Below are 115343 nucleotides of genomic sequence, written 5' to 3' on the forward strand. Positions count from 1 at the left end.
TTAGTCTTCTGATAGGTTTTTTAACCATTCTTTTTCAGTTTCCGTTAAAGCATAATCTACTAACAAATCTTTTCTGCGTAAAAACGTTCGTTTTAATGACTCTCGTTTTCGCCACTTTTCTATCTTCCCATGATTTCCTGACAACAAGACGTCTGGTACTTTCATGCCTCTAAAATCCGATGGTCGTGTATAATGTGGATGTTCTAATAGTCCATGAGAAAATGAATCCTCAGGGGCGGATGATTCATTCCCTAAGACACCAGGAATTAACCGAACAATACTATCGATCACTACCATCGCACCTAGTTCTCCACCAGTTAGCACATAATCACCTATCGAAATTTCATCTGTCACAAGATGCTGACGAATTCGTTCATCATACCCTTCGTAATGACCGCAAATAAAAACTAAATGATCTTCTTTTGCCAGTTCAGCAGCTTTTGCTTGTGTATACCGTTCTCCTTGTGGGCACATAAGGATGACTCTCGGCTGCTTATCTGATGTTACGTCCTGTACAGCATCAAAGATTGGTTGTGGCGTTAAAACCATCCCAGCACCACCACCATACGGATAATCATCAACTTTATTATGTTTGTTTTCTGTGTAATCTCGAAAATTAATATAGTTATACTGAAAAGCTCCAGACTCTTGTGCTTTTTTTAGTATAGATGTTTGAAAAACGCCTTCAAACATTTCAGGAAATAAGCTCAGAATATCGATTCGCATTAATCAAGCAGCCCTTCCATAGGTTCCACAATTACTTGTTTGTCACTTATATTGACTTGTTTTACAATGTCATCAATGTATGGGATAAGTAGATCTTTTTGACCATCTCGTTTTACTACCCACACGTCGTTTGCACCTGGTGATAAAACTTCTTTGATCTCGCCTAAATACGTGTCATCTGTAGTTACAACAGCACAGCCAATAATCTCATGATAATAGTACTCGCCTTCTGCTAGAGGGGTTAATTGATCTTCAGTTACTTTCAACATGCCATCTCTTAGCTTTTCTACTTCGTTAATATTGTCATAGTTTTTGAAATGAAGAAGGTCAAACTGTTTGTGCTTACGATAACCATCTACCACTAATGAAACTGGTTGTTCTTGTTCATTTTTAAACCAGTATAATTGTTGACCAACTTGAAACCTTTCATCAAAATCGGTAATACGAATTACCTTTACTTCACCTTTGATCCCATGTGTGTTTACAATTTTCCCTACATTAAAAAATTTATCATCCATGTATTCATCCACCTATTTCACTTCGATTACTTTCCCATCTTTTACTACAATTGCTTTTTCACCCATCACATCTTGCCAGCTAACACCTTCTGTAACCTCAACAAGAGCTTCAACTTCATCTTCCGTAATTTTGCTTCCTAGTGGTAGTGAATTTAACTGTTCTATCTGATATTCAGTCCACTTAATTTTCTCTTTGCGTTTAGTTATTTCCTGTTGAAATCTTCTGTAGACTTCTTCTTTAGAAATTCCTTTCGTATTGGACAGTTTTTTTTCTTCAAATAACAACTGTTGACACTCTTGTTCAAGTTGCTGTATGCGATGTTTAAAATTATCGTTAATGATCTTTTTACTATCTTCCGTTAAAACTTGTTTAACCGGTATTTTTCGAATAATTTTCATATTTGTTCAGCCTCTCTTAAGAAAATAGCAGAACAACAAAGTTCAGTGAACATAGTAGAAAAGCGCAGAGCGCCGCTTAGAAACGTAGCGACTGGAGCGAACCGACTAAAGATAAAGGAATCATGCCCCTTCATGGGGTATGTCGACGTTGGACGACAAGTCCGCATTTAGTCGACCTTCGATAAAACTTGAATCAATGATGACTTATCGTAGGCGATTCGTGAAGTCGTGTAGTTTCTGGCGCTCGGAGCTAGACAGTTATACAAATTTATATTCTTTCTTAACATAGTAGAAAAGGGAAAGGTTTCCCTCTCCCCCTACATAATGTCTAGATAGACTCTTTTTTTTGTATCCGAACCTGCTGCATAAACAACGGTTCGAATCGCTTTTGCAATCCTTCCATTTTTACCGATTACTTTACCAACGTCTTGCTCGTTTACAGCTAAGTGATAAACAATTTTATGTTCTTCTTCTTTCGCTGTAACGACGATATCCGCTGGGTAATCTACTAATGGAGTAACAATTGTTTCAATTAAGGCTTTCATGTTATCACACTACTTTACTTTTGGTTTTTCAAGTCATGGAATTTTTTCATGATGCCTTCGTTAGAAAATAAGTTACGTACTGTATCGCTAGGTTTTGCACCCTTTGCCATCCAGTCTAGTGCTTTTTCTTCATCTAATTTCACTTCAACCGGATTAGCTACCGGATTGTATGTGCCAACTTGTTCAATGATACGTCCATCACGAGGAGAACGTGAATCAGCTACTACTACACGATAAAATGGATTTCTTTTTGAACCCATACGTTTTAGGCGAATTTTTACTGCCATCTCTTACACCTCCAAATAAATGTTTTACACAATTTTAGATTCTATCAGAACTTTATTTGTCTGTAAAGTATTTTCCCATTACATGAACGGAAAATTCATTCCTTTACCTTTTTTACCCTTCTTACCTTTTTGCATATTCGTCATTTGCTTCATCATTTTTTTCATATCTTCAAATTGTTTTAGCAAACGATTGACTTCTGAAACAGACCTACCTGCCCCTTTAGCAATCCGCTTTTTACGACCAGCATTCATGATACTTGGATCTTGTCTTTCTTGTTTCGTCATCGACTGAATAATCGCTTCTACGTGGGATAGTTGTTTCTCGTCAATTTGAACGTTTTTAAGACCTTTCATCTTACCCGCTCCAGGTAGCATGTCTAATAAATCCTCTAAAGGACCCATGCTTCGAATTTGGCCCATTTGTTCCAAGAAATCATCAAAAGTAAACGATGCTGTTCGCATTTTTCGTTCTAATTCCTTGGCTTGTTTTTCATCGACATTTTCTTGGGCTTTTTCAATAAGTGATAATACATCACCCATACCTAGGATACGAGAAGCCATTCGTTCAGGATGAAAAGCTTCTAATTCATCCAATTTTTCACCCATACCAGCGAACTTAATAGGTTTATCGGTTACTGCTTTGATTGATAAAGCAGCACCACCACGTGTATCACCGTCTAACTTTGTTAACACGACACCAGTAATATCTAGTTGTTCATTGAAGCTTTCAGCAACATTAACCGCATCTTGACCAGTCATGGCATCAACGACTAAGAATATTTCATTCGGTTTAACATCACTCTTTATTTGTTGCAGCTCATCCATTAATGCAGTATCAACATGGAGCCGACCAGCAGTATCAATAATAACGTAATCATTATGTTCTTGTTTCGCTTGTGCAATTGCTTGGTTAGCTATGTCTACCGGATTCGCTTCGGTACCCAAAGAGAACACTGGCATGTTAAGTTGCTTTCCTAGCGTTTCTAACTGGTTAATTGCAGCAGGTCGATAAACGTCAGCAGCAACTAACAATGGACTTCGATTATATTTTTTTCTTAAAAGGTTAGCTAATTTTCCAGTCGTTGTCGTCTTACCCGCACCTTGTAAACCTACCATCATGATAACGGTCGGGGGACGATCTGCGACAGCTATTTTACTTTGTTCCCCACCCATTAATAGCGTGAGTTCTTCTTTTACAACTTTTATGACTTGTTGTCCTGGGGTTAAGCTTTCCATTACTTCTTGACCAATCGCACGTTCTTTTACCTTTTTCACAAAGTCTTTGACAACTTTGAAGTTAACATCCGCCTCAAGTAGGGCTAGTCGTACTTCTCTCGTCATTTCTTTTACATCTTGCTCCGATACCTTCCCTTTACCAGTGATTTTCTTAATGGTACTCTGTAAACGGTCGGCAAGGCCTTCAAATGCCATCGAACTCACCTCCTAATCTATTTCCTTCAAAGCAGTTAATAGTTCTTTCACTCTGTTCAAGTTACTATTAAAAAGTGCTTGATCGATTTCTTCTATCATTTTTACTCGCTTTTGAAATTTATCATACAAACCCAGTTTTGATTCGTAGGATTCAAGCATCGATTCGGTGCGGTTTATATTGTCATACACAGCTTGTCTCGATACTTCGAAAGCCTCTGATATCTCACCTAGTGAGTAATCCTCTAAATAATACAATTCCATATAGTTGCTCTGTTTTGCTGTTAATAAATCTTTGTAAAAATCAAACAAAAAATTGACACGTGTTGTTTTTTCCAGCAAGACAAGCACCCCTTGTTAAGTGAAATACCTTTACATATGAATACTAATGCAAATAGACAAAGTCTGTCAAGGAGTTATACTTCTTCTTCTGTGATCAAATCAGAAAATAAGCCATATACGAAAGCATGTGCATCAAAAGCTTGAAGGTCACTCACTTTCTCGCCTAGACCTACGAACTTAACAGGAATTTTTAATTCCTTACGAATCGCGAGCACAATACCACCTTTAGCCGTTCCATCTAATTTTGTTAGTACAATGCCACTAACATCCGTACTTTGTGAAAAAGTTTTCGCTTGGCTCAAGGCATTTTGTCCGGTTGTTGCATCTAAAACGAGAAGTACTTCATGTGGTCCTTCAGGAACTTCCCTTTCTATAACTCGTTTCACCTTGGATAACTCATTCATTAGATTCACTTTATTTTGCAGTCTACCAGCCGTGTCACATAGTAACACATCAGCATTACGTGATTTGGCTGCCTGAATGCCGTCGTAAATAACAGCTGCAGGATCACTACCTGCACTATGCTTAATCACTTCCACACCAACGCGCTCTCCCCAAACCTCTAATTGTTCAATAGCTCCGGCACGGAATGTATCTCCGGCTGCCATGACAACACGCTTTCCTTCATCTTTTAGCTTTTTCGCCAATTTTCCGATGGTCGTTGTCTTACCTACTCCATTAACACCAACAAATAATATGACTGTAAGGCCGTCAGTTTTTAAATTTAACTCTTCAACCTTTTCATCCTCTTCACCATAATAAATCTCAACAAGTTTTTCTGAAATTACCTCTTTCATGGCGGCACTATCTTTAATATTTTTTCTTTTGACTTCCATTTCTAATTCTTCTATTAAATCCATTACAGTTGTGACGCCTACATCTGCTGAGATTAAAATTTCTTCTAATTCCTCAAAAAAATCTTCATCTACTTTGCGATATTTGGCAACTAAATCGTTAATTTTAGTTGAGAAGGAGCCTCTCGTTTTTGTTAATCCTTCTTTATACTTATCCGTAGAAGGTGATGCGGACTCACCTGTAAATTTATCTTTTAATTTTTTAAAGAAACTCATCTTATCTTCCTTTCTTACGTCTGAACAAGTGATGGTGTATCTTCTAAACGTACAGACACTAACCGTGATACTCCTGATTCCTGCATGGTAACACCATACAATACATCTGCCTCTTCCATCGTACCTTTTCTATGTGTAATGACAATGAATTGTGTTTTTTCACTATAGAATTTTAAATATTGAGCAAATCGACTTACATTCGCCTCATCTAATGCCGCTTCTACTTCATCTAAGATACAAAACGGTACTGGTCTTACACGTAGTATTGCAAATAGCAACGCAATTGCTGTTAAAGCTCTTTCTCCACCCGATAGCAAACCTAGATGTTGTAATTTTTTTCCTGGTGGCTGTGCAATAATATCTACACCTGTATCCAATATGTTATCTGGTTCAGTTAATTTTAATTCAGCTCTTCCTCCACCAAATAGCTGTTGGAACACAATAGAAAACTCTGCTTTAATTTGAAAAAATGTTTCTTCAAATCTCCGCTTCATTTCTTCGTCCATTTCACCGATTACACCATACAATGTATCTTTTGCCTGGATAAGATCCTGTTGTTGACCTGTTAAGAACAAATATCTTTCTTCAATTCTTTCGTATTCATCGATTGCACCAATATTAACTGTGCCGAGTGCTTCTATAGCTTGTTTCATTTGTTTCACTTGTATTGTCGCCTCTTTAATATCATCGACCTTCGGATAGGTTTGTTGTGCCTTCTCGAATGATATTTTATATTCATCCTGCAAATGATGGAGCCTATTTTCCAAGTCGACATCAAGACGATTCGCTTTAACCTCTTTTTCTTGGATCGCTTTAACTAGACCTTGATGTGAACGATTTTGCTCTTTTAGTTCCCGTTCTTGATCTTGAATGGCTTGTGTGAGCGACAGTCGCTGCTGTCTTAACGATTGAATTTCTTCAACTGTCGTTTCTTTCGTTTCTTTTTTTGTAGTCAGTTGAGTATCCAAGTCTTCAATCTTGTCATTGCTTTGATGCAACTCCTCTAGTTCTAACAAGCTTTCTTGGTTAGTTTGATATAACTGCCTAGTTTCCTCTAAAGAAGTACGTATTGCATCTGTTTTTTCTGTTTGGTTGCGCACTTGTGCTTCTTGCTCTGCTAAGGTAACTTGAAGCTTATGATATTGCTCTTGTAATTCGTTATGATTTTGCTGATAGTCAAATTGCTGTTTGGATAGCGTATCAATCTGTTCTTGAATAATAGCTAAACTTGACTCAATTTCATTTAACTGCGCTGTTAAGTTTTGATCACGTTCTTGTAAACTGCTTACATCATTATCAAACTGTGAATTTTCTTGGTCATATAAAGTTAAATTTTCATTTAAATGTGACAGTTTCATTTTTTTCTCAGTAACTTTTGCTTGCGATTGCTGTTCCTGTTGTTGCTGTTCATTTATTGCTTGACGAAGCATTTCCAGTTGTTCTTCTTGTGTTTTTAATTTTTGCTTGTGAGCATCAACTGTAGCTTCAAAATCGGCAGCTTTAGTTTGGTAGTCCGCAATTTTAGCATTTATTTCTTGTAAATCCTTTTCTCGTGTGAATAAAGATTGAGTCGTCTTCTTCATCGCACCACCGGTCATTGATCCACCGGGATTAACAATATCCCCGTCAACTGTTACAACACGATACCGCCGTTGTAAGCTAGCAGCAATTTGGTTGGCTGCTTTTAGATTGTCCGCTATGATGACATTACCTAATAAATTGGTCATTACATTTTGATATTTGGAATCAAATCGAATTAAATCAGACGCGACCCCAACATATCCAGAGTGATTGGATACGCTTGATAACAAATGACTACTTATATACCTCGAATTTATCGTTGTTAACGGCAAGAATGTTGCTCTACCCTTATTGGTACGCTTAAGCCAATCAATCGCATTTCTTGCAGTAGACTCATCTTTAACAACGATGTTTTGTGCTTGTCCTCCAAGCGATGTTTCTATCGCAGTTATATACTTAGATGGAACATCCATTAACTCAAGAACAGCACCATTGATTCCAGAAAGTTGCTGTTCCTCTCGTGCCTTTAATACTTCTTTAACACCAAAGAAAAATCCTTGAAAGTCTTCTTTCATTTCTTCCAGCATTTCTTTCTTTGATTTTAGTTTTTCGATATATTGGTAACCTTGATACAATTTTGTTTGCAATTGCTCATAAGCTTGATTGTGCTTTGTCAACAATTGTCGGCTATTTTCGTACTCTGATTCCAATTGGTTTCGCTTTTGTTGTACTTGATCAAGCTCTTTTTCTAACGTTTGCAACTCATCTGTTAACCATTCTCTTTGCTTAATTAAATCTTGAAATTTATCTTGTTGTAAGTTTTTCTTTGCTCCGAGTTGATTTAATTGCTTATCAATCGATTGGCGTTCATTACGCTTTGCAGCCTGTGAATTTAGAAGTTCAATATATTCGCTTTTCAGCTCTTCAATCTGATCCTGAATATTTTCCTTGGTCGTAGACAATTTTTCATTGATTTGTTGCACGTGTTGCTTAGAAGTATTTCGTACCTCCTGATATTTTTCAAGCTGGGCTCGTTCAATTTGAAGATCATCATCTAGTTTTTCTGTTTTTTCTTCAAGTTGTTGTCCTTCTTGCTCTAGTTTTGATTTGTTCTCGGTATAATGCTTTAGTCTCTCATGAATTAATTTTTTGTTTCCTTCTAAATTTTCTAGCTCTTGGGTTAACAATAGAAGTGATTGCTGAAGCTCTTCAACTTTTTCATCAATAACTTGGATTTTACTTTTTTCCGTTTCCACATACGCTTCTTGACTTTGTATCTTTGTTTTAACTTGTATTTCTTGTTGTTTTTCATGATCAATTTCTTTCAACAAAGTTTCCCATTGCTCATGAAGTTGCTCAATTTCGGTTATTAATAAAGAAACTTCTTGTTGTTTCAATTCATCTTTTTTAGACAAATAGTCTTTTGCAATCATTGCCTGTTGTTTTAGTGGATCTAATTGTGCTTCTATTTCATAAATAATATCTTCAATCCGATTTAAATTTTCTTGTGTTTCTGCCAGCTTATATTCAGCTTTCTTTTTCCGTTGCTTATATTTCAATACACCGGCAGCTTCTTCGAAAATCGTTCTTCGTTCTTCTGCTTTAGAACTTAAAATTTCTTCGACTTTACCTTGGCTAATGATTGAAAACGCTTCTCTGCCTAAACCAGAGTCCATAAATAATTCAATAATGTCTTTTAAACGACAGGATTGTTTATTAATTAGAAATTCACTATCACCAGAACGATATACACGTCTAGTAATGCTCACTTCTTCATATTCAATTGGCAATGCTTGGTCTGTGTTATCGAGTACTAACGTAACCTCTGCTACGTTTAAGGCTTTTCTCGAATCACTACCTTGGAAGATAATATCCTCCATTTTCGCTCCACGCAACGATTTCGCAGATTGTTCGCCAAGTACCCATCTAACAGCATCAATAATATTACTTTTGCCGCTGCCATTTGGCCCAACTACCGCTGTTACACCCGGTACAAATTCAACTGATATGCGCTCAGCGAATGATTTAAACCCAACAGATTCTAATTTTTTTAGGAACATAGACATTCTCCTATGAATTTTGCTTTACTTTTATGTAAGAAAAAATTTGCTTTTCAACTTATTTATTTTATCATAAAGAGAGAGGTGTTAGAAGGTAATCCTCGCAATATAAATCATAAGGAGTGTTATTGTGAACTTAAATGAGGCAACGAAGGAAAATTTATCCTTTATTATTAATGACATGGCTGATCACTTACAGGTTGTAAATAGATCGATCATGGACCCTGAGGATTACGATTTAGAAAAGTACGATGAACTTAAATCCTTACATGATTTAATCAAGCAAAAAGGTCGTTTAAGCGTATCTGAGACAGAGGCTTTCGTTCAAGAACTAGCATCTAATAGAAGAAAATAACATGATGAATCACAGAAGAGGAGGCTTCAGTGTTAATTGAAACATCCTCTTCTGCTTTATCTATTTAGTTCATCTAATGCTTTTTTGGCAGCTCGTTGTTCTGCTTCTTTTTTTGTTCGACCAACACCGACCCCTGCAACTTCTTCGTTAATTACTACCTGGGCAATAAATTCACGATCATGTGCCGGGCCTTTTTCATCAATAATGTGATACTCTACAATACCACTTTTATTTTGTTGAACATTTTCTTGCAACTGACTTTTATAATCCATCGCATGAGAAAAAGCACCTTTACTAATACTAGGAAACACAGTCTCTTCTAAAAAACGAAGCGCAATATCAAACCCTTGATCTAAATATAGGGCACCGATAAATGATTCAAACACATCAGCAAGAAGAGCTGGACGATTTCTGCCACCCGTCATTTCCTCGCCTTTACCAAGTAAGATAAAATCACTAAAACCAATAGCATTTGCAAAATTAACTAAAGAGGCCTCACATACTATTGATGCTCTAAGTTTTGTTAATTCTCCTTCTGCCATTTCCGGGAATTCCCGGTACAAGTACTGGGATACCCCAAGTTCTAGCACTGCATCTCCTAAAAATTCTAAACGTTCATTATCCTCGTAGTTTTTTTTACGATGCTCATTCACATAAGATGAATGGGTAAAAGCCTGTTTTAACAGATGAAGATTGTTAAATGATATGCCTAATTTGTTCTGCAATATTTGAAAATCCACATACTTCACCTACCTAATATGTGTGCTTAATAAACAAATTGGAGAAAGCCCCGCATTATAGAGCGAGACTTTCATCCATACTGTCTTTGCCAAATAGCACTTTAACAATATTTTATTATTGAGTGCTGCTTATGTAATTCACAGCATCTCCAACTGTTTCAATCTTCTCTGCTTCCTCATCAGAAATTTCCATATCAAACTCATCCTCAAGCTCCATTACTAGCTCAACAACATCTAATGAATCCGCCTCTAAATCATCCTTAAAAGATGCTTCCATTGTAACTTTAGACTCATCTACGTCTAAACGATCAACAACAATTTTCTTAACACGATCAAAAGTATCCGCCACCAAACTCACCCCCTTTCAAAATTATAAAGTGCAGGCGACTGCTTAGGTCCGACTGGATAAGCAAGCTGCCGAAATGTGACGCGATCTTCGTCACATGTAGGTAGATTGCTTATCACAGCGAGGACCTAGGAGCCGGAACTAGATTGGTTATAAGCATGAGTGGGCTCGCTCAGATGCGACATGCATAAGCAGGGCGCCGGAAGTGACCACGGGTTTAGGTCACTGTAGGTGAACTGCTTATGACACGAGCATCTAGCCCACGCAGCTAGAAATGACACCATTACATTACCATTCCACCATCTACATGTATCGTCTGTCCAGTTACATAATTCGCATCCTCTGACGCTAAAAAACGAACAACTCGCGCCACATCTTCCGCTTGACCAAGCTTTGCTAATGGAATTAGATTAAGCATTCCTGAACGTTGCTCTTCTGTTAGCTTATCAGTCATATCTGTTTCGATAAATCCAGGAGCAATCGCATTAACAAGAATGTTTCTAGTTGCTAATTCTTTCGCAGTCGTTTTTGTTAAACCAATTACGCCAGCTTTGGCTGCAACGTAATTTGCTTGACCTGGATTTCCACTTACACCTACTACAGATGCGATGTTAATTATTCTACCAGATCTTTGCTTCATCATCTGCCTTGTAACAGCTTTTGTGCACAAGAAAACACCTTTAAGATTCGTTTGAATAACTTCATCAAACTCCTCGACTTTCATACGCATTAATAAGTTATCTCTTGTAATCCCAGCATTATTAACAAGGATATCGAGACTACCATATTCTTCAATGACTGTTTTTATCATATCTTTTACTTCTGATTCTTCAGCTACATTTGCTTTTATTTTTATTGCTTTAACTCCGATTTGCTCAATTTCATTAACTACTTCTTGAGCCTTCACTTCATTTCCAGCAAAATTAATAGCAACATTTGCTCCATTTTTAGCAAGCTCAATTGCAATTGCTCTACCGATTCCACGCGATCCACCAGTTACTAGTGCCGTTTTACCTTTTAACATTAGGATTCCTCCTTATACCATTCCATAAACTCTGATAACGATGCAGGATCTTGTATAGCAAAAGTTTTCATACGACGATTTACTTTTTTAACAAGTCCATTCAAAACTTTCCCATTACCTACTTCAACAATCGCATCAACATTTGATTGAATGATTTCCTCAATAATCTCTTCAAATCGTACAGGTGAATATAACTGTTTAACTAATAAATCCGGGATATCGATTTGCTCAGTAACTGTTTGAGCAGTAACATTTGCAACGACTGGAACTTTTGCATCTCTTATACTGACATTTTCTAAAGCTTCCCGAAATTGTTCGGCTGCAGGCTCCATAAGTCGCGAATGAAATGGTCCACTAACATTTAAAGGAATCACTCGTTTCGCACCTTTTTCTGCTAATTTTTCTTGAGCAATTTCAATCCCTTGTTTCGTTCCTGAAATAACAACTTGTCCTGGACAATTAAGATTAGCAATATCTACTGTTTCTGTTGAAGTGTTATTAATATCTTGGATTACTTCTTCAATAACCGCCAATTCGGATCCAAGTACGGCCGCCATTGCTCCTTGACCTTTTGGATAAGCACTTTCCATTAATTGTCCTCGTTTCTGGACTAACGGAAGTGCATCATCTAAAGATAAAGATCCAGCTGCAACTAATGCACTATATTCACCAAGGCTATGGCCAGCAGTTATAACAGGTTCAACACCTTGCTGACGAAGTATGTGGTTAATTGCTACGCTTGTTAATAGCAGTGCCGGCTGTGCATTCACCGTATTAGTAAGTTCATCAGCAGGTCCTTCAAACATTAGCGCAGTTATATCTGTTTTTAATAACTGATTTGCTTTTTCAAAAATTTCTTGTACTTCTTCGTATGTATCATACATTGCTTTCCCCATACCGATTGCTTGGGAACCCTGTCCAGGAAAGACAAAAGCAACACGTTTCATATTATTCCTCCTTATCCCCTACATCCATCGATTGCACTGTAGTTGCAATAATGCCGGTAACATCTTGTTCCACCATGTCACAAGCTTGTTTAATCGCATTAAATACAGCTCTTGCATTGGATGAACCATGGGCTTTAATTACGGGTGCTGCTAATCCGAACAGACCAGCCCCTCCGTATTCTGAGTAGTCTAATTGATCTTTTAAGCCTTTTAAATCAGATTTTATAAAACCAGCCGCAATTTTCGTTTTCACACTACCTGTTAGAACTTTTTTCAACATTGAAAACATCGTCATAGCAGTTCCTTCAATTGTTTTTAGTGCTATATTGCCACTAAAACCGTCCGTTACTACAACATCAGCAACACCTTCTAATAGATCACGCGCTTCCACATTTCCAATAAAGTTTATTGGTGCATCCTTCAGAAGCTCATAGGCTTTTTTTGTAAGATCATTACCTTTTCCTTCTTCTGTTCCTACATTCAGCAGGCCAACCTTTGGTGAAGCTATACCACGAACGTTTTCTACATAAATAGAACCCATAATCGCGTATTGTACAAGGTGCTGTGCTTTCGCATCAACATTGGCTCCAACATCTAAAAGTAAGAACCCCTTACCATCAAGTGTTGGCAGTGTAGGACTTAGTGCAGGTCGATCTATTCCTTTTATGCGTCCGACTACGAACAATCCCGCACTCATTAATGCACCTGTGTTACCCGCTGATATACAAGCATCCACACGTTTTTCCTTGACTTCATTTGCCATGAGTACTAAGGATGCATCTTTTTTGCGCCTCACTGCTCTTACTGGCTCATCATCCGATGTGATCATTTCTGTAGTATGTATAACTTGAATGTTTCTGTTATCTGTTAAGTATGAATTAATTTTATCCTGGTCACCTACTAAAGTTATTTCTAGACCAGGAATTTTCTTCACTGCTTCCATTGCTCCTAAAACGATCTCTTTTGGAGCGTGATCTCCACCCATTGCATCAATCGCTATTTTCATTAATCGATTCTCCTTTTGGGTCATTTGAGCGAAACATATTGAATGTTCCGGAGAAAACTTTTTCCTTTTCGACAAAGCTATTAACTCTGACTACTGTCTTACCTTTCGCATCTAAACCGAGAACTTCTGCTTTTGCAACTACACGTTCCCCTTGCTTTACCTGATGAGTGAACTTAATGTCTGCACTAGCTGTTAAAGCCAGCTCATCATCAATAACGGCAACGGCTAAAGAATTGGCTTGAGCAAATAGATGATGCCCACGTGCGATCGAATTTCGTGAAAAAACGTGTTCAGGACTTATATCAAGAATCGATATTGCTCGCTTATCCAGCTCTAAATCAATCACTTCACCGATCACTTCGTCGATTGGTAGAGCTTTGACTGTTTCATTCCATTGCGTCGTGGCCACCGATTTAATTCGTTCTCTAAGCTCTGGTATGGACAACTCCATACGATCAAGCCTGATTGTTTGAATACTAACTTGAAATTTTTTAGACAAATGCTCATCTGTGATAAAAGGCATTTCTTCTATCGTCTCTTTGAGTAATTGTTGTCTCTCCTTTTTATTCCTTTTCATTCATTACACCGTCCGTTTTATGACTAGGTACTAATAGTAATATATAATACCAATGCTTATTATGCAAGCAACAAATTTCACTAATCTAGTACTTGACCTTGAAGTGAACTTTCTTCTTTTAATTTATTTCTCATTGTTTGGTAATGCGGGTCTTCTGCTAACCTGTTTTCAGCAATAATTAAAGCAGCATCTTGTCTAGCGGTCTCTAGAGCACGGTAATCGTGAACCATATCGCCAACTTTAAATTCAGGTATACCACTTTGCTTTTTACCAAAAAAATCTCCTGGACCTCTCAACTGTAAATCTTGCTCAGATAATTCGAAGCCATCTGTTGTTTCTGTCATAATTCGCATCCGCTCTTTCCCAACTTCACCTTTAGGATCAGCAACCAGAATACAATAGCTTTGCGCGTCTCCTCGTCCCACTCTACCACGCAATTGATGAAGTTGGGAAAGACCAAATCTTTCTGCGTCATAGATAACAATAATTGTAGCATTCGGAACATTTACACCGACTTCAACTACGGTTGTAGATACTAACACTTGTACTTGGTTTGCAGCAAATTCTTTCATGACAGCTTCCTTTTCATCAGAATGTAGCCTACCGTGCATTAGTCCAACTTGTAATTCTGAAGCAAAGTGTGCCTGTAGCATCGTGTAAAGATCAACAGCATTTTGAATATCTAGCTTATCTGATTCCTCGATCAGTGGACAGATTACATATGCCTGATGTCCGTTTTTAACTTCTTTATGAATAAACTGTAGCACGCGATCAAACATATTATCTTTTACCCAATAAGTATCTACTGGTTTTCTCCCCGCAGGCATTTCATCGATTTGCGATACATCCATATCACCGAAAGCTGTTATCGCCAAAGTTCTTGGAATTGGCGTTGCAGTCATAAATAACACATCAGGATCTAATCCCTTTTCCCTCAACATTCTTCGTTGATTGACACCAAATCGATGTTGTTCATCTACAATTACTAGTCCCAAATGGTGGAAGGAAACTTCATCTTGTATTAATGCATGTGTACCTACTAGAATATCTACTTCATTCGCTTGGACGCGTTCAAGGATATCTTTCCTTCGCTTGCCTTTAATTGATCCTGTTAATAATTCGACTCGCGCGAAGCCGTCCATTAATGTGGTCAACGATTGGTAATGCTGTTCTGCTAGAATTTCAGTTGGAACCATTAATGCACCTTGCTTACCTGCTGTTATAGCCGCATACAAACAAATGGCCGCCACTGCTGTTTTCCCTGAACCTACATCTCCTTGTAATAATCGGTTCATTCGGTTTACTGATTTCATATCTAACAAAATTTCTTTTAAGCTGCGTTTCTGAGCACTAGTTAATGGAAACGGAAAGCTTTTTATAAATAGTTCAACTTTTTCTTTGTCATATTCCTGGTTATGACCTTTTGTAGCTTCTTTAATCCGCTTACGTAATAATTGCATTTTTAATTGGAATAATAAAAACTCCTCATAAATAAACCTTCTACGCGCGTGCTTTAATAGCTGATGATTTTCAGGAAAGTGGATTTGCTTAATCGCTTGACTGCGCCGAGGTAGCTTGTACTTTTCTATATAGTAAGCTGGCAGAATTTCTTCAACTTGACCACTATAGTCGCTAACTGCATTTTTTATTATTTTCTTTAATTGCAGATTTGTAACTTCTCCCTTTAAAGGATAAACAGGCTGGATAGGTTCATGCGCATTAGCTTCACCTTTTTTGTAGTTACTAACAGTTATTTGTAAGCGGTGCTGATCCCATTTTCCTGTTACCGTTAACGTGTCACCAGCATGAATCTGCTTTTTGGCAAATGCTCGATTAAACATCACTGCTTTAACAACCATATGTTCGACTTGGAGTTGAACAATTAACCTCGATTTATTTCGACCGAAAAACGTTAAGGTCGGCTCAGCAAGAACCTGACCCTCAATCGTAGCTTTTTCATTATGTTCAATTTCACTCAACGGCTTACGTTCATAAACATCGTATCTGTTAGGGAAGTAATATAATAAATCTTCAATAGTACCGATACCCATATCAATTAATGCTTCACCTAACTTTTCTCCTACACCTTTTACTTGTACAACAGGAGCTTTCAGCATCTTTCTTCACACTTTCTTGTCTGGGCTACCATAAATCTTTGCCGCCAATGCGCGCCCAGTTGGTGTTGCGGCTAATCCACCTTCAGCTGTTTCTCTTAATGCTGTTGGCATTGTTTTTCCAATCCGATACATTGCACCAATAACTTCATCACAAGGAATACGGCTTGTAATTCCGGCTAAAGCCATATCAGCAGATACGATTGCATTTGAAGCACCTGCGGCATTTCTTTTAACACAAGGAACTTCCACAAGGCCCGCAACGGGATCACATACTAATCCAAGCATATTTTTTAAACTAATCGCAAATGCTTCCGAACTTTGCTGTGGCGTTCCCCCAGCCATTTCCACAATAGCAGCAGCTGCCATCGCTGCCGCCGAGCCAACCTCAGCTTGACATCCACCAGCAGCGCCCGATATAAACGCATTATTCGCTACAACAAAACCAAATGCACCAGATGTAAATAAGTACCTTATCATTTGCTCTCTCGTCGGATTAAGTCTGTCTGCAACGGCGAAAAGCGTGCCTGGCACACACCCTGCACTTCCTGCTGTTGGCGTAGCGCAAATCGTCCCCATCGCTGCATTAACTTCATTTGTTGCAACTGCTTTACTAACAGCATCTAACAATAGATTACCCGACAACGGGTTTTGTTCTTGCATATACTTTTGTAATAGGACTGCATCTCCGCCAGTTAATCCTGAATGAGACTTTACACCTTTTAATCCCTCTTCAACAGCATTTTCCATAACATGAAGATTCTTTTCCATCTGATTCATAATTTCTTCACGCGATTTATCATGAACATCCATCTCTTGCCTAATCATAACTTCTGATATTAGAATATTTTCATTTGTAGCAATCTCTACTAGTTCAGCAACATTACGAAACATATAATAGCCCCCTATGATGTTATTCTTCGTTGTTTCTTATCAATCGACAATCTTGGATACTTGTAAGATATGGTCCGCTTCCTTCAATTCATTTAAGATAATATCGTTGACATTCTGGTCTACTTCAATAATCATTAGCGCTTCCTTACCAATATCTTTACGCGATACTTCCATCCGTCCAATATTGACTTCATTCCTTGCCAATATTTGAGTAATCGAGGCAATTGCACCGAATCGATCATTGTGCATCACTAATAACGCCGGATGATTACCAGATAAATGTAGTTCAAAACCGTTTAATTCTGTGATTTCTACTTTTCCTCCACCAATCGATATCCCAACTAATTCTAGCTGTTCATCATCGTCGGTTAATATCACCCTAGCAGTATTAGGGTGCTCTGTCGCAGCTTCGTCTTCATAAAAATTTATTGTCATACCTTTTGCTTTTGCATCTTTTATAGAACTGCTTATTCGTTGATCATCTGTATCATAATCTAAAATCCCACCAATAAGAGCAACGTCCGTTCCATGCCCTCTATACGTTTTGGCAAATGATCCATATAAATAAATATCAACCTTTGTTGGTTCTTTTCCAAATAACGTTCTTGCAGCCCTTCCGATTCGTGCTGCACCTGCTGTATGTGAACTTGATGGACCAATCATAACTGGACCGATAATATCAAAAACTGATTTATATTTCATTTTACACCATCCTTAAGTTAAGACGATAACCCTTATCTTCTAGTATAACTGGTTCTGAAAAAGAAGCAATAATCATAACAAAAGCGCAGAGCGCCGGTTAGCGACGTACGGACTGGACTGAACCGCAGGACCAGAGTAGGCTTCGAGGCTTTACATCGCACGAAGAAAATTGTTCTATATTTTCGATGGAGTAAGGAAACATGCCCCTGCATAAGGGGTATGTCGACGTTGGACGACGAGTCCGCTTTTAGTCGACCTTTCATAAAACCTGAACCGATGTTGTTATCGTGTCATGAGGTGAGGGAAGTCTCGCTAGTCGCTGACGCTCGGAGCTGGCCGTAGCTAATGATTAATGTTATCCAAAATTAGTATGCTTTATAATTTCCTATGCCATAACAAAGGCCAGACAACACGCCCGGTCCAATCTTATGATTAACTAAAGTTGAAATAAGACCCGAAGTAATTGGAGAGTGTGCTTGAACCGAGGCATCTATTAAACAAACAAAGGCCTTCAGCCGTTTAACGGTGAAGGCCTTTAATAAATTATTCAATTGAGAATATAAAAGAATAGATTGGCTGGTTACCTTTGTGCAACTCGATTTCGATGTCAGGATAGTTGCTTTCTATATACGATTGCACCTGTTCCGTCTCTTCATCTGTAGCATCTTCGCCTTGTAATATCGTCATGATCTCATCTTCATCAGGGTCGATCATTTCAGTTAGTAGAAGTTGAATCGTTTCTAATTTATCTTTGTTTGTTGCTTTAATTTTGCCATCAGCAAGACCCATAAAATTACCATTTTCGATTGTCAAGCCATCTATTTGTGTATCACGAACTGCATATGTTATTTGACCAGTTTTAATATGTTCACTAGCACCTAACATATTTTGTTTATTATCCTCTAAAGCCGTTTCTGGGTGGAAAGCTAGTAATGCTGCCATCCCTTGTGGAATCGTCTTCGTAGGAACCACTACAACTTCTTCATCTTCTGCCAATTCAGCAGATTGATCAGCAGCCATAATAATATTTTTGTTGTTCGGCAAAATAATAACCTTTTTTGCATTTGCTTGTTTAACAGCATCTGTAATATCTTGGGTGCTTGGGTTCATTGTTTGACCACCTTGGATAACTACTGTAGCACCGAGGCTTTCTAACAATGATTTTAAGCCATCACCCATTGCAACTGTAACAATTCCATATTCAGAGCGTTGCTTCTTTTTAGCGGGTTTAGCCTTTTCACCAACGATCGATGAATGCTGCTCCCTCATATTTTCGATTTTCAAGTTAATCAAGCTACCAAAGCGTTGGCCTTTTGTTAAAACTTCTCCAGGATATTCGGCATGAATATGAACTTTAATTATTTCTTCATCAGAAACAACCAGAAGTGAGTCTCCATGCTCACTCAATTCATTTCGAAAAGCCTCTTCATCAAACGGATGATCGGACAACTTTTCTTGTTCGAATTTAACCATAAATTCTGTACAATAACCAAATTCAATGTCCTCTGTGCTCATAAAATCTTGCGCTAACTTATGATGCTCGGCATTAACCATTTCGTTCATTTTTTCAGAACTATCGATTCCTGCAGGAAGATCCTCACCTTTTAGTGAAGCAAGAAACCCTTCATAAATTGTAACTAAACCTTGTCCACCGCTATCAACTACACCAACTTCTTTTAAAACTGGAAGTAAATCAGGAGTTCGTTTAAGAGAAGCCTTTGACTCCGCTAATACCCCTTCCATAAAAGTAATAATATCTGGTGTTGTTTCAGCTAGCTCAACTGCTTTTTTCGCTGTATCTTTAGCAACCGTCAATATTGTTCCTTCAACTGGTTTAATGACAGCTTTGTAAGCTGTCTTCACGCCTAAGTCTAAGCCTTCAGCAAAATCGGTGGTCGTTAAGGATGTTTTTCCTTCTACTCCTTTTGCGAACCCTCTAAATAACTGAGACAAAATAACACCTGAATTACCCCTTGCACCCATTAATAAGCCTTTAGCCAATGCTTGAGCAACAGTTGAAACATGATTAGCGTTTGTATCTTTCACTTCATTAGCACCTGAAGTCATAGAGAGATTCATATTTGTACCCGTATCACCATCTGGAACGGGGAAAACGTTTAACGCATCAATCATTTTGGCGTTATTCGTTAAATGGTGTGCTCCTAAGCGTACCATTTGTGCAAATGTAGTTCCATCTAACTTTCGTAACGTCACTACTACTTCCTCCTTCTACACTGGTTTTTTATTTTACCCAGTTTACGATCTTAGTCATTAGTGCAAAAAATAAAAGTAATGAAAAATATGTGGGTGGGTTTATATTTACTACTGGACAACCCTAACACCTTGAATGTAGATGTTAACCGATTTAATTAGTAAACCCAAAGTCTTGTCTAATGTATATTTAACTTGAGATTGCACATTATTTGCTACTTCTGAAATTTTTGTGCCGTAGCTAACGATAATATACATATCAATATGTAGATCTTCACCATCTTGACGAACAACGACACCTCTGGAAAAGTTTTCCTTACGCAATATCTCAGCTATACCATCTCTCAGCTGGTTTTTAGATGCCATACCAACAATACCGTAACATTCGATTGCAGCACCACCAGCTAGTGTAGCAATTACTTCATTCGTAATAGTGACATGACCATCTTGTGTATTTAATTCAATGGACATAAATTAATCCTCCTTGCTTAAACATAAATTTAAAGTCATTTTACTATATGATTATTAAATATGAAAGCAATTACATCTAAACAAAACCCATTTATACAATGGACGAAAACCGCAAATCTGTCAAGTAGATATTCTTTATAAATACTATTTTCATTCTTATTGTAATTTCTCACTTCATCCTTTACTTTGTTTATACCACACTATTTATTGTTTACATGAATTCTTCCTTTATGATAATAAGTGTAAATTCACCTTAAAGTTTTATTGCAATAATCAGGGTCATATGATAAATTATATTAGTATGTAAAGATATAACAGTTGGTAGTAGGAGGGATTTAACATGGGACGTAAATGTGTTGTAACTGGTCGTAAAACTACTACAGGTAACAACCGTTCACACGCAATGAACGCTAACAAACGTCAGTGGAAAGCTAACGTTCAAAAAGTACGCATTCTGGTTGATGGAAAACCGAAGCGTGTTTATGTATCTGCTAGAGCATTGAAATCAGGCAAAGTAGAACGTGTTTAACACACATATACAAAAAAAGCACCTTAATTAAGGTGCTTTTTTTGTTAGTCTTTTTTAAATGTACCGATAATAGCACGAACAAAGCCACCAATGAACCTCGGGAGTTTAAAGGTATAAAATTTCATGAGATCCCCCTCCTCTTTTCCGAATAGCAATAAAATCGCCTACAAATTATTCTATGTTATGAACCCTAAATAAGTACATCACGGCTCTTTATTACTATTAATATGCCTTCGTTAAAAGAAAAAGTACCTTTTTCTCTAATAAGCTTATTGGAAACACAAAGAGTTGAACCCCAAGTAACCGTTGTATTGTTTAACGGATAGAAGAAACCTTCTAATGATAACTGCGTAACCTCTTTAGAAAATGGAATAAAAGAGATATGAGGATAACTAGACTCATTAGTAAGCTCATATTCCCCTGCTTGTACCAATTCCATCCAATTACCTTTATCAACTATAATCCCTTTTATAGATTGTTGTAATAGTCTATAAAGGAGTTGAATCGCTGCCATACTGTGATCTATTCTTCCACCAGTCACCCCAAACAATAACAACTTATCCGCCTTTTGTTCGATCGCTTTTATTACAGCTAATTCTAAATCAGTTTCATCCTTTTCTGCTGGAAACTCTTGATAAATTCTTGAATTTTTTTTAATTAACGCTTTCTCAACTGCGGACACTGAATCAAAATCACCAATCGCCACGTCAGGAGTAACTCCTTGTTCAATAATATGGAGTACTCCTCGATCAGATCCAATCCAACAGGATACTTTGTCCTTATATTGGTGCAAGTCAGGAATAAGATCTTTTGGCCCACCGCCAACTATCGCAACATATGACATTGATTTGCATCCTTTCACATACTTGTTGCACGAAAAATGTATCAGTTTAACTTAGCTATTTCGAATATCCTTAATCGCTTGCTTACGATTTTTTTGATTAAAAATAGCATTACCTGCTACTAGTACATTTGCGCCTGCTCGCTTACACAAAACAGCAGTCTCGTCATTAACTCCACCATCTACTTCAATTTCAAAATTAAGATTCAGTTCATCTCTCCAACCAGCAACTGTTTCAATCTTAGAGATCACAGATTGGATAAATGACTGACCTCCAAAGCCAGGATTTACCGTCATTAATAAAACCATGTCAATATCAGTTAAAATAGATTTAATAGATTCTGCAGGTGTTGCAGGATTAAGTACTACTCCTGCACGGATTCCAGAATCCTTGATTAACTGAATGGTACGATGTAGATGTTTGCATGTTTCCTGGTGAACAGTAATAATGTCTGCTCCTGCTTCAACGAACTCTGAAATATATAAATCTGGATTTTCAATCATTAAATGGACGTCGAGTGGTAATTTGGTTATTGGTCTAATCGAACGCACGACTAATGGACCAATCGTAATATTAGGAACAAAGTGGCCGTCCATAACATCAACATGAATATAGTCTGCTCCACCAGCTTCGACGTCAGCAATCTCCTCTTTCAGGATAGAAAAATCTGCCGAAAGAATGGAAGGTGCGATTTTAGTCATGCTTAATACCTCGGCTTTCTATTTTGAATTTCTTCATAAAACTGTAAGTAATGCTCATATCGATAATCAGGGATTTCTTCAGCATCAACAGCTGCTTTAACCGCACACTTAGGTTCTCGATTATGCATACACCCTCTGAATTTACAATCATTTTGACGCTCACGCATCTCTGGAAAACAAGATGGTAATGATTCTAACTCAATTTCATTAAATTCTAATGAGCTAAAACCAGGTGTATCTGCAACTAATCCTTCATTAACCTCTATTAATTCTACATGCCGCGTTGTATGCTTACCTCTTCCTAAGCTTATCGAAATTTCATTTGTTTCTAAACTTAACAGCGGATTAAGAGCATTTAGTAATGAAGATTTCCCCACACCTGACTGTCCAGCAATTACCGATATTTTTCCTTTTAATAGCTTTATGGCTTGTTCTAGTTGATCTGGCTTTTTGGTTGATAATAGTTGAACTGGATATCCCAATTTCTCATAATCAGCCTGATATTGTTCAATAACCGAAAGTTCATCATCTCCAATTGCATCCATTTTAGTAATGAAAATGACAGGGTCAATATGTTTCGATTCAATCAGCACTAAGAATCTGTCTAGTAACAAGGAACTAAAATCTGGTTGTGTAGCTGACACAACAATAATCGCCTGATCAATATTTGCAATCGGTGGACGTACTAATTCATTTTTCCTAGGCATTACGTCAGTAATATACCCTTCACCAGGATTGCTTTCATCAAATTCAACATTGTCACCAACAAGAGGGTTAACTTTATTTTTTCTAAAGACCCCTCTCCCTCGACACTGATATTGAGATACACCTGTATCAACATAATAAAATCCACTTAAAGCTTTAATTATTCTTCCTGTTGCCATTTATTTAATCACCTGCCACATCCTCATAACTAATTGTCTCGCTTTCAAAGACATTTCCATCTCGCATTACCCTGTATTCAGCGTTTCCATTTGGCTGGATGGTTAAACTTAAGGTGAAATCTGTTTGTTCCATAATGGTAACCTGCCTTACTATTTCATCATTACGATTCATGTCTGTAACATAAATAATTATCTCTTGCCCTTGTGGATCTTGTTGTGTATCTTCTCCATCCTGCTGCGCTGGTTCGTAAGGTACAGTAACTGTTACAGGATGTGTAATCGGTGGCTTTTCCTCGGGTCCTAGTGAGACTACAACCTCAACCACAGAGCCTTTTTCTACTTCAGATAGTGCCCTCGGTTCTTGACTAATAACTTGTCCTTCTTCGTATTCTTCTGAATACTGTTCATCTACTACCTTCACAGAAAGATCTTCTCTTGTTAAATAATCACTCGCATCTTTTACTGACATGCCTACAAGTTGACTTAGTGTAACTCTTTCTCTTCCTCTACTTACTTCGAAAATAACATTCGTTTCACCTGGCACAACATTCGCACCTGGTTGCGGATGAAGCTGTTTAATAATTTCTCCTTCTGGCTGATCGGAAAATTGCTCATTAGAAATCACTGTATACCCAGATTGTTGTAACAAACGTTGAACCTGACTAAAGTCCTGTCCAACATAATCATCAAAAGCAATTGTCTGTTTTCCTTGGCTCGTAAATAAAAGTACTTCCGATCCCTCAATTACAGTTATTCCAGCCTTTGGATCACTACTTACGACATAGCCTTCTGGGATTTCTTCAGAATACACCGACTCAGACTCCACCTCTAAGCCTAAATTTCTTAATTCATCAGATGCTTCTTCATATTCTAATTCAATTACATCTGGTATCTCAATTTCATCTGGCTGCAATAGGCTCGGAATGATAAATAACGCAGCTATTATTGCACCTAACAATACGACAATACTAGTCGTAATCCAGATGGCAAGTTTTTTCTTCTTCTTTTTTTTCTTTTCATTTACTAAATCATTTCCATTTCCTGATCGAACAATCGTGTCTTCTTTCAGGTTATTGTGTTGTTTCAAATTGTCATCTGTAATGATCGGAATTGCTTTTGTTAATTCACCACTATCCTCTGGTGGAGAATATGGATTCTCATTAATCCTCTCGGGACTTAGAGCTGTGTTCAAGTCATCTTCAATTTCATAGACATGTTCATACCGATGGAATGGATCTTTTGATGTTGCCTTTAAAACAATATTTTCAACACTTTGTGGTAGATTTGGGTTCCATCTTCTAATACTAGGCGTATTAGACTGCAAGTGTTTGAGTGCAATTGAAACGGCCGATTGACCAGAGAATGGCAACCTACCAGAAAGCAATTCAAATAATACAATGCCCAGAGAATATACATCTGATTTTTTTGTTGCCATACCACCTCTTGCTTGTTCTGGTGATAAGTAGTGCACCGATCCTAACACAGAATTTGTTTGCGTTAATGACGTAGCACTCAATGCAACGGCAATACCAAAATCAGTAACTTTAACTTGACCATATGGGTCAATTAGTATATTTTGAGGCTTTATATCTCGGTGTACAATTTCATTTGCGTGTGCATGTGTTATCGCAGATGTAATTTGTTTCATTATATCGATGGCTTCTTCTACTTCGATTGGTCCATACGTTTGTATATACTTTTTTAATGTCATGCCATCGATATATTCCATTACCATATAATAAATGCCGTCTTCTTCTCCAACATCAAAAATACTGACAATATTTGGATGAGAAAGACTTGTAGCTGATTGAGCCTCACGGTGAAAACGCGCAATAAATTCTTCATCGTTTGCATATTCCAATCGTAATACTTTGATTGCTACTTCTCGTTCCAAAATGATGTCGGTAGCTAGGTACACATTTGCCATACCGCCTCCGCCAATCATTTTACGAATCTTATATCGTTCATTTAAGGTTCTTCCTTCTAACACTATGACACACCTTCTTCCGCTGTATCTAGACCATCATAGTGTACGAGCGCAATGGATATATTATCTTCCCCACCACGTTCATTAGCAAGACTAATAAACTGATTAGCTACATCTTCTAAATTGCTAGGGGATTTCACCTTTTCTGAGAGTTCCTCATCATTAATCTTGTTAGAAAGTCCATCAGAACATAACAAAAGAAGATCATCCTTCTCCCAGCCTATTGAACGCACATCTGCTTCCACGTGTTGTTCTGTTCCTAGTGCTTTTAAGAGGACGTTTTTTCGTGGATGATGTTCAGCATCGTCTTTAGATATTTGTCCTGATCGAACCAATTCATTGACTAATGAATGGTCCTCTGTAATTTGCTGAAAGCCTTGGTTATTTTGTAAATAACAGCGACTATCTCCGATATGGGCAATGGTTATATACTCACTAGTACAAATCGCAGCCACTATTGTGGTACCCATACCCATACAATCCTCATGCTCCTGGGCATAGTTAAATAAGTTTTGATTAATTTCAGAAATACTATCTTTCAACCACACCTCAGTATCTTCTGGCAACAACAATTCTTCTGATTTTTGCCACTTCTCGCTAAGTGATGTGATCGCCATTTTACTAGCAACATCACCAGCTTTATGACCACCCATTCCGTCGGCAATAACTACCAACACCTGCTTGTGAGCATTAATAAAAACACCACCAGCATCCTCATTATGACTTCTCACCTGACCTGTATCAGTCATAAAGTAAGTATTCATTCACTCACCCCGTCTCTCCTTAACACTCGATAACTTTTCCATAGATCATTGGCATTCTACCAGTTATACTTATTCCAATTGTATAAACAGTTATCTCCCTTACTTCCGCTTAAATCTAGTAAGAAAAAATCCATCTGTATGATAGTCCTGTGGAAATAATTGGAGCCCATAATTGCTTCGTCCTTGCGATTGTTGCAAGGAACTAGGTAATTCTTCAAAAAAGGTTTGATCTACTTCAAACTGTTTGTGAGTGGCAAGAAATTTCTCTACAACGATATCATTTTCAAGCTTATCAACTGTGCATGTACTATATAACAGTTTACCATCTTTTTTTAATAAAGAGGATATACTTTCCAATAATTCTAACTGAATCACGCTTAAATCTTGTATATCTTGGGTTGTTTTTTGATATTTTATATCTGGTTTACCACGTAACACACCTAACCCTGAACAAGGAGCATCGATTAAAATGCGATCAAAGGATTCCTGTTCATGCAGTGTATGTAATTGTCTAGAATCTGCTTGTTTAGCTGTAATTACGTTTAAATCTAATTCTTGAGCTTTTCTAGACACAAGCTTCGCTTTTTTATCATGTAGGTCGTAGGCAAATACTTCACCCTTGTCCTCCATTTTTTCAGCAATGTGTGTCGTTTTACCACCAGGGGCACTACACGCATCTAGTACAGTCATCCCCTGAGTCAAATCAAGCATTTCTGCAACAAGCATAGAGCTTTGGTCTTGGACCGTTAGAGCTCCTTCTTTAAACAATTCACTTCGCAAAATATTACCTTTGTTTATAATGATCCCTTGGCTTGAAAATATTGATTTTTCAACCTCATAACCTTCATCCTGAAGCTTTTCAATAGCAGCATCACGACTAATCTTTAAAGGCTGTACCCTTACTGTCATTGGCTTATGCGTCAAATTTTCACGGCACATGTCCTCTGTAACAGTAGGTCCATACATGTCCATCCATCGTTTTACTAGCCAAACAGGATGACTCGTTTCTACACTGATTCTTTCTGTCGTATCCTTAATTTTACTCGTATCTGGTAATCCTTTACGTTGTACATTTCGAAGTACCCCGTTTACAAACGAGGCAATACCTTTATGACCTCTAATTTTAGCTACTTCAACCGATTCGTTAAGTACAGCATGATCAGGAATTCTGTCTAAGAAAGTCAATTGGTAAATGGACATATAAAGTAGCCATTTTACCCATGGTGTTATTTTCTTTTTAGGATCTATAAAATTTACAAGATAATATTCAAGCGTTAACTTTCGTTGTAACGTTCCATAGACAATTTCTGTTAATAAAGCCTCATCATTATTTGCTAGCCCTTTTTTCTTGATTGCTTGATCAATCAGCAGGTGACTAAACCCACCTTGCTCGCCTACTCTTACTAATATGTCTAATGCAGTTGTTCGAAGTACATGCTTAGCCATAATTTTCACCTAATAAATCACCGATTGAAAGATCACTACCTAAACCTCTTAAAAAGTCACCTGCATCCATTCGTTTCTTTCCTGCTGGCTGTAGATTCGTTATTTTTACGCCGTTACGATCTCCGCACATAACAACTAATCCGTCTTCTAAGAGCTCAACGATTTGACCTGGTGTTCCATTATATTGCTTGTTTACTTTTTCTCCCCACCAGACCTTCACAACCTTATTATCAACTGTTGTAAAGGCAACAGGCCACGGATGTAATCCACGAATATGATTGTAAACCTCCGTACTCGTCTTTTCCCAATCAATTTTTTCTTGCTCCCGCTTTATGTTACTAGCAAACGTCGCTAACTCTTCATCTTGTTTAATTGGATGTGTCTTTCCTGCAATCAGATCAGGAAGTGTGTTATGTAAAAGTTCTGCTCCTGCTTCTGATAATTTATCATGTAGGGTGCCAACATGGTCTGTTTCATCAATCGTTACCTTTTGTTGCGTAATAATATCACCTGCATCAAGTCGTTCTACCATGTACATGATTGTAACACCAGTCTCTTGTTTGCCTTGAAGGATCGCGTAATGAATAGGTGCTCCACCACGCAATTCCGGTAAAATGGAAGCATGCACATTAATGCACCCTAACGTTGGTCCATCAAGTAAAGGCTTCGGCAAAATCTGTCCAAATGCAGCCGTTACAATAAGATCTGGCTTATATTTTAATACTTCTTCATACTCATCTTTAATTTTTTCAGGTTGAAATACTGGAATTTGGTGCTTTTCTGCCTCCACTTTTACAGGGGGCGGTGTTAATACCCTTTTTCTTCCTTTTGGTCGATCAGGCTGTGTAACCACTAATACCACATCATATTTATCTTGCAATAATTGTTGCAATATTGGTACAGAAAAATCAGGTGTACCCATAAAAACAATCCGTTTCATAAACAAAAACCCTTTCTACATTAATTGGTACGGTTGCAAATCTACATTTATCATTAGTTGATTTTTTTTAATATCATCCTCATAAAAGGACAAGATTTTCTGGATAACTTTTTGCTGATTCGGTTCTTTTTTGTATTTTACCATGCATTGATAACGATATCTATCTTTGATCCTCGTTAGTGGCGAAGGTGTTGGTCCTAATATGTTCGTTTGTGATGATAAATACTTTCGTAGTAATTGTGTTATTTTCTTCGTTACCTTTGCCGCTTTAATTTGGTTTGGATGAGAGACAGTTATTAATGTTAAGAAAACATATGGTGGATATTGAAACGTTTTTCTCGTATGCATTTCCTTTAAGAAAAACTGTTCAAAATCATATTGACTTGCAAGTTGCACACTATAATGTTCAGGAGTGTACGTCTGAATAACGACTTCACCTGGCAAGGAATGCCTTCCTGCTCTACCACTTACTTGTGTTAACAATTGAAATGTTTTTTCTGCAGCTCGAAAATCTGGTAAGTGTAACAACGAGTCCGCTGCCAACACTCCGACAAGCGTAACATTAGCAAAATCGAGTCCTTTGGCAATCATTTGTGTACCTAGCAAAATATCTGCTTCATGATTAGCAAACTTGTCCAATAGTTTCTCATGGGAACCCTTTCGTCTAGTTGTATCAACATCCATCCGTATAACACGTGCTTCTGGTAAGATTTTAGTAATTGCTTCTTCGACTTTTTGCGTGCCAGTTCCAAAAAAACGAATCGTGTCACTCTGACAGGAAGGACACAAGGATGGCATCTTTTCATCATGGCCACAATAGTGACATTTTAAATTCTCTGTATTACGATGGTAAGTTAAAGCTATATCACAGTGCGGACAATTAATAACATAGCCACAATCTCTACACATTACAAATGTCGAGTAGCCACGTCGATTTAAGAACAGAACAATTTGTTCCTTTCGTTTTAACCGTTCTTCGATGTCCTCCTTCAACTGTCTAGAAAACATCGAGCGATTTCCAGCGTGGAGTTCATCTCGCATATCAACAAGCTTAACTGTCGGCATAGCAGCCTTGTTCATTCGCTCTGACATTGATAGCAGCTGATAAACACCCTTCTGAGCCCGTGCAAAAGATTCTAATGTAGGTGTTGCACTTCCCAAAATAACTGGACAATTATATTTCCCCCCCCTATAAATAGCAACATCTCTAGCATGATAACGGGGATGATCTTCTTGTTTATAGCTTGTTTCGTGCTCTTCATCGATGATAATAATACCAAGATTTTCAAACGGAGCAAAAATTGCTGATCTTGCTCCTACGACAACCTGTACTTGCTTGCGTTGCACTTTTCGCCACTCATCAAACTTCTCTCCAGCTGATAATGCACTATGTAAAACAGCCACCCTCGAGCCAAACCTACCCTTAAAGCGCTGTACCATTTGTGGCGTAAGGGCAATTTCAGGAACAAGTACTATCGCTTCCTTCCCTTTATCTATTACGGATTGTATCGATTGTAAATAAACCTCTGTTTTCCCGCTCCCCGTTACACCATGTAACAAAAATACTTCGTGTGTATCTTCATTAACTGATTCGTGAATTGGTGTAATAGCTTGCTGCTGTTGATCTGAAAGTGTTAATGCGGTTGTTTGTGGGTACTTGTCTTCTTTGTACGGATTTCGATACAATTCTTGCTTGAATTGCTTTAGTAATCCGCGATTCAATAACTGTTTTAATGTACTAGCGCCCGTACTATGGGATGAAAGTAATTCTTTTTTACTGATAGCTTCTGGATGTTCTATAAAATGATATAATAATTGCTTTTGCTTTTTGGCTTGTGAAGGCATATCAGCATACACTTCTTCTAGTTCGATTGGTTCCTTATTTGCCTGGATCATCGTCATCTGTTTAAAGGTCTCTTTTGACTGAACTATGTAGTTTACCTCTACAAGACCCTCTTTAATTGCTCGTTGAAGCTGTGCAATATTTCCGTTTCTTGAAACATATTCGCTATAATCAATAAAATCTCTACCGGCAAAAATGTGTGTAAGCGTTTCGGGTAATTGGTCACTCATTCTTTGTAATTCTTTGTTATATTTTGCTTTTAGTGCCTGTGGCAACATTGCTTGAAAAGCAGACACGTAAAAACTTAGTGTTTTTTCAGATAACCACTTACCTAAGTCTATCAATTCCTCGGTTAGCACTGGCGTTACATCCATTAGTTCCTCTATTTCCTTTAATGCAGAGAAATCCGAGTGATCGGTTAACTCAAGTACGAACCCCATTATTTTCCTGGGGCCAAATGGAACAATTACTCGCATACCGATTTCAATCGAGTCGACAAGCTGATCAGGTATGAGATAATCAAAAATTCGATTCGTTTGACTAGCAGGAACGTCGACAACTACTTTGGCTATGTTCAATTAATGCTCACCCTTTGTTCTATCCTGCACGATTAAACGGATGACTTCCGCAGCAATGTCTTGCTTAGAAGCTAAATCCAGTTGTTTCTCCATTCCCGAACGATTTAAGTAAGTGACTTGATTTGTATCTGACGCAAACCCAGCACCACTTTGCGTTACATCATTCACAACAATCGCATCAAGATTTTTTTGCTCTATTTTTTTCTTCGCATAGCTAAGCACATTCTCTGTTTCTGCTGCAAAACCAACTAAAAATTGGTTTTGTTTTCTGCGCCCCAACTCTTTTAAAATGTCATTAGTTCGTTCCATCTCAATCGATAAGTTTCCATCTTGCTTTTTCATTTTCTGCTTATAAGTAACTGTAGGACGGTAATCAGCAACGGCTGCTGATTTTATAACAATGTCTTGTTTAGGGAAATGTGCAAGCATTGCCTGATACATTTCCTCCGCCGTGTTTACATCAATTCGATTAATTGGTTTATCTGTTGTTAACGATACCGGTCCAGTGATTAATGTTACATCTGCGCCAGCTGTAGCGGCAGCCTCTGCCAAAGCGAAACCCATTTTTCCAGATGAGTGGTTTGTAAAAAAACGAATCGGATCAATACTTTCTCTTGTTGGTCCTGCAGAAATCAATACTTTTAATCCTTGTAATAATCGTTCAGGAACATGCAAGTCTTTTTCTAGTACTGTAATGATTGTTTCTGGTTCTTCTAATCTACCTTTTCCGACATATCCGCACGCTAAATAACCACTGCCTGGTTCAATGAATTTGTATCCCCATTCATCTAATTTTTGCATATTTTGAATTACTGCAGGATGCTGATACATGTGTACATTCATTGCAGGTGCAATATATACCGGCGCCTGTGTAGCCAACAAAATCGTAGATAGCATATCATCAGCTAGTCCTCCAGCTATTTTGCCTATCATGTTCGCTGTAGTTGGTGCTAATAACACGACATCCGCCCAATCAGCTAAATCAATATGCGCTATTTTGTGTGGATCTTTCTCATCAAATGTGTCTGTATATACTGGATTTCGAGATAACGCTTGGAAGGTAAGCGGTGTAACAAATTGCGTAGCACTTTCTGTCATCACTACTCTTACATTCGCCCCTTTTTGCGTAAGCTTACTTGTTAGTGCACATGCTTTATAAGCCGCTATACCACCAGTTACACCTAATACTATATTTTTATTTTTAAGCATCCATATCCCTCCCATACAACCATTAACTAAGTATGAACAAACCCCCGCTTGCACGATGCGAGCGAGGGTTTTAGAAAAGCGCAGAGCGCCGTTTAGAAACGTAGCGACTGGAGCGAATCGACTGAGATAAAGGAATCATGCCCCCGCAAAGGGGGTATGTCGACGTTGGACGACAAGTCCGCTTTTAGTCGACTTCCCATAAAATTTAAATCAATGATGACTTATCGCAAGCCGATTCGTGAAGTCGCCTAGTTTCTGGCGCTCGGAGCTAGACACATGAAAAGCGCAGAGCGCCGTTTAGAAACGTAGCGACTGGAGCGAATCGGCTGAGATAAAGGAATCATGCCCCCGCAAAGGGGGGATGTCGATGGACGACAAGTCCGCTTTTAGTCGACTTCCCATAAAATTTAAATCAATGATGACTTATCGCAAGCCGATTCGTGAAGTCGCCTAGTTTCTGGCGCTCGGAGCTAGACACATGCACAATTTTTAGTCTTTCTTATCTCTCAATGAAAAACGATTTCTAAACTACATAAGGAGAATAATTAGTGATTACTCTTCCTCACTACCTATATAAGTTAATTTGTCAGCCTCAATTTCTTCTAAAGCAATCCCTACATATTTATGTGATTTTGGATCTTTCACCCGTGGATCTCTATTATCTTGCAGCACGCGCGCTCTTTTTGCAGAAAGTGTAACTAATGTATACTTTGAATTAATTTTTTCTTGTAATTTATCAATTGATGGCTCTAGCATCATGTCAAATCATCCTCCAATATTTTTTTGTATTGTTTAGAAACTCGTTCCCGCTTGCAATGTTCACTTTGGACGATTGATTTAATTTTATCAACAGCATTAGAGATTTGATCATTAACGACAACATAGTCATACGCGTCCATCATTTCAATCTCTTCTCTAGCAGCGACTAACCGGTTCATAACAAGGTCTTCTGTTTCTGTGCCGCGATTAACGATTCTATTCTTTAACTCATGTAAACTCGGAGGAAACAAGAATATAAAAACACCTTCTGGGAAGTTTTGCTTCACTTGTAAGGCTCCTTGTACTTCTATCTCAAGGAACACGTCTTTTCCTTCCTCTAACGTCTGTTCTACGTAATCACGAGGTGTCCCATAATAGTTACCAACATATTGCGCATACTCAAGTAAGTTATTATTTTCAATCATTTGTTCAAAATCTTGTTTGGATCTATAAAAATAATCAATACCCTCTTGCTCACCCTTACGCATCGGTCGAGTTGTCATCGATATGGAGTATCGTAAGTCAGTAGCCTGTTCAAACAACGCTTTTCGCACTGTTCCTTTTCCAACACCCGAAGGCCCCGACAAAATAAATAAAATTCCCTTCTCATCAATCAAAGTGCTTCCTCCTAGCTATTCATCCGAGATCTCTTCATGACTAATCACACGCTGTCCAACAGTTTCCGGTTGAACTGCTGATAAGACAACATGATCACTATCCGTAATAATTACGGCTCTCGTTCTGCGGCCATATGTAGCATCCACTAATTTATTATTTTCTCTGGCCACCGTAATAATACGTTTAATTGGAGCAGATTCCGGAGAAACAATTGAAATAATTCTTCCTGCCGAAACAACATTTCCAAATCCTATATTTATTAAACTTAAGCTCAAAAAAAGCTCCCCCTTTAATTATAGACAAACATCTATACTTTCAATATTTCTATTATATGAGAAACAGTGTAAGAAACACAATTATTATTCTATATTTTGCACTTGTTCTTTTATTTTCTCAATTTCACTTTTCAATTGAACAACTAATTCACTAATTTTAACATCATTCGATTTAGAACCTACAGTATTTGCCTCACGATGCATTTCTTGCACAATAAAGTCTAGCTTTCTGCCAACAATACTTTGATTTGTAAGCAGGTGATCGAATTGTAAAAGGTGACTTTCTAAACGTGTGATTTCTTCTGATATATCGCCTTTTTCTGCAAGCAACGCCACTTCTTGCACAATTTTTGACTCATCTGAAATGAAATCTCCTATGTAAGACTCTAACCTCTTTTTAATTCGATCACGGTATTCTATTATAACAATATCTCTCCGATCACCCAAAACTTTTACTATATTATTAACTAATCGTAGTCTAGACGTTAAATCGGTTATTAATTCATTTCCTTCTTTTTTTCGCATTTCAAGCACTTGTTTCGCTGCATTTGTAACAATAGCTACGATTGTTTCTTCCATCCAATCAGCGTGCTGTTCTTTTTCATCAACTGTTAGTAAATCTGCTTGATTGACCAGATGACCAATTTCAATTGTTCCACCAAGCTGATAACGATTTTGTATTTCTTTTAATTTATGTATGTATTGATCTACAAGGTCCCAATTTACAGTCAGCTTTCGTTCAAGTATTCCCTCTCCGTCAATCGTAATAAACACTTCTATTCTGCCACGATGAAAATAACCCTGGATAATTTTTTTAATCTTATCTTCCTTGCTTAAAAGCGAGCGTGGAATTTTTGTCGTAATATCTAGAAAACGATGATTCACACTGCGTATCTCGACAGAAATATTTTGGCCATTAATCGAATCAACTGCTCTACCATATCCAGTCATACTATTACCCATATTATACACATCCATTTTAAATACTTCATCCACCATCATAACAAAAACTAATACCCGATGATAGATGGAAGCACTCTGGGTGAAAATAAAAACCCCTCCTAGCTAGAATGCTAAGAGGGTGCGAAATCCCTATTTTTTTGAAAAACCAAAAAACAGCGTAGGTATTGCACTAAATGCCAAGATTAATATCCAATCTCTCATCGCCAAATCTACGGTGTGAAAGACATCTTGTAAGGGCTCGAAATAAATAACAACGAGTAAAAGCAATACAGATGAAATCACGGCTCCAACTAAATATAAATTTTGAAACGGGTTCCTTGCAAAAACGGATACCTCACTTCTACAATCAAACACATGAATCAGTTGGGCCATTACTAACGTTGTAAATGCAATCGTTTGTGCATATTGAAGGTGGTCTGGATTACCTTTATAAGCAAGCATAAATGCAAGAAGGGTAATGATCCCAATCAACAATCCTCTACTAATAATTTTAAAACCTAAGCCCCTCGCAAATACCCCTTCTTTTGGATTTCTAGGTTTATTTTTCATCACATTTGCTTCAGATTGATCTAGCCCTAAAGCCATTGCTGGAAGTCCATCTGTTACAAGATTTACCCACAATATTTGAACAGGCGTTAGTGGTAACGGTAAACCTAGTAGCATCGCAAACAACATCACTAATATTTCACCTACATTTGAAGCAAGTAAATACCGAATAAATTTACGTATATTTTCATAAATATTACGACCTTCTTGTATAGCCGATTTTATCGTAGCAAAGTTATCATCTAATAATACGAGCGCCGATGCCTCTTTGGCTACATCTGTTCCACTTAGTCCCATACTAATACCAATATCACTCGCTTTAATTGCTGGCGCGTCGTTAACACCATCTCCAGTCATTGCAACCACATGGCCCTTTTTCTGAAAAGCTTTTACAATCTTCAACTTATGCTCTGGTGTTACTCGGGCAAACACGTATACTTCTTCAATCACTTCGCTTAATTGATCTTCATTCATTTTACTTATTTGATGCCCTTCCAGTACTTTTCCGTTAGCTGGGATCAAATCTAATTGTTTGGCAATTGCGTGTGCTGTTTTTGCATGATCACCTGTAATCATGACGGTTTTAATACCGGCTTGTTTACATTCAGCAATTGCTTGTTTTACTTCTTTTCTCGGTGGATCAATGATCCCGTATAGACCAATAAATGTCATATCCTTTTCTAATAATACATCTTCTAACACTTGATCAGGTCTAATCGATTTGATACAAACCGCAATCGTTCGCAATGCTTGTCCAGCCATTTGATTGATTGCTTGGTCAATTTTATTTTGATCTTTCGCGCGTATTGCTCTTTTGGAATCTTGCTCTTGTATAAATGTTGTACGAGACATGAGTACATCAGGTGCACCCTTTGTAATTACATACCGATTACTTTTCTCGTCTTCAACAACTACGGTCATCCGCTTTCTGTCCGAATCAAATGGGATTTCATGTACTATCTTAAAACGGTCGGTCTCTTCTATCGTTATATTTGCTTTCCGAGCTGCAACGAGCAATGCGCCTTCGGTTGGATCACCATCTATTTCCCACTTGCCTTTTTTACGGTTCAAGCTCGAGTGATTACATAATGCACCATACAACAATAACTTATTTAAGCTTGGATCTGCCACTTCTTTTTTATTTTGCATAAATGAGCCAGTAGTATCGTAGCCTTCGCCTGTTACAAAAAAAGCTTCATGATTTAAATAAATCTCCTTGACCGTCATTTGATTTTCTGTCATCGTTCCGGTCTTGTCAGAGCAGATGACAGAAGCACTACCTAGCGTCTCAACCGCAGATAATTTTCTTACAATTGCTTTTTTCTTAATCATTCGCTGCACACCAAGTGATAACGCGACCGTAACAATCGCCGGTAATCCTTCTGGTATCGCTGCAACCGCTAAGGAAACACCTGCAAGAAACATAGAATAAAGTGGATGTCCTTGTACAACACCAATAACTACTACAAATGCAGTTAAAATTAAAGCAATAACGATTAATATTTTACCTAATTGTGCAAGTCTTCTTTCTAAAGGAGTTGCTACCTGTTCAGTATTCACGAGCAGCTCAGCTATTTGACCCATTGCCGTTTTCATTCCGGTTCCGACGACTATACCTGTTCCACTACCTCTAGTAACAAGCGTCCCCATAAATGCCATGTTCTTTTGGTCTTGTGCCTCAAGATCTTGATGTTGCATTGTATAGGCATATTTATCCGCTGGTAATGACTCACCTGTAAGGGCAGACTCTTCAATTTCCAAACTGCTTGAGTGAATGATGCGAATATCTGCTGATACCCGGTCACCACTTGTTACTTTTATTACGTCACCAACAACAAGATTTGCTGAAGGGATTTTCACCCAATGACCATCTCGTCGCACACTTGCCATTGGTGCCGAAAGTTCTTTTAGTTTTGATAATGATTTTTCTGCTTTTTGTTCTTGAAAGAAGCCAATTAAGCCATTTACCATCACAATAATCATGATCGCAATTGCATCAACATACTCACCTAATAATCCAGATAAGAGTGTTGCCGCAAGTAATACTAATACCATAAAATCCTGGAATTGCTTTAAGAACACAAGCAAGAGCGGTGTTTTCTTGCCGTCATTAAGTACATTAGCTCCGAATTGCTCTAGCCTCTTTTCAGCATCTTCTGAAGACAGCCCATTATCTTTACTTACATTTAATTTTCCCTCTATATCTTCTGCGTCCAATTGGTACCATTTCACATAGCATTCCTCCATGTTATGATTGCGTCTGTTGTATATGTATTCATACTTGTCCCAAAAAATGCTATAATAATTACTTGGTACACGGAGGAACTATACCGGTACACTTCTACTACAACGAGGTGATTCCCCATGGCGTTCGATGGAATAGTTACGCGAGCGATTACACATGAACTAAAATCTACTTTAACCTCTGGTAGATTAATGAAAATATATCAACCAACGGAATTAGAACTTATTTTCACAATCAGAAGTCAAGGGAAAAATCATACACTCCTCTTGTCTGCACACCCTAGCTATGCACGCTTTCACTTAACAAATGACAGTTATCAAAATCCAAAAGAACCACCAATGCTTTGTATGCTGTTGCGGAAACATCTGGTCGGTAATTTTGTTGAGGACATTGTGCAATATGAAAATGAACGGGTCGTATCCTTTCATTTTCGTGGTAAAAATGAAATTGGTGATGTCACACAAAAAACGTTGATTATAGAAGTAATGGGTAAACATAGTAATATATTGCTGGTTGATAAAGAAAAAGGTCATATCTTAGACAGTATTAAACATGTTTCACCAGCACAAAATCGTTACCGTACCCTACTGCCAGGACATCAGTACAAACTACCACCAAGTCAAGATAAGCTTAATCCTTTAACGATTGATGAAGAAACCTTTGTGAAAAAACTAGATTTTAATTCAGGAAAGTTAGATAAGCAGATCTTAAGTACGTATATGGGCTTTTCACCGGTAATTGCAAAAGAAATTACTTATCGTGCCAACTTAGGGACGATAGAAACGTATAAATCGGTTTTTCGTGACATCCAGTCAAAGCTAATTAACCATGAATATGAACCAAATCACATTAAACTTGAACAAAAGGATGATTTCTACGTATTACCTTTATCGTTTGCTTCTGAACAGATAAATACTTTTCCTACTGTAAGTGCGATGCTCGATGATTATTATTCTGGTAAAGCAGAACGAGATCGTGTGAAGCAACAAGCTGGAGATTTGATGCGTTTTCTTAAAAATGAGCTCGATAAAAATGTAAGAAAAATAAAAAAGCATAACCAAACGTTACAAAAAGCGGAAAAAGCAGAGCATTTTAAACATCTTGGAGAATTGTTAACTGCTTCACTACACACAGTTAAAAAAGGTGATAAAACGGCTAGTATAGTTGACTACTATGATCCGCCCCAGAAACAAATTTCAATTGAGTTAAATCCGAATAAAACACCGAGTGAAAATGCACAAAGTTACTTTAAAACGTATAATAAATTGAAAAAATCAAAACAAATGGTACAAAATGAGATGGTTAAAGCAGACCAAGAAATCACGTATTTAGAAGAATTAATCCAGCACATTGCAGAAGCCCGAGAACAAGATATTGAAGAAATCAGAGAAGAGTTACGCGAGCAAGGTTATATAAAAACTAAAGCGAAGCATAAAAAGAAGAAAAATAAACCACATACACCGGACCCAGAACAATTTTACGCAAGTGATGGTACATTGATCTTAGTTGGGAAAAATAATAAGCAAAATGAATATTTAACGACTAAGCTCGCTGCAAAGGACGACATTTGGCTGCATACGAAGGACATTCCTGGATCGCACGTTGTGATTCGTGATAAAAATCCAAGTGAGCAAACATTGCTCGAAGCCGCTAATTTGGCAGCGAGTTATAGTAAATCAAAAAACTCAGCCTCTGTACCTGTCGACTATACTTTAATACGACATGTTAAAAAGCCAAACGGTGCTAAACCTGGTTACGTAACCTATGATAATCAAAAATCATTATTCGTCACACCAGATTTGGCTCTTATTGAAAAACTAAGACAAAAGCCTGAATCAACTCTATAAAGATAGGAAGCAAGTATAAAGCAGTATACTTGCTTCTTTTTTATTTGCGATTTAAGATTATTTTCAATGAAGTGATCCATTAAATCCACCGAAATAGAGAGGAAGAAAAGTTATGCACTTATTAGAACCTTTTCAACTTAAAGATTTGCAGCTAAAAAATCGAATTGTTATGCCACCGATGTGTCAATATTCTGTTGCCACTAAGGACGGAATCCCAAATGACTGGCATTTTACCCACTATACGAGCAGAGCAATTGGTGGTACTGGCTTCATCATTATAGAAATGACCGATGTTGAACCAGATGGTCGTATTACTGATTTTGACCTTGGCATTTGGTCTGATCAACATATACCGGCCTTTGAAAGAATTATAAAAAGTTGTCAAAGCTACGGTGCAAAAGTCGCCATTCAAATTGCGCATGCAGGGAGAAAAGCACAAGATGCCGATCAACCTGTGTCAAGCTCAGATATTGCTTTTTCCGATACATTTAAAAAACCTCACGCTCTTACGACAGAAGAAGTTTACGACATGATTGATAAGTTCGAAGCCGCTTTTAAAAGAGCTGTAGAAGCTGGTGTCGATGCCATCGAAATTCACGGTGCACATGGCTATCTAATCCACCAATTCCAATCAGAACTTACCAATCAGAGAACTGATGAATTTGGAAAAGATAAAAGTCTTTTTGGGGTTGAGATTATTAAACGTGCACGTAAAGTAATGCCTGATTCGATGCCACTTATAATGCGTATCTCTGCAGTAGAATTCGATCCGAACGGTTATGATTTGAGTTATGGAATCGAACTAGCTAAAAAGTATAAACAAGCAGGAATCGATATGTTACACGTCTCGTCTGGCGGCGAAAGTACGAACGGTCCCACGTTTGCTGGACCTGGCTACCAAGTCGAATATGCAAAAGAAATGAAGCAAGCATTGGGTATTCCAGCCATTGCTGTTGGTAGAATTGAAGATCCTATGTTGGCTGAACAAGTGATAAAAGAAGAAAAAGCTGATCTTATTGCGGTAGGCAGAGGCATGCTAAGTAATCCTTACTGGGCTAGTGCAGCATCGATCGCTCTAGGTAGCGAACCTTTAACACCACAGCCATATTCGCGTGCTTATCGGTTATAATTTCATAATTGAAGTGAATTCCGGCGTAACGTAGTGCTCGTGATTTCCGCTTCAGGTAGTCGCTTTTCGCTAGTTTAAAGCGTTTTTCTATAAACCGGCACGGCTTCAGCTAACTTAGAAGCAAAATGCGCTACTGAGTGGATCTTCAGCTCGCGCTGTCCCGCAGGAGTCGACTACCTAGAGCTCCAATCACCCGATTTAAAGAGAAATCCCGTTAGCAGCGGAGGAAATCCACTTCGACTCCTGCGGGAATAGTGGCCTAAGTGAGACCCCGCAGCGCGAAAGCGCGAGGAGGCTCACTAGCCCCCCCGCGGAAAGCGAAGTGGATTTCCGGAGCGGGTTAACCACTCTCCAAGTTACGACGCATACTAGCTACTTAGCGCAAGCAACAATTTTCAGAAAAATAATTTGAATTTAAAAGGAATCTGTCCTTGTTTGTCGAATATATCACAAAGATATAGATATTATTTGACAAATTAGGAGGAATTATCATGTTTAAGAAGAAATTGCTTGTTTTATTGTCGGTTTTAACCTTTGTATTCATCCTTGCTCCAACGGTAAGTGCTGCAGAAGTAGATGACGATTGTGGTTGTCATGATGGTGTACGTGATGTTACTGGTGCGGAGAAAAACAAAATTGTTTCTAATTTACTGAAGAGTGATGAATGGAAGGCAATGAAGAAGGATGTTAAAGCGTTAGGTTATAAATGGAATGGTGTTAGTGGTATTGAAGTTCAGGAGCAATATGACCAATATTTAGTGGTCATCCCATTTTTAACTAATGATCGTTCAGAGGTTCATTATTTGCCTTACATGAATGGTCAATTCCTTGCTCCTTTTCCAGTACCCGTTCCATTTTAATAATCTTTACCAAAAAAACACACCAGACTGGTGTGTTTTTTGTTTCGTTATTATTTATCGCTTGTAAACAATTGATCCCGCCATGCAATCAACTGCACTTTCTCATCACTTGTAATCGTTTCGACCTTCTCTAACTCGCTTACCAATATATCAAAACTAGTAATGGTGTGAAGCGCAATTTCTTCCGTAGCAAATTGGTCAGTTGCTTTCTGTAGTCCATACGTAAAGATAGCTAAAACACCAAGTACTTCTGCACCAACTTCTTGTACGGCTTTTGCTGCTTGTATAGAAGAACCTCCTGTTGAAATTAGATCTTCAATTACAACTACCTTTTGTCCTTCTGTTATTCTACCTTCAATTTGATTGCCTTTACCGTGCCCTTTTGGTTTGGAACGAACGTACGCCATAGGCAGACCTAGCTTGTCTGCAACCCAGGCAGCGTGCGGAATACCTGCTGTTGCACAACCTGCGATCACATCAGGTTTCTCGTCTAACGCTTCAATCATTTCAACAAATGCTTCGGCAATTTTATTGCGAATCGCTGGGTAAGAAAGTGTAAGGCGATTATCACAATAAATTGGTGACTTTATCCCTGAAGTCCACGTAAAAGGATCATTTGGTTTGATTTGTACTGCTTCAATTTCGTATAAGCCATTGGCTATTTCATGCTTTAGAGACATACGTCCACTCCTCTATCACTTGGTTATATGCTTGATGTGGATCAGGTGATTGTGTCACACTTCTTCCAATTACAATTGCGTCTGTGCCTTTTTGTCGTGCAAGTTTAGGTGTAGCAATCCGCTTTTGATCATTAGTAGCGGAATCGTCAAGACGGATTCCAGGAGTTACAGTAAGAAAATCATCACCACAAACCTCTTTAATCATCGGTACTTCGTGAACAGAACAAACGACTCCATCTGCACCACTCTGCTTTGATAGATATGCAAGTTGTTTTACTGTTTGATCGACAGTGGCCTGAATATTTAATTGTTGTTGCAATATCGTTTCGTCCATAGAGGTTAATACTGTTACAGCTATTAATTTGGTTGATTCTCCTGGTAGTGCACCCTCCATTAGTCCTTGTTTGGCAGCAGAAATCATATCGCTACCACCTAGTGCATGGACATTAATGATATCTACTCCGAGCTTCGCGATGTTTCGCATTGCTCTACGCACGGTTGTTGGAATATCATGTAGCTTTAAATCCAAAAATATCGGATGATTTTGCATTTTTAATTGCTCAATCACTTTAGGGCCTTCTTTATAAAAAAGTTCCATACCTACTTTTACTGGTACGCCATGTAAATCATGTGCTTCCAAGAACTCAGCTGCTTCTTTCCAAGTTGGAAAATCAAGTGCGAGATAAATTGGCTGTTTCATGTTCATGCCCCTTTCCGATAGCGTCCTCAACTGAAGAGAAACCATAATTGTGTAACACATCAGGTAATGCTTGGATAATTTCTGGGCAAATGAACGGATTATGGAAATTAGCCGTTCCAACAGCAACAGCACTTGCCCCAGCTAATAAAAATTCCAGCACATCTTCCGCTGACATAACTCCACCCATGCCAATAATCGGAATCGACACGTGCTTATATACATCATAAATCATCCGAATCGCAACTGGCTTAATGGCAGGTCCTGATAAGCCACCTGTTTTATTAGCAAGTAATGGTCTTTTAGAAGATAAGTTAATTTGCATACCAGTTAGTGTGTTAATCATTGAAAGTCCGTCAGCACCTGCCTGCTCAACAGCCTTAGCCATTGCTACGATGTCCGAGACGTTTGGAGATAGCTTAACATAGACTGGTACCCCACTTACTTGTTTGACCCGATGCGTAACCTCACTTGCTAAATCGGGATCTGTTCCAAATTGAATCCCGCCTTCTTTAACATTTGGGCAAGAAATATTTAATTCTATTGCTTGCACTGCAGATGCATGGCTAATCCGCTTTGTCACTTCGACATATTCTTCGACCGTACTACCAGCAACATTCGCAATGATTGGAGTATGATAATTTTCTAAAAAAGGTAATTCGGTATTAATGATTGCATCTACACCAGGGTTTTGTAAGCCAATTGCATTGAGCATCCCTGCGTGTGTCTCTGCTACTCTTGGCGTTTGGTTACCGTACCTTGATTGTAATGTGGCAGCTTTTATAATGATGGCACCAAGCTGATTCAAATCATATACATCGCTAAATTCACGGCCAAATCCAAAACATCCGGATGCAGGTATTATTGGATTTTTTAAGTTTAGTCCAGGTAAATTGGTTGTTAGAGTTGTCATGAGAGCACCACCTCATTTGCCTTAAAAACAGGACCATCTTTACAAATCTTTTTGAATCCTGGTTCTGTTGTTGATGGCACAACGCATGCATAACATGCACCGATCCCGCAACCCATACGCTGTTCAATAGAAATATAGCCATGATAGTCTTGTAATTTATGAGATACTGCTTTTAGCATTCCTGTCGGTCCACAGGAAAAGAAATAATCAAAATCGATAGCTTGTTCATCAATAACGTTTGTAACATATCCTTTATGTCCATAACTACCGTCATCTGTAACAACATGGACGGTTCCTATTTCTTTAAATTGTTGCTCATAAAACACATGGTCCTTCGATTGGAATCCAATCACAGCGGTAACTTCGACACCTTGTTCTTTTAGTTTTTTTGCAAGGAAATACAGCGGGGGCACACCAATTCCCCCACCAATGAGTAATGCTTTATTAAGTGCTAAACTTTCAATTGGATAGCTCGTTCCACATGGTACAAGGGCATCTATTTCTTGCCCTATACCACGTTTCTGAAGTGCATCAGTTCCTGAACCAATAACTTTAAAGATAATCGTTATGGATGCTTCTTGAAGATTAACATCTGCAATCGATATTGGTCGTCTAAGCAAGTGACCATAGCCTTCACTGACATTTATGTGAAGGAATTGACCCGGCTGAGCGATACGTGCAACTGCAGGGTCAATGCTTAGCTTCATTTCAATGGTATCTTTTGCAATAGTCGCTTTACTTACTATGGTCATCAGTTGCTTGGTCATCATAGTACAACAGCCTCTCTTTCCACGACAGGTCTTGCACTGAATGTCGTAGAATCAATCACATTTAAAATGGCTTCGGCAGTATCTAGACTCGTTAAACAGGCAATCCCATGCTCAACAGCTTCGCGTCGGATTCTAAATCCGTCCGAACGTGGTTGTTTTCCAGATGTGATCGTATTAATAACAAACTGTACATCACCATCTTCAATAACCGACAATACCGTCGTACCTTCATCACCGATTTTACCGACTTGCTTAACCGGTATACCAAATTCTTGCACGTGTGTAGCTGTACCTTCAGTCGCATATAATTGAAAGCCAAGTTGATGAAATCTTTTTGCGATTTCAAGTGTTTCTTGTTTATCTTTATCTGCAACCGTTAGTAGCACAGCACCTTCTTGTGGTACTTTAAGTCCGGAAGCAACTAACCCTTTATACAGTGCTTTTTCTAATGTGCGATCTCGACCAATTGCTTCGCCAGTTGATTTCATCTCAGGTCCAAGTATCGTGTCAACACTGCGTAATTTTTCAAAAGAGAATACCGGTACTTTTACAGATACGGTTTCAGGCTCTGGTAGCAAGCCTTCTACATAACCCATTGAGCTCAACGATTCTCCAATAATACATCTAGTAGCAATATTAGCCATGGTGACACCGGTAATTTTGCTTAGGAACGGAATCGTTCTACTTGCTCTTGGGTTTACTTCTAATACATAAACATCGTTTTTGTGAATAACGAATTGGATGTTTATTAAACCTTTTACTTGAAGACGAGACGCAATTTTAAGGGTCGCATCAATACAACTTTGTTTTGCTTCTTTGCTAATCCGTTGGGTTGGATAAACGGCAATAGAGTCACCCGAATGGACGCCAGCACGCTCAATGTGCTCCATAATTCCTGGAATAATAGTTGTTTCACCGTCACTAATTGCGTCAACTTCTACTTCAATTCCTGTTAAATATTTATCAATCAAGACCGGGTGTTTATGTTTAATGTGCGTTGTCTTTTGTAAATAACTGTTTAACTCATCATCACTATAAACGATTTCCATCTGACTGCCACCGATTACGTAGGAAGGACGTACTAACACGGGATAGCCAATCTCATTTGCAGCATCCAATGCTTGATCTAATTTACGTACGCTTTTTCCTTTTGGCTGTGGAATGTCTAATTGTCCTAGTAGTTGCTCAAATTTATCGCGATTCTCTGCTGTATCAATTGCTTCTAGAGACGTACCGAGAATGCTAACACCTCTGCGCTCCAAACCTTCCGCTAGATTGATTGCCGTTTGACCACCAAATTGCACAATCACACCGATTGGCTTTTCTAATTCCACAACATGCATAACATCTTCTAGTGTTAAAGGTTCAAAATATAACTTGTCGGATACGCTAAAATCAGTAGATACCGTTTCTGGGTTACTATTCATTATGATCGCTTCATATCCTGCTTCTTTTAAAGCCAACACCGAATGCACTGTTGCATAGTCAAATTCAATTCCTTGTCCAATTCGAATTGGACCAGAACCGATAACAATAACCTTTTTGCGGTCAGAAGGTATTGATTCATTTTCTTCCTCATAGGAGCTGTAAAAATAAGGTGTTTCTGACTCGAATTCAGCTGCACACGTATCAACCATTTTATAAACAGGACGAATGTTGTGATCCATCCGAAGCTGATACACTTCGTCAATATCTTTGTTCCAGAGACGCGCGATATGGCTATCAGAAAAACCAGTTTGCTTTGCCTGCTTTAATATTTCTAGCGATTGATTTTCAATTAAATCTGCTTCTAAACGAATTATTTTGCTTAGTTTCATTAAGAAAAAACGATCGATTTTTGTAAGCTCGAATATTTCATCTATACTTAACCCACGTCGTAACGCTTCTGCTAGTACGTAAATGCGTTCATGATCAGGTTTTGCTAATCTTTCCTTTAACTCATCTACCGGTGTATCTACTAAATTTGCTAACCAGTAGTCATCTCCGTGGACATCTAACGAGCGGATCCCTTTTAACAATGATTCTTCAAACGTTCTACCGATGGCCATTACTTCACCAGTTGCTTTCATTTGTGTCCCTAATGTAGGATTACCGGATGTGAACTTGTCAAACGGAAACCTTGGTAGTTTTGTTACAACATAGTCTAATGCTGGTTCATAACATGCATATGTTTGACCAGTGATAGGATTAATGATTTCATCCAATGTCATGCCGACTGCAATTTTAGCTGCGATTTTAGCAATCGGATAACCAGTTGCTTTTGATGCTAGAGCTGATGAACGACTAACCCTTGGATTTACTTCGATAATGTAATATTGGAAGCTGTCAGGATCTAACGCAAGCTGCACATTACAGCCACCTTCTATTTTTAGTGCACGGATAATTTTCAATGATGCATTTCTTAACATTTGGTACTCTCTATCACTTAGTGTTTGTGATGGAGCTGCTACAATCGAATCACCTGTGTGTATGCCGACAGGATCAATATTTTCCATATTACACACTACAATCGCTTGGTCATTTTTGTCTCTCATAACCTCGTACTCTATTTCTTTAAAGCCAGCAATATTTTTCTCAATTAAACATTGATTAACAGGTGACAATGACAAACCACTACGTGTTATTTCGCGAAGCTGTGTCTCGTTATAACACATGCCACCACCAGTACCGCCAAGTGTATAGGCAGGTCTTACGATTAATGGAAATCCAATTTCTTCGGAAAATTGACAAGCAGCATCGACCGTCGTTACGATCATACTGTCAGGGACAGGTTCATTTAGCTCGTTCATAAGCGTACGGAATTTTTCTCTGTCTTCTGCTTGTTGAATAGCGTCGAGCGATGTACCTAATAACTCTGTACCATATTGTTCAAGGATACCAGTTGCTTCTAATGCGACTGCTAAGTTTAATCCTGTTTGACCACCTAGCGTTGGTAAAATCGCATCTGGTTGTTCCTTGCGAATTATTTTACTTAAAAATTCCACATTTAATGGCTCCATGTAGACCGTATCCGCTACGGTATTATCAGTCATAATCGTAGCAGGGTTAGAGTTAGCAAGGATTACCGTATAACCTTCTTCTTTTAATGATTGGCAAGCTTGTGTACCAGAATAGTCAAACTCTGCCGCTTGGCCGATTACAATTGGGCCGGAACCGATCACGAGTATTTTGTTTATATCTTTACGCTTTGGCATGAGGCATCCTCCTTGATGGTAGACTTAGAAAAAGCAATTTTACTTAAAAATTGGTCGAATAGTTGATTCGTATCTTCTGGTCCTGGTGAGCTTTCGGGATGATACTGTACAGAAAATGCTGGATAGGTTTTATGTTCAATGCCTTCAACTGTGCCGTCGTTTAAGGCGATTTGTGTCAATTTTAGGTCTGTCTGTTCTAATGATGCTAGCTTTACAGCATAGCCGTGGTTTTGTGACGTCATGTATGTTTTATTTAAAATTAAATCTTTCACCGGGTGATTGGAACCGCGATGTCCGAATTTCATCTTTTCTGTATCTGCACCACTTGCTAATGCTAGCAATTGATGCCCTAAACAAATACCGAATATTGGTACATGCGCCATGATTTCTCTGATCATTTCGATCGTTTCTGGCACATGCTTTGGATCCCCAGGTCCGTTTGTTAGCATAATACCATCTGGTTTTAAGCGTAATATTTTGTCAGCAGAATAGTGATAAGGCACGACGGTAACATGACAATGTCGCTTCGTTAATTCACGTAAAATGCCGTGCTTCATTCCTAAATCTACTAAAACGATTCGGTAGCCTCTACCAGGAACAACATAAGGTTTTACAGTGGAAACACGGTCAACTTGATCGATTATCACTGGTGTTTCCTCTAGTAATCTTCTATTTTCACTTTCATCACTTTCAACAGCAGTTATTATCCCTCTCATCGTGCCATGTTTACGGATAATTTTTGTCAGCCTTCTCGTGTCGATTCCAGCAATTCCAGGAATGTTGTTAGCTGACAAATAGGAATCAAGACTTTCTTCACTGCGATAATTAGACGGATAGTCACATACCTCTTTTACGATTAAACCGTGAATGGATGGGTTTATTGTTTCAAAATCATCTCGGTTCACGCCATAGTTACCGATTAATGGATACGTCATAGTAACGATTTGCCCGCAATAAGACGGGTCAGATAGGATCTCCTGGTAACCTGTCATTCCTGTGTTAAATACTACCTCTCCCACGCTAGCTTCTTTGCTTCCAAATGCTTCACCTGTAAATGTAGTGCCATCTTCAAGCACGAGTTGTCGTTTTTCCATATGCTGTTGCCTCCTCAAAGACGATTTGTCCTGCTACGATTGTCATTACTGGTCGGCCAGTTACTTCCCAACCATGAAACGGTGTATTTTTTCCTTTTGAAAGAAACGTTTGTTTGTCAATTTGATACGTTTCATCTAAATTAAGTAACGTTAAATCTGCTGCTGCCCCCTGCTTAATTTCGCCGTATGGCAGATTAAAGACTTTTGCTGGTTTAATAGTTAACCAGTCAATCAACTGTGTTAATGTGATTTTTCCTGTCTCAACAAGATGCGTATTTAATAATCCAAAGGCGGTTTCTAGCCCTACAATTCCAAACGGCGCAAGTAATAATCCTTGTTGCTTTTCATCTTCGGTATGTGGTGCATGGTCGGTTGCGATAAAATCAATGGTTCCGTCTAACAAGCCGTCCAATAATGCTTGTTGATCTTCTTTCGCACGCAACGGTGGGTTCATTTTATAATTACCGTCTTCTGAAACAACCGCTTCTTCATTTAGCAATAAGTGGTGTGGTGTTACTTCTGCAGTAACATAAATTCCCGCTCGCTTTGCATCTCGTATCACACGAACTGATTCTTTCGTACTTACGTGACAAACATGATAGTGACAGCCAGTTGCTTCTGCTAACAGTACGTCTCTAGCAATTTGCACGGATTCACAAATCGATGGAATTCCTGGTACAGCTAGCTTTTGACTAGATTCTCCTTCATGAATAACACCTTTATGAATTAATGTATTTTCTTCACAATGCGCAACGATTGTTGTATTAAGTGATGCTGCCAGTTGCATGGCACGAAGCATTTGGTCCGCAGACTGAACGCCAACACCATCATCGGTAAATGCAAAGGCACCCATTTCTTTTAAAACTTTCATGTCCGTGAGTGTGTCCCCTAGCTGACGTTCCGTTATCGAAGCATAAGGTAATACGCGCACATGCGCTGTTTCCTTAATTTTGTTAAGTACTTTGGATAAGTTTTCTATGTTATCAGGGACCGGTCTTGTATTGGGCATCGAACAGATGGTTGTATAGCCACCTCGTGCTGCCGATTTTGTACCAGTTTCAATCGTTTCCTTTGCTTCTCCACCTGGTTCTCTTAAATGCACATGAACATCTACAAACCCTGGTGATAGTAGATTACCCTTGCAATCTATGATTTTAGCACCTTCTGTATCTATTGTTGCTGTTTCACTCACTTGCTCAATGATTCCGTCTTTTATGGAAATATCACATAAAATCGACTTGTTATCTGCTAGCAACTTCGCGTTCGTTAAAACTGTTCGCATTCATAATCCCTCCGTCTTCTAATAAGCGCTTTATGATCGCCATTCTTACTGACACACCATTTGACATTTGTTTAAAAATTCGAGATCTATTACATTCAACAAGCCTATCATCTATTTCTACGCCTCGATTAACCGGTGCAGGATGCATAATAATCGCTCCAGGCTTCATATTTTTCTCTCGTGCTTGTGTCAATCCGTATTGTTCTAGGTAGGTTTGGTTGGTTAATTGTTCGTTGCCTGTGTGTCGTTCATGTTGAATTCTAAGTAGCATCACCACGTCACTTGTTTCGACTGCATCATCAATACTTACATATGGGTATTCCAATGTATCATCCTGCCAGTCTGGTTTCGATGATAATACGACTTCTGCTCCTAATGTACGAAGCGCGTAGGCATTCGACCTTGCGACACGGCTATGCTTGATATCTCCTACAATCGCTACCTTTACCCCTTTGAACTTACCGAACTCTTGGTAAATTGTAAGTAAGTCAAGTAATGATTGAGTTGGATGCTCACCAGTCCCATCTCCTGCATTGATTACAGGAATCGATAGTTTCTCAGCTAACTGTGTACATATGTTTGTTTCCGGATGTCTGATAACGATCAGAGAGGCGCCTATGGATTCAAATGTTTTTGCAGTGTCGTATACACTTTCACCCTTGGTAATGCTTGATGATTCACTAGCAAAATCTAACACATCCATGCCAAGTCTACGTTCAGCAACAGTAAAGCTCATTTTCGTTCGTGTACTAGGCTCAAAAAATAAGTTTGCAACGAACAATTGCTCACTAAACGGTTGTAATCCTTGACTACTAATCTCGTCTGCAAGTTTAATTAACTGCAATAACTCATGCTCTGACAAGTTTTTCATTGACACAAAATGCTTCATGCTAGTTCCTCCCTAGATAAAGGACTGCTCGCGCCATCAATGGTCTTGAACAGTCCTCTTGTTTTTACTAAGCTTCTGTATTATTTATTTCTTCATCCGTTTCAAACATATTTCCATTACCAAATCCTGATTCTTTTCCTGGCAAGATTAAATTTAAGACAATTCCGATTATAGTAGCTAAAGCCATACCAGCGATTTCAATATTTACGTCACCAATATCAAATTTAATCATTGCCCCACCAATTCCAATAACTAAGATCACAGAGGACACCATTAAGTTACGTTTATCCCCAAGGTCCACTTGATTATCAATTAACATTCTTAATCCACTAGAAGCGATAATACCGAATAATAAAATCGATACGCCACCCATAACAGCAGGTGGAATCGAAGCAATAAGTTCGGTAATGATTCCGATAAATCCGAACAAGATTGCGAACACTGCAGCCCCACCTATAACGAAGACACTAAACACACGCGTAATCGCTAGTACACCAATGTTTTCACCATACGTTGTATTCGGTGGTCCACCTAACACAGAGGCAATGATCGTAGCGACACCATCGCCAAGAATCGAGCGATGTAAGCCAGGATTTTTAATAAAGTTACGACCTGCTACTTTCGATAAAACCATTTGGTCACCAATATGCTCAGCAATTGTTACGATTGCCACAGGCATCATAATCGCAGCAATATTCCAGCTTAGCACGTCAAATGGGGAGTAATGTACAAACGGGATAACAAAGTCTGGAACTATGAAGATCGCCCCGAAAAACTCACCAACTGAACCGGCGCTTACAATTTGATTCCAAGCTGCACTAACACCTGATGTATCTACAATTCCCGCAAACAGACTAATAATATATCCACCGACAATACCGATTAGTATTGGAATAAGTCCAAAAAATCCTTTAAAGAACAGTGATCCTATCAATGTGATTGCCAATGTTAGTAAAGCAACCGTAAAGTGTTTCCCACTATAAGCTCCATCATAATTCATCGCCATATCAACTGCTGTTGGTGCAAGCCCTAAACCAATCACAATAATGACTGGCCCAACTACAACAGGAGGTAATATTTTCATTAACCAGTTCAGGCCAAATGCAGCAATAAGTAGTGCGAGTACACCATATACTAAGCCTGCAAGAAAACTACCTACCATTGCTCCAGGAATACCACTTTCCTGACTGAGCATCGCCATTTGCACTGGATAAATAAAAGCAAAGCTTGAACCGAGATATGCAGGGATTTTTCCTCTCGTTATCAAAAGATAAGCCAATGTACCTGCACCACTTGATACGAGTGCCACCGCTGGAGGTAAATCTGTTAAAGCAGGTACCAAAATCGTTGCGCCAAACATTGCGAATAAGTGCTGAATACTAAAAATAATCCATTTAGAAAGTTTAGGTACTTCATTTACGTCCATTACCATATTTTTTGCTGCCATAAGTGTTTCCTCCTAAGTTTCTAATAGAAAAGCGCAGGCGCCTTGCTCACCCCCGACAAGCTTAAGACAATCGTCGACGTGGCGGTCTTTGCCACATAGAGGATTGGCTTAAGACCTCGAGGGGGTAGGTGCCGGAGCTAGACATCTTCGAATTTTTTATACTTTCCTATCCCATAAAAAATGCCTCCTTGCATGGCTGCAAAGAGGCATACGTGTTTTTGTTTTGGACACACGTATATCTTAGCAACCTTGCAAGCCTCTCTGGACCTACTTAAAGGTTGTTACTTTTCATATATACTTACTTGATCTTGTTCGTCCGTTTCGCCTAATTCGACGACAATCATTTCTTCCTGCGAAGTTGGGATGTTCTTCCCAATATAATCTGCACGAATAGGTAATTCTCTGTGACCCCGGTCTACTAAAACGGCGAGTTGTATTTGTGAAGGTCTACCTTGATCAACGATTGCATCCATTGCGGCACGAACCGTTCTACCAGTAAATAAAACATCATCAACAAGAATAATATTTTTACCGGAAATTCTATCGTTAATTCGAGCCTCTTGTAGCTTAGGTTCATTGCTAGAGGTTGCATGGCTCAAATCATCTCGGTATAACGTTATGTCTAACTCACCTATTGGCACTTCTACACCTTCAATATCGGCAATCTTTTCACGCAAACGCTTCGCAATTGGAATACCGCGTGTTTTAATGCCGACGAGCATTAACCCATCAACGCCTTTATTTTTTTCCAATATTTCATGTGCAATTCTAGTCAGTGCCCGCTTGATTGCAGAAGCGTCAAGCACAGTAGCTTTTTTATTCATTTCTACAACTCCTAAACATTAGAAAAGCGCAGAGCGCCCGCTTAGAAACGTAGCGACTGGAGCGAATCGACTAAGATAAAGGAATCATGCCCCCGCATAGGGGGTATGTCGACTTTGGACGACAAGTCCGCTTTTAGTCGACTTTCCATAAAACCTGAATCAATGATGACTTATCGTAGGGCGATTCGTGAAGTCGCCTAGTTTCTGGCGCTCGGAGCTAGACATCTTCGGTAATTTTTTATACATTGTAAACATTAAAAAATCCTCTTTTTCCGCGTGAGGAAAAAGAGGATTGGACATACGTCTACCATGTAAATGATCCGCAACCTTGTCAGCCTCACGGGACTGCACTTAAAGGACTATTAAATTCTATAACAATTATTCCAAAGTTTACGCTATCTGTCAACTCATTTTTGTTAAATCGTTAAGTGCATCTGCAAAAACTTTTGGTGGGTCTGCTTGAAAGCTTAGCCACTCACTTGTTTGTGGATGTTCAAAGCCTAATACTGATGCATGTAGAGCTTGTCCGTCTAATTCTAGTGTCTTTCTTGGACCGTACTTAGGATCGCCCGCTAACGGATGACCAATGTACTGCATATGAACACGAATTTGGTGTGTTCTGCCTGTTTCTAATTTACATTCTATAAAGGTAAAGTTCTGGAACCGATCAATCACTTCAAAGTGGGTAACGGCATCCTTCCCGTCATCTACAACAGCCATTTTTTGCCTATCCTTAGGATCACGACCAATAGGAGCTTCAATCGTACCATATTCATGACTGATTTCGCCGTGGACAATTGCCATGTATTTTCTTTCTACATGCTTATCTTTTAGTTGCTCAGCAAGCGATATATGTGCCAGGTCATTTTTGGCTACGACTAACAAGCCACTTGTATCCTTATCAATTCGGTGAACAATACCTGGACGAAGCACCCCATTTATTCCGGATAAATCCTGACAATGATAAAGAAGCGCATTTACTAATGTGCCACTTGCATGTCCTGCTGATGGGTGGACAACCATCCCTCTAGGCTTATTCACAACTAATAAATCTTTATCCTCATAGACAATTTCCAATGGGATGTCTTCGGCTACTACATCAAGTTCTTTAACTTCAGGTATTTCCCAAGCAATATCATCACCTGCTTGGCATTTATAATTGTTTTTAATTGGCGATCCATTTACTGTTACATGGTCTTCTTTTATCCATGCCTGAATTTGCGACCTTGACGTATCTGTATCTACTTTAGATAATAGCTTATCAATTCTTAAGCCTTGTTCATCTTGCTCTACGGTATGACGATGCTCCGTCATGTATTTAATCTTCCTTTCTTTTTATCCTCATTAAATGTTGCAATCACTACGAGAATGACACCTATACATAGTGCGGAATCCGCTACATTGAAAATTGGAAAATCATAGTTTCCAATATACACATCGAGAAAATCAACAACATGCTTGCGGAATACTCGGTCGATAAAATTGCCGATTGCTCCACCAAGAATAAGTGCGAGTGACCAGCCCATTAACTTGCTGTCTTTTGCATAAGTTTTCATATAGTAGATCACAACACCAATAACAATAACTGTAATAACATAGAAAAAGCCCATTCTACCAGCTAGTATTCCCCATGCTGCACCAGTATTACGGTGCGATGTTATGTAAAATAAATTTTCAATGACAGGAATAGAATCTCCTAGTTCCATTGACTTTACAATCCACCATTTCGATAGTTGATCCAGAGCCACTACTATAATTGCAATTATATAATACACCTGTATTCCCCCGTTCTTTGAACATAACCAACCTATTTGATTTTATCACAAAAGTTAGCGTTAGAAAAAATTGTCGATAATTTTTTTCTAAAGGCTGTTTTCTAAAAGATTGTTGTTAGTGCGCAAAATAGCTAAACTCCGTCGTAACGTAGTGCTCGTGATTTCCGCTCCAGGCACCCGACGTAAGGAGCAATCCAGCTAACAGCGGAGGAAATGCCCTTCGACTCCTGCGGGACTAGCGGCGTAAGTGAGACCCCGCAGCGCGAAGGCGCGAGGAGGCTCACTAGCCCCCCGCGGAAAGCGAAGGGCATTTCCGGAGCAGGTCAAGCACTCGCCAAACTACCACGGAGTTTACTTCAAATATGACATAAAAAGCAACAAACTCTAAGAAAAGACCTTTCTAAAAAATTCAACTATCCCAAATCACATGAGATAGTTGAATAAAGTAGCTATTTATTCGACGTGAGCATAATGTTCTTTAACAACGTCCGCACATCGCGTACATAATTCAGGATAGTCCTTGTCTTCTCCGACTGTATCAGAAGAAATCCAACAACGTTCACATTTTTCACCAGTATGCTTTTCTACAGCAACATAAAGATAATCATATTCTTTCGCATTCGCTTTATCGCCTGTAAGCTCAACACTAGAAACAATTAATAATTGATTCAAATATTCAATACTTGATAACAATTCTTTTGTTTTTTCGTCTTTTGCTGTTAATTGGATACTCGCTTCTAACGATTTCCCAATAATTTTTTCACTTCTAGCTTCTTCCAAAGCTTTTAGGATATCATCACGTACATCCATGAAGTGTTCCCATTTTTCTAGAAGTGCTTCTCGCCCGGCAATTTCCTTTGGTTCTGGCATGTCGGTAAGTTGAGCACTTGACTCTTTAACACCAGGAACATAAGCCCATACTTCGTCTGCTGTATGAGAAAGAATTGGCGATAGAAGTTTAACTAATGACGTAACGATTTCATAATAAACTGTTTGAATACTACGTCTACGCTCGTGATCTGCTCCTTCAATGTAAACAACATCTTTCGCAAAATCCAAATAGAACGAGCTCAGTTCAATCGCACAGAAATTATGGATGCTATGATAAACTGTTGAGAAATCATAGCTATCATATGCATGACGCACTTTCTTAATTAATTCTTGAAGTTTTACTAGCATATAACGGTCAACCTCTTGGAGATTTTCTTCCGCAACTTGATTTTTGCTCGGATCAAAGTCGTGCAAGTTTCCAAGGATGAACCGGAACGTATTTCTAATTTTACGATAACCTTCAGAAGTTTGTTTAATAATATCATCCGAAATTCTTACATCAGCTTGATAATCAACAGAAGCTACCCATAATCGTAGGATATCTGCGCCATACTGTTTCATAATTTTCGAAGGGACAACAACGTTACCAACAGACTTACTCATTTTGCGACCTTTACCGTCTAACGCGAATCCATGACTAATGATTGATTTGTACGGTGATTTACCCGTAACTGCTACACCAGTAGAAATAGATGAATTGAACCAACCGCGGTATTGGTCTGAACCTTCTAAATACACATCAGCAGGTCTTTGTAACTCAGGACGACCTTCTAACACACCTTGATGTGAAGAACCTGAATCAAACCATACGTCCATAATGTCGGTTTCTTTCGTAAATTCACCATTAGGACTATGTTCAGAAGTGAATCCTTCTGGAAGTAAATCTTTTGCTTCCCATTCAAACCACACATTAGAACCATGCTCACGGAACAAATCAGATACATGTGCAATCGTCTCTTCTGTAATGATTGGCGTTCTGTCTTCCCCGTAGAATACAGGAATTGGTACGCCCCATGTACGCTGACGAGAGATACACCAGTCTTCGCGGTCTCTTACCATGTTATACAGTCGGGTCTCGCCCCACTCTGGATACCAGTTTACACGTTTGATTTCATTTAAGATATCATCTCTGAAATCTTTAATGGAAGCAAACCACTGATTAGTAGCACGGAAAATGGTAGGCTTTTTCGTTCTCCAATCGTGTGGGTATGAGTGAGTAATAAAGTCTAGTTTAAGCAAAGCGCCGACTTCTTCTAGTTTTTCACCGACTTGTTTGTTGGCAACGTCATAAAAGATTCCTTCAAAACCAGGTGCTTCATCCGTGAAATAACCTTTTTCATCGATTGGACATAATACATCCAAACCGTACTCTTTACCAACGAAAAAGTCATCTTCCCCGTGACCTGGAGCAGTGTGCACTAACCCCGTACCACTCTCTGTCGTTACATGATCACCTAAAATAACTAGTGAGTCACGATCATAGATTGGATGTTTTGCAACAACACGCTCTGCCTCTTTACCTTTGAATGTTTTTGTTACTTCTGGATTAGACCATTCTAGCTTTTCTGAAACAGCTTGTAACATATCATGCGCAATAATATATTTGACACCATCCACTTTTACTACAGCATATTCTAAATCTGGATGAAGGCTGATCGCTAAGTTTGCAGGAATCGTCCACGGTGTAGTAGTCCAGATGATAAACTTCTCATCTCCAGCTAATAGATCTTTTCCGTCCTTAACATCAAAAGCTACATAAATCGATGGCGAACGTTTATCTTGATACTCAATTTCAGCCTCTGCTAGTGCAGATTCTGATGAAGGAGACCAATATACTGGCTTCAAGCCTTTGTAGATATAGCCTTTCTTAGCCATTTCACCAAACACTTTAATCTGTTCTGCTTCATAATCTTTTGTTAACGTAATATAAGGGTTTTCCCAATCTCCTCTTACACCAAGCTGTTTAAATTGGGTGCGTTGATTATCAACCTGCTGCAAAGCATATTCCGCACACTTTTGTCTGAATTCTGCGATGGACATCTTTTTGCGATCAACTTTTTTCTTGGCAAGTGCCGATTCAATTGGTAAACCGTGCGTGTCCCAGCCTGGCACATATGGAGCATGAAATCCAGACATTGATTTATAACGTACGATAAAATCTTTTAAAACTTTATTCAACGCATGACCCATATGAAGATCACCGTTTGCATATGGTGGTCCATCATGTAATACGAATAATGGGCGATCTTCTGTTCGTTTTTGTACTTGTTCATAAATTTTAGCTTGATCCCATTCTTCTTGCATTTTCGGCTCTTTATTCGGTAGATTTCCTCGCATCGGAAAATCGGTTTGTGGCATTAATAACGTTTGTTTGTAATCCATTTATAGCTCCTCCTTAAAATCCTAATTCTAAAAAACAACAAAAAGAGCCCTTATCATCCCAAAGGGACGAGAAGGACTCGCGGTACCACCCTTATAAACTTATCTACAAATTACCTATATAAGTTCACTCGAATTCGTAACGTGAATGATACGTCTATTTCTACTCAACCTTGTTTTCGAACTAGATACTCCTGGGTGATCTTCTAAAAGTAGCCTGTATCGAGCTTCCACCATCCTCGACTCGCTAACACAGATACATAGCTTTTATACTATCCCAATCGCTGTATTTATTAATATTCTATTCTTCACTAATTTTCTAGCGCTATAATTCATTAAACTATCTGTTAATGAATTATATGTAAAACTTATACAAACGTCAAGATTTAATAATTATTTTCGTATTGTTCACGCTTATAATCGTCACGCTTTTCCACATCAGTATCAAACAAGCCATCCCAATCATCATTCTCAATCAAGTCAAGCTGCGCCTCTACTAACATCTTTAAACGTGTACGGAATACCTTTGCTTGCTTTTTCAGTTCTTCTACTTCAATCGAAATACGACGTGATTTATGCAATGCTTCATTAATAATGCGGTCTGCATTTTTTTCTGCTTCTTTAATGATTAACTTTGATTCTTTGGTAGCATTTCCTTTAACTTCTTCTGCAGTTTCTTGAGCAACAAGAATCGATTTATTTAATGTTGCTTCAATATTTGTAAAATGGCCAAGCTTATCAGTAAGCTCCTCCACTTTGGATTGTAGTTCCTTCTTTTCGCGAATTGCGATTTCAAAATCTTTAATGACTTGATCAAGGAATTCGTTTACTTCATCTTCATCATAACCTCTAAATCCTCGGGTAAACTCTTTATTATGAATATCTAACGGCGTTAATGGCATATCGACTACCTCCTCCTTATGAAGTCAAATTTCTACATTTCTGTTATTCCTTTTAATTCGACAAAAAATTTATTATTCCTGCACATTATTTTAGTTTCTTAAATGTTATTTTCCACTTATCTTTTTTTGAAAGACCATGAATTTCGGTTAATGCGCTACGACCTAGTCCGCGAACCGATATTAAATCATCGACCTCTATTTGAAAGGCGGGATTTTCAATGATTTGAAAGTTCACTTTCACTAATCCCTTTTGTATATAATTTGCTGCTTGCTGTCTAGATATGCGATAAACTTCTTTTACAAAAACATCGAGGCGAAGCGAAGATATTGTCGTATCGTTACTTTCCCATGTTTCTTTTTTATCAAGTAAAGCAGATAACGGCTGTTCTTTAAAACTAACTTTAGCATTTTTGATCGATGTTAAGTTCATTTCAACATAGGATTCAATTTCCGATGCAAGCACAATTTGGACGATACCATCGTCAACAATTAAATCGCCAAGCTTTTTACGTTTAATACCTAATGATAAAAATGCACCCAATACATCGGGATGTGTTAGTGTCACAAATTTATCGGGGAATTCCGCTTGAAGTAATGTAATGCTATAATCATCGGTTTCAATCTGTTCATAATACGGGGCAAGTATCGCTCTTTTTCGTTCTGCTTGCTCGTCTCCACCGTAAATGCTCCAGCTTAACTCATCATTGTTTCCAATTACACTCGCAAAAATTGCTTGCTCTCTTGGATGCAAAAAATCGCTAAGCTTTGGTTGATATGTACGTTCCACTTCATCCTTCCAGGTTAACACCTGATCGATGAAAGGGTGTTCTTCCTTACGATAGTGCTGGTATAAATCCATGTAATCACCTAGTGCCCTGTGTTATGTGTTATCCTAAAACATGCCATCCAATACATATAAACCTTCTGAAGCAAAATTTAATACTAAAATCGCTACAATTGGAGAAATGTCAATCATACCAAGTGGCGGAATGATTTTTCGAAACGGTTCCAAATAAGGTTCACAAATTCTAGTAAGAAAACTGCCTATCGAAGATTCCCTTGCACCAGGGAACCATGACATTAAAATATAAGCAATTAACGCAAATGAATATAATCTCAATGCTGTTCCTATAAGATCAAATAATAAATCCATCTCATTACCACCTTTGTTCTAATTCTTCATTTTCTAATAAATCCGATATATTTCCTGACACATCAACGTTTTCTGGTGTGCACAGAAACGTGTGTGAACCTAATTTTTGAATATTTCCTGAAACAGCATAAACCGTACCACTTAGAAAATCAACAATTCGTCGTGCCTCTTGATTGTCAAGCCTTTGTAGATTTATTACAACAGCTCTTCGGTTAACGATATGATCCGCAATTTCTTGTACCTCGTTATATGTTTTAGGCTCACATAGAACAACTTTAGATTTGTTTTGTAGTGCATGTAAGCTGACAACATTTTTTCGCTCTTTTGGCTTAACCGTTGATTCTTCTGTTTCTTCAAATTGTTCCTCTGCGTATTCATACTCATCTTCTTCAAGTGAAAAAATAGTTTTTAATCTGTTTTTTATACTCATCCATTATCACCTCTTATTGATTAGAACCAACTAAGCTAGAGCCGATTCTTACGTGTGTAGCACCTTCCTCAATCGCAATTGTAAAATCATTACTCATACCCATAGAAAGAAAATCACATGGTGCGTGTGCCCACTGTTTAGCTGCAACTTCATCTCTTAATTGTTTAACCTTACGAAATGTATTTCTGATCGTTTGCTCTTCGTCCACTAATGGAGCCATTGTCATGATCCCAACAACTCGAATGTTTTCAAAGTTAGCCAGTGATTTAATAAAATCTACTGCATCTTCGACTGCTAATCCATGCTTAGATTGTTCTCCGCTTGCATTAACTTGTACAAAGCAAGGAATCACTTTCGTTGCTCGTTTATTTATTTCCTTCGCTAGTGATTTTCGATCTAGCGAATGTAAGAAATCAATATCGTTAATCATATCCTTCACTTTTCTTGATTGTAATGATCCAATAAAGTGCCATTTAACATCATAACCTAATTTTTCATGTTTTTCTCGAAAACCTTCTAATCGATTTTCGGCTAAATTGTTAATACCAGCGTTGAGCAGTGCTTCAGCACGATCAATTGTAACATATTTGGTGACACCAATTATGGTGATATCTTCTGGATTACGATCTACCTTTTCGCATGCTTGTCTTATTTGTTCGCGAACTTCAGCTACATTCCCTAGTACATCCAAAACTTGTACTCCTTTCTAAGTTTGAGCAGACACTCCGATGAATCCTAGCATCCGCCCAGTTTTACCTTGATCTCTACGATGTGAGAAAAAAAGGTCTGGATTTGAATATGTACAATATGATGTTATGTTAATATTTTCAGGCATTACGCCTGACTCCACTAATATACTGTAATTTAATTTTCTTAGATCTAGTAAGTAACGACCGTTATCCTTCATCACAATGGAGTGTTTATGATATTGTTCAGGGATGTTGTCTATAACCTGGTCGTCCACTTCATACTTTGAGCCACTAATAGATGGGCCGACTACTACCTTCAAGTTCGAAGGAAGAACGGTTTGTTTTTCTAGTTCTTTCACCATATTAGCAGCCATTCCATTAACAGTCCCCCGCCAGCCAGCGTGTGCTATACCAATCCACTGACTAGTTGGATCTAGAAAATAAAGAGGAACACAATCTGCAAATAAAGAAGTAAGCAACAATCCTCGATCATTTGTAATTAAGCCATCATATCCTGATAGCGCATCTCCATGTTTAAAAGCGCCTTTACTTTTATGGCTGCTATTTACAACAGCAACATTCGTTTTGTGTACTTGCTCCCCCATCATCCACTCATTTAAGGAATAACCAAGTATCTCTCCTAATATCTCACGGTTCTTGCGTACATTTTTTTTAATATCTGGTACATGAAACCCTAAATTGAAAGATGAAAATGGTTCATCACTTACGCCGCCTTGTCTTGTTGTTATACCAGCAACTAAACCATCGTTCTCTTCCATCCACTGATCGATTTTCAAAACAGATTGATTCATTGATTGAAAGGGTTCTTTCACAGTATACCCTCCTTGTTTTCACCATTTTACCACATTTTTTTGACTATTTCTTCTCTAAGCTTATTAATCTGCATTATTTGCAGTATATAGTTTTGGTTGTTCTGCTTTTTTTACTAAAATAACATCAGATCCAATCGTTACAATGTTATCCCAAGGAATTAAAATCTCTTCTTCCTTACCAAATAGTCCCATCATTTTTCCTCTTGCACCTATTACCAATTGTAGAATCTTACCTTTATCCACATCTATTTCTAAATCTGTAATATTTCCAAGCTTCCTACCATCTTCCATCATAATTATCTCTTTTATTTGTAATTCTGTCAGTGTAATCATTATTTCCACCTACCCTTTTTATATTACTATATGACCAGACAATAGGTTTCTTTCGTAATCAAGTGAAAATCAGAGTTTATTTTTAGAAAATCTTTTCTAACAGATTGTTGTTATTGCGCAAAAGAAGTAAAATGCGTCGTAACGTAGTGCTCGTGATTTCCGCTCCAGGCAGTCGCTTTTCGCTAGTTTAAAGCGTTTTTCTTTAAACGGGCACGGCTTCAGCTAACTCAGAAGCAAATGTCTTCGATGGGACGAGTAATCGCAGTCCCAAAGAACGCTTCTCTAGTGGATCTTCAGCTCGCGCTATTCCCGCAGGACTTTGAATTAACTTCCCCGAATTACACCGCACGAAGAAAATGCGGTTTTCATTTTCGAGGATCGACTGCCCGGAGCTCCAATCACCCTACATGAAGAGCAATCCCGTTAACAGCGGAGGAAATCCACATCGACTCCTCGAAAATACAACCCAATTTTCTTCGTGCGATGCTTCGCTGTCGTAGCTTTCCTTGTCCTGCAGGAATAGTGGCCTAAGTGAGACCCTGCAGGAGCGAAGCGACGAGGAGGCTCACTAGCCCCCCTATGGTGCGCGAAGTGGATTTCCGGAGTGGGGTTAACCACTCTCCAAGTTACGACGCATATTAGCTAAATTATGAAATATAAAATGCTCATGTTTAGGAAAAAAGACTAAAAAAACAAAAACCTTCACTTCATAATGTTATGAAGTGAAGGCAGTTTCAACTATATTCAGTTTAATCATTTTCATATTACAACTAATCACCATTCAAATTTGAATCGATTATTAAGTATTCAAAATTTCATTCAAACATCTCTTTATTCATTTCTTCAATAGCAGCTTTTTCTAATCGAGATACTTGAGCTTGGGAAATTCCAATTTCTTCGGCAACTTCCATCTGTGTTTTCCCTTGAAAAAAGCGTTTGTTTAAGATCATTTTTTCTCTGTCATTTAATCGAATCATGCCTTCTTTTAATGATAACTTGTCAATCCAAGTGGAGTCTTTGTCCTTCTCGTCACTGAGTTGATCCATAACAAAGATGGGATCCCCACCATCGTTATAGATTGGCTCAAATAATGAAACAGGGTCCTGAATAGCATCCATTGCAAAAACAATATCAGAATGAGGAATACCCATTTCTTCGGCAATTTCCATAGGTGTTGGATCTTTTGCATGTTTGCTTATTAATCGCTCTCTTACTTGTAATGCCTTATAAGCAATATCGCGTAATGATCTTGAGACTCTAATTGGATTATTGTCACGTAAGTACCTTCTAATCTCACCAATGATCATCGGAACTGCATAAGTGGAAAATTTAACATTTTGACCTAAATCAAAATTATCAATTGACTTCATCAATCCAATGCAACCCACTTGGAACAAATCGTCCCCATATTCTCCTCGATTGTTAAATCGCTGTATAACACTGAGGACAAGGCGCAAATTACCATTAACCAATGTTTCTCGTGCTGACAAGTCACCATCTTGCATTTGTCTAAACAATTTACGCATTTCTTCATTCTTCAATACAGGTAATTTTGAGGTATCTACTCCGCAAATTTCAACTTTATGTCTTGTCATGTTCTACCCTCCCGGTTGGAGATGCTATTCAAGGAACAGTATCTCCCCTAGGAAAGAATTTTATGCAGGTATATTATTGACTCAGGAAGGTAAGAAAAACCAGTAAGTATTGATATAATAAGGGTTAAACCATTTTATTAAATTCTTTTTTCAGTCTTCTAATAATTTTTTTCTCTAGACGAGAAATATATGATTGAGATATTCCCAACATATCAGCAACATCTTTTTGTGTTTTTTCCTCTTCACCTATTAATCCGAATCTTAATTCCATTATTTGTTTTTCACGATCATTAAGCTGTTCTAGAGCCTTTCTTAACAGATTTTTATCTACGCTTGACTCTAAATCCTTTGTTGTCACGTCCTCGTCTGTCCCAAGAACATCTGATAGTAATAATTCATTACCGTCCCAATCAATATTTAAGGGTTCATCAAACGATATTTCTGATTTTAATTTATTATTTCGTCGTAAATACATAAGAATCTCATTCTCAATACATCTAGATGCATAAGTCGCTAATTTTATTTTCTTTTCTGGATTGAAGGTATTAACAGCTTTTATTAAACCAATCGTTCCTATACTGATAAGGTCTTCAATATTTATGCCTGTGTTTTCGAATTTCCGTGCAATATACACTACTAAACGAAGATTCCTTTCTATAAGCATAGCTCTTGCTGCTTTATCACCTACAGGTAATCTTTTTAAAAGTTCTGCTTCTTCTTCCTTCGACAATGGGGGTGGCAACGCTTCACTACCACCTATGTAATAGATTTCATCTGTTTTTATGCCAAGCTTTATTAATAGTTTGTACCACCATAATTGAATTTTTAACTTCCATTTTATCACGAGTTAACCTCTCCTTTATGTGTCATTTCTTTTTATGCGGAAGTTGCTACCGAATGCATAAATAATTGCGGATGCAATAGACAATGATAAGATCCATCAGATGCCAATTCTCCAAATTGCAAACCAATTAATACCTTTGATGTTGCTATTTGCTTGTTTTCAAAGTTTACTAGTAGTTTATCCGGCTTTAAAACAATCATGAAGGTGCGATTCCCACCAACACCTTGATACGGAACTATATGAATATTGATGTCTAAATTATCCGGAAGGCTTTCAAAAGACAAGTCTGTTTGCACTTTCTCAAGCAATTTTATCTGATCAATCGTAAACCAGTTTGCAATGAAAGCTTGATCACAAATTATAACCGGCTTATTTGTAAACGGATCAACAAGTTGATTTCCACTATCAACATACCCAGTCGTAGAAAAGCTTTCTCCCTTCATTTCAATTGTAACCTCGAACATTTGATCATGTTTGAATTGCTCTATTTTGTGCTTGTCCAGTCTTGTCTTGGTGAACCACCAAACGGCAGGAAAACCAACTCCAACAAACAGCCAACTTATTTGGTCACCATAACCTGCTTGAAAGGTCAATATTCCATGCCCTGATGCTTGAACTTGATTACCAATAAGAAAATGTATAGCTATTAATCCACCTCCAAGTACAAATGAAATAAAGTAAAATGAAAACAGATTTTTCACATACTGTTTGTAATTTTTAAACCCAAATGCACACCAAACGATTAATAAGGAATAAGTAATTTTTCCAATTGGTGTTGTGATCAGTGAGTTAGGAAGAAATATCGTAATCGGCACTAGGATAGAAGCAACAAATGCAGCAGCAATCAATCTGAAACGTTTGGTAGAATTTCTAGTCATTGATTGGACAAGCATGAGAATCATCCAATCTAACAAAAAATTAAGTAACCAAACGGCATCTAAATAAATAGTCACCTTTTTTACTTCCTTTCAACATCCACTACTTAACGATTTATAGCTAGTATAGCGAAGATAATGAAAGAAGTCTGTCGCATTTTGTACTACAAAGCCAACTTATTTTTAGAAATTATCAGTAAATTTGTCATATAAACTGGAGACTTATTAAAAGAGTAGAATTTGTTTCTAATAATGAAAGAAGTTATATATACATGGAGTGTTGTATGGAAACGAGTTGGACACATGGAGACAGCTCATTTTATAGCGGTTTGGTGCAATAAAGCTAGCGTGTGGTGCAATTGTATTGCAGTCTGGTGCAATTCGGCTGTGGTATGGTGCAATTAAGCAGACGTGTGGTGCAATTCTCACGATTTGTGGTGCAATCACTCAGTCACTCAATACAAAAAAACCCAAGCACAGACAATACTCATGTCCAACACTTGGGTAACACACAAATTTTTTTAATTTAACTGACAGACTACCTGCGACGATCTCTATTACGAAGAAATGTAGGTATGTCTAGTGTATCTTCTTCTTGCTTAACACGCTGATCAGCTACTTTTCTTTCCGAGCCACCTTGCGGCTTATTTGATGCTACAGGTCGTTGTTTAGGTTGTGTAGCAGTGATTTGAGCTTCATCAAATCCCGTAGCAATAACTGTTACAACTATTTCATCCTTTAGTTCTTCGTTTATAACTGAACCAAAGATTACGTTCACTTCTTGATCAGCTGCTGAGGTAACAATATCTGCAGCTTCCTGTACTTCATACAAACTTAAATTTGTACCACCAGTAATATTCATCAAAATACCGTGTGCTCCATCAATAGATGTTTCTAATAGCGGAGAAGAAATTGCCTTTTTTGCAGCTTCTGTCGCACGGTTCTCTCCTGTTGCTACACCGATTCCCATAAGTGCAGAACCCTTGTCAGCCATAATCGTTTTCACATCTGCAAAATCGACGTTAATTAAACCGGGGACCGCTATTAAATCGGATATACCTTGTACACCTTGACGAAGTACATTATCAGCCTCACGGAAAGCCTCAAGCATCGGTGTATTTTTATCTACTATTTCTAATAAGCGATCATTTGGAATGACAATTAATGTATCAACACTATCTTTTAATCCTTCAATCCCTGTAACTGCTTGATTAGAGCGTTTTCTGCCTTCAAAGGTAAATGGTCGAGTACAAACACCAACTGTTAAAGCACCCAACTCCTTTGCAACCTGCGCAATAACTGGTGCCGCACCAGTACCTGTGCCGCCCCCCATTCCGGCAGTTACAAATACCATATCGGCCCCTTGTAAGGCCTCTTGTAATTGTTCCTTACTCTCTTCAGCCGCCTTTTTTCCGACTTCGGGATTAGCACCTGCTCCTAAACCTCGCGTTAATTTTGTACCTATTTGTAATTTTACCTCTGCTTTTGATAAATTTAATGCTTGAGCATCTGTATTTACAGCGATAAATTCCACACCTTGTACACCATGCTCAATCATACGGTTAACAGCATTACTTCCGCCGCCACCAACACCAATTACTTTTATTGTTGCAAGCTGATCCATATTTGTATCGAACTCTAACATTTTCGTTCCTCCCAATTTGCTAGATTACCAGATTCATTGAAGTAATAATATTATGTCTTTAGGGAACGCTTGTTTAATCAAAGAAGTACTTAAACAAATTAGCGATTCCAGATTCTTTTTTGTTACTGCTTGGATCCTTTTGTTTGGTAGTTCTTTTCACTTTTTTCGGTTTCATACTCTCATGTTCCATAAATGTTACTGCTGGATCAATATCTTTCCCTTGAATCTTTGCATTTCGATAAGCAAACTTTAAGATTCCAACTCCAGACGTATATTGTGGTTCTCTTACACCGATATAGTCTGGAATAGCGATTCGTATATTTGTTCTAAAAACATCTTGTGCAAGTTCTAAAGCTCCAGGCATACTTATTGTTCCACCAGTTAAAACATAACCACCTGCTAGTTCATTATAACCCATTTTGCTTATTTCTCGTTCGGCAAACGCATATATTTCTTCAAGTCTTGCTTCAATCATATCAGAAATTTGTAATTGATTAAACGTTTCCTTTTTATTACTTCCAATAACAGCAACGTCAAAGGTTTCCTCTTCAAGAGCGTCTTCATAAAATGCATGGCCATGGTTTACTTTAACATCTTCGGCTTCTTCAGATGAAGTACGCAAACCAATGGATAAATCCTTGGTAATATTATCTCCACCTAGTGGGATAACACTCGTTGCTATTAGATGGTCATCAGCAAAAACGGATACAGTAGTACTTCCTCCACCAACATCAATAAGTGCAACGCCTAGGTTTTTTTCATCTTTAGATAAAGCAATCGACCCAGTTGCTAAAGGTTGCAAACATATATCTTGCACTTGAATGTTTGCTTTATTAATACATTTCAAAATATTATGTAAAAATGTTTTCGAACTTGTAATAATAGTACCTTCCATTTCTAAGCGAACACCAATCATTCCTCTAGGATCATTAATTTCATCTAATCCATCAACAATAAATTGTTTGGGAATTACATCAATAATTTCACGCTCAGGAGGTATTGAAACTACTTGTGCCGCATCAATAACCCGTCTAATATCATCATTACCTATTTCTTTATCCTCACTAGAAACAGCAACAACACCATGACATGGTTGCAATTGAATATGGTTACCGTTAATTCCGACAACCACGCGTTCAATTTGCATATCAACCATCCGCTCCGCCTGTTCAACAGCCGTTTTAATCGATTGGACCGTTTGATCTATATCAACAATTGCACCTTTTTTCATTCCATTTGATTTCGCAGTACCTACTCCAATAATATTCAAGGAATCTTGGAGTACTTCACCTATTATTACTTTGATTTTTGATGTACCTATATCTAGACTGACTAATATTTCATTGTTGTTCAAAAAAGGCACCTCCTATTTTCAGGCATCTGAATAGTACAAATATTATCGAATAATCGCCTTAATTACAATCATTTTACAAAACAATTTCACAATGGATTATTTTAACATTTTTTTCATCTATTACAAATTGATATTTTTGTGAATTTCACTACTTTTTAAATAGCTTGTATTAGAATATATTATCTTTCCTACTATGATAATTCAAGATAAACGACTATAATCCTCTTATTTTCGCTTGATTTTTTCAAAAATCTCAGATTTTTGACCTTTTTCAAGCAATCGGTTTCTAATAATTGCTATATTTTGAAATAGTCGCACACCAAAAGCAAATATTGCTGCCAAGTATAGATCAACACCTAACTGTACCCCAAGAAATGCTAATCCTGCAGCAAGGCTAATATTAAAGAAAAATCCTGTAATAAAGACTTTTTCATTAAATTTAGCTTCTAAATGTGCTCTAATCCCTCCAAACAAGGTATCCAATGCTGCCAACACTGCAATTGAAAGATAGTTAGCGTATTGTTCAGGAACCGTTATGTCCGTTAATAATCCTAGAGATATACCTATAACTAAAAATAAAACTGGAAGCCACATTTATTATTCACTCGTTTCTTCTGATTCAAATATTTCAACACCGTCTAAAGTAACCCTACCCTCATATGCAGGTAAGGTAAGCTTACTTTTAATTTGTGCGTTTAAATCTAGACTTTCAATAAAAAAATCATCTCTTGATTGGCTCACTTGAATATAATCTAATAAACGGGTAGGATTTTTAGTAAGTACCATAACTTCGATTGGAATCGATGATAATGCATGGTTATTCACATATGTTTTGCCGTTTACAAATCGAATTGGTGTGGTGCTAATAATCCTTTCATTCTCAATAGCAATATCGGTTGCTCCGAAACTATTTAATTCATTAATTAATCGATTCAATAGTTCAGGGGTAACGATTGGATACACTTGAACCTGCTCAGCATCATCATAAAATATAGGTGTTATTTCAATTAAAACACCTTTACCTGTTTTTTCCACAATTCCGGCTTTTTCTTCCAACGTGTCAATGGATTTCTTTAATAATGCGACTTGCTCCTGTTCGGTATTCTGTGCATACTTATCAAGTGTATTTTGTGCGTTTCCTAATTGTTCATATAATTGTTGTTGAGTCTTTTGTTCCTTTTGTAAATCCTGTCTGATTTCCCAAGTATCTCGCGTATCGCGCTCTTTTGGTTGCTGTGCTGTTTGAAATTGAACGGCAATCATCAAACCAGTGAAAATACAAAGAAGAGAAATAATGATTTTGCTTTTCATTTTATTACGATCACCTTTCTCCCGTAGTTCTCGCGTTCATAACGATTGAATCTAATTTACCCATTTCTACATCGATATTATCACTTACAACTTTATCTATGACGCCGTTCGTTAAGTTGATACTAGAATACAATGTTTCTGGATTTCCAATTGCGGTAATAATAAATGGAGCAGGATAAGCGGTTCCGTCAACCGAAATAACTGGTCCAACACAGGAAATATAACTATCCTTAAAAAGGCGTTGGCCATTAATAGCAATTGCCTTTGCGCCAGCACTAAATAACTCATTAACAACCAAATGTACATGCTGTTCATGTACCATGTATTGATTGGCATTTGCCTCTGATGGAATGTAGTTTGAATCTTTCAAAACTACTTCAACACCACTACCCTCAATCGGCAATTCTCCAGTAAACATCTGCAGTTTTTTTTTGGTTTCAACGTAGCTTCCAATCGTTTGTTTCTCTTCGCCAAGATTCGTTTCCAATTCTTGAATTTGCTTTCTAATGCCAGCAAGTTCATGTCGTAAATCATTATTTTTTTCTTCCATATTTATTAATTGCTGTCGGTAATAATAATCTTTTTCCCACTGTTGGTCTGAGAGTTGAACTACTCTTGAACTAGTTTTTGTATGCTGGTAGCTGAAAGCAATGAGAAAACCAAATACTAACAGCACAAAAGCATAAATAACATGCCTACCCTTCACTTTCATCTTGATCCTCCTTGGTCACAGGTTCTTCTTCGTTACTATTTACGTAAGGATCAAAATATGCGCCACCATCACTAATATAAATGATTCCTTTAATTCCAGGCTCCAGTTGCGATACAACAGATGGATAAGCTTTCATTGTATTAGAGAAGTTACGAATGGAACCCTCTACTTCATAACCATCGTTCATATATACAATTATTTTATATGGATTTCCGTCCTTCGGTTGCCAACTAATCTCCGAGATTAATTGTACAATACTATCAGGTAATTTTTTGATTTCTACTGCCATTTCTTGTAAATAGGTAGAGTTGCTAAACCCTTTAAGCAGTGGTGCATCACCATTTAAGTTTGACAATGAATTCGCAGTCAACAAATCTCCATTTTCTAATACAGGGATATATCGATCTTCTTGTAAAATATAACCAATACGATTTAGTTCCGTAATCGAGATAACTATAGAGATAGGAAATTTCTTTCTAACCTCGACACTTTTTATTTCAGGATGTGCTTCTATATTTTCTATTACACTTTCTTTATTAACGACCCAATAATTAGATTCTTTTGTAATACCGCTTAGCGTTGTAATTTCTTCGTTGGAAATAAATTTATTTCCTGACACTTCAATGTTATGTACATTGCTAAGGGGAGATTGCAAATAAATGATAAAAGAAATTAAGAGAAAGAAAACAGACAAATAAAAGATCAAGCGTCGATTCGCTTTTTTCTTTCTAGCTTGTTTTAGCTTAGGAATACGATCTTCGATAGAAACGATGTTTTTATTTACCATTCTGTCTATACTTCCCTTATATTAGTCTACACGCAAGTAAACGGCATACGAGATGCCGTTTACAGTTGATTTCCTATATAGATTATAACATATTTTGTAGTAGTTTAGTTCGTTTTAACTTTCAATACTCCGTGTTTTATAGTCGTGCATATCGGCTAACATTTAACAATACACCTACCGAGCAAAGCGTTAACGTAAGAGAAGAACCACCATAACTCAAAAACGGCAGTGTGATCCCAGTTACAGGTATTAGCCCGATTACTACACTAATATTAATCATGACCTGTAATGCAATCATTCCTACAATACCTAAACCTAGAAGACTGCCAAAAGTATCGGGAGCTCCTAAAGCGATACGAATCCCCCTCCATAACAGCAGTAAAAACAAAAGTAATACAAATGTACCTCCAATGAACCCTAACTCTTCAGCTAATATTGCAAAGATGAAATCTGTTTGCGGTTCTGGCAAATAAAAAAACTTTTGTAAGCTTTGGCCAAGTCCCATTCCCATTAATCCACCTGGTCCAATAGCATACAATGATTGGATAATCTGAAAACCATTACCTAGCGGGTCTTCCCATGGATTCAAAAAGGCAGTTATTCTATTAATTCGATAAGGCGCAGAAATAATTAATCCCAAAAAACCGACTACCCCTAAAATACCAAGTCCAACAAAGTGGGAGATTTTCGCACCTGCAACGAACACCATAACCAGACAAGTTAAGATTAAGACTACCCCTGTCCCTAGATCAGGTTGCAGCATAATAAGTCCAAAAGGCACAAAAATAAGTAATAATGTAGGAATAAAGCCCTTTTTAAAGGAAGTAATATACTTCTGCTTGGCTGCTAAATATGTAGCTAAGAATATTATTAAACCAAGCTTCATAAACTCTGAAGGTTGTACACTAAAAGCTCCTACACCAATCCAACTCTGCGCTCCACCTCTTACCATTCCAACACCCGGAATTAAAACTGCAAGCAGCAATAAAAAACAAGCGATTAGAATATGTTTAGCATATTTTTGCCATGTCAAATAAGGTACATTCATAATGAAAAACATGGAAAATATCCCCACTATAGCGAATAGAAGTTGGCGCTTTGCAAAATAAAAAGGGTCATTAAATTTATACTCTGCCCAAATTGCCGAAGCACTATATACCATTACAACTCCGATTACTAGTAGCGCAAAAATAGATACTAAAAGCAATAAATCAGGTGCATGCTTTGCGTTATTTTTTGATCTTAACAATAAAAACACCCCATTTCCCAACACATTGGAACGTGGGGCTATTCGTACAAGCCCCTTACTTTAGTTTATGCACGGCATCCACAAACATGTCCCCTCTTTCTTCAAAAGTGCGATATTGATCCCAACTCGCACACGCTGGAGAAAGAAGAATTACATCATTGCTGTTTGAAACTTGAAATGCTTTATGCACGGCTTGTTTAACATTATCGACGAATTCTACGATTTCTATCCCTGCTTGTTCAGCTGTTTCCCTAAGTTTTTCTGCTGTTTGACCAAATACGATCATTGCTTTTACATGATGTAAATATGGAAGCAGGTCAAGAAAGCTATTTCCTCTGTCTAATCCACCTGCTAACAGGATTGTAGGTTGTTCAAATGCAGCGAGTGCTTTTGAAGTCGCTAGGATATTAGTTGCCTTAGAATCATTATAAAACAATCGTCCTTCCACATTGTCAACAAACTGAAGTCGATGTTTTACACCAGTAAAAGTTGTTAATACACGAACAATACCTTCGTTAGTAGCGCCACCAAGCTTGGCAGCAGCAATTGCAGCTAATATATTTTCTAAATTGTGCTTACCAACCAACGCAAGCTCACTTATTCTAATTATTTTTTCTTGTCTAAAGTAAATAAATCCCTCACCACACCATGCACCATTTTCGCAAGGTTTAAGTGTAGAGAAAGGAACTTTTTCTGCATGCGCATCTGCGACAAGTTCGGTAATTTTAGTATCATCTAAATTATAAACCACAAAATCTTCAGAAGACTGATTTGCCAATATATTTCCTTTTGCATACATATAGTGATCAAATGTTTTGTGATAATCTAGATGAGCTTCAAACAAATTTAATAAAACAGCGATTTTAGGTTTAAATGTTTGCACACCTAACAATTGAAAAGATGATAACTCAATAACCATCGTTTCATCTGCATCCATTTGTTCCGCAACTTCGGTCGCTACATTACCTATATTCCCTGCAATTGATACAGTTTTATTACTTTGTAAGAGCATTTCACTGATCAGGGTTGTCGTAGTAGTTTTTCCATTAGATCCTGTAATACCGATAATGTTATCGGAAACCAACCTACCCGCAAGCTCAACTTCTGTAATAATTGGGATACCTCGTTTACTTGCTTCCATCACAAGTACATTCTCGTAAGGAATGCCCGGATTTTTAACAAGTAGATCAATGCCATCTAAAGCCGTTACAGGGTGGCTACCAACGATTACATCGACACCTAGGCTAACTAATTCACTTATTACTGGATCGTCCTGAGACGTCTTTAAATCGTTGACACGAACCTTTGTGTTACTTCTCGCCAAAAGTCTTGCTGCAGCTGTTCCACTTTTAGCAAGCCCTAAAACAAGCACATGTTGATATGGAAAATTTTCTAATGTCTTCTTCATTACACAAACACCTCGATATATACAGCAAGCACCGCAAAGATAAGACCAACAAACCAGAAAGTAGTTACTACTCTCCATTCAGACCAACCTAATAATTCATAATGATGGTGCAATGGACTCATTTTGAACACTCGTTTACCTGTAGTTTTAAAAGAAATAACTTGAATAATAACTGATAATGTTTCTAAAACAAACACACCGCCAATAATGATTAACAAAATTTCCATTTTCGTAAGTATCGCTACAGCAGCAATTGCACCACCTAAAGCGAGCGACCCAGTATCTCCCATAAACACTTTTGCGGGGTGAGCATTAAATACTAAGAAGCCAAGTAATGCTCCAACTACAGCTAAGGAAAAAATCGTAATCTCAAATTGAGGAGTACCATACCATGCTAGGATGCCGAATGCACCAAATGCGATGGCTGCTGTCCCTGCTAGTAAGCCATCTAATCCATCAGTAAGATTTACTGCATTTGATGTCCCAACTAATACAAAAATAATAAAAATTGCATATCCCCAGCCAAGATCAAATTGAATGTTTGTACCAGGTATTTGAATGTAAGTAGAAAAATCATTCATGTGTAATATAATATAAAAGAGGATTGAAATGACCACTTGACCCAACATCTTTTGTTTTGAAGTTAGACCAAGGTTTCGCTTTAACACCACTTTAATAAAATCATCTAAAAACCCGACTAACCCGAATCCAAGTAATACTAATAACAGAAGCATAATTTCAAAATTAAACGAGCCTGTATCAAATTTACCTGTCATCACTAAGGTTGTAACGGTCACACTCAATACAATCATTATTCCTCCCATTGTAGGGGTGCCCGTTTTCTTCATGTGGGACTGTGGCCCATCTTCCCTAATACTTTGTCCGAATTTCAATCTTCTTAAAAAAGGAATGAAAATAGGAGAAATTAGGACGGTAACTAAGAACGCTATTGCCATTGTTATAATTAATACGTAATCATTCATTGGTACATCCTCCCTTACTTCCATACCCGTCCGCATGCAAATAATTATTTTAATTCATCAAGTATCGTTTCCAATTTCATGCCTCGTGAAGCCTTAAATAAAATTACCACTTCTTCATGCAAATATGGTTGAAGTTCGGCCAATAAGTGCGCTTTGGAATCTACATGGCTGACAGTAACATTATAACCAGATCTTGCAACTGCTTTAGAAATTTCATCGGCATCTTTCCCTATTGTGAATAATACATTAATTTCATCGGTTACCGAATCAGCTACGGTTTGATGTAGCTTTTTACTATCTTTTCCTAATTCAAAAATATCACCAAGAATTAATACTTTAGTTTTAAAGTTGGGAAGTTGCTTTACAACTTCAATTGATGCACGCATGGAAGTTGGTGAGGCATTATAAGCATCATTAATAATAGCTACACCATTTTTTCCAGAAATCATCTCTAAACGCATTCCGGTTAATTTTGTTTCTAAAAGGGCTTTTTTAATCTTATCTTCCGGAACCTTTAATTGTTTAGCAATTACAATTGCATAAGTTGCATTTTTAACATTGTGTTTGCCAAGCATGTTTAACGTGTAGTCTTCACCCGTATTTAAATGAAAATTCATTTGGTTATCACTCATCGTACACTGCTGAACAATTACTGAATTCTCTTCGCCAAATCCACAGCCTATCAATGTTAAAGGAGACCCCAACCCCCGTAACAAAGGCTCATCTCCATCGCAAACAACTACGCCATTCTTTTTCATGCCTACAAAAATTTCTGTTTTTGCTTGAGCAATTCCTTCTCTAGAACCGAGGTTTTCAAGATGAGATTCACCTATATTAGTAATAACGGCATAATCTGGTAAAGCAATTTCTGATAATAATTGAATCTCGCCAAAATGATTCATACCCATTTCAAGAATGAGCACCTCTGTATCAGGTTTCATTGATAAAATTGTAAGTGGGAGTCCAATATGATTATTGAAGTTCCCTTTTGTATATACCGTTTTGAAATGAGATTGTAGAACAGATCCAATTAAATCTTTTGTTGTTGTTTTGCCATTAGAGCCTGTAACACCTACTACTATTGGATCTATCTTCTGTCGGTACTGATGCGCTAATTGCTGGAGTGCTGCTAGTGTATCTTCGACCAAAAAAATCGGAAAATCATTCGGTATGAAACGGGGTATTTCTATATCCTTTTGCCATATTGCAGCAACTGCTCCATTATAGAAAGCATCTTTAATGAACTTATGACCATCAAAGGACTCCCCCTTTAGCGGTATAAACAGCGACTTCGGTATTTCTTTTCGACTATCTGTATTTATTTCATTTATAGGTATGTGATCCGAAACTGCTCCTTTTGTATCAGGGAACAATTCGAGTAAAAAATTGGTCGAAAAAAGCATAATTCAACTACTCCTTTGATACTTTCTGAATTGCTTCAGCTGCCACTTCTCTATCGTCAAAATCAATCGTTTTATCGTTTAATATTTGATACGTTTCATGCCCTTTACCGGCTATTAGCACGATATCATCACCCTTAGCCAAGCCAATCGCATAATCAATCGCTTGTTTACGATCTAAGATAATTTCATAGTTCTCTTTCTCAATACCTGTAACCATATCTTTAACAATAACTTGCGGATCTTCTGACCTAGGATTATCAGACGTAATAATTGCTAAATCAGCGTTATCTGAGGCAACCTTTGCCATCAACGGCCGTTTAGTTTTATCCCTGTCACCGCCACAGCCAACTACTACATATGTCTTACCGGTTGCAAATGAAGAAATTGTTTGCAGGACATTTTCTAGAGAATCCGGTGTGTGTGCATAATCAACAATAACGCCATACGATTGACCTAAATTAACAGGTTCAAACCGACCATTGACCCCACTTATCTGTTCAATTGACTGTTTAAAAGTCGTTAGAGGAACACCTGCACAAACTGCTCCGCCAGCAGCAGCTAGAAGATTGTAAACACTAAACCTACCCATAAGCTTACTTGTTATAAGAATTTGTTCATCGAAAATATGGAGATTAAACTGACAGCCATTGGCGTCTAGCTTAATATTTGTTGCACGAATATCAGCATCAGATTCTATTCCATATGTTAGTACTTGTTGTGCCGTACTTTTTATTAATAACGCTGAAGAAGGATCATCTGCATTTATTACAGCATATTTTGGGTTTTCCTTGTCATAGCTCCCACCAAGTTGAGAAAACAACAAGCTTTTAGCGTGCAAATAATCCCCCATGTCCGAATGAAAGTCGAGATGGTCCTGAGACAGATTTGTAAAAATAGCAATATTGAATTCACAACCGTGTACTCTACCCAATGCTAGTGCATGGGAAGAAACTTCCATAATTGCTGTTTCCACTTTATTGTCCTGCATTTTCCGAAATACCCTCTGCAGTTCCAGTGCATCTGGCGTAGTGTTCTGGACTGGAAAAGTCTCATCACCAATTTTCATTTGAATTGTACCAATCAAACCTGTTTTTTGCTGATGTGTACGGAAAATTTGCTCTAATAAGTAAGATACAGTTGTTTTTCCGTTCGTACCAGTCACACCAACTAATTGCAGATTATGCGTTGGATAATTGTAAAATTTATTAGCTATTATCGCTAATGCTCGAGTTGTATCACTGACGATAATAACGGGTATATTTACATCTAAAGATTTTTCAGCAATGATGGCGACAGCTCCATTTGCTTCCGCTTGCTTTGCAAAGTCATGACCGTCTACACGATACCCTTTAATACAAATAAATAAATCACCATTCTTCACTTTTGTTGAATCTTTTTCGACTCCAGTAACGTCTATTCGATCAATATTGCCTGATAATTTATAATATTGAAGTGCTGTTGCGATGTCAGTCAATATCATTTCTACACATCCTTGTACATTGTTGTATGAGTTCCTAGTCCGTAAACAAATGATGTTGAACACTGTAAAATTCATTCATTTTTGCTTAACCTCAGTGTTTACTATCCATTACATATTTATATGCAAAGATTTACCTGCAAGAATACCATTTCTTATTATAACAGAATTTTTACAATAGAATATATTATCATTTTCATTACAATAAAATTTAATGCCCTACTGAGACATCATCTAATTGGATTAAAATGTTACAAACAAGACTTTACAAATCATGTGTGAAAGTTTAATTTTGAAATCAATAAATTCTACTTTTATTCTGGTTTTTCATCGCCAAAAAACAATCGAACGGATGAGCCTCTCGATATTTTCACACCTGGTTCTGGTGCTTGATCGACAATGTAGTCGCCTGTACCACTCGCCTCAATCGATAGGTTAACCAAATAATGGTTTAAATCTTGACGAGTTAAGCCTCGTAGATCCGGCACCTCCACCATTGGTTCCTCTGGCCATCTGTATTCCTTATCTAGTCCGCCTTCACGCGGCTCCACTCCCATAGCTCTTAAGCTGTCTCCAATTATGTTACCGACTATAGGTGCAGCTACAACTCCACCAAACTGTGTTGTATTTTTAGGATTATCGATAGCAAGATACACGACTATTTCTGGATCATCTGCGGGTGCAAAACCGATAAAAGAGACAATGTAATTATTCTCTAAATAGCGTCCGTTTTCCCCGACCTTCTGAGCAGTACCGGTCTTTCCTCCAACACGATAACCTTCTACATAAGCATTTCGTCCGGTTCCTTTGGCAACAACACTTTCTAGTGCATCGCGAATTTGTTCAGAAGTCTGCTCCGATATAATGCGATCCTTTAATAGTGGTTCAGTTTTTTCAACAACCTCTCCTGTTATTGGGTCTAACCATTCATCTGCTACATAAGGCTCATATAAGTAACCCCCATTTACGGCAGCAGACACGGCCATTACTTGTTGGATGGGGGTAACCGACACACCTTGACCAAACGCTGTTGTAGCAAGTTCCACAGGACCTACTTGCTCTGGTTTAAACAAAATTCCATTCGACTCTCCTTGTAAATCAATGCCTGTTTTCTTACCAAAGCCGAATTTATTGATATAAGAAAACAATTTTTCTTCCCCTAATTTCTGCCCTAACGTTACAAAACCGGGGTTACAAGAATTTTGTACGACTTCCAAGTACGTTTGGTTACCATGACCACCACTATGCCAACAATGTATCGTTGCTCCATCAACCTTTATTGCGCCGGTATCGTTATACTCGTCCTCATATAAGTCAACAACTTGTTCCTCTAAAGCAGCTGCAAGTGTAATGATTTTAAAGGTCGAACCTGGCTCGTAAGTACTCCATATAGGTAAGTTCCGATTATAAATATCAGCATTTACTTGTTGGTAGTTTTCCGGGTTAAAATTAGGACGTGAAGACATGCCTAATAACCCACCGTTGTCAGGATCAACTGCAATTGCTAACGCTCCATCTGGATTATATTTTTCAACAGCTAAATCCAATTCACGTTCCATAATCGTTTGCACCCGTGAATCAATCGTTAATTTTAAATCATTTCCATCCACAGGAGCTTCATATACGTCTGCGATATCTTCCATTCTTCGGCCTTTTGCATCAGAATAAAAAGATAAAGTTCCTCGGTCCCCGCTAAGCATGTCATCATAGTATAGCTCTAATCCCATTAACCCTTGGTTATCTATCCCGCTAAATCCAAGGACGTGAGACAAATAAGATCCGTTCGGGTAATGTCGTTTAGAATCTTCAGCAAGGTAAACACCATCAAGATTCAGCGTTTCAATTGCTTCTGCTTGTTGATCCGAAATTTTTCTACCTTCCGGATGAATACGGACAACGTTTGCTCGTTTAGTAACCTCTTGGTATGCATCTTCAACAGACATGTCCAAAATCGAAGCTAATTGATCCGCAACCAGCTGTGGTTCTTTAATTTGCCTCGGGACTACCATTACAGTAGGAGCAGATACATTTTCTGCTAGAACCTCACCGTTCTTGTCCAATATTTGTCCACGTTCAGGTTCAAAAATAATGTCTCTGCTCCAGGAAGCTTTTGCCTTTTCCATTAATTCATCACCAATGATAAATTGCACAAACCCGAGCCTTGCATCAATAATACCTAGAATTACTGCACCAACGAGAAAAACAGTGACTAATCGTTTTCTCATGGTCACATTGGATACACGCTTCATTACAAATCTCCTCGCTTAACAAATGTGTGCTTGTATCCAATATATGAACAAAAGAATTGATTAGAACACTGTTTATCCCATCGATTAAAAACTGCTTTTTTATAATGGCTCTTTACTTAAAGTTTGTTGTTATTAAACTTCGTACTTGAAATAAAATACGTCGTAGTACTCGTGATTTCCGCTCCGGGCAGTCGCTTTCCGCGGGCACGGCTTCAGCTAACTCAGAAGCAAAATGCGCTTCTGAGTGGATCTTCAGCTCGCGCTGTCCCGCAGGAGTCGACTGCCCGGAGCTCAAATCACCCGACGCAAAGAGCAATCCCGTTAGCAGCGTAGGAAATCCACTTCGACTCCTGCGGGACTAGTGGCGTAAGTGAGACCCCGAAAACATGAATTCGAGGAGGCTCACTAGCCCCCCGCGGAAAGCGAAGTGGATTTCCGGAGCGGTGCAAGCACTCTCCAAGTTACGACGCATATTAGCTATTTTGCGTAATAACAACAACCGTTTAGAAAACAACCTTTACAATCATTCTTGATTTGTTGGTCCATTAGGTGGAGCAAATTCTACTGATAATTCAGCTGGCAATGATTGATTTGGACTTACGCTCTGTGATACTGCAAATCCGCTACCAACAATTTCTACTTCTGTGTCCGTTAATTGGGCAAATCGTAGCACATCTCGTGTCGACCACCCAGCTAAATCAGGCATTGTTATATTATCTGTCAGCAATATAACACGTTCACCAGGTAAGATTTCTGTCTCATGTTTTGGATTTATATCATTTATGAACTCACCATTTCCGATAACAGACAGCTTTACACCTAATTGTTCTAGTTGTTGTTTTGCTGTAACAGTTGTCTCACCTTTTAAATCGGGAACGGATACTGTCTCAATAAGCTGAGAAGTATTTTTATCTGGCTCAATTTTTAAATAATGCAGACTATTTTCCATTACATTATTAAAAATAAACGAAACTGGAGCTGAACCTGACTCATGTTCTTCTAGCTCTGGTTTTTTAACAGAAACATACATAATTAATTCTGGATTTTCTTTTGGCGCCATACCTAGAAATGAGAATATGTAATTGGACTCTCCACTTAGATACTCTCCATTTTCTGCTATCTGAGCCGTTCCGGTTTTGCCAGCAACTGAGTAGTCCGCTAAATTATAAATATTATGTGCTGAACCATGTTCTGACGTTACTACGGTTCCCAAAACATCTAACACCTTATTTGCTGTCTTAGCAGAGATTGGCTTTCCAATAACCTCTGGAGTAGTTTCTTTAATAACTTCTTCTGTTTGTGAATCAACAGTTTTAGAAACGATATACGGTCGTACCATTTCTCCGTTATTAGCTATCGCGGAAGCAGCAGCCATTTGTTGGATTGGAGTAACCGTCGTCCCTTGTCCAAAGGAAGTTGTTACTTGTTCAATAGGTCGATCATACAAAATGTAACCCTTTTTTTCTCCGGGTAAATCAATTCCTGTCTTTCGGTCAAACCGGAAGGCCTTTAAATATTCTAAAAATTTACTAGGACCAAGCTTTTCATATGCAAGCAATGCCGCTGCGACGTTGGATGAACGTTGAATCCCTTCCTGAAAAGAAATGGGTCCCCATCCTTTTCTATTATAATCACGAATCGGCGATATCATATATTCGTTCTGATAGGATCCAGATTGATAGAGTTCGTTCGGATCATATACACCTTCTTCAATCGCTGCAGCTAATGTAAATATCTTCATCGTAGATCCTGGTTCAAACGGAGTTGATATTACATCGTTATACCAGTTTTCAACCTCGCCTATAGCATTGGGATTATAACTAGGACGATTACTTAATCCTAAAATCTCTCCAGTATGGGGATCCATTATTACTGCGGTTATTCTTTCAGGATTATACTGTTCAACCACTTGTGTAAGAGCATCCTCTAATAAGGTTTGAATTTTTTGATCGATAGTTAAATAGATGTCATTACCATTCTTCGGTTCTGTCATAATTTCATCTGGCTCTAGTAGCTTAATATTATATTTGTCACGCTTATAAGAAATAGCACCATCAGTTCCTGTTAATGTATCGTTCAACTGCTGTTCGATGCCTGTAATACCTATCGTCTTTAATTCTTCCTTAGTATCGGATTCTCCTTCTACTTTAACTTCCTTTTTTTGAGTTAACCCAATAACATGCGATGCGAATAAACCATTTGGATAATATCTTTTTGATTCCGTTTCAAATTGGATGCCAGGTAATTCCAAAGCATCAATCTCTTCTTTTATGGTTTGACTTAGGTCTCTACCGTTAGAACCAAACTCCACTTGAAATTTTTTATTATCTATTCCCCACTGAATACTTTGTTTAACTTTGGCTACTTCCATATTCAAGATTGGCGATAGCTTCTCAGCGGTTATTTGCGGGTCCAAAACATGCTTGGGTTTACTTTTATCAACTGTATATTCTTCATCCACAATTGCATAGACACGGTATGTAATTTGATCTTGTGCAAGTACCATTTTATTTTTGTCATAAATAATTCCTCTATTCGCAGGAAGACTATATGAATTCGTCCGCTTTTGTTCAGCCCAATCCTCTAACGATACTCCCGCAACTTCTCCAGTTCCCTGGATATAGAGAAAACGACCCGAAATAACTAAAAACATGATTACAAAAACAATCATAAATACCGCGGACATGACATGGGTAGTTTTGTTTTTTCGCATCACTTATCCGCCCTTAATTCGAAATTTCACTCGCCTGCTTCACTTTTGAATTTTGAATCTTCAAGCCATTTTCTTCAGCAATTCTTAAAATTCTCTCAGGGTTACTTAAATCCTGAACTTTGTATTCTAAGTTGGCATTTAATTCCTGTTGCTGTTTTACTTGTTGTTCTAAGTTTTGTACATCGCGATTTAAACTATCGGCAGAAGCGCTAAACGAAACTGCAAAAAACAAAGCTACTACCATCGCTACCGCAAATGTGGAATAAAGGACTTTCTCCCCGACAGTAATCCACGCCTTTTTATGAACCTTAACTTGGACTTGTCGTTTAGGTTTAGTACTTCTCGTAGGATTTGTTTTTGTTTCCTCCCAAGACTGTTGCCAATTTCTTGCATGCTCTGCACTCATGATTTATTCCACCTCTCCTGATAGATAAATTTGTCATCCCATGGTTTAATTTTTTCTGCGATTCTTAATTTTGCTGAACGTGATCTTCTATTAGCCTCAATTTCCTGTTCATTAGGCAAAATTGGTTTTCTGTTTATTAATTTAAAAGGAGGCTTACTTTCCTCTGGTATCACTGGTATGTTTTTGGGTAATGGAGGAATGGTACTCCACTTCTTAAATGCTTGCTTACATAGCCTGTCTTCTAAGGAATGGAACGTGATGATAGAGATTCTTCCACCAACCGACACTAATTCCGCTGCTTGGTGTAGTACATCATAAAAAGCATTTAATTCATCATTAACAGCGATTCGTATTGCCTGAAATATTCGTTTAGCAGGATGCCCACCCTTACGTCTTGCAGGGGCAGGAATTGCATCTTTTATAATTTCCACTAACTCATAAGTAGTTTCTATTGGTTTCTTCGCTCTTGCTTCTTCAATTTTTCTGGCGATTTGCTTCGAAAATTTCTCTTCACCATATTGAAAGAAAATTCTTACTAGCTTTTCGTATGTCCAATGATTTATTACGTCATATGCCGTCACATCAGCTGTCTGATTCATACGCATATCTAAAGGAGCATCATGCTGGTAAGTAAACCCTCTTTCAATCTGATCCAATTGCGGAGAAGAGACACCCAAATCAAATAAGATTCCATCTACTTCGGTAATTCCTTTTTCTAGTAGTTGTTCTTTTAAATATCTAAAATTGGAGTGAATATAGACAGTTCGATCATTATATTCAGCCAGCCGTTGCTTCGCTGCTTCAATCGCACGCATATCTTGATCAAAGGCAATCAACTTTCCTGATTGGGAAAGTTGTCGGACAACCATTTCTGAATGCCCTCCACCTCCGAGCGTACAGTCTACGTATACTCCGTTCGGTTTTATATGTAATCCATCTACCGCTTCTTGTTTTAATACCGTATAATGTTCAAACATGAAATCACCCGCTTTTGCATCGATTGTTGTTTCATTTTATATATCGAAGTCCATCATATTTTCTGCAATTTCCGCAAAAGATTCTTCAGATTCTTCAAAATATGTTTCCCAATGCTTGTTATCCCAGAATTCAATACGATTGGATATCCCAATAACCACGCATTCTTTATCAAGGTTTGCATACTTCCTTAATGGTTGTGGAATATTTATTCTTCCCTGTTTATCCACTTCACATTCAATTGCACCTGAAAAGAAGAAACGTGTAAAAGCACGGGCATCTTTTTTAGTTACGGGGAGCTTCTTTAACTTTTCCTCTAGGAGTCTCCATTCACTCATTGGGTAGGCAAATAAACATTGATCAAGTCCTCTAGTCACAACAAAATTATCGCCTAAGCCTTCACGAAATTTGGCTGGGACAATGATGCGACCTTTTTGATCAATATTATGTTGGAATTCGCCCATGAACATAGAGACCGCCCCCCACTTTCTTAAACAATTTTACCACAACCCCCCACCTTTCACCACCAATATTTGAAATTATCTATAATCTTATGGCTACTGCTCTTTTTTCATTTTTTAAAAAACACAAAAAAGCCTATCAGCATAGCCGATAAGCTTATTTGAAGATGTAGATCATTATCTCCACCTAAATGGTGGGGGGTTGTGGTGAATTATATATATAGTAGGTAATGTTCTTGATCAAAAGCATAAGATTGATCTAAAATACCCTTCACTATATCTTTCCCATATTGATTAATAAACGGAAGAATATTCCAATACCTTTCTTGTAATCCACCTTCTGGGCGCATCATCACGGAAAGCGTATCGAATTCAGATAATGCTTTACCATGTTTTTCTTCTAATGCTTGTAACAATTTATCTTGTAAGAAATCGACATCCCGAAAAAGATAAATTAAATTTTTCTCCGCAACCTCTCCTAAATCTGGACGCAGGTCCTTAGCCAATTGCTTCATTGGCAGATGTGCTCTTTCAATTGATAGTTTCACTTGATCAGCTAGTCGTTCAATCGGTGGTGTAGTTTGATTGGCTAACCATTGACTACGTTGTAAATCGACACCATCGCATACTACTTGACTAGGATCAAGTCCATATTTATGAAGACTTTTTTCTACGTTGCGATTGATTATTGTTAAAGATAATCGCGGCAATACTGGTGGCATCTTCAAATTCAAGGCATGAAAACCTGGTTTTAATATCGACCAATAACCAACTTCACCCGGACCTCCTAGAAAGGCTAAAGTTGGAAAAACCAGGTCTTGCATGATTGGACGGGTAACAACATTATTGCTAAGAAGCTCTGGATGGTTCGATGCAATATCTAATAGTTCTTCAGATGTAAACACACATTCATTCTGTTTACCAACCCAGTTGCCTTCCTCGTCTTTAGTCAGCAAAACTCTTGCTCCGTCTAGATGATAAAATAGATGCCCCTCCTCTGGCAATACTTCAAGCGAAATATTATATCCAGATTGTTTCACTTGTTGAGATGATTTGTATACCCCTTCACTTATAGCCGGTTGATGTTCAATCATTTGTTTAAAATAACTGCTTTCCAACTTTCTCAAGCGTTTATCACCAGAATCAACGAGTACTAATCCTTCTTGGTCAAACAGATAAAATATAAGATTAGCAAAGAAATCCACAAATGTATCCGATGTTTCTATAATCTTAGAAAATTTCTCATGAATAGATGCCGTGTGTTGCGTTTCATTTAGTTGTTCAAATACGCGTTCCATCCATTGTCTTGTTATATCTTTATCAATAAAAAAATCTGACATCGACATTTTACTATGTACTCGTTGAAGCGTTTTAAATTTTTTCATACGAGATTGCATCTCTAACATAATGTGATTAATTTCGTCGAAATCGTGATCTTCACCAGCAATCCAAAAAACAGGAATAACCGGTATTCCTAACTGTGCTTCTTTTGCCTTCGCTAATTGTATAATAGATACAATTTTATGGATTGTATAAAGCGGTCCGGTTAATAGACCCGCTTGTTGACCACCAATGACCACAACACTTCTACTATCCTGTATGCGTTCAATATTATGCAACGTTGATTCCGGAGCATTCCACTCTCTATTCACTTGTAGTAGTAAATTTGATAGTGCTTCTCGTTGAAAATCTCTTTCATTTAGTTCGGCTAGTCGCTTCGGAAAGGAATTTTCATCATAAGGTGGGTAATCAAATTTATTTAAAATAAGGTCGTTTTGATTTCTATAATCACTAATTAATCGATTAAATGTATTTAATTGAATGGATTCGATCCACATGCAATAGTGCTCCTTTGTTTCAAAATTAGTTTTAATCATATTTTACAGAAAAATTCGTTTAATTTCACATGTTCTGTTCAAGCAGTGAAAATGGATTTAGTAAACCCGAACAAAAAAAGAACGATATAAAGAAAATGAAAATAAGAGAAATACAAAACGCCAAGCGCGTTTTAAAAATAATGGAATAACTATTTTTCCATGCGCCTTCCATTGCACAAATGCAACACCACTAATTACCAATAAACAAGTTAGACAAATCAACCTTATTAAAGATTTTTCAGGTAAGGTTTAGGATAGTGTTGCTACGGCCAGTATGTATAACGGAACCGTGTAATCAACTGCTATATGTATAGCGTTCCGCCTAGTGCTCTTGTATTTAATAGCTATAAAATAAATTGCAATAGTAATTATAATCGGTATCGTAACAGAAAGCGCTATTAGATTAACCATCTTTGTCTTCTCTTTCCCGATAGCACTCCAGTGCTTTGATGCTCTGATAAACAAACCGAGTATAAGGAATGTCAACGCTAGCATGTTTTAACAGATATCCTGATATACCCTCAATTTCGGTTAGTTGATTATTTTTTAAATCCATTTTCATAGACGACTCATTTTCGTTTGTATTGCCAGCTATTCCTATTACTCTTCTCCACTGCTTCTCCGCATTTAATTGTAACACGCTTGCGGCTTCTTTACACAGTTGTTTGCCTAGTGCAACTACATGGGGATTCGTTAGTATCTCACCATTCTTCACTTGAAAAAGTGCCGTTAGAGGATTAATAACAGCATTAATTACTAGCTTTTCGCTGAGCATTACATGCCAATTTTGTTCGATTTCAACCGGGAACGACAGACTATCTATCGCTTTATAAGTAGAACTCAGAACTAACTCGTTGCCACTTAATAATGCAATATTAAGTTTTCCTTTTCCTGTGTGAATTACACTATAATCATTCACTTTTAGCGCTCCATGCTCAAAGGTCCCTACAATGATTGTTGATGCGAAATCCATCTTGTTAATAAGATCGATATGTCCCATACCATTTTGAATGAATATTAATGTGCTGCTACTATTTTTTAAGACAGTCAATATCTGCTCGATTTGATAATATTTTACACATATAAAGATAAAATCCTCTTGTTGTAATTCATCAATCAACATCGCACGTACTTGAAAAATATCAGGACTAGATAAAAACTCGATTCCAATTTTGTTGATCATATGTTTTTGGTCTTGTCTTCTAACATAAATAGTTACTTGATGGCCTTGGTCGGCTAAGAGGCTACTAATTAATAATCCTACAGCCCCTCCCCCTATTACACCTATTTTCACATACTTCACTCCCGTTTTGATCAGATACCTATTGAATTTACAAGCTTAACTTTTTCTGTTTTCTATTATAGTTGTACTATGTATGTTTTTAAAAGGATGACGCTTTATAGAAGCGAATAAATTTGAGGAATAGATTACAGCAGTAAATGCAGACAACTATTTGTTCCCGTGAATGGTATAAAATTCAGTTTTTTATAAACACAAATAAAACCCTTGCTGATCTTATGATTCGCAAGGGTTACTTCTGTTTTTTAATCTATAATTGTTTTTTGACGGTCTGACGACTCAATTAAGTTCCAAACGTGGCTCATTTCTTTCCACGCTTTTTCATGATTTTGTAGCTTTTTCTTCAACTCTTCCATTTCCTCTGTTAACTGTTGAATTTTAAAATCTACAGTTGATGAGCTCTTTTCATAATTATCTAACTTCATTCTTTCTAATAATGATATAGCAGCATCAAGTGTTCCATCGTTATTAGAATCCTCGACAATTGAAACACTATCTATGGAATCCATTTGCTGTTTTCTATCTTTTTTAGCCATAACAATTGCTTTTTGATATTGCTTTCTAACTGAGGCATTCCAACGAAATCCGCATGCAGCAGGCGTACGCGATAATCGTTTCCCTACCTCTTTAAAGGCCTCTAATTGCGTCTTCCCTTCTCTTATATAGCGTAATACCGTTTCTGCTAATAACACATCTTCATCTTGACTCCATGCATCTTGTCTAGTGCTATTCATTCCACCCCTCCTTGTTACATCGTTTGCTATCAATGTATGCAAACAATAGGGGTGATAGAATAAATCTTTTCTATTTTTATAAATATTTTTAAATGCAAACGTGTTATAAAATGGTATCAAGAAAGCAATACATTCTTAAATACATAGGAAAAAGAGTCATCTAGCAGATTGGCTAAATGACTCTTTTACAGACCCGTTATACGAGTTAATTTATTATTGATCAACCACTTGTTTTCCGTCATATTGTCCACAAGATTTACAAACATGGTGAGGTTTTGTTGATTCACCACAATTTGAACATTCAATCATGCCAGGTACATGTAACTTCTTGTGCGTACGACGTTGATTTTTAACTTTTTTAGAAGTTCTTTGCTTAGGTACTGCCATGTCTTACACCTCCTTCATACACGAAACGAAAATCCTAGGTAAAGGCAGAGTTAATAAACTTTACCTAAACGATTTTGCTATTTATCGTTATCATCTAATAATGATTGCAATTTTTGTAGGCGTGGATCTATTTTTTTCTCCGTTTTGTGTTCGGATTTTAATTCCCAGCCTTCTCCTTTTGTGATTGCATTTTCTTGCGCTTTTTCGTCATCAGAAAACACACGAAAAGGAACTTCCAATAAAACATTTTCCTTTATATATGGAGTTAAGTCAAGCATTTCTCCATCTACAGGATGAATTTCTGAGTCATCTTCAACCTTGTAATACGGTGAAGTAGAGTAAATTTCTCTCGTATCAATGTGAAAGGGATAATTGACGTCAACCAATGTTCTTGCACACGGCAAGGTCATGGTACCATCAATGGTAAAATGAAATGTTATTTCATTTCCTTGCATAGTTGCAAATCCTTTTACATGAACAGGTTCAATACTACGTATATCATTGTTCATATCTTTGATTTCAGAGACGTCTACATCTTCTTCAAATTTTACTGGTTCAGACCCACTAATTTTAAATTTTTGCACAGGAAACTTCATTGTTTTCACCTCAAGGCAACAAAGGTTATTTTAAAAGGAAATCATTGTTTTGTCAATATTTTTTCTTTACAGTAACTTATTTATTCTTTATACGTGTGATGTTTTATATCCTAACATAAATTTTATCCAATAAGCAATATCCACACCTACCAAATTGTTTTTGGAGTCGCTTCGTAATTGTGCTAATATATGGGTATGAATAGCAGTCCATATTATGCGTTAGATGGATTAGTATAACCAGCTATTCTTTAAAATCATCTAAATTATAAAAGGGATGTTAAATGATGAAAGCCTGTGGACTAATTGTTGAATATAACCCATTTCATTACGGTCACCTTCATCATCTACAGCAATCTAAGACAATTACGTCTGCAGATTGTATGATCGCTGTTATGAGTGGAAACTTTCTCCAACGTGGTGAACCAGCTATTATTGACAAATTCCATCGCGCACAAGCAGCTATGGAGGCGGGAATTGATTTGGTAGTTGAGTTACCTTATGCATATGCCGTACAGCATAGTGACATATTTGCGGAAGGTGCAACAAAAATACTAGACGCCCTAGGTGTGTCTTCGGTATGTTTTGGAAGCGAAAATGGTAACATACATGGATTTACAAGCGCGGTACAAACCTTAGATCAAAAGCAAACTGATTTTCAAGAAGAATTAAAAAGACAATTAGCGGAAGGATTATCTTTTCCAGAAGCAAGTCGAAAAGCATATCAATCTATTGGGCTTACTGATGGTGAAGTTGATCTATCAAAACCTAACAACATTCTTGGTTTTAGCTATACAAAAAGTATTTACAATCATCAGCTTGCTATACAACCAACTACAATTAAGAGAATTAAAAATGACTATCATGATACTGAAATTGACCATAGGATTGCAAGTGCAACAAGTATACGTAAGGAGTTACTAGATCGCAGTGAGTTAACAAATAAGGTTAGGGCATCATTACCAATTTCTACACAAAAGCAACTACTAACCTACAAACAAAATGCACACCACTGGCACCAATGGTCTAGTTATTTTCATTTTCTTCAGTACCGTGTAAATACGATGACCGAAGCAGAATTACAAGGGATTCATGGCGTAGAAGAAGGTCTCGAGTATCGCATTAAACGGACAGCATTAGGAGCAGTTGATTTTGAATCATGGATGCATGAACTTAAAACAAAACGATATACTTGGACCCGATTACAACGTGTTTTCGCAAATATTTTAACGAATACAACAAAACAGGAAATTTCGCCTTGGATTTCAAATATTACAATCCCCTACATCCGAATATTAGCTATGAATAACAATGGGAGATCTTTTCTGCATCAGCAAAAAAAGCAGCTATCTATACCCTTGTTAACAGGATTAAAGAAGGACACACATCCTCTAATGAGGATAGAAGAAAAGGCTTCTGATACATATTATAGTATTATTCATCCAACCAGTCGTATCCCATTACGCAAGCAAGAAATTGTTCCACGATTGATTGATATAAGCAAATAAAAAGATGTAAGCTCCCACGTAACTGGAGCTTACATCTTTTTTTAAGCACACAAATTAAGCCACGACTATCCGGTATCACCGCTTTTGTTCTTATGCTTTTGGTTCTAACTGTTTTAGATAATCTAGCGCCTGATCAAAAGTATCAATTGGTACTACCTTTATGCTACTGCCAATATCTTCTGCAGTCTGCTTAGCAATCTGATAGTTAGAATTTGCTGCACCACCTTCATTTGGAGCAAAGAAAATTTCACAGCCTTCATTATTTGCAGCAATCACTTTTTTGTCGATACCACCAATTCTATTTACATTTCCATCATAATCAATTTCACCTGTACCAGCTATCTGGTAGCCTTTTGTTAGATCTTCTTCTGTAAGCTGATCATAAATTTCTAAAGAAAACATTAGACCTGCACTTGGCCCACCAATTTGTCCACTAGAAAAATTAACAGGTGGATCAACCGTCACTTCTCGATCCGTTACTAAGCTAATTCCTATGCCTACCTTTTTTGTTTCTCCCGGAAACTTTTGTAGTGTAATTTCTTCTATTTGTTCGTTCCCCTCACGTTCAATTGTAAGTTGAATTGTATCACCTGCTGCCTTGCCACCAACATAATCCATTAAGTCATTTGTATTTTGAATTTCTACGTTATCTAGTTTAGTTATTTTATCACCAGGTTGCAATATCCCTTCAGCTGGCATTCCTTCTACTACAGCAACAACATAAACACCTATATACTGAATATCAATTGTTTTATTTGCAGCTTGATAAGCTACGACCTTTGATGCTTCTTGTGAACCTTCCATCATTTGTAACTGTAATCTAAAATATGCATCCTTTGATATCCCTTCTGGAAAAACATTCTCAATAGGCGTTATTTCCTGATATGGTCGGATCGAAGCCCAGAGGTAAGAAAATGGCGTTGCAGTAATGCCACTAACTGTTACTAAATGCATGTCCCCTTCGCTTGTAAAGCCATCATTTACTGTAACAATAGGATTTAGTGCATCTGCTCCCCCTGGTTTATATATATAATAAGGGAGTCGGTACCCTACTAAAAATGTAATTAGCACAAGTATAATAATTGACGGAATAAAATATTTCCGATTAAGTTTCATTGTTTTTCTCCTTCCAGCTGTTGATGCAGTCATTGATGGCATTTATTTTGCTTTCGGCCTCTTTCTCACCCTCAGCAATAATGTCCAATATATTCGTGAATGCGCGAGCGCTATAGCTTGATACGTTTGGTTTTAACATAACATCAGCATGAAGACCAATATGACTTACTAGTTCATCTTGCATAATATCGATGCTCTGAAGCATCACATCATAGATCGAGTTAATTTCTCTGTTATAAGTAAAATGAGAACAATCAATAGCAATAACAATGTCAGCACCCATATCTCTGGCTACCGAAACAGGAACACGATCGATGACACCCCCGTCTACGTATAGTTCACCATCGATGTTTTCCGGAACGAACACACCTGGAATAGATATACTCGCTCTTACAGCCTTAGCAGGTGAACCATCAAAGAAAACTTTTTTCTTACCGCTATATAAATTAGTTGCTACTATACCTACAGGAATATCAAATTGTTCTATACTTTTGTGAAATGTAAACAAACGGATATACTCTTTAATTCTTTCTCCTTGAATAAAACCCATTTTAGGAACTGTGAAATCTAAGAAATATTTTCTTTTAAATGTTTTAGCCAACTGGTATAATCCATCCACCTTTTGACCAGCACCATACAATGATCCCACTAACGATCCCATACTACTTCCTGCTATTAAATCAATCGGTATATTATTTTCTTCAAACACTTTCAGTACGCCTGCATGCGCAAAACCTCTTGCTCCTCCAGATCCTAAAGCTAATCCTATTTTGGGTCGTCTCACGAAATTTTCTCCCCTTAAAATTACGTTTTTATTTATAATATGGCATAAAAAAAACAACTATGTGCGTATATTGATAGAGACTTGCTTGTACAAGGAAAAGCACAGGTTGTTCTGGTATTAAAGATACAGGCAAACACCACCACTTTGCATGGTAACACCTGTGGGACCTTTTTGAGCGCTCGTACGGAGGTTTTGGTGCTTTTTAAAGAACCTCTTCTAAAAGGAGCTACGCCTATTTTACAATGACATAAGTAATAAGTACAGAAATGTATCAGCTAGGAGGCCACAACGTTGAATCCAAAAATAAAATCATTGATTCTAGCTGGTGGCGCATTATTTATTGCCATCGCTATTATTCAACACCCTAAAGAAGCATTGGAAGCGAGTAAAAATGGCATTGATATGTGGTGGGGAACAGTATTTCCCTCACTACTCCCATTTTTCATCACTGCCGAACTGCTTATTGGTTTTGGTGTTGTCCGATTTATCGGTGTATTGTTTGAACCAATCATGAGACCTGTATTTAATGTTCCTGGTGTTGGTAGCTTTGTATGGGCAATGGGGATGGCAAGCGGTTATCCATCAGGTGCTAAGATTACCACTAGACTTAGACAAGAGAATCAACTAACTCGAATTGAAGCAGAGCGACTCGTATCCTTTACGAATGCATCAAACCCATTGTTCATTATAGCTGCCGTATCAGTTGGTTTTTTTAATAATCCAAAACTCGGGATATTATTAGCTGTTTGTCACTACGTAAGTAATACTTTAGTAGGGATATGCATGCGATTTTATGGAAGAGAACAGCGTACAGCAAAAATAAATAGACAAAAAGAAAAGTTTAGTGTGTACAAAGCGTTCCAAGAAATGCACCGGACACGTTTAAAGGATAGGAGAGCATTTGGTAAGGTTTTAGGAGACTCTGTAGTAAATTCTGTACAAACACTATTGATGATAGGCGGATTTATTATTATGTTTTCTGTGTTTACAAAATTATTATATTTGGCTGGAATCTCAGGGATCATCGCTAGCTTTTTATCTGGTTTTCTACAAATAATTGGTATTCCATCTGAATTGGCATTACCTATCTTTTCGGGGATGTTTGAGATTACACAAGGTGCCCAAATGATTGCACAAGTATCGATCACAGATGTTTTACCTCTAGCAATCGCGGTCAGCTTTATACTTGCATTTAACGGCTTTTCTGTGCAAGCCCAAGTAGCTAGCATTATTGCTGAAACAGATATACGTTTTGCGCCTTATTTTTTCGCGCGGATTTTACATGGTATTTTCGCGAGTGTATTAACAATTGTCCTATTTAAACCATTATACCTAGACCAGCAAGTAGTTGGTAAGCAGATCATACCCGTTTTTTCTCAGAAAGACAGCTCAGCGCTTTTTGACGCTTGGACTTTATTGCAGACGATTGGTCCCATCATTACACTTCTTTCACTGCTAATCACCATTGTGATATTATACAATCGAATCTTTGGTAATTCGACAGCACATTAACACATTATTAATAGAAATCCCTTGGCAATAAGTACTATTGATTTGCCAAGGGATTGATAGTGATTTATGATTGTTTAAATTTTTGTTTTAGCGCCTTTTCGACAATATCAGGAACCAGGTCGGAGACATTTGCATGGTATTTAGCCACTTCTTTTACCATACTTGAACTCAAAAATGAATATTGATTATTAGTCATCATAAAAAATGTCTCAATTTCTTCATTCAATTTTCTATTCATTGAAGTAATTTGTAGTTCATATTCAAAATCGGAAACAGCTCGTAAACCTCTTAAAATTACTTGTGCGTTCATATCACTAGCATAATCCATTAACAGTCCAGAACAAGAGTCAACCGTTACATTGTCTAAATCATCCGTTACAGCCTCTAAGAGATGAACACGTTCATCTACAGAAAACAGTGGTGCTTTTGACTGATTATTAAAAACAGCAACAATAACTTGATCGAACACTTTTGCTCCTCTTTGGATAATATCTAGGTGTCCATATGTCACAGGATCAAAGCTTCCCGGACAAATAGCAAGTCTAGTCATGTTTACAACTCCTTTCTAGCAAACAGTGTTATTGTCGTGCTATTTGCATATGTTGCTGACTTCATTTTTTCGTAACTTATGTAACTAGATGGTAGAGACATGTTTGCGTCATGCTCACACACGATGATACCTTTTTCTGACAACAATTGATTTTCAGCTAGCTGATCCAGTAATTTCTCATAAGAAATTTTGTGATATGGCGGGTCCAAAAAGATCAAATCAAATGTAAGCCCTCTTTTTGCTGCCGCTTTAATGGCACGAAAACCATCTGTACAAAACACCTCTGACTGATTTTCTAAATGAAGCAATTGCAGGTTTTCATGAATGATTTTAACAGCTTTAGGTTGCTTGTCTACAAAAATGGCTTGCTCCATACCTCTGCTAAGCGCCTCGATTCCTAAAGAACCACTACCTGCAAAAAGATCCAAACAACTGCCCCCATTAAAATAAGGACCAATCATTTGGAATAATGCTTCTTTTACCTTGTCTGTTGTTGGTCTAGTTAACTGATTGGGAACTGGTTTAATTGGCCGCCCTTTATGTACACCTGAAATTACTCTCATATAGGCACCTCTTCCTATTAGATACGCATTTATCCTATCATAAAATACGATGATAAAGAAATCATCTAGCAATGTATAAATTTAGTTTCATCGTACATAATAACATAGTGAAGCAGCTAACAATCCTATTAGTTGCCTCACGAACACGGAGAAGGCTTACGTTTCCCCATAAGTTCTTCCTCCGGTTTCTCCTCTCCCTTTGCCTTTTTGTTTTCTTTTGAAGGCAAAAAGGGCCTGCAGAATTATCTGCAGGCTTTTTTTTGTAAGATAAGAAAGCATATAAATTTGTACAAGTGTCTAGCTACAGCGACCACCAACTAGCGAGACTTCCCTCACCTCCGTACGTTGGTAAACGGGCGCTTGCACTTTTTATAATCTAAGTGAGGAAAAATCATGCGTTCTACTTTTAAATACCCATTTTATAATCGTATTCTTTTGCCCTGTCTGCTTTCGCGTTTTCAAAATTTGTTCGTACAAATGGCTTATACGACTCTTCCACTTTAGATACAAAAGGTAGTTTTCTTAGTCTTAATTGTTTATCTTCAACTTCATCCTGATTCACATAAAGAACAGCATAACGAGCATCTTTGGCTACATATATGACATGACCATAACGTCGTATTTGCTTAACGTTTTTCATGTGTTGAAACCATACAACAAGTCCTTGTCGCTTTACTCTCATATATTGGTCCTCACTCTTATCTATATTTTGTAATCTCTTGATTAAGATGCCTTACAGCCACAGCCGCCTCCGGAACCGCAACCACAACTACTATCTGTGAGTATCGCGCCATCCTTAGGTACTTTCACTTGCTCACTAGCGCTACGTGCTACTATTTCACTTACGTCATCTAATAATGTTTGAAGGTTACGTTCAGCAATTTTAAAGCTGGCTACTTTTTCATTCATATCCATATCTCTTTTTGTCGAACGAATATTCTTCATAATCGAATTAAAATCGGGATGATATCTACCGAAACGTTGAACTTCTTCATATTGTTCTTTTACGGTAATAAAAGCATTAATTAGCCTTTGAGCTTCCTTGTCATCCTTTAAGGCTTGTCTTTCTAAATTATATTGTTCCATGACATCTGATTGCAGAATCATTTGTCCTATATATTCTGACCGATCTATTATATCAACAATCTCTAATGTGGCTATCATGTTTGTTTATCCACCTCCACATTACTTATCATACCAAGAATCCTCCGAATTTAAAAGAGGCAGGCCATTAATCCTTCATCGAGCCTGCCATTTGTATTAACATCGATACAAGCTGCACTTGACTTGACAGCTTATCGATTCTTTGGTTAACAGTCTTGCCATAAAAAACTTTTGCTTCTTTTTCCATCGCTGTAATGTGATCTGGATTCCGAGAAAGGTAGCGATACCATTCTGGATTAGAACGAATAAAGCGGCGCAAATCCTCTCTCTCTTGCAAGTATTGATTAATTGATGGTTGCAATTAAATAACCTCCTTAATCTTTACTCATAGGAAAAGGACCACTATTCTGTCGTTTATTTGGCAATTGTTTTTTGACATCACGAAATTGACCAATTAATGATTGAATATTCGTAATTGCACCATTTAACTGATTAATATGTCCTTCTACTTTATTTAAATCTACATTTTCCATCATTTTCATTACTTGATTCATAATTTCCTTATTATCTTTTTTAGTTTCTGATCCATTAGATGTGTCTCCTTCATGATCAGCGCTATTATTTTTGAATTTTTCCCAACTAGGATCATCTTCTCCAAGTAATACCCACTTTTCATAATATGTCTGCCAATGTCCACCATTTTGTTTAACATCCTTTATTAAACCAGGATGATTTTTCACGAATGTTTTAAATTCACGTATCGACGGATGTAGTTCTTTATCAGCCAACTTTAGTCACCTCAATTCTACGATGTCACCAATATTTTATGACAAAGCCCAATACAACGTGACAATATTGATTGTATGTTTCTTATATCGGTTACTTCTACGAGTATATGAGGTTTTGTAATTATGGTTTTTGTAAGAAGTTTTGTGTGTAGTAATAACGATATACCCCTACACCTAAGTGGGTATATTCCCCTTTAAGAAGTGCTTCACGATGCCCTTCACTATTTAACCAGCCTTCGACAGCGGCAGGCCCATCTGTATACTGTGCAGCTATATTTTCTCCTGCTGCTAAGTAATAAATTTCATCCGTAGTTAGTCTTTCTTTTAATCCTTCACCATCCAAGGTGTAATGAGAGAAATAATTGTTTTCTTCCATATCTTTACTATGCATAAAGGCAACTTCCGCAACTTCTTGATCCCAATCAAGACTTGGTTCATTAAATCGATGCCGAATTATATTAGTTATATCATATATTTGTTGTTCCATCCCAACCTGTATAGTATCCCACTCCTGCTCAGACAAAATTGGGGTTTCAGGTAAATCTCCTCGATAAAAAATTTCATAAGGTCTTTGCAATAGTAAAACATCTGCAGAAACAAGTCGGATAGAAGACAATTTTTCAGTAAACGTATCAAAATAACATTGAATAAATACATCGTCTGAGATTTGAACAGCAGGTCTCATTGATAAATCTTCTGCAGTTAGCAGAAAACGATAAGATTGAAGTCCTTTGTTAAATGAAATTTCTTCTTGAAAATCTAATAATTCGTTGACTGTCTCATAAGACTGTCCAATTTCAATAGGTTCCGTATCCAACTCACTCCCAGTAGCGTAAATCGTAACGACCTGATTATCCTCAACACCAAATTGAATTACCTTTTCCGCGCGGTCTGTATAGATCCACCAAACGTAATTATATGAACTTAAATCTTTTCTTACTGGTTCTCCAAGTTCCTCTACTAGAAAACTAGTATCTTTTCCAATCCAATTATATAATTCTCCATTAAGTCCAGATATGACTGTCTTCTTTACAGGCAATGCTTTAATATCAATGCTTAATTCCTTGGGTAAAACATTATCCTCCACATTAGAAAATGCATTTTCTGTTTGCAAATTATTTTGCATGTAATAAAATAACCCGCCTATGACGAGTGCTATGATAATAAATGCTCTTAATCCCCTCATATTAATATCTCCTTTATCATACTCTCTTACATTATAATTTATTTCTAAATTGATTATGTATAAATAATGTAAATACTACTGAAATTTAGCAAAAAAAACGAAGTATGGTTAATATACTTCCATACTTCGTTCAAAAATAGATTGCTACTTGTTCCTCTTATTTTAATGTAGTTCAGGTCTTTCTGATATTTCTTCTAAAGCATGTCCTGCTGCTTCATTTGATTTATAATCTATTGCTAAATCACCAAGTGATACAACACCAACCAATTCTCCTCTATCCACGATTGGTAGACGACGAATTTGGTGCTCCGCCATCATGCTGCTTGCTTCTTGTACAGTTGTATCAGGTGTTGCCGACACTAACTGATCACTCATCACTTCTTTTACTTTACTAGTTCCAGTTTTATCATTTGCATAACCACGAATTACAAGGTCCCTATCAGTAACCATTCCCAATAATTCTTGATTTGATCCACAGATTGGAATTGCACCAATGTTTCGATCTTTCATTTTTTTTGCAACTTCTGAAACTTGGGTCTCTGCAGTGCAATAAGTAATATCTGTGGACATAATCTCTTTTACTGATTTCATAGTGGTCCTCCTTTAATGAATTTGATGGTTCTTCCATTCATTTTTATTCTTACCTAGTTTATAAATATCTTGCATTAGAAAGATAACGAATAAAGATTTTTAGATAAATTTTCTTATGTAGAACTGTATCCATTGCAACTTGTTGCTTTTCGTACTATTATTAGTATAGGTTATTTACATATTTGTGAGGTGGAATTAATGAAAATAGAAAATACTGGAATTGAAGGTGCAGTAGTTGATTTAAAACCTTTAGACCATCTAATGGATAAAATAGCTTTTGTTCGAGCTGGTCAATGGGATTATGAACGTGTTACATATGACTATAAAATCGGCGCTGTTGAAAAAAACATTACATACTATGTTCGAATTCAGGCCTATGCTCTTGAAGGTGACGTAGATCGAGGGAATGCAGTACTGCAATTAACTACCCCTTTATTAGGAAAGCACTATTATCCTCACGGGCTAGAGTATGGAGAACAGGAAAACTTTCCAGAAAGTGTTGTTGATCGAGCAAAAACACTTTTATCAAAAGCAAAAGAAGAAATTGATAAAAATAAAAAATAACCATTACTAGGCTGTTGATTTATTTAAATTAACAGCCTTTTTATCAAACGCTCAACTGCTATTCACAGTACATAATTTTTTTATATCTAACATCTATTCAAATTTGAAAACTCGTGCTATATTTTCATTAGACTCTCGTCACTAGGAAAGGAGATTCGCATTTAAATTGTTTCGATACTTGTCAAAACGCCACTGGATACTTATTTTATTAGCTATACTCGCTATAATTGTAGGTTACTTTATATTACCGGTTTCGATACCATTAATTATAGCTTTTTTTACATCATTAATGTTAAACCCTGTAATTCGATGGATGCAACTACGTTTTAAATCAAATAGAAAAGTAGCTGTTATTATCGTATTTATTGCCTTCTTGCTACTTATTAGTATATTAGGAACGTATACCGTTACTAGAGCTGTAACATTGGTTGTGAATATTGCAGAGAATACTCCTTCATATGTGAATCAAATTAGAGACAAGGTTGTTGAGTGGGAAACAGATATTGACCATCTTGCACAAGACCTACCTGTAGAGTTTGTAAAAGAGGTTAAAGACGGCGTCAAAAAATCGGTTGATGGTTTAGGTGAAACTGTTAAGGAAGAATTCCAACTTGAAAAGATTGCTTCTGCCGTTGGAAAAGTCCCTCAATACCTAGTGAGTCTGCTTGTTTATTTAATCTCTTTATTTTTGTTTATGCTAGAATTACCAAAACTAAAAACAAAATTTTATGAACATCTTACTGAAACTACAGCGGAAAAAGTACAATTTATGAACGCACGACTGTCCTATGTTATTCTAGGATTTCTAAAAGCTCAATTTCTAGTAAGTATAATTATCTTTATCGTATCTCTATTAGGTTTACTGTATATAACACCTGAGTATGCAATTATTATGTCACTAATAATTTGGATTATCGATTTTATTCCAATCATCGGTTCGATCGTAATCTTAGGACCATGGTCCTTGTACATGTTTATAACGGGTGATATTGCAATGGGTGCACAACTTGCAATATTGGCTATCGTATTACTCGCTATTAGAAGAACGGTAGAACCAAAAGTAATGGGTAAACATATAGGTCTTTCTCCTCTATCTACTTTAATAGCCATGTACTTAGGTTTACAGCTAATTGGGATCTTAGGTTTCATCTTGGGTCCGATATTATTAATTGCCTTTAACTCTGCTAAGGAAGCAGGAATTATTAAGTGGAAATTTAAATTTTAAACACAAAACGCGCACCGTACCTGGTGTGCGTTTTGTTGTTTGGCTGTTTCTAAAAGATTGTTGTTTATTACGTATAAGAGCTGAAAGCCGACCAACATTAAAAAATAAACAAACCACATGAGACTCTGTTTTTTAATGATCAATTGCTTTACTTTCCCATTCAAGTGCCTGTGCATAAGGATATCTACCTTACCTAGTTTAGAGAGTAGGAGTTTACCATCACTTGTAAAGGATGCAGCTCTGCGAACAGGCTGGTAAGTTTTCTTCTTATTGTTGTATAGTTCGCAGATGCCAAACTGTGTAAAGGTAAGGCTAAGCTAATCTTTGTGTTTTTTCAGCTTCGGGTATGATAACTGTTTATAGAAGAAATTTGAGAATCCTTTCTCTAGGTGAAGTGGCTGTAAGGATAATTCTTTTAACATTGGAATGGACTTTTTAACCCGTATTTGTTGTTTTTACATAACTGTTCGCCTATAATTTCGTTTTTCGCTTTTTATAGCAACGTTGCTTATCGAGAACGGTAGAATTATACTGCATGCGACAGATATTGATATCCAGTGTTCTAATTTGTTTACTTGTTCGTCCGTTGGATAAATGGCATATTTATAGTTCACCAGTAAAAGGACTCCACTGTCCTTTGTAGTTTATATTATAACTTCATAAAACCATAACGAAACGAACGTTTGTTCTTAAAATAAGAAAAGAAGAGGAATTCTTAACTGTATGTTAAACTATAATTTCTTGCATTATTAGTATGTAGCTTATGAAGTAATTCGTTGCCTTCATTTTAAGTAGCAACTCGTAAAGGTCCGGGGTTATTGCGCTTATTGACACCAATATCAGTTGGTAGAAATTCATATTTATATGTATAATTTGTCAATTCCCAACTAAACATACGATAAAGCTCTACAGAGAACGGGTGTAGCATTGACCATGTATACCCTTTTTGTTGTTCTCATGTAATAATTGCACAATTAATTGCTCTACATGCCCTTTATTACGGTATTCTGGCCATGTTACTACTCCTGCAATTCCACCAAATGGTACTATTTGGTCTCCTAACTAACAAGCAAATGGGCATAGATGCGATTTAACTGCTAAACAATCCTGTTCGTAGCTACCTAGCATTGTTTGACTCTCCATCATCTTAATTCGCCTAATTGCACCGCTTGGTTGTAATCATTCATTGGAACATGGACTATTTTATCCATTTATATCCCTCCGCTTATGATAATACAACAAGTCATACTCCTGTCTAACTAATAAAAAATTATTATGAAATAACACTCGCTGAGAGTTGTAATTAAATTTATCACAGCTAGCCGTGATCATCACAATACCTTGATCAAAAGCCCAATTACATAAAACATAAACAGCTTCTGAAGCATAACCAATTCGCCTCATTCGCGGAACAATTTGATAGCCAATATCGACAACATGATTAGAGGATTTACCCTTAAATCCGATTTCACCAAGAATTTCATTTGTTTCTTTATGTAATATTAACCAGGGGCCATATCCTATTTCACTTGGGTCTTGTACTAATCGCTCCGAATACATAGGTAATAATGCTTGTAAAGCAACTGATGGCCAATCATGATCTAATGGGATTTCATACAAAGTGAAGAATTCTAGTGGGTTAATTGCAAGCATTTTAGCCATATCAAGATCAATTGGCTTTAACATAATTCGATGACCAAACAATTTCAATTCCTATGCATCCCCTTTAAAAAATAGCTAGAATAAGTAGAGGGACTATCTCTTAACTTATGTCAAAGAGATAATCCCTAATAAATCAAATACCTAGAATCGCCTTAATCATACTTGTGGTTCCTCCACCTTCATAGATGACGTACAAAAGTAGATAAACTGCGACACCTGTAATAGCGGTAAAAAACCAAATAATGCTTGTAACTGGACCTATTTTTCGGTGTTTTTTAATATTTCGTTTAAATGCTAAAACTAATGTAATGATCCCAAAACCAGCACCAACTGTTGCTAATATGATGTGAAAAATTAAGAAAATGGTATAGTATAGCTTAATGTTATCTGGTCCTCCAAAGCTGGTATTTCCAACAAAAACTGTACGTGATAAATAGATAATGAAAAATAGCAACGCACTAATGGCGGCACTAATCATCGTTTTTTTGTGTGCTTTATATTTTTTTTGAGATACAAAATACCATCCAATTGCAACAAGAACAGCACTTAAAAATATGAAAAAAGTGCTTAAAGTTGGTAAAAAAGGCATACAGCAGCTTTCCTTTCATTGAATACATCGTTTTCTAGAATTCTTAGGTCGTCTCCCTCGGCTCAGCTGACGCTGGTAAAGGATCCACCTTTTTACTCTCTTTATTAAACCACTCAAAAAACACTTTTGCTAAAATAGCACCATATACGATCTCTTGAGTGATTTTCATTAATACCCCACCCAGTTGCTGATCCTCTACTATTGGTATTGGTGAGAACATCTCTGGACCAGACAAAGAAAGTCCGTTTAGCACAGACACAGGAACACATAAAGCTAAGGCATCAATCCAACCTGATGTTTCACTATAAGTTGCATATAACGAATGATTTGAAAAAATAATTAGTGCACAGGCTGGTGTGATCAGTACTCCATTTGCAAAGATATATCCAATTTTCATTAATGGAGATAATGTCTCCATTTCCTTAACTGGCGTAAAGACCGGCCACCACATACAAAATGCTGTTATTAATATGGTTGTAGAAATAATAGCATGTGCCAGTGGATTTGCTTTCGTAAAATCAAATATGGTAGGCATGTGATAGATAGAAAATAGTCCATTAAATACTATTAATGCTATTAACGGTGTTGTTAACAGTTTTAAAATTGATTTTAAGATTGGAATGGAAAATAATCTTAACCAAAACCATACCGGAATCCCTTTAATTATCAAAATTGGGAAAACAAGATAATAAAGTGCCATTTGCGCCATATGAGACGTGAACATAATATGGGAAAGCAAGTCAACTGGAGAGCCTTTAATAACATACAACAGGATTAAACCAAGATAAAAGCTTGTCCATTGCTTAATCGTAGGTTTAGCTTCCGATTTTCGTCTAAACATAACAAAGAAGTATAGAACACCTAGAGCTGCGACAAATGTTAAGTAGTAAGGACTCCATAATGCTTGAAATCCAAATATTTGTAGTTCTGTCCACATAATTATTCACTCCATTTAACGCTCATATTAATATCAGTGACTACTTAGTCACATCATTTAAAAGAAAAGAGGTCTGAGGATTACCTCCGACCTCTTTTGTTATATCATAGAAAAGTATAAAATTTGCGCAGTTGTCTAGCACCGAGCGCCAGAAACTAGGCGATTTCCACGAATCGACCTACGATAAGTCATCATCGATTCAAGTTTTATCGAAGGTCGACTAAAAGCGGACTTGTCGTCCAACGTCGACATACCCATATGAATGGGCATGATTCCTATATCTCAGTCGATTCGCTCCAGTCGCTACGTTTCTCGGGCGGCGCTCAGAGCTTTTCTTATTACCACCAAATAAGTACAGCTAATGTCAATACAGTCAAAAATGCTACTGCTGCCCCACCATACATCATTAAAGCGGGCATTTCATGTCCTTTATGGCTCATATGCATAAAATAGTAAAGTTGAAAACCTACTTGCACAACTGCTAGAACAAGCAGTACAGGTATAACGAACAATTTATCTAGCTGAGCATTTACCATGGCAAAAGCAATAATGGTAAATACGATCATTAAAGCAAACGTAATAACCTGCTGCTTCATTTCTTCCTTTTTCTTATGTCTATGATAATCCGTATTGGTATTAGTGGTGTTTTCTGCCATTGATTACCCCACCTTTCCCATCAGATATACGACTGTGAAGATAAATACCCATACAACGTCAATAAAGTGCCAATATAAACTTGCAATATAAAACTTAGGTGCATTATACAAGTCTAATCCACGTTTAGCGTTTCGTAGCATTAGTACAATAATCCAAGACAATCCGAATGCTACGTGTCCTCCGTGGAAGCCAACTAATGTGTAAAATGCTGAGCCAAATGCAGATGATCGGAATGTAAAATGTTCTCCATGAATGTAATGATAAAATTCATATAATTCACATCCTAAAAAGCCTAGACCTAAAAGAACCGTAATTCCTAACCATAACTGCATTTTAGAAAAATCATTATTTTTCATATGGTACATCGCATATACACTTGTTAAGGAACTTGTCAATAATAACATTGTCATTAAGAATACAAGACCTAAGCTAAACAGTTCTTCTGCAGGTGGATCCTGCATGTTCGAACCTTTTAAAGCAAGATACGTTCCAAATAGACTAGCGAAAAGTACTGTCTCTCCACCAAGAAAAAACCAAAAACCTAGAAATTTATTTTTTCCTTCTAAAGTGGCTTTTTCTGGATTTTCTGGCATTACGTCAGGTTTTAACGTATGTTCACTCATTACAATCCAGCCTCCTTATCAAGGTCTTCTTTATGAATATGGTGGCCATGATCATCTTTAACTGAGCGGATAAACATCGCCCCTAAAGCAATACCCATACCAAGGAAAACAAGTGATAACCACGCTAGGTTTTCTGTTTGATAAATAAAACCGAAACCAGCAATAAACCAACCAACACCCATTACAAAAGGTAATATTGTAGCGTTTGGCATGTGAATATCATCAACAGGTTCAGATGGTGTCATTCCTTTTCTACCTTCCATTTTTTCAATCCATAACGGATCTAAACCACGAACTAAAGGTATTTGTTTAAAGTTATAGTGTGGTGGCGGTGACGGAATTGACCACTCTAAAGTACGACCATCCCAAGGGTCATTGCCGACTTTCTCTCCTTTTACTTGTGTACGAATAATATTGTAGAAGAAAATTATCACACCGACAGCCATTAAAAAGGCACCAATGGTACTGATCATATTACCTGTATTTAATTGTTGACCATCTAAGAAAACAGCGTACCTACGCGGCATACCCATAAGTCCTAGGAAATGCTGGATAAAGAATGTTAGATGGAAGCCAAAGAAAAATGTCCAAAACGATATTTTTCCTAATTTCTCATCAAGAATTGTTCCAAAAATCTTCGGCCACCAGTAATGTAAAGCAGCAAAAAGACCGAATACTACACCACCAACGATAACATAGTGGAAGTGCGCAACTACGAAATAAGAATCATGGTATTGATAATCTGCTGAAGCTGCGGCTAACATGACACCAGTCATTCCACCAATTGTAAATGTAGGGATAAAACCGAGCGTCCAAAGCATTGCAGAATTAATTCGGATGCTACCACCCCACATTGTAAACAACCAGTTAAATATTTTGATACCTGTTGGAACAGCAATAGCCATTGTTGCAACAGCAAAGATTGAGTTTGCAGCAGGTCCTAAACCAACTGTAAACATGTGGTGAGCCCAAACCATGAATCCTAAGAAACCTATTAATACAGTCGCAAATACCATTGCTGAATAACCGAATAAGCGTTTCTTAGAAAATGTAGGAAGTATATCACTAAATACTCCAAATGCCGGAAGTATTAAAATATATACTTCTGGGTGCCCGAAAATCCAGAATAAATGCTCCCAGATTACGGAGTTACCGCCCATATTTGCATCGAAGAATCCTGAACCAAATAATCGGTCAAACATTAATAAGAACAATCCAACGGTTAATGCTGGAAATGCAAATAATATTAAAGCACTTGTCACAAATACTGTCCAGGTAAATAATGGCATACGCATATAAGTCATACCTGGAGCACGCATGTTAACAATCGTAACAAGGAAATTAATTCCCCCCATTAGTGTACCTGCACCAGATATCTGAAGACCGAGTATGTAAAAATCAACCCCATGTCCAGGTGAAATCGTTGATAGTGGTGCATATGCCGTCCACCCTGCATCAGGTGCACCTCCAAGGAACCAACTACAGTTCATTAAAATACCACCAAATAAAAACAACCAAAATCCAAGGGCATTTAAAAATGGAAATGCTACATCTCGTGCACCAATTTGTAATGGCACGACCGCATTCATGAATGCGAATATAATTGGCATGGCTGCAAAAAAGATCATTGTTGTTCCATGCATTGTAAATAATTCATTATAAAACCCCGCACTAACTACGTCATTCGACGGGAACATTAGCTGGATTCTAATCACCATTGCTTCAAGCCCACCAAGAAGGAAGAAGAACCCTCCACCAATCAAATAAAGTATAGCTATTTTCTTATGATCGACAGTGGTTAAATAATCCCACAAAGTAGCGCCGAAGCCTTTGTTCTGCGCAATTGTTGTACTCACGCGTAAAAACCTCCCTTAACCTCTTCCATCCCATTATTGTATTTATATTACTTTGTACTGTCTGGAGTAATGTCTGACGGCTGTAGCTGTAATAAATAATCTGCTATCTTACCCGCTTCATCTTTTGTTAATTTTTTATCTTCATCCGTTAGATACTCCGCGTTAACCATTTTATTTCCTGGTTTAATTGACTCGGGATCCAAAATCCATTTCACTAAATTTTCTTTTGTTAGTTCTTCAAAACCCGCTAGCTTATCCCTGCTACCAATATTTGTTAAACTTGGTGCAAGTGCTACTGGTGAGGAACCAATTGCGTGGCAGGATAAACAGTTAGCTTCTGTAAGAAGACTCTGCCCTTCTTGTGCACTTACCGATTCTGGCTGTGCATCAGGGTTTACATTTTGCATATCTGCTACCCATTGATCGAACTCTTCTCGACTAACAGCTATAACTTTAAAATCCATTAGTGAGTGAGATGTTCCACAATATTCGGCACATTTCCCCCAATAGACGCCTTCTTCATATGCTTCAATGTACATTGTGTTCTCATTTTCTGGATTCGTATCCATTTTCCCTGAGAGTGCAGGCACCCAGAAGGAATGCAGTACATCACTAGACATCATATTAAGGTATACCTTTTCGCCAGTAGGAATATATAAATCCTGACTTGTTTGAATCTCTTCTCCTTCATAATTAAAATGCCACCAAAATTGGTTAGCAGTCACATTAATATTCAAAGAATCCTCCGCAGCAGTTTCATCTGCTAAATCAAAAATTACTGATACTGTTGGAACAGCAATAACAATTAATAGCAAAATCGGGATAACTGTCCAAACTATTTCTAATGCTTTATTCCCCTCTGTTTGTTTCGGTATAAAATCTTCTTGACCTTTCTTTTGGCGATAACGGACTAAGACAATTGTGTAAATAACCATTACCACTAAAAATACGACTATCATAACTACTAATGATAGGACAATAATATACAATGATGCCTCTGAACCGTACCCCTTAGGTATAAAGGCGGTCAAGTTTTCCTTCCCACACCCTGAAAGTATTAATGAAAGTAAACTTAATAAAAACAGTGTGCGGACTTTTCCCATCCAACCTTTCATGCAAATACCTCTCTTTCTGTTTCTTTGCTTCTTTTTATTATTTAACAATTAAGATATATTAAATACCCTAATTAATGAATAACTGGTGGAATTGTTATAATAATCATTGTCACAAATATTACCATTAAATAATATAAAGAGTACATAAACATGTGATGAGCCCATTTCAAATCATTCTTCACAAAGAAACCACGAATTCCGATAATGAGCCAGCCAAGCGTACTAATAGACGCTATAATCAAAAATATATTTCCTAAAGAATATAGATAAAATGGCAATGGTAATAAGCATGCCACATAAATCACAATTTGTCTTTTGGTTATTGAAAATCCATGGACTACTGGTAGCATTGGGATCCCCGCAGCCTTGTATTCATCACTCTTTTTCATAGCAAGTGCTAGAAAATGAGGTGTCTGCCAAATAAACATAATTAAAAACAAAATAATTGCTTCCATGTGAATCATAGGACTAACTGCTGCCCAGCCAATCAATGGCGGCACGGCACCAGACAAACTTCCAATTGCTGTGTTAATTGTGTATCTTCTTTTTGACCACATTGTATATAGTACAACATAGGAAAACCAACCAATAATGCCAAACACAGCTGCTTCTATCGTAGTTAATAGTAACAAGCTAACTCCTATAATAGTTGATACAATTCCTAATATTAATACATGAGATAAAGAAATACTTCCGGTAACTGTTGGACGTTTTCTTGTTCTTGACATGATTGGATCTATGTCACGGTCGTAATAGTTATTAAGAATACATCCACCCGCGATGACGAACGTTGTGCCTAACATTGTTAGTAAAAATCTATCCCAATATTGCATAAAGGTTGACCCTGTATAAAACAATGCTAACCAAAAACCAGCAAACGTTGTCAATAGGTTGGAGTTAATAATCCCAGTCTTAATAAGTGCTTTGTAATCAGACCATGTAGCACTGTGATTATCTTTACTAGTAGCTTGGATCATTCTTGCTGATGAAGTAGATTGTATTTTTTGCATGTCCACGTTACCCCCTTTCTAACTCTATCCACACTTGTTCGCTCAATTAGTATAACCTATTCCTTTCGAAGCAACCAACATTGCAAACTGTTCAATCTAAAAGATGTGAATAAATACGTATATACCTTTAGAGCAATCGTTCGTTTTTCACACAGTCAGTTCATGATTAGATTCGAGACAAAATTAACGGATTATACATCTATTGTATCACGGATTAACATTTCCATCTATTTCGACACTACCTAGTATGCACGATTCTAACGCTAAATTTTGTGACGAATTTGTGAATCTTTGTCACAAATTAAAAATAAAAGGCATTTTTGCCTTTATGATCATTTAGGAAACATACATAATAGATAATAGTCACTACTATTATCATTGTCTCATATGGAATTATAATGACGTAAATCCCCTTATTTATTTCTAGCAAACTCACTCTTACAATGCAAGTCTTTTTTTAACTTTATAGTGAAATTAGTTGTTGAACATGATACGATATCTTTTGAGCTTTTTAATAGTTACTATAATTCCAAGGGAAAACATACTAGTAAAACTTAATTGGTACTATCCACTTGGATATTTGAGGTGCAAATATGATTACTTTTTTAAAGAGATTAGCTGTAACTGCAACAATTACCATGATCCTTGTATTACTCGGTGGGGCATTAGTAACAAAAACAGATTCTGGTATGGGTTGTGGAGCAAACTGGCCTAATTGCGAAGGGGCATTCTCCCCAGCATTACTTATTGAATTAAGCCACCGGCTTGTCTCTGGAGTTGCTGGATTAGTTGTATTATTATTAGCAATCTTGTCATGGAAATATATCGGCCACATAAGAGAAGCAAAATTCCTTTCTTTTATTTCCGCTTTCTTTCTCATATTACAAGGCTTAATCGGAGCTGCAGCGGTTTTATGGGCTCAATCAGATTTTATCTTGGCATTGCACTTTGGTATATCTCTTATTTCCTATGCCTCGGTATTTCTACTAACCATATTAATTTTTGAAGTTGATAAAAAATTTGATGCCGATTCATTAATTATTGATAAACCTTTACGCATACAAATATATAGTCTCACTGCCTACATTTTATTTGTAGTTTATACTGGTGCATTAGTAAGACATATGGATTCTAGCTTAGCGTGTACCGGTTGGCCATTTTGTGATAGAGGTGCATCATTTGATCTTTCCTATAATCTTGGTCAATGGGTACATATGGGGCATCGGTTAGTTGCTGGTATTGCATTAATCTGGACAGCCTTGCTGTTCATCCGCGTCTATAAAACATTTAAAAACAGTAGAGTAATGATCTGGGGATGGACCATAGCATTTAGTTTGATCGTTATTCAAGTGTTATTAGGAGCAATGATTATTTTCACTTACGCCCATTTACTATTTGCTTTACTACACGCACTTGTGATTACGATATTTTTCGGGTTACTTTGTTACTTCATTTTATTAGCTTCAAGAAGTGCTACTAAAAAATCCCTCTAAATATAAGAGGGATTTTTTTAAAAAGATAAGAAAGTATATGAATGTGGAAGTTTCTAGCTCCATGCGTCAGAAACTTGATGCCTTCATGAATCACTTTACGAAAAGTCATTATCGATTCGCACCAGTCACTACGTTTCTAAACGGGCGCTCTGTGCTTTTCTTAATTATAGGCATCGAATTAATTAGACCGTGTTTTTCCTGCTTTATTATTTACGGAATAATATTTAAATGCAGGTTGCTCTTCGGTTGTGTCTACTTCATCGACTTGATTAAATTCCTGCATCTTTACCGACCTAGCAATGTTATTTAATATTCCCATAGAAACCATCATTACTAACAGAGACGACCCTCCATAGCTTACAAATGGTAAAGGTATACCTGTTATAGGAAGAATTCCACTAACAACACCTAAATTTATAAAGCTTTGAATACCAATCATGGAAGAAATCCCTATTGCTAATAGTGAACCAAAACTGTCGCGGCACTTCCATGAAATAAATAATCCTCTAAGTACGATTGTAGCTAACAAACCAATAACTATAATTACACCAATAAAACCAAGTTCCTCAGCAATTACAGCCATAATAAAATCGGTATGCGGTTGTGTTAAATAGCCCAGTTTTTGGACTCCTTGTCCCAAACCTTCACCAGTAAATCCGCCTGTCCCAATTGCAACGTAAGATTGTATGAGCTGATAACCACCATCCTCTGGGTCTAAAAAGGGCTGGTAGGCACCTGTGAAACGGGAAATCCTTTCAGCGGTTACCATCTTTAATATTAGAGTAAAACCGAGTCCTACTGCGGATACAATCAATAAGGATAAATGAGTTAATTTAATACCTGAACTAATAATTACATTACATGCAATCAGAAAGATTATTGCCGCTGTTCCGATATCTGGTTGTCTCGCGATTAACGCCAAGATTATGCCCGTTAGCACTAAAGGAGGTAGCACGGCCTTCGTGAAGTCCGTTATATACTTTTGCTTTTTTGAATAGATTGAGGCTAAATAAATAATTAAGCCTAATTTCACTATCTCAGAAGGTTGAAATTGGAATGGCCCTACTTCAATCCATGACCTTGCATTGCCTACTGAATCTCCAATAAAGAGAACCAAAATTAATAAAGCAACCATAATAACTACAATTAGCTTCATTAATCTTTGATAAAGCTGATAAGGAATAAAACAAACAATAATAAAAGCTATAGTACTAATACCAAACCATTTGCTTTGCTGCATCATAAAAAAATTACTGGGTACACCATGTTCCACTACGGCAACTACCATACTGGCACTATAAATCATTACAATACCAAATGCAGTTAGAATTAACGGAGTAATAGCCAGGGTGAAGTCAAATGATTTCCATTTTTTAAACATAAAATTACTCCTTTGATTAAGAAGAAAGTGGTGTGAATAATAATAAATTTCCTGGATATGTAGAGTATAATAGTAAGAATAAAAAAACCCCGCCAGCATGGCTAAGGGTTATTTATAAGAAAGTACACAGTAAATGAGCATCATGAATTTTGTGCTGCTTCGTGTAGTACATTCAATTGCCTTTCCAGATTCTCTAGAAGTTTTTTTCCGTCCTCTGCGTTTACAAGATTCAATCTTACTGCGAAATCAATTTCCCTTGATAAGCCAAACATTTGTGTATCTAATACCTCTTCATACAATGGACATTGAGGCATTGTTAGATTGTCCATTTGGACTTTAATTAATTTTAAGATTTTATCAGCATCGGCCTTAAGAAGGGCATAGGCTTTTTCAGAATTACTCACGGCCGTTTCAGGTATCAAAGAAATCCCCTCCGTTAAACAAAACTTTCTTCTATTTATTTTATCCTTTATGGGACAAAAATGCAAGATAACTATATATATCTTAATAAACAAATAGAAATTTTATCAAACTAAACAGTAAAATATTCACATGTGATTGATAAAAGGTGATTTCGAGTCCAAATGAATGATTTTTGTTACTTTCTTTGCTATGCTAACAAAGAAGGAGGCTGATACCGTGATAGTGCAATTAACAGGGAATGTTACGTACCCGATTACTTTAGATCCAACTGTATGGATATTTGATGATAGAAAGCTAATTTTTGAAGAAGCATTTTCTAATAATATTCAAAAAAAGACGGATAATGATGAAATAAAAAACGCTTCATTACGATGGCAAAAAGAATATCACCCCAAAATGATAAATCCGCCAGTAAATAAAACTATTTCTAAAGCTGAACGAGAAAATATTTTTATTTATACATATGTTATGCCAATTACAGATTTTGTTAATCATTCCGAAATAAAACAAGAAGCAAAACAGGCAAAAATTGTTACAACTAAAGGTGACCAGATTATTACACTTGATCAATTAAAGCAATGCTTACTATTATTTGCTAAAGCTGGCAAACCTATTACAGATGATGGGCCTGTCCATTTATATTTTCAAGATGGATCAAATAAGCAAGAACCTATTAAGGGTGTTACCAAAATCGTTATTGAGTAATTACATATACAGATAGCTCACGAAGGCTGACTCGGAAATCACGATCCGTTGTCAGTCTTTATTTATTTTAGGAATTAAAAAACGAATCGGCGCACTTCGTTATTGTTCAAAAATATGAAGATCTTGCACTCCAATTAGCGAGACACCTCTCACTTCCGCTTACTGTTAAACGAATGCATTTTCTTTTCCTATTCTCATTTCATTCCTTATGCATAAACAACCAAAAAACAACAAAAAATAGTCTGTAACGGAAGATAATTGTAACGAAGGAGGAAATAATGTATGGCTAAAAATTTGTTTTTCACATTATTTATAAGTTTATCAGCAATTGTCTTAATTAGTTGTCAACAACAGGAAGAACAGCAACTATCTGAACAAGGAAATCAAGATCATACGATTCATGTAAAAAACTCCAATCCTAATACTAGAGAATCTTATTCTAATCAAGAGATGGCGCAGCACTTAGCAAATCTTGCTGGAGACATCCCTAATGTCAACGGTGCAACTGCAGTAGTCGCAGGTCCATACGCAGTAGTCGGAATTGATGTTGACAAGGAGCTTGACCGATCGCGTGTTGGAACAATTAAATACGCGGTTATGGAAGCCTTACAGCATGATCCTTATGGAAAGACAGCTGTTGTAGTTGCAGATGCAGATGGAGCAGAGCGAGTTAGACAAATGGCTGAAAAAATGCGTCAAGGACATCCCGTTCAAGGAATTGTAGATGAATTAGCTGAAGTTGTTGGTCGCTATATGCCAGAATTCCCGATTACTGAAAATCAGCAACCAGATGAATCCGATCCAAATAAGGAAGTTGTTCCAGAAGGAGAAGAACAAGAGTTAGAAGAGATTCAAGAAGAACAATCCAATCATCACACAAATAATTAAGATAAAAAAACAGACCGTTTTAGGTCTGTTTTTATTTACATTAGAAAACTGTAAATCACATGGCGTGAATAATTTTTAATGTCAGAGCTTTGCTTAAACGCTTCACCATCTTTCTTGTAATGCAGTTCCTCTTTCTGGTAGAGGCATAACTCAACGAGGGGGAGCGCTAAAGAAAACTATTTAGAATAATCATCTTGGTCTTTTAAAGACGCTCTTCGTTATTAGTTTTCTTCATTATTGTTTGACACGGTTATAATAGTTAACACCAAATTGAGAGCCTTCAGATACCATTTTTGCGTTATCAGTATTATCTTTTTCAGGAACACCAGCAGGTTCTATCGGTAAACTGTTACTCTGCTTATTTTTCTGCTTCTTAACACTAAATACTGTGTAACTAATTGCTCCTGCACTAATAGCACCTATAGCTGGAATCATCCACCTTTTTTTCATAGGTAGCCTCCTCTCCTTTATCTTTCACTATGTATTTTCCCAGAATGTACAACGTTTAAACAATGTAGCATCCAAGTTCATTTTCAGAGAACATGGAATTTATAGGGTAATCGTGTTAAAATGATTCTATTAGTTCTACTAGAGGTGAGTTTAATGAGGGTTAAGTGTGTCTTATGTGATACCGTTAATAATATTGATGGAAGTTCTCCATTAGCTAAACGTCTAAGAAATCGTCGTATTCATATATATATGTGCCCGATATGTGACACTCGCATTGGCGATAAAACAAAACAACGTCACGCTACAGGAAATTTTAAATTGTATAAGGAAAAAGAGAAACAAAATCATTTATTTTAAATTTG

115 protein-coding genes, 1 pseudogene and 1 other annotated feature are annotated in these 115343 nt (G+C 37.4%); of the genes and pseudogenes, 13 read left to right on the plus strand and 103 right to left on the minus strand.

The window, feature by feature from the left end:
• The 9 genes from trmD to smc all read right to left on the minus strand — a co-directional run bounded on the left by trmD (position 1) and on the right by smc (position 8896).
• Entirely contained in the window at positions 1–726 is a 726-nt protein-coding gene (gene trmD / locus ACI6MV_RS01265; protein ID WP_407267979.1) for a tRNA (guanosine(37)-N1)-methyltransferase TrmD, read from the minus strand.
• The gene (gene rimM / locus ACI6MV_RS01270) at positions 726–1244 is read right to left on the minus strand and encodes a ribosome maturation factor RimM (protein WP_407267980.1); all 519 of its coding nucleotides are present in this window, start codon (positions 1242–1244) and stop codon (positions 726–728) included. Before rimM ends, trmD begins: the two co-directional genes overlap by 1 nt.
• Before the next feature lie 12 nt (positions 1245–1256).
• Positions 1257–1643, minus strand: a complete 387-nt coding sequence (locus tag ACI6MV_RS01275; RefSeq protein ID WP_407267981.1) for a YlqD family protein — start codon at positions 1641–1643, stop codon at positions 1257–1259.
• Positions 1644–1960: 317 nt separating this feature from the next.
• Positions 1961–2188, minus strand: a complete 228-nt coding sequence (locus ACI6MV_RS01280) for a KH domain-containing protein (protein WP_407267982.1) — start codon at positions 2186–2188, stop codon at positions 1961–1963.
• Positions 2189–2202: 14 nt separating this feature from the next.
• A complete protein-coding gene (gene rpsP, locus ACI6MV_RS01285) occupies positions 2203–2475 on the minus strand; it encodes a 30S ribosomal protein S16 (protein ID WP_407267983.1) in 273 nt (90 codons plus the stop codon).
• 78 nt (positions 2476–2553) lie between these two features.
• Entirely contained in the window at positions 2554–3906 is a 1353-nt protein-coding gene (gene ffh / locus ACI6MV_RS01290) for a signal recognition particle protein (protein WP_407267984.1), read from the minus strand.
• 12 nt (positions 3907–3918) lie between these two features.
• Positions 3919–4245, minus strand: coding sequence for a putative DNA-binding protein (locus ACI6MV_RS01295; protein WP_407267985.1), 327 nt, complete (start codon positions 4243–4245; stop codon positions 3919–3921).
• Between the two features lie 74 nt (positions 4246–4319).
• Positions 4320–5315: a signal recognition particle-docking protein FtsY gene (ftsY, locus tag ACI6MV_RS01300; protein WP_407267986.1), complete on the minus strand. Its 996-nt coding sequence runs from the start codon at positions 5313–5315 to the stop codon at positions 4320–4322.
• 14 nt (positions 5316–5329) lie between these two features.
• Positions 5330–8896 (minus strand): chromosome segregation protein SMC, encoded by a 3567-nt coding sequence (smc, locus tag ACI6MV_RS01305; RefSeq protein WP_407267987.1) that lies wholly within the window; start codon positions 8894–8896, stop codon positions 5330–5332.
• A 130-nt stretch (positions 8897–9026) separates the two neighbouring features.
• Between smc and ACI6MV_RS01310 the strand changes: the two genes are divergently transcribed.
• Positions 9027–9251: a DUF1128 domain-containing protein gene (locus ACI6MV_RS01310; protein ID WP_407267988.1), complete on the plus strand. Its 225-nt coding sequence runs from the start codon at positions 9027–9029 to the stop codon at positions 9249–9251.
• Between the two features lie 56 nt (positions 9252–9307).
• Here the strand turns inward: ACI6MV_RS01310 and rnc are convergent, their stop codons facing one another.
• The 11 genes from rnc to ACI6MV_RS01365 form a co-directional block, all read right to left on the minus strand.
• Complete coding sequence (rnc, locus tag ACI6MV_RS01315; protein ID WP_407267989.1) at positions 9308–9991, minus strand: ribonuclease III; 684 nt, start codon at positions 9989–9991, stop codon at positions 9308–9310.
• A 115-nt stretch (positions 9992–10106) separates the two neighbouring features.
• Entirely contained in the window at positions 10107–10340 is a 234-nt protein-coding gene (gene acpP / locus ACI6MV_RS01320; RefSeq protein WP_407267990.1) for an acyl carrier protein, read from the minus strand.
• Positions 10341–10620: 280 nt separating this feature from the next.
• The gene (gene fabG, locus ACI6MV_RS01325; RefSeq protein WP_407267991.1) at positions 10621–11361 is read right to left on the minus strand and encodes a 3-oxoacyl-[acyl-carrier-protein] reductase; all 741 of its coding nucleotides are present in this window, start codon (positions 11359–11361) and stop codon (positions 10621–10623) included.
• A complete protein-coding gene (fabD, locus tag ACI6MV_RS01330; RefSeq protein WP_407267992.1) occupies positions 11361–12308 on the minus strand; it encodes an ACP S-malonyltransferase in 948 nt (315 codons plus the stop codon). The genes fabG and fabD overlap by 1 nt, the downstream gene beginning before the upstream one ends.
• Position 12309: 1 nt before the next feature.
• Positions 12310–13314 (minus strand): phosphate acyltransferase PlsX, encoded by a 1005-nt coding sequence (gene plsX, locus ACI6MV_RS01335; RefSeq protein ID WP_407267993.1) that lies wholly within the window; start codon positions 13312–13314, stop codon positions 12310–12312.
• Positions 13298–13891 (minus strand): transcription factor FapR, encoded by a 594-nt coding sequence (gene fapR, locus ACI6MV_RS01340; RefSeq protein WP_407267995.1) that lies wholly within the window; start codon positions 13889–13891, stop codon positions 13298–13300. Before fapR ends, plsX begins: the two co-directional genes overlap by 17 nt.
• Positions 13892–13971: 80 nt before the next feature.
• Positions 13972–16008 carry an ATP-dependent DNA helicase RecG gene (gene recG / locus ACI6MV_RS01345; RefSeq protein WP_407267996.1) on the minus strand — a complete coding sequence of 679 codons (2037 nt, stop codon included), beginning with the start codon at positions 16006–16008 and terminating at the stop codon, positions 13972–13974.
• A gap of 6 nt (positions 16009–16014) precedes the next feature.
• On the minus strand, positions 16015–16899 hold the full coding sequence (sdaAA, locus tag ACI6MV_RS01350) for an L-serine ammonia-lyase, iron-sulfur-dependent, subunit alpha (RefSeq protein WP_407267997.1): 885 nt from the start codon (positions 16897–16899) through the stop codon (positions 16015–16017).
• Positions 16900–16938: 39 nt separating this feature from the next.
• Complete coding sequence (sdaAB, locus tag ACI6MV_RS01355; RefSeq protein WP_407267998.1) at positions 16939–17601, minus strand: L-serine ammonia-lyase, iron-sulfur-dependent subunit beta; 663 nt, start codon at positions 17599–17601, stop codon at positions 16939–16941.
• Between the two features lie 543 nt (positions 17602–18144).
• Positions 18145–19815 carry a DAK2 domain-containing protein gene (locus ACI6MV_RS01360; RefSeq protein WP_407268000.1) on the minus strand — a complete coding sequence of 557 codons (1671 nt, stop codon included), beginning with the start codon at positions 19813–19815 and terminating at the stop codon, positions 18145–18147.
• A 108-nt stretch (positions 19816–19923) separates the two neighbouring features.
• Positions 19924–20283, minus strand: a complete 360-nt coding sequence (locus tag ACI6MV_RS01365; protein ID WP_407268001.1) for an Asp23/Gls24 family envelope stress response protein — start codon at positions 20281–20283, stop codon at positions 19924–19926.
• A gap of 340 nt (positions 20284–20623) precedes the next feature.
• Between ACI6MV_RS01365 and rpmB the strand changes: the two genes are divergently transcribed.
• On the plus strand, positions 20624–20812 hold the full coding sequence (gene rpmB, locus ACI6MV_RS01370) for a 50S ribosomal protein L28 (protein WP_407268002.1): 189 nt from the start codon (positions 20624–20626) through the stop codon (positions 20810–20812).
• Between the two features lie 44 nt (positions 20813–20856).
• On the opposite strand, the gene spoVM is transcribed toward rpmB, so the two are convergent.
• From spoVM to ACI6MV_RS01445, 15 genes are all read right to left on the minus strand, one after another.
• On the minus strand, positions 20857–20937 hold the full coding sequence (gene spoVM / locus ACI6MV_RS01375) for a stage V sporulation protein SpoVM (protein ID WP_093210825.1): 81 nt from the start codon (positions 20935–20937) through the stop codon (positions 20857–20859).
• A gap of 65 nt (positions 20938–21002) precedes the next feature.
• Positions 21003–21656 (minus strand): thiamine diphosphokinase, encoded by a 654-nt coding sequence (locus ACI6MV_RS01380; protein WP_407268003.1) that lies wholly within the window; start codon positions 21654–21656, stop codon positions 21003–21005.
• 51 nt (positions 21657–21707) lie between these two features.
• Complete coding sequence (rpe, locus tag ACI6MV_RS01385) at positions 21708–22355, minus strand: ribulose-phosphate 3-epimerase (RefSeq protein ID WP_407268004.1); 648 nt, start codon at positions 22353–22355, stop codon at positions 21708–21710.
• Positions 22356–22357: 2 nt separating this feature from the next.
• Positions 22358–23239, minus strand: coding sequence for a ribosome small subunit-dependent GTPase A (rsgA, locus tag ACI6MV_RS01390; protein WP_407268005.1), 882 nt, complete (start codon positions 23237–23239; stop codon positions 22358–22360).
• A gap of 4 nt (positions 23240–23243) precedes the next feature.
• Positions 23244–25229, minus strand: a complete 1986-nt coding sequence (pknB, locus tag ACI6MV_RS01395) for a Stk1 family PASTA domain-containing Ser/Thr kinase (RefSeq protein WP_407268006.1) — start codon at positions 25227–25229, stop codon at positions 23244–23246.
• Positions 25229–25990, minus strand: coding sequence for a Stp1/IreP family PP2C-type Ser/Thr phosphatase (locus ACI6MV_RS01400; protein WP_407268007.1), 762 nt, complete (start codon positions 25988–25990; stop codon positions 25229–25231). Before ACI6MV_RS01400 ends, pknB begins: the two co-directional genes overlap by 1 nt.
• Positions 25991–26089: 99 nt before the next feature.
• Positions 26090–27436 carry a 16S rRNA (cytosine(967)-C(5))-methyltransferase RsmB gene (rsmB, locus tag ACI6MV_RS01405; protein ID WP_407268008.1) on the minus strand — a complete coding sequence of 449 codons (1347 nt, stop codon included), beginning with the start codon at positions 27434–27436 and terminating at the stop codon, positions 26090–26092.
• On the minus strand, positions 27429–28376 hold the full coding sequence (gene fmt, locus ACI6MV_RS01410) for a methionyl-tRNA formyltransferase (protein WP_407268009.1): 948 nt from the start codon (positions 28374–28376) through the stop codon (positions 27429–27431). Before fmt ends, rsmB begins: the two co-directional genes overlap by 8 nt.
• Positions 28377–28391: 15 nt before the next feature.
• Complete coding sequence (priA, locus tag ACI6MV_RS01415; RefSeq protein WP_407268010.1) at positions 28392–30797, minus strand: primosomal protein N'; 2406 nt, start codon at positions 30795–30797, stop codon at positions 28392–28394.
• Positions 30798–32006 (minus strand): bifunctional phosphopantothenoylcysteine decarboxylase/phosphopantothenate--cysteine ligase CoaBC, encoded by a 1209-nt coding sequence (coaBC, locus tag ACI6MV_RS01420; RefSeq protein ID WP_407268011.1) that lies wholly within the window; start codon positions 32004–32006, stop codon positions 30798–30800.
• A 552-nt stretch (positions 32007–32558) separates the two neighbouring features.
• Complete coding sequence (gene rpoZ / locus ACI6MV_RS01425; RefSeq protein ID WP_407268012.1) at positions 32559–32765, minus strand: DNA-directed RNA polymerase subunit omega; 207 nt, start codon at positions 32763–32765, stop codon at positions 32559–32561.
• Entirely contained in the window at positions 32762–33382 is a 621-nt protein-coding gene (gene gmk / locus ACI6MV_RS01430; protein WP_407268013.1) for a guanylate kinase, read from the minus strand. Before gmk ends, rpoZ begins: the two co-directional genes overlap by 4 nt.
• A 15-nt stretch (positions 33383–33397) precedes the next feature.
• Positions 33398–33658: an extracellular matrix/biofilm regulator RemA gene (gene remA / locus ACI6MV_RS01435; protein ID WP_407268015.1), complete on the minus strand. Its 261-nt coding sequence runs from the start codon at positions 33656–33658 to the stop codon at positions 33398–33400.
• 84 nt (positions 33659–33742) lie between these two features.
• On the minus strand, positions 33743–34660 hold the full coding sequence (locus tag ACI6MV_RS01440) for a YicC/YloC family endoribonuclease (RefSeq protein WP_407268016.1): 918 nt from the start codon (positions 34658–34660) through the stop codon (positions 33743–33745).
• A 90-nt stretch (positions 34661–34750) separates the two neighbouring features.
• Positions 34751–37399 (minus strand): calcium-translocating P-type ATPase, SERCA-type, encoded by a 2649-nt coding sequence (locus tag ACI6MV_RS01445; RefSeq protein WP_407268017.1) that lies wholly within the window; start codon positions 37397–37399, stop codon positions 34751–34753.
• 132 nt (positions 37400–37531) lie between these two features.
• On the opposite strand from ACI6MV_RS01445, the gene ACI6MV_RS01450 reads away from it, so the two are divergent.
• The 3 genes from ACI6MV_RS01450 to ACI6MV_RS01460 all read left to right on the plus strand — a co-directional run bounded on the left by ACI6MV_RS01450 (position 37532) and on the right by ACI6MV_RS01460 (position 41248).
• Positions 37532–39259, plus strand: a complete 1728-nt coding sequence (locus ACI6MV_RS01450) for an Rqc2 family fibronectin-binding protein (protein WP_407268018.1) — start codon at positions 37532–37534, stop codon at positions 39257–39259.
• Positions 39260–39371: 112 nt separating this feature from the next.
• The gene (locus tag ACI6MV_RS01455; RefSeq protein WP_407268019.1) at positions 39372–40388 is read left to right on the plus strand and encodes an NADH:flavin oxidoreductase/NADH oxidase; all 1017 of its coding nucleotides are present in this window, start codon (positions 39372–39374) and stop codon (positions 40386–40388) included.
• A gap of 491 nt (positions 40389–40879) precedes the next feature.
• Entirely contained in the window at positions 40880–41248 is a 369-nt protein-coding gene (locus ACI6MV_RS01460) for a hypothetical protein (protein WP_407268020.1), read from the plus strand.
• Positions 41249–41298: 50 nt separating this feature from the next.
• Here the strand turns inward: ACI6MV_RS01460 and pyrE are convergent, their stop codons facing one another.
• From pyrE to ACI6MV_RS01685, 45 genes and pseudogenes are all read right to left on the minus strand, one after another.
• The gene (gene pyrE / locus ACI6MV_RS01465; protein ID WP_407268021.1) at positions 41299–41928 is read right to left on the minus strand and encodes an orotate phosphoribosyltransferase; all 630 of its coding nucleotides are present in this window, start codon (positions 41926–41928) and stop codon (positions 41299–41301) included.
• Complete coding sequence (pyrF, locus tag ACI6MV_RS01470; protein WP_407268022.1) at positions 41912–42628, minus strand: orotidine-5'-phosphate decarboxylase; 717 nt, start codon at positions 42626–42628, stop codon at positions 41912–41914. Before pyrF ends, pyrE begins: the two co-directional genes overlap by 17 nt.
• Positions 42600–43538 carry a dihydroorotate dehydrogenase gene (locus ACI6MV_RS01475; RefSeq protein ID WP_407268023.1) on the minus strand — a complete coding sequence of 313 codons (939 nt, stop codon included), beginning with the start codon at positions 43536–43538 and terminating at the stop codon, positions 42600–42602. Before ACI6MV_RS01475 ends, pyrF begins: the two co-directional genes overlap by 29 nt.
• Complete coding sequence (locus ACI6MV_RS01480; protein WP_407268024.1) at positions 43535–44305, minus strand: dihydroorotate dehydrogenase electron transfer subunit; 771 nt, start codon at positions 44303–44305, stop codon at positions 43535–43537. Before ACI6MV_RS01480 ends, ACI6MV_RS01475 begins: the two co-directional genes overlap by 4 nt.
• Positions 44305–47502: a carbamoyl-phosphate synthase large subunit gene (gene carB / locus ACI6MV_RS01485; protein WP_407268025.1), complete on the minus strand. Its 3198-nt coding sequence runs from the start codon at positions 47500–47502 to the stop codon at positions 44305–44307. Before carB ends, ACI6MV_RS01480 begins: the two co-directional genes overlap by 1 nt.
• Complete coding sequence (gene carA, locus ACI6MV_RS01490; protein WP_407268026.1) at positions 47481–48596, minus strand: glutamine-hydrolyzing carbamoyl-phosphate synthase small subunit; 1116 nt, start codon at positions 48594–48596, stop codon at positions 47481–47483. Before carA ends, carB begins: the two co-directional genes overlap by 22 nt.
• Positions 48571–49878 carry a dihydroorotase gene (locus tag ACI6MV_RS01495; RefSeq protein WP_407268027.1) on the minus strand — a complete coding sequence of 436 codons (1308 nt, stop codon included), beginning with the start codon at positions 49876–49878 and terminating at the stop codon, positions 48571–48573. Before ACI6MV_RS01495 ends, carA begins: the two co-directional genes overlap by 26 nt.
• Positions 49838–50767 carry an aspartate carbamoyltransferase catalytic subunit gene (locus ACI6MV_RS01500; protein ID WP_407268030.1) on the minus strand — a complete coding sequence of 310 codons (930 nt, stop codon included), beginning with the start codon at positions 50765–50767 and terminating at the stop codon, positions 49838–49840. The genes ACI6MV_RS01495 and ACI6MV_RS01500 overlap by 41 nt, the downstream gene beginning before the upstream one ends.
• Positions 50768–50834: 67 nt before the next feature.
• Complete coding sequence (locus ACI6MV_RS01505; protein ID WP_407268032.1) at positions 50835–52214, minus strand: solute carrier family 23 protein; 1380 nt, start codon at positions 52212–52214, stop codon at positions 50835–50837.
• 281 nt (positions 52215–52495) lie between these two features.
• The gene (gene pyrR / locus ACI6MV_RS01510) at positions 52496–53038 is read right to left on the minus strand and encodes a bifunctional pyr operon transcriptional regulator/uracil phosphoribosyltransferase PyrR (protein WP_407268033.1); all 543 of its coding nucleotides are present in this window, start codon (positions 53036–53038) and stop codon (positions 52496–52498) included.
• Between the two features lie 402 nt (positions 53039–53440).
• Positions 53441–54352: an RluA family pseudouridine synthase gene (locus tag ACI6MV_RS01515; RefSeq protein ID WP_407268034.1), complete on the minus strand. Its 912-nt coding sequence runs from the start codon at positions 54350–54352 to the stop codon at positions 53441–53443.
• Positions 54349–54819: a signal peptidase II gene (lspA, locus tag ACI6MV_RS01520; protein ID WP_407268223.1), complete on the minus strand. Its 471-nt coding sequence runs from the start codon at positions 54817–54819 to the stop codon at positions 54349–54351. The genes ACI6MV_RS01515 and lspA overlap by 4 nt, the downstream gene beginning before the upstream one ends.
• Positions 54820–55266: 447 nt before the next feature.
• Positions 55267–58026, minus strand: a complete 2760-nt coding sequence (gene ileS, locus ACI6MV_RS01525; RefSeq protein WP_407268035.1) for an isoleucine--tRNA ligase — start codon at positions 58024–58026, stop codon at positions 55267–55269.
• A gap of 59 nt (positions 58027–58085) precedes the next feature.
• Positions 58086–58317 (minus strand) — a binding site (T-box leader).
• Between the two features lie 92 nt (positions 58318–58409).
• On the minus strand, positions 58410–58925 hold the full coding sequence (locus ACI6MV_RS01530) for a DivIVA domain-containing protein (protein ID WP_407268037.1): 516 nt from the start codon (positions 58923–58925) through the stop codon (positions 58410–58412).
• Between the two features lie 85 nt (positions 58926–59010).
• Positions 59011–59784, minus strand: coding sequence for a YlmH family RNA-binding protein (locus ACI6MV_RS01535; RefSeq protein WP_407268040.1), 774 nt, complete (start codon positions 59782–59784; stop codon positions 59011–59013).
• A 33-nt stretch (positions 59785–59817) separates the two neighbouring features.
• On the minus strand, positions 59818–60078 hold the full coding sequence (locus tag ACI6MV_RS01540) for a YggT family protein (protein ID WP_407268043.1): 261 nt from the start codon (positions 60076–60078) through the stop codon (positions 59818–59820).
• 4 nt (positions 60079–60082) lie between these two features.
• On the minus strand, positions 60083–60508 hold the full coding sequence (locus tag ACI6MV_RS01545; protein WP_407268045.1) for a cell division protein SepF: 426 nt from the start codon (positions 60506–60508) through the stop codon (positions 60083–60085).
• Between the two features lie 13 nt (positions 60509–60521).
• Positions 60522–61199, minus strand: a complete 678-nt coding sequence (locus tag ACI6MV_RS01550) for a YggS family pyridoxal phosphate-dependent enzyme (RefSeq protein WP_407268047.1) — start codon at positions 61197–61199, stop codon at positions 60522–60524.
• 15 nt (positions 61200–61214) lie between these two features.
• Positions 61215–62030 (minus strand): peptidoglycan editing factor PgeF, encoded by an 816-nt coding sequence (gene pgeF, locus ACI6MV_RS01555; RefSeq protein WP_407268049.1) that lies wholly within the window; start codon positions 62028–62030, stop codon positions 61215–61217.
• A gap of 63 nt (positions 62031–62093) precedes the next feature.
• Positions 62094–62363, minus strand: a complete 270-nt coding sequence (locus ACI6MV_RS01560; RefSeq protein ID WP_407268050.1) for a YlmC/YmxH family sporulation protein — start codon at positions 62361–62363, stop codon at positions 62094–62096.
• 815 nt (positions 62364–63178) lie between these two features.
• Positions 63179–63958, minus strand: coding sequence for an RNA polymerase sporulation sigma factor SigG (sigG, locus tag ACI6MV_RS01565; protein WP_407268051.1), 780 nt, complete (start codon positions 63956–63958; stop codon positions 63179–63181).
• 124 nt (positions 63959–64082) lie between these two features.
• On the minus strand, positions 64083–64802 hold the full coding sequence (sigE, locus tag ACI6MV_RS01570) for an RNA polymerase sporulation sigma factor SigE (RefSeq protein WP_407268052.1): 720 nt from the start codon (positions 64800–64802) through the stop codon (positions 64083–64085).
• 32 nt (positions 64803–64834) lie between these two features.
• Positions 64835–65755, minus strand: a complete 921-nt coding sequence (gene spoIIGA / locus ACI6MV_RS01575) for a sigma-E processing peptidase SpoIIGA (RefSeq protein WP_407268053.1) — start codon at positions 65753–65755, stop codon at positions 64835–64837.
• Positions 65756–66215: 460 nt separating this feature from the next.
• The gene (gene ftsZ / locus ACI6MV_RS01580; protein WP_407268054.1) at positions 66216–67322 is read right to left on the minus strand and encodes a cell division protein FtsZ; all 1107 of its coding nucleotides are present in this window, start codon (positions 67320–67322) and stop codon (positions 66216–66218) included.
• Positions 67323–67395: 73 nt separating this feature from the next.
• Entirely contained in the window at positions 67396–68676 is a 1281-nt protein-coding gene (ftsA, locus tag ACI6MV_RS01585; RefSeq protein WP_407268055.1) for a cell division protein FtsA, read from the minus strand.
• 225 nt (positions 68677–68901) lie between these two features.
• Positions 68902–69270 carry a small basic family protein gene (locus tag ACI6MV_RS01590; RefSeq protein WP_407268058.1) on the minus strand — a complete coding sequence of 123 codons (369 nt, stop codon included), beginning with the start codon at positions 69268–69270 and terminating at the stop codon, positions 68902–68904.
• 3 nt (positions 69271–69273) lie between these two features.
• Positions 69274–69987 carry a DUF881 domain-containing protein gene (locus tag ACI6MV_RS01595; RefSeq protein ID WP_407268060.1) on the minus strand — a complete coding sequence of 238 codons (714 nt, stop codon included), beginning with the start codon at positions 69985–69987 and terminating at the stop codon, positions 69274–69276.
• 10 nt (positions 69988–69997) lie between these two features.
• Positions 69998–70699, minus strand: coding sequence for a DUF881 domain-containing protein (locus tag ACI6MV_RS01600; RefSeq protein ID WP_407268062.1), 702 nt, complete (start codon positions 70697–70699; stop codon positions 69998–70000).
• On the minus strand, positions 70683–71486 hold the full coding sequence (locus ACI6MV_RS01605) for a cell division protein FtsQ/DivIB (RefSeq protein ID WP_407268065.1): 804 nt from the start codon (positions 71484–71486) through the stop codon (positions 70683–70685). Before ACI6MV_RS01605 ends, ACI6MV_RS01600 begins: the two co-directional genes overlap by 17 nt.
• A 136-nt stretch (positions 71487–71622) precedes the next feature.
• Entirely contained in the window at positions 71623–72735 is a 1113-nt protein-coding gene (gene spoVE / locus ACI6MV_RS01610) for a stage V sporulation protein E (RefSeq protein WP_407268067.1), read from the minus strand.
• Between the two features lie 55 nt (positions 72736–72790).
• The gene (gene murD / locus ACI6MV_RS01615) at positions 72791–74143 is read right to left on the minus strand and encodes a UDP-N-acetylmuramoyl-L-alanine--D-glutamate ligase (protein WP_407268069.1); all 1353 of its coding nucleotides are present in this window, start codon (positions 74141–74143) and stop codon (positions 72791–72793) included.
• The gene (gene mraY, locus ACI6MV_RS01620) at positions 74143–75126 is read right to left on the minus strand and encodes a phospho-N-acetylmuramoyl-pentapeptide-transferase (RefSeq protein ID WP_407268071.1); all 984 of its coding nucleotides are present in this window, start codon (positions 75124–75126) and stop codon (positions 74143–74145) included. Before mraY ends, murD begins: the two co-directional genes overlap by 1 nt.
• A 44-nt stretch (positions 75127–75170) precedes the next feature.
• Complete coding sequence (locus ACI6MV_RS01625; protein WP_407268073.1) at positions 75171–76529, minus strand: UDP-N-acetylmuramoyl-tripeptide--D-alanyl-D-alanine ligase; 1359 nt, start codon at positions 76527–76529, stop codon at positions 75171–75173.
• A gap of 7 nt (positions 76530–76536) precedes the next feature.
• Positions 76537–78009, minus strand: coding sequence for a UDP-N-acetylmuramoyl-L-alanyl-D-glutamate--2,6-diaminopimelate ligase (locus tag ACI6MV_RS01630; protein ID WP_407268074.1), 1473 nt, complete (start codon positions 78007–78009; stop codon positions 76537–76539).
• 311 nt (positions 78010–78320) lie between these two features.
• Positions 78321–80255 (minus strand): stage V sporulation protein D, encoded by a 1935-nt coding sequence (locus ACI6MV_RS01635; protein ID WP_407268077.1) that lies wholly within the window; start codon positions 80253–80255, stop codon positions 78321–78323.
• A 523-nt stretch (positions 80256–80778) separates the two neighbouring features.
• Positions 80779–82968, minus strand: coding sequence for a penicillin-binding protein (locus ACI6MV_RS01640; protein WP_407268078.1), 2190 nt, complete (start codon positions 82966–82968; stop codon positions 80779–80781).
• Positions 82969–82981: 13 nt separating this feature from the next.
• Complete coding sequence (ftsL, locus tag ACI6MV_RS01645; protein ID WP_407268079.1) at positions 82982–83374, minus strand: cell division protein FtsL; 393 nt, start codon at positions 83372–83374, stop codon at positions 82982–82984.
• Positions 83371–84351, minus strand: a complete 981-nt coding sequence (gene rsmH, locus ACI6MV_RS01650) for a 16S rRNA (cytosine(1402)-N(4))-methyltransferase RsmH (RefSeq protein ID WP_407268081.1) — start codon at positions 84349–84351, stop codon at positions 83371–83373. Before rsmH ends, ftsL begins: the two co-directional genes overlap by 4 nt.
• 36 nt (positions 84352–84387) lie before the next feature.
• Positions 84388–84819 (minus strand): division/cell wall cluster transcriptional repressor MraZ, encoded by a 432-nt coding sequence (mraZ, locus tag ACI6MV_RS01655; protein ID WP_407268082.1) that lies wholly within the window; start codon positions 84817–84819, stop codon positions 84388–84390.
• A gap of 203 nt (positions 84820–85022) precedes the next feature.
• Positions 85023–86648, minus strand: a complete 1626-nt coding sequence (gene bshC / locus ACI6MV_RS01660) for a bacillithiol biosynthesis cysteine-adding enzyme BshC (protein ID WP_407268083.1) — start codon at positions 86646–86648, stop codon at positions 85023–85025.
• A 96-nt stretch (positions 86649–86744) separates the two neighbouring features.
• Positions 86745–87182 (minus strand): annotated as a pseudogene (locus tag ACI6MV_RS01665) (DUF3397 family protein).
• The gene (locus tag ACI6MV_RS01670; RefSeq protein WP_407268084.1) at positions 87091–87981 is read right to left on the minus strand and encodes a 2-dehydropantoate 2-reductase; all 891 of its coding nucleotides are present in this window, start codon (positions 87979–87981) and stop codon (positions 87091–87093) included. Before ACI6MV_RS01670 ends, ACI6MV_RS01665 begins: the two are co-directional and overlap by 92 nt.
• A gap of 251 nt (positions 87982–88232) precedes the next feature.
• A complete protein-coding gene (locus ACI6MV_RS01675) occupies positions 88233–88721 on the minus strand; it encodes an RsfA family transcriptional regulator (RefSeq protein ID WP_407268085.1) in 489 nt (162 codons plus the stop codon).
• Positions 88722–88934: 213 nt separating this feature from the next.
• Positions 88935–89108: a 50S ribosomal protein L32 gene (gene rpmF, locus ACI6MV_RS01680; protein ID WP_407268087.1), complete on the minus strand. Its 174-nt coding sequence runs from the start codon at positions 89106–89108 to the stop codon at positions 88935–88937.
• Between the two features lie 77 nt (positions 89109–89185).
• Positions 89186–89704, minus strand: coding sequence for a YceD family protein (locus ACI6MV_RS01685; protein ID WP_407268088.1), 519 nt, complete (start codon positions 89702–89704; stop codon positions 89186–89188).
• A 284-nt stretch (positions 89705–89988) separates the two neighbouring features.
• Here ACI6MV_RS01685 and ACI6MV_RS01690 point away from each other — a divergent pair, with 284 nt between their 5' ends.
• Positions 89989–91209, plus strand: coding sequence for a nucleotidyltransferase (locus ACI6MV_RS01690; RefSeq protein WP_407268089.1), 1221 nt, complete (start codon positions 89989–89991; stop codon positions 91207–91209).
• A gap of 90 nt (positions 91210–91299) precedes the next feature.
• On the opposite strand, the gene ACI6MV_RS01695 is transcribed toward ACI6MV_RS01690, so the two are convergent.
• Positions 91300–92358 carry a SepM family pheromone-processing serine protease gene (locus tag ACI6MV_RS01695; RefSeq protein WP_407268091.1) on the minus strand — a complete coding sequence of 353 codons (1059 nt, stop codon included), beginning with the start codon at positions 92356–92358 and terminating at the stop codon, positions 91300–91302.
• Positions 92315–93109, minus strand: coding sequence for a patatin-like phospholipase family protein (locus tag ACI6MV_RS01700; RefSeq protein WP_407268092.1), 795 nt, complete (start codon positions 93107–93109; stop codon positions 92315–92317). The genes ACI6MV_RS01695 and ACI6MV_RS01700 overlap by 44 nt, the downstream gene beginning before the upstream one ends.
• A gap of 291 nt (positions 93110–93400) precedes the next feature.
• On the opposite strand from ACI6MV_RS01700, the gene ylbJ reads away from it, so the two are divergent.
• A complete protein-coding gene (ylbJ, locus tag ACI6MV_RS01705; RefSeq protein ID WP_407268093.1) occupies positions 93401–94621 on the plus strand; it encodes a sporulation integral membrane protein YlbJ in 1221 nt (406 codons plus the stop codon).
• A 64-nt stretch (positions 94622–94685) separates the two neighbouring features.
• Here the strand turns inward: ylbJ and coaD are convergent, their stop codons facing one another.
• The 8 genes from coaD to ACI6MV_RS01745 all read right to left on the minus strand — a co-directional run bounded on the left by coaD (position 94686) and on the right by ACI6MV_RS01745 (position 99403).
• Entirely contained in the window at positions 94686–95171 is a 486-nt protein-coding gene (gene coaD / locus ACI6MV_RS01710) for a pantetheine-phosphate adenylyltransferase (protein ID WP_407268094.1), read from the minus strand.
• 2 nt (positions 95172–95173) lie between these two features.
• Entirely contained in the window at positions 95174–95734 is a 561-nt protein-coding gene (gene rsmD, locus ACI6MV_RS01715; protein ID WP_407268095.1) for a 16S rRNA (guanine(966)-N(2))-methyltransferase RsmD, read from the minus strand.
• A 406-nt stretch (positions 95735–96140) separates the two neighbouring features.
• Entirely contained in the window at positions 96141–96416 is a 276-nt protein-coding gene (locus tag ACI6MV_RS01720; RefSeq protein ID WP_407268096.1) for a YlbG family protein, read from the minus strand.
• A 41-nt stretch (positions 96417–96457) separates the two neighbouring features.
• A complete protein-coding gene (locus ACI6MV_RS01725) occupies positions 96458–96898 on the minus strand; it encodes a YlbF/YmcA family competence regulator (protein ID WP_407268098.1) in 441 nt (146 codons plus the stop codon).
• A 67-nt stretch (positions 96899–96965) separates the two neighbouring features.
• Positions 96966–97199: a YlbE-like family protein gene (locus tag ACI6MV_RS01730; RefSeq protein ID WP_407268101.1), complete on the minus strand. Its 234-nt coding sequence runs from the start codon at positions 97197–97199 to the stop codon at positions 96966–96968.
• 13 nt (positions 97200–97212) lie between these two features.
• Positions 97213–97626, minus strand: a complete 414-nt coding sequence (gene ylbD / locus ACI6MV_RS01735) for a YlbD family protein (RefSeq protein WP_407268103.1) — start codon at positions 97624–97626, stop codon at positions 97213–97215.
• Between the two features lie 121 nt (positions 97627–97747).
• Positions 97748–98812, minus strand: a complete 1065-nt coding sequence (locus ACI6MV_RS01740; protein ID WP_407268105.1) for a CAP domain-containing protein — start codon at positions 98810–98812, stop codon at positions 97748–97750.
• 162 nt (positions 98813–98974) lie between these two features.
• Positions 98975–99403: a CBS domain-containing protein gene (locus ACI6MV_RS01745; protein WP_407268106.1), complete on the minus strand. Its 429-nt coding sequence runs from the start codon at positions 99401–99403 to the stop codon at positions 98975–98977.
• A 198-nt stretch (positions 99404–99601) separates the two neighbouring features.
• On the opposite strand from ACI6MV_RS01745, the gene ACI6MV_RS01750 reads away from it, so the two are divergent.
• Positions 99602–99967 (plus strand): YugN family protein, encoded by a 366-nt coding sequence (locus ACI6MV_RS01750; RefSeq protein WP_407268107.1) that lies wholly within the window; start codon positions 99602–99604, stop codon positions 99965–99967.
• A 166-nt stretch (positions 99968–100133) separates the two neighbouring features.
• Entirely contained in the window at positions 100134–101192 is a 1059-nt protein-coding gene (gene ytvI / locus ACI6MV_RS01755; protein ID WP_407268108.1) for a sporulation integral membrane protein YtvI, read from the plus strand.
• 455 nt (positions 101193–101647) lie between these two features.
• Here the strand turns inward: ytvI and ACI6MV_RS01760 are convergent, their stop codons facing one another.
• The 10 genes from ACI6MV_RS01760 to cyoE form a co-directional block, all read right to left on the minus strand.
• Positions 101648–101806 (minus strand): helix-turn-helix domain-containing protein, encoded by a 159-nt coding sequence (locus ACI6MV_RS01760; RefSeq protein ID WP_407268109.1) that lies wholly within the window; start codon positions 101804–101806, stop codon positions 101648–101650.
• Between the two features lie 292 nt (positions 101807–102098).
• Positions 102099–102242, minus strand: coding sequence for a GNAT family N-acetyltransferase (locus ACI6MV_RS01765; RefSeq protein WP_407268224.1), 144 nt, complete (start codon positions 102240–102242; stop codon positions 102099–102101).
• Positions 102243–102395: 153 nt separating this feature from the next.
• Positions 102396–102902, minus strand: a complete 507-nt coding sequence (locus ACI6MV_RS01770; protein ID WP_407268110.1) for a GNAT family N-acetyltransferase — start codon at positions 102900–102902, stop codon at positions 102396–102398.
• Positions 102903–102987: 85 nt separating this feature from the next.
• Positions 102988–103443, minus strand: coding sequence for a DUF420 domain-containing protein (locus ACI6MV_RS01775; protein WP_407268111.1), 456 nt, complete (start codon positions 103441–103443; stop codon positions 102988–102990).
• Between the two features lie 43 nt (positions 103444–103486).
• Complete coding sequence (gene ctaG / locus ACI6MV_RS01780; protein WP_407268113.1) at positions 103487–104380, minus strand: cytochrome c oxidase assembly factor CtaG; 894 nt, start codon at positions 104378–104380, stop codon at positions 103487–103489.
• A gap of 338 nt (positions 104381–104718) precedes the next feature.
• Positions 104719–105036, minus strand: a complete 318-nt coding sequence (gene ctaF / locus ACI6MV_RS01785; RefSeq protein WP_407268115.1) for a cytochrome c oxidase subunit IVB — start codon at positions 105034–105036, stop codon at positions 104719–104721.
• Between the two features lie 3 nt (positions 105037–105039).
• Positions 105040–105660: a cytochrome (ubi)quinol oxidase subunit III gene (locus ACI6MV_RS01790; protein WP_407268118.1), complete on the minus strand. Its 621-nt coding sequence runs from the start codon at positions 105658–105660 to the stop codon at positions 105040–105042.
• Complete coding sequence (gene ctaD, locus ACI6MV_RS01795) at positions 105660–107516, minus strand: cytochrome c oxidase subunit I (protein ID WP_407268121.1); 1857 nt, start codon at positions 107514–107516, stop codon at positions 105660–105662. Before ctaD ends, ACI6MV_RS01790 begins: the two co-directional genes overlap by 1 nt.
• A gap of 47 nt (positions 107517–107563) precedes the next feature.
• Positions 107564–108631 carry a cytochrome c oxidase subunit II gene (gene coxB / locus ACI6MV_RS01800; protein WP_407268124.1) on the minus strand — a complete coding sequence of 356 codons (1068 nt, stop codon included), beginning with the start codon at positions 108629–108631 and terminating at the stop codon, positions 107564–107566.
• Between the two features lie 71 nt (positions 108632–108702).
• Positions 108703–109641: a heme o synthase gene (cyoE, locus tag ACI6MV_RS01805; RefSeq protein WP_407268126.1), complete on the minus strand. Its 939-nt coding sequence runs from the start codon at positions 109639–109641 to the stop codon at positions 108703–108705.
• 593 nt (positions 109642–110234) lie between these two features.
• Between cyoE and ACI6MV_RS01810 the strand changes: the two genes are divergently transcribed.
• Complete coding sequence (locus tag ACI6MV_RS01810) at positions 110235–111134, plus strand: COX15/CtaA family protein (protein WP_407268129.1); 900 nt, start codon at positions 110235–110237, stop codon at positions 111132–111134.
• A 178-nt stretch (positions 111135–111312) separates the two neighbouring features.
• Here ACI6MV_RS01810 and ftsW read toward each other — a convergent pair whose 3' ends face one another.
• A complete protein-coding gene (ftsW, locus tag ACI6MV_RS01815) occupies positions 111313–112515 on the minus strand; it encodes a putative lipid II flippase FtsW (RefSeq protein WP_407268130.1) in 1203 nt (400 codons plus the stop codon).
• A gap of 140 nt (positions 112516–112655) precedes the next feature.
• A complete protein-coding gene (locus ACI6MV_RS01820; protein WP_407268133.1) occupies positions 112656–112937 on the minus strand; it encodes an Fpa/YlaN family protein in 282 nt (93 codons plus the stop codon).
• A 217-nt stretch (positions 112938–113154) separates the two neighbouring features.
• Here ACI6MV_RS01820 and ACI6MV_RS01825 point away from each other — a divergent pair, with 217 nt between their 5' ends.
• Together ACI6MV_RS01825 and ACI6MV_RS01830 are read left to right on the plus strand one after the other, a co-directional pair.
• Entirely contained in the window at positions 113155–113643 is a 489-nt protein-coding gene (locus ACI6MV_RS01825; protein ID WP_407268134.1) for a hypothetical protein, read from the plus strand.
• A 282-nt stretch (positions 113644–113925) separates the two neighbouring features.
• Positions 113926–114531: a YhcN/YlaJ family sporulation lipoprotein gene (locus tag ACI6MV_RS01830; RefSeq protein ID WP_407268135.1), complete on the plus strand. Its 606-nt coding sequence runs from the start codon at positions 113926–113928 to the stop codon at positions 114529–114531.
• A 234-nt stretch (positions 114532–114765) separates the two neighbouring features.
• On the opposite strand, the gene ACI6MV_RS01835 is transcribed toward ACI6MV_RS01830, so the two are convergent.
• Complete coding sequence (locus ACI6MV_RS01835) at positions 114766–114981, minus strand: hypothetical protein (protein ID WP_407268137.1); 216 nt, start codon at positions 114979–114981, stop codon at positions 114766–114768.
• Positions 114982–115134: 153 nt separating this feature from the next.
• Between ACI6MV_RS01835 and ACI6MV_RS01840 the strand changes: the two genes are divergently transcribed.
• On the plus strand, positions 115135–115338 hold the full coding sequence (locus ACI6MV_RS01840) for a YlaI family protein (protein ID WP_407268139.1): 204 nt from the start codon (positions 115135–115137) through the stop codon (positions 115336–115338).
• The last annotated feature ends 5 nt before the right edge of the window (positions 115339–115343 follow it).

It is taken from the genome of Radiobacillus sp. PE A8.2, assembly GCF_045635475.1.
In the GTDB taxonomy this organism is placed as follows: domain Bacteria; phylum Bacillota; class Bacilli; order Bacillales; family Amphibacillaceae; genus JBJGXI01.

What these genes read in the sequence shown, in the direction of transcription:
- ACI6MV_RS01475 (WP_407268023.1), bottom strand. Translation starts at nt 43,538, where the DNA reads ATGACAACTCTAACAACCAATTTACCTGGACTAAACTTAAAAAATCCA.
- ACI6MV_RS01460 (WP_407268020.1), top strand. Translation starts at nt 40,880, where the DNA reads ATGTTTAAGAAGAAATTGCTTGTTTTATTGTCGGTTTTAACCTTTGTA.
- fabG (WP_407267991.1), bottom strand. Translation starts at nt 11,361, where the DNA reads ATGTTAAAAGGTAAAACGGCACTAGTAACTGGTGGATCGCGTGGAATC.
- ACI6MV_RS01750 (WP_407268107.1), top strand. Translation starts at nt 99,602, where the DNA reads ATGAAAATAGAAAATACTGGAATTGAAGGTGCAGTAGTTGATTTAAAA.
- ACI6MV_RS01640 (WP_407268078.1), bottom strand. Translation starts at nt 82,968, where the DNA reads ATGCGAAAAAACAAAACTACCCATGTCATGTCCGCGGTATTTATGATT.
- rsmD (WP_407268095.1), bottom strand. Translation starts at nt 95,734, where the DNA reads ATGAGAGTAATTTCAGGTGTACATAAAGGGCGGCCAATTAAACCAGTT.
- spoVM (WP_093210825.1), bottom strand. Translation starts at nt 20,937, where the DNA reads ATGAAATTTTATACCTTTAAACTCCCGAGGTTCATTGGTGGCTTTGTT.
- ACI6MV_RS01775 (WP_407268111.1), bottom strand. Translation starts at nt 103,443, where the DNA reads ATGCCTTTTTTACCAACTTTAAGCACTTTTTTCATATTTTTAAGTGCT.
- coxB (WP_407268124.1), bottom strand. Translation starts at nt 108,631, where the DNA reads ATGAAAGGTTGGATGGGAAAAGTCCGCACACTGTTTTTATTAAGTTTA.
- fabD (WP_407267992.1), bottom strand. Translation starts at nt 12,308, where the DNA reads ATGAAACGTGTTGCTTTTGTCTTTCCTGGACAGGGTTCCCAAGCAATC.
- murD (WP_407268069.1), bottom strand. Translation starts at nt 74,143, where the DNA reads ATGAAGAAGACATTAGAAAATTTTCCATATCAACATGTGCTTGTTTTA.
- sdaAB (WP_407267998.1), bottom strand. Translation starts at nt 17,601, where the DNA reads ATGAAATATAAATCAGTTTTTGATATTATCGGTCCAGTTATGATTGGT.
- ACI6MV_RS01280 (WP_407267982.1), bottom strand. Translation starts at nt 2,188, where the DNA reads ATGAAAGCCTTAATTGAAACAATTGTTACTCCATTAGTAGATTACCCA.
- ACI6MV_RS01840 (WP_407268139.1), top strand. Translation starts at nt 115,135, where the DNA reads ATGAGGGTTAAGTGTGTCTTATGTGATACCGTTAATAATATTGATGGA.
- ftsY (WP_407267986.1), bottom strand. Translation starts at nt 5,315, where the DNA reads ATGAGTTTCTTTAAAAAATTAAAAGATAAATTTACAGGTGAGTCCGCA.
- carB (WP_407268025.1), bottom strand. Translation starts at nt 47,502, where the DNA reads ATGCCAAAGCGTAAAGATATAAACAAAATACTCGTGATCGGTTCCGGC.
- ACI6MV_RS01400 (WP_407268007.1), bottom strand. Translation starts at nt 25,990, where the DNA reads ATGAATACTTACTTTATGACTGATACAGGTCAGGTGAGAAGTCATAAT.
- rpmB (WP_407268002.1), top strand. Translation starts at nt 20,624, where the DNA reads ATGGGACGTAAATGTGTTGTAACTGGTCGTAAAACTACTACAGGTAAC.
- ACI6MV_RS01365 (WP_407268001.1), bottom strand. Translation starts at nt 20,283, where the DNA reads ATGTCCATTGAATTAAATACACAAGATGGTCATGTCACTATTACGAAT.
- ACI6MV_RS01745 (WP_407268106.1), bottom strand. Translation starts at nt 99,403, where the DNA reads ATGAAATCAGTAAAAGAGATTATGTCCACAGATATTACTTATTGCACT.
- rpoZ (WP_407268012.1), bottom strand. Translation starts at nt 32,765, where the DNA reads ATGATGCTAGAGCCATCAATTGATAAATTACAAGAAAAAATTAATTCA.
- ACI6MV_RS01830 (WP_407268135.1), top strand. Translation starts at nt 113,926, where the DNA reads ATGGCTAAAAATTTGTTTTTCACATTATTTATAAGTTTATCAGCAATT.
- ACI6MV_RS01500 (WP_407268030.1), bottom strand. Translation starts at nt 50,767, where the DNA reads ATGAAGCATTTTGTGTCAATGAAAAACTTGTCAGAGCATGAGTTATTG.
- ACI6MV_RS01600 (WP_407268062.1), bottom strand. Translation starts at nt 70,699, where the DNA reads ATGAAAGTGAAGGGTAGGCATGTTATTTATGCTTTTGTGCTGTTAGTA.
- ftsZ (WP_407268054.1), bottom strand. Translation starts at nt 67,322, where the DNA reads ATGTTAGAGTTCGATACAAATATGGATCAGCTTGCAACAATAAAAGTA.
- ACI6MV_RS01635 (WP_407268077.1), bottom strand. Translation starts at nt 80,255, where the DNA reads ATGAAGCGTGTATCCAATGTGACCATGAGAAAACGATTAGTCACTGTT.
- rpe (WP_407268004.1), bottom strand. Translation starts at nt 22,355, where the DNA reads ATGACTAAAATCGCACCTTCCATTCTTTCGGCAGATTTTTCTATCCTG.
- ACI6MV_RS01690 (WP_407268089.1), top strand. Translation starts at nt 89,989, where the DNA reads ATGAAAGCCTGTGGACTAATTGTTGAATATAACCCATTTCATTACGGT.
- sdaAA (WP_407267997.1), bottom strand. Translation starts at nt 16,899, where the DNA reads ATGTTTCGTAATGTTGCTGAACTAGTAGAGATTGCTACAAATGAAAAT.
- ACI6MV_RS01725 (WP_407268098.1), bottom strand. Translation starts at nt 96,898, where the DNA reads ATGATAGCCACATTAGAGATTGTTGATATAATAGATCGGTCAGAATAT.
- ACI6MV_RS01450 (WP_407268018.1), top strand. Translation starts at nt 37,532, where the DNA reads ATGGCGTTCGATGGAATAGTTACGCGAGCGATTACACATGAACTAAAA.
- mraZ (WP_407268082.1), bottom strand. Translation starts at nt 84,819, where the DNA reads ATGTTCATGGGCGAATTCCAACATAATATTGATCAAAAAGGTCGCATC.
- ACI6MV_RS01455 (WP_407268019.1), top strand. Translation starts at nt 39,372, where the DNA reads ATGCACTTATTAGAACCTTTTCAACTTAAAGATTTGCAGCTAAAAAAT.
- ctaF (WP_407268115.1), bottom strand. Translation starts at nt 105,036, where the DNA reads ATGGCAGAAAACACCACTAATACCAATACGGATTATCATAGACATAAG.
- rimM (WP_407267980.1), bottom strand. Translation starts at nt 1,244, where the DNA reads ATGGATGATAAATTTTTTAATGTAGGGAAAATTGTAAACACACATGGG.
- ACI6MV_RS01810 (WP_407268129.1), top strand. Translation starts at nt 110,235, where the DNA reads ATGATTACTTTTTTAAAGAGATTAGCTGTAACTGCAACAATTACCATG.
- ACI6MV_RS01685 (WP_407268088.1), bottom strand. Translation starts at nt 89,704, where the DNA reads ATGAAGTTTCCTGTGCAAAAATTTAAAATTAGTGGGTCTGAACCAGTA.
- trmD (WP_407267979.1), bottom strand. Translation starts at nt 726, where the DNA reads ATGCGAATCGATATTCTGAGCTTATTTCCTGAAATGTTTGAAGGCGTT.
- rsmB (WP_407268008.1), bottom strand. Translation starts at nt 27,436, where the DNA reads ATGGCTAAGCATGTACTTCGAACAACTGCATTAGACATATTAGTAAGA.
- ileS (WP_407268035.1), bottom strand. Translation starts at nt 58,026, where the DNA reads ATGGATTACAAACAAACGTTATTAATGCCACAAACCGATTTTCCGATG.
- ACI6MV_RS01630 (WP_407268074.1), bottom strand. Translation starts at nt 78,009, where the DNA reads ATGATATTGACTGACATCGCAACAGCACTTCAATATTATAAATTATCA.
- ACI6MV_RS01380 (WP_407268003.1), bottom strand. Translation starts at nt 21,656, where the DNA reads ATGTCATATGTTGCGATAGTTGGCGGTGGGCCAAAAGATCTTATTCCT.
- ACI6MV_RS01540 (WP_407268043.1), bottom strand. Translation starts at nt 60,078, where the DNA reads ATGGATTTATTATTTGATCTTATAGGAACAGCATTGAGATTATATTCA.
- ACI6MV_RS01720 (WP_407268096.1), bottom strand. Translation starts at nt 96,416, where the DNA reads ATGAGAGTAAAGCGACAAGGACTTGTTGTATGGTTTCAACACATGAAA.
- rpsP (WP_407267983.1), bottom strand. Translation starts at nt 2,475, where the DNA reads ATGGCAGTAAAAATTCGCCTAAAACGTATGGGTTCAAAAAGAAATCCA.
- coaD (WP_407268094.1), bottom strand. Translation starts at nt 95,171, where the DNA reads ATGACTAGACTTGCTATTTGTCCGGGAAGCTTTGATCCTGTGACATAT.
- ftsW (WP_407268130.1), bottom strand. Translation starts at nt 112,515, where the DNA reads ATGTTTAAAAAATGGAAATCATTTGACTTCACCCTGGCTATTACTCCG.
- mraY (WP_407268071.1), bottom strand. Translation starts at nt 75,126, where the DNA reads ATGAATGATTACGTATTAATTATAACAATGGCAATAGCGTTCTTAGTT.
- fapR (WP_407267995.1), bottom strand. Translation starts at nt 13,891, where the DNA reads ATGAAAAGGAATAAAAAGGAGAGACAACAATTACTCAAAGAGACGATA.
- ACI6MV_RS01605 (WP_407268065.1), bottom strand. Translation starts at nt 71,486, where the DNA reads ATGGTAAATAAAAACATCGTTTCTATCGAAGATCGTATTCCTAAGCTA.
- ACI6MV_RS01505 (WP_407268032.1), bottom strand. Translation starts at nt 52,214, where the DNA reads ATGGCAGCAAAAAATATGGTAATGGACGTAAATGAAGTACCTAAACTT.
- rsgA (WP_407268005.1), bottom strand. Translation starts at nt 23,239, where the DNA reads ATGGCAACAGGAAGAATAATTAAAGCTTTAAGTGGATTTTATTATGTT.
- cyoE (WP_407268126.1), bottom strand. Translation starts at nt 109,641, where the DNA reads ATGCAAAAAATACAATCTACTTCATCAGCAAGAATGATCCAAGCTACT.
- rpmF (WP_407268087.1), bottom strand. Translation starts at nt 89,108, where the DNA reads ATGGCAGTACCTAAGCAAAGAACTTCTAAAAAAGTTAAAAATCAACGT.
- ACI6MV_RS01560 (WP_407268050.1), bottom strand. Translation starts at nt 62,363, where the DNA reads ATGATTACACTGACAGAATTACAAATAAAAGAGATAATTATGATGGAA.
- carA (WP_407268026.1), bottom strand. Translation starts at nt 48,596, where the DNA reads ATGGAAAAACGACAACTCGTGCTTGAAGATGGCACTACATTTACAGGT.
- pyrE (WP_407268021.1), bottom strand. Translation starts at nt 41,928, where the DNA reads ATGTCTCTAAAGCATGAAATAGCCAATGGCTTATACGAAATTGAAGCA.
- ACI6MV_RS01835 (WP_407268137.1), bottom strand. Translation starts at nt 114,981, where the DNA reads ATGAAAAAAAGGTGGATGATTCCAGCTATAGGTGCTATTAGTGCAGGA.
- ACI6MV_RS01440 (WP_407268016.1), bottom strand. Translation starts at nt 34,660, where the DNA reads ATGATGGTGGATGAAGTATTTAAAATGGATGTGTATAATATGGGTAAT.
- ACI6MV_RS01590 (WP_407268058.1), bottom strand. Translation starts at nt 69,270, where the DNA reads ATGTGGCTTCCAGTTTTATTTTTAGTTATAGGTATATCTCTAGGATTA.
- ACI6MV_RS01740 (WP_407268105.1), bottom strand. Translation starts at nt 98,812, where the DNA reads ATGAGGGGATTAAGAGCATTTATTATCATAGCACTCGTCATAGGCGGG.
- rsmH (WP_407268081.1), bottom strand. Translation starts at nt 84,351, where the DNA reads ATGTTTGAACATTATACGGTATTAAAACAAGAAGCGGTAGATGGATTA.
- ACI6MV_RS01675 (WP_407268085.1), bottom strand. Translation starts at nt 88,721, where the DNA reads ATGAATAGCACTAGACAAGATGCATGGAGTCAAGATGAAGATGTGTTA.
- ACI6MV_RS01530 (WP_407268037.1), bottom strand. Translation starts at nt 58,925, where the DNA reads ATGCCATTAACGCCGTTAGATATTCATAATAAAGAGTTTACCCGAGGA.
- ACI6MV_RS01625 (WP_407268073.1), bottom strand. Translation starts at nt 76,529, where the DNA reads ATGCTTTTTTCGACCAATTTTTTACTCGAATTGTTCCCTGATACAAAA.
- ACI6MV_RS01515 (WP_407268034.1), bottom strand. Translation starts at nt 54,352, where the DNA reads ATGACGGAGCATCGTCATACCGTAGAGCAAGATGAACAAGGCTTAAGA.
- pyrF (WP_407268022.1), bottom strand. Translation starts at nt 42,628, where the DNA reads ATGAAACAGCCAATTTATCTCGCACTTGATTTTCCAACTTGGAAAGAA.
- pyrR (WP_407268033.1), bottom strand. Translation starts at nt 53,038, where the DNA reads ATGAATAAAAAAGCTACTGTGCTTGACGCTTCTGCAATCAAGCGGGCA.
- coaBC (WP_407268011.1), bottom strand. Translation starts at nt 32,006, where the DNA reads ATGCTTAAAAATAAAAATATAGTATTAGGTGTAACTGGTGGTATAGCG.
- bshC (WP_407268083.1), bottom strand. Translation starts at nt 86,648, where the DNA reads ATGTGGATCGAATCCATTCAATTAAATACATTTAATCGATTAATTAGT.
- ctaG (WP_407268113.1), bottom strand. Translation starts at nt 104,380, where the DNA reads ATGTGGACAGAACTACAAATATTTGGATTTCAAGCATTATGGAGTCCT.
- ACI6MV_RS01545 (WP_407268045.1), bottom strand. Translation starts at nt 60,508, where the DNA reads ATGAGTATAAAAAACAGATTAAAAACTATTTTTTCACTTGAAGAAGAT.
- ACI6MV_RS01535 (WP_407268040.1), bottom strand. Translation starts at nt 59,784, where the DNA reads ATGGATTTATACCAGCACTATCGTAAGGAAGAACACCCTTTCATCGAT.
- ACI6MV_RS01480 (WP_407268024.1), bottom strand. Translation starts at nt 44,305, where the DNA reads ATGACCAAGCAACTGATGACCATAGTAAGTAAAGCGACTATTGCAAAA.
- sigG (WP_407268051.1), bottom strand. Translation starts at nt 63,958, where the DNA reads ATGACAAGACATAAAGTTGAAATTTGCGGAGTAGATACCTCAAAATTA.
- ACI6MV_RS01695 (WP_407268091.1), bottom strand. Translation starts at nt 92,358, where the DNA reads ATGACTGCATCAACAGCTGGAAGGAGAAAAACAATGAAACTTAATCGG.
- ffh (WP_407267984.1), bottom strand. Translation starts at nt 3,906, where the DNA reads ATGGCATTTGAAGGCCTTGCCGACCGTTTACAGAGTACCATTAAGAAA.
- fmt (WP_407268009.1), bottom strand. Translation starts at nt 28,376, where the DNA reads ATGAAACGGATTGTTTTTATGGGTACACCTGATTTTTCTGTACCAATA.
- ACI6MV_RS01790 (WP_407268118.1), bottom strand. Translation starts at nt 105,660, where the DNA reads ATGAGTGAACATACGTTAAAACCTGACGTAATGCCAGAAAATCCAGAA.
- ACI6MV_RS01595 (WP_407268060.1), bottom strand. Translation starts at nt 69,987, where the DNA reads ATGAAAAGCAAAATCATTATTTCTCTTCTTTGTATTTTCACTGGTTTG.
- ACI6MV_RS01275 (WP_407267981.1), bottom strand. Translation starts at nt 1,643, where the DNA reads ATGAAAATTATTCGAAAAATACCGGTTAAACAAGTTTTAACGGAAGAT.
- smc (WP_407267987.1), bottom strand. Translation starts at nt 8,896, where the DNA reads ATGTTCCTAAAAAAATTAGAATCTGTTGGGTTTAAATCATTCGCTGAG.
- plsX (WP_407267993.1), bottom strand. Translation starts at nt 13,314, where the DNA reads ATGAAAATAGCGATTGATGCAATGGGTGGAGATCACGCTCCAAAAGAG.
- recG (WP_407267996.1), bottom strand. Translation starts at nt 16,008, where the DNA reads ATGCTGAAAGCTCCTGTTGTACAAGTAAAAGGTGTAGGAGAAAAGTTA.
- ftsL (WP_407268079.1), bottom strand. Translation starts at nt 83,374, where the DNA reads ATGAGTGCAGAGCATGCAAGAAATTGGCAACAGTCTTGGGAGGAAACA.
- ACI6MV_RS01495 (WP_407268027.1), bottom strand. Translation starts at nt 49,878, where the DNA reads ATGCGAACAGTTTTAACGAACGCGAAGTTGCTAGCAGATAACAAGTCG.